108 protein-coding genes, 2 pseudogenes and 1 riboswitch (2 of these 111 running past the window's edge) are annotated in these 112,061 nt (G+C 64.1%); of the genes and pseudogenes, 46 read left to right on the plus strand and 64 right to left on the minus strand.

What is annotated here, in order from left to right; translation table 11 throughout:
* Positions 1-270 carry the beginning of an orotidine-5'-phosphate decarboxylase gene (gene pyrF / locus ACSMEV_RS17560; protein WP_459206274.1) on the minus strand. 432 nt of this gene lie to the left of the window's left edge, so the window shows 270 of its 702 coding nt (coding positions 1-270); the start codon lies at positions 268-270; its stop codon lies beyond the left edge, outside the window.
* 180 nt (positions 271-450) lie between these two features.
* Here pyrF and ACSMEV_RS17565 point away from each other — a divergent pair, with 180 nt between their 5' ends.
* The gene (locus ACSMEV_RS17565) at positions 451-618 is read left to right on the plus strand and encodes a DUF2897 family protein (protein WP_459206275.1); all 168 of its coding nucleotides are present in this window, start codon (positions 451-453) and stop codon (positions 616-618) included.
* An 86-nt stretch (positions 619-704) separates the two neighbouring features.
* Here the strand turns inward: ACSMEV_RS17565 and ACSMEV_RS17570 are convergent, their stop codons facing one another.
* Complete coding sequence (locus ACSMEV_RS17570; protein WP_459206276.1) at positions 705-1,007, minus strand: ComEA family DNA-binding protein; 303 nt, start codon at positions 1,005-1,007, stop codon at positions 705-707.
* Between the two features lie 487 nt (positions 1,008-1,494).
* On the opposite strand from ACSMEV_RS17570, the gene kdsA reads away from it, so the two are divergent.
* The gene (gene kdsA, locus ACSMEV_RS17575) at positions 1,495-2,337 is read left to right on the plus strand and encodes a 3-deoxy-8-phosphooctulonate synthase (protein WP_459206277.1); all 843 of its coding nucleotides are present in this window, start codon (positions 1,495-1,497) and stop codon (positions 2,335-2,337) included.
* A 329-nt stretch (positions 2,338-2,666) separates the two neighbouring features.
* The gene (locus ACSMEV_RS17580; protein ID WP_459206278.1) at positions 2,667-3,434 is read left to right on the plus strand and encodes a hypothetical protein; all 768 of its coding nucleotides are present in this window, start codon (positions 2,667-2,669) and stop codon (positions 3,432-3,434) included.
* A gap of 258 nt (positions 3,435-3,692) precedes the next feature.
* Here ACSMEV_RS17580 and ydiJ read toward each other — a convergent pair whose 3' ends face one another.
* On the minus strand, positions 3,693-6,719 hold the full coding sequence (ydiJ, locus tag ACSMEV_RS17585) for a D-2-hydroxyglutarate dehydrogenase YdiJ (protein ID WP_459206279.1): 3,027 nt from the start codon (positions 6,717-6,719) through the stop codon (positions 3,693-3,695).
* A 185-nt stretch (positions 6,720-6,904) separates the two neighbouring features.
* Between ydiJ and ACSMEV_RS17590 the strand changes: the two genes are divergently transcribed.
* A complete protein-coding gene (locus ACSMEV_RS17590) occupies positions 6,905-7,789 on the plus strand; it encodes a LysR substrate-binding domain-containing protein (RefSeq protein ID WP_459206280.1) in 885 nt (294 codons plus the stop codon).
* A 545-nt stretch (positions 7,790-8,334) separates the two neighbouring features.
* Here the strand turns inward: ACSMEV_RS17590 and ACSMEV_RS17595 are convergent.
* From ACSMEV_RS17595 to ACSMEV_RS17620, 6 genes are all read right to left on the minus strand, one after another.
* On the minus strand, positions 8,335-9,741 hold the full coding sequence (locus ACSMEV_RS17595) for an amino acid permease (RefSeq protein WP_459206281.1): 1,407 nt from the start codon (positions 9,739-9,741) through the stop codon (positions 8,335-8,337).
* Between the two features lie 577 nt (positions 9,742-10,318).
* Positions 10,319-11,374 carry a 23S rRNA pseudouridine(2605) synthase RluB gene (rluB, locus tag ACSMEV_RS17600; RefSeq protein ID WP_459206282.1) on the minus strand — a complete coding sequence of 352 codons (1,056 nt, stop codon included), beginning with the start codon at positions 11,372-11,374 and terminating at the stop codon, positions 10,319-10,321.
* Positions 11,375-11,533: 159 nt separating this feature from the next.
* The gene (scpB, locus tag ACSMEV_RS17605; RefSeq protein ID WP_459206283.1) at positions 11,534-12,340 is read right to left on the minus strand and encodes an SMC-Scp complex subunit ScpB; all 807 of its coding nucleotides are present in this window, start codon (positions 12,338-12,340) and stop codon (positions 11,534-11,536) included.
* Positions 12,327-13,061 (minus strand): segregation and condensation protein A, encoded by a 735-nt coding sequence (locus ACSMEV_RS17610; protein ID WP_459208376.1) that lies wholly within the window; start codon positions 13,059-13,061, stop codon positions 12,327-12,329. The genes scpB and ACSMEV_RS17610 overlap by 14 nt, the downstream gene beginning before the upstream one ends.
* Before the next feature lie 125 nt (positions 13,062-13,186).
* Positions 13,187-13,816 (minus strand): L-threonylcarbamoyladenylate synthase, encoded by a 630-nt coding sequence (locus ACSMEV_RS17615; RefSeq protein WP_459206284.1) that lies wholly within the window; start codon positions 13,814-13,816, stop codon positions 13,187-13,189.
* A 16-nt stretch (positions 13,817-13,832) separates the two neighbouring features.
* A complete protein-coding gene (locus ACSMEV_RS17620) occupies positions 13,833-14,690 on the minus strand; it encodes a PHP domain-containing protein (RefSeq protein WP_459206285.1) in 858 nt (285 codons plus the stop codon).
* A 67-nt stretch (positions 14,691-14,757) separates the two neighbouring features.
* Between ACSMEV_RS17620 and ACSMEV_RS17625 the strand changes: the two genes are divergently transcribed.
* The 5 genes from ACSMEV_RS17625 (at position 14,758) to ACSMEV_RS17645 (ending at position 18,777) form a co-directional block, all read left to right on the plus strand.
* On the plus strand, positions 14,758-15,354 hold the full coding sequence (locus ACSMEV_RS17625; RefSeq protein WP_413048110.1) for a septation protein A: 597 nt from the start codon (positions 14,758-14,760) through the stop codon (positions 15,352-15,354).
* A gap of 1 nt (position 15,355) precedes the next feature.
* Positions 15,356-15,655 (plus strand): YciI family protein, encoded by a 300-nt coding sequence (locus tag ACSMEV_RS17630; protein WP_459206286.1) that lies wholly within the window; start codon positions 15,356-15,358, stop codon positions 15,653-15,655.
* Positions 15,656-15,730: 75 nt separating this feature from the next.
* Entirely contained in the window at positions 15,731-16,408 is a 678-nt protein-coding gene (locus tag ACSMEV_RS17635; protein ID WP_459206287.1) for a response regulator transcription factor, read from the plus strand.
* A 555-nt stretch (positions 16,409-16,963) separates the two neighbouring features.
* The gene (locus tag ACSMEV_RS17640) at positions 16,964-17,377 is read left to right on the plus strand and encodes a Spy/CpxP family protein refolding chaperone (protein WP_296268827.1); all 414 of its coding nucleotides are present in this window, start codon (positions 16,964-16,966) and stop codon (positions 17,375-17,377) included.
* A gap of 68 nt (positions 17,378-17,445) precedes the next feature.
* Positions 17,446-18,777, plus strand: a complete 1,332-nt coding sequence (locus tag ACSMEV_RS17645) for a sensor histidine kinase (RefSeq protein WP_459206288.1) — start codon at positions 17,446-17,448, stop codon at positions 18,775-18,777.
* Between the two features lie 7 nt (positions 18,778-18,784).
* On the opposite strand, the gene ACSMEV_RS17650 is transcribed toward ACSMEV_RS17645, so the two are convergent.
* Positions 18,785-19,345, minus strand: coding sequence for an NAD(P)H nitroreductase (locus ACSMEV_RS17650; RefSeq protein ID WP_459206289.1), 561 nt, complete (start codon positions 19,343-19,345; stop codon positions 18,785-18,787).
* Positions 19,346-19,686: 341 nt separating this feature from the next.
* Here ACSMEV_RS17650 and ACSMEV_RS17655 point away from each other — a divergent pair, with 341 nt between their 5' ends.
* On the plus strand, positions 19,687-21,141 hold the full coding sequence (locus tag ACSMEV_RS17655; protein WP_459206290.1) for a TrkH family potassium uptake protein: 1,455 nt from the start codon (positions 19,687-19,689) through the stop codon (positions 21,139-21,141).
* On the opposite strand, the gene ACSMEV_RS17660 is transcribed toward ACSMEV_RS17655, so the two are convergent.
* Positions 21,098-22,138: an AraC family transcriptional regulator gene (locus ACSMEV_RS17660; protein WP_459206291.1), complete on the minus strand. Its 1,041-nt coding sequence runs from the start codon at positions 22,136-22,138 to the stop codon at positions 21,098-21,100. The two genes, ACSMEV_RS17655 and ACSMEV_RS17660, sit on opposite strands and share 44 nt — an antisense overlap.
* Positions 22,139-22,249: 111 nt before the next feature.
* Here ACSMEV_RS17660 and ACSMEV_RS17665 point away from each other — a divergent pair, with 111 nt between their 5' ends.
* Together ACSMEV_RS17665 and ACSMEV_RS17670 are read left to right on the plus strand one after the other, a co-directional pair.
* Positions 22,250-22,585 carry an Mpo1-like protein gene (locus ACSMEV_RS17665; protein ID WP_459208377.1) on the plus strand — a complete coding sequence of 112 codons (336 nt, stop codon included), beginning with the start codon at positions 22,250-22,252 and terminating at the stop codon, positions 22,583-22,585.
* Between the two features lie 141 nt (positions 22,586-22,726).
* A complete protein-coding gene (locus ACSMEV_RS17670; RefSeq protein WP_459206292.1) occupies positions 22,727-23,059 on the plus strand; it encodes a GNAT family N-acetyltransferase in 333 nt (110 codons plus the stop codon).
* 19 nt (positions 23,060-23,078) lie between these two features.
* On the opposite strand, the gene ACSMEV_RS17675 is transcribed toward ACSMEV_RS17670, so the two are convergent.
* Complete coding sequence (locus ACSMEV_RS17675) at positions 23,079-24,068, minus strand: YihY/virulence factor BrkB family protein (protein WP_459206293.1); 990 nt, start codon at positions 24,066-24,068, stop codon at positions 23,079-23,081.
* Positions 24,069-24,247: 179 nt separating this feature from the next.
* Complete coding sequence (locus tag ACSMEV_RS17680; RefSeq protein ID WP_459206294.1) at positions 24,248-24,439, minus strand: CsbD family protein; 192 nt, start codon at positions 24,437-24,439, stop codon at positions 24,248-24,250.
* Positions 24,440-24,630: 191 nt separating this feature from the next.
* Here ACSMEV_RS17680 and ACSMEV_RS17685 point away from each other — a divergent pair, with 191 nt between their 5' ends.
* Complete coding sequence (locus tag ACSMEV_RS17685; protein WP_459206295.1) at positions 24,631-25,011, plus strand: hypothetical protein; 381 nt, start codon at positions 24,631-24,633, stop codon at positions 25,009-25,011.
* Here ACSMEV_RS17685 and ACSMEV_RS17690 read toward each other — a convergent pair whose 3' ends face one another.
* A complete protein-coding gene (locus tag ACSMEV_RS17690) occupies positions 25,012-25,848 on the minus strand; it encodes a CvfB family protein (protein WP_459206296.1) in 837 nt (278 codons plus the stop codon).
* 131 nt (positions 25,849-25,979) lie between these two features.
* Between ACSMEV_RS17690 and ACSMEV_RS17695 the strand changes: the two genes are divergently transcribed.
* A complete protein-coding gene (locus ACSMEV_RS17695) occupies positions 25,980-26,849 on the plus strand; it encodes a DUF6279 family lipoprotein (RefSeq protein ID WP_459206297.1) in 870 nt (289 codons plus the stop codon).
* 24 nt (positions 26,850-26,873) lie between these two features.
* On the opposite strand, the gene ACSMEV_RS17700 is transcribed toward ACSMEV_RS17695, so the two are convergent.
* The 7 genes from ACSMEV_RS17700 to ACSMEV_RS17730 form a co-directional block, all read right to left on the minus strand.
* On the minus strand, positions 26,874-27,659 hold the full coding sequence (locus tag ACSMEV_RS17700; protein WP_459206298.1) for a TenA family transcriptional regulator: 786 nt from the start codon (positions 27,657-27,659) through the stop codon (positions 26,874-26,876).
* Between the two features lie 43 nt (positions 27,660-27,702).
* On the minus strand, positions 27,703-30,162 hold the full coding sequence (locus ACSMEV_RS17705; protein WP_459206299.1) for an EAL domain-containing protein: 2,460 nt from the start codon (positions 30,160-30,162) through the stop codon (positions 27,703-27,705).
* A 125-nt stretch (positions 30,163-30,287) separates the two neighbouring features.
* Positions 30,288-32,120, minus strand: a complete 1,833-nt coding sequence (locus ACSMEV_RS17710) for an ABC transporter ATP-binding protein (protein ID WP_459206300.1) — start codon at positions 32,118-32,120, stop codon at positions 30,288-30,290.
* The gene (locus ACSMEV_RS17715; protein ID WP_459206301.1) at positions 32,113-32,745 is read right to left on the minus strand and encodes a DsbA family protein; all 633 of its coding nucleotides are present in this window, start codon (positions 32,743-32,745) and stop codon (positions 32,113-32,115) included. The genes ACSMEV_RS17710 and ACSMEV_RS17715 overlap by 8 nt, the downstream gene beginning before the upstream one ends.
* Before the next feature lie 3 nt (positions 32,746-32,748).
* On the minus strand, positions 32,749-33,681 hold the full coding sequence (trhO, locus tag ACSMEV_RS17720; RefSeq protein WP_459206302.1) for an oxygen-dependent tRNA uridine(34) hydroxylase TrhO: 933 nt from the start codon (positions 33,679-33,681) through the stop codon (positions 32,749-32,751).
* 138 nt (positions 33,682-33,819) lie between these two features.
* Positions 33,820-34,116: a BolA family protein gene (locus ACSMEV_RS17725; protein ID WP_459206303.1), complete on the minus strand. Its 297-nt coding sequence runs from the start codon at positions 34,114-34,116 to the stop codon at positions 33,820-33,822.
* A gap of 14 nt (positions 34,117-34,130) precedes the next feature.
* Positions 34,131-34,655, minus strand: coding sequence for a DUF2059 domain-containing protein (locus tag ACSMEV_RS17730; protein WP_296268844.1), 525 nt, complete (start codon positions 34,653-34,655; stop codon positions 34,131-34,133).
* Positions 34,656-34,805: 150 nt separating this feature from the next.
* On the opposite strand from ACSMEV_RS17730, the gene ACSMEV_RS17735 reads away from it, so the two are divergent.
* Positions 34,806-36,200 (plus strand): class II fumarate hydratase, encoded by a 1,395-nt coding sequence (locus tag ACSMEV_RS17735; RefSeq protein WP_459206304.1) that lies wholly within the window; start codon positions 34,806-34,808, stop codon positions 36,198-36,200.
* Positions 36,201-36,274: 74 nt separating this feature from the next.
* Here the strand turns inward: ACSMEV_RS17735 and ACSMEV_RS17740 are convergent, their stop codons facing one another.
* Both ACSMEV_RS17740 and pap read right to left on the minus strand, forming a co-directional pair.
* Complete coding sequence (locus ACSMEV_RS17740; protein WP_459206305.1) at positions 36,275-37,234, minus strand: DMT family transporter; 960 nt, start codon at positions 37,232-37,234, stop codon at positions 36,275-36,277.
* Between the two features lie 279 nt (positions 37,235-37,513).
* Positions 37,514-39,007: a polyphosphate:AMP phosphotransferase gene (pap, locus tag ACSMEV_RS17745; RefSeq protein WP_459206306.1), complete on the minus strand. Its 1,494-nt coding sequence runs from the start codon at positions 39,005-39,007 to the stop codon at positions 37,514-37,516.
* 174 nt (positions 39,008-39,181) lie between these two features.
* Here pap and mnmC point away from each other — a divergent pair, with 174 nt between their 5' ends.
* From mnmC to ACSMEV_RS17780, 7 genes are all read left to right on the plus strand, one after another.
* Positions 39,182-41,155: a bifunctional tRNA (5-methylaminomethyl-2-thiouridine)(34)-methyltransferase MnmD/FAD-dependent 5-carboxymethylaminomethyl-2-thiouridine(34) oxidoreductase MnmC gene (gene mnmC, locus ACSMEV_RS17750; RefSeq protein WP_459206307.1), complete on the plus strand. Its 1,974-nt coding sequence runs from the start codon at positions 39,182-39,184 to the stop codon at positions 41,153-41,155.
* A 170-nt stretch (positions 41,156-41,325) separates the two neighbouring features.
* Entirely contained in the window at positions 41,326-41,556 is a 231-nt protein-coding gene (gene vapB / locus ACSMEV_RS17755; RefSeq protein ID WP_459206308.1) for a type II toxin-antitoxin system VapB family antitoxin, read from the plus strand.
* On the plus strand, positions 41,556-41,963 hold the full coding sequence (gene vapC, locus ACSMEV_RS17760) for a type II toxin-antitoxin system tRNA(fMet)-specific endonuclease VapC (RefSeq protein WP_459206309.1): 408 nt from the start codon (positions 41,556-41,558) through the stop codon (positions 41,961-41,963). Before vapB ends, vapC begins: the two co-directional genes overlap by 1 nt.
* A gap of 189 nt (positions 41,964-42,152) precedes the next feature.
* A complete protein-coding gene (locus tag ACSMEV_RS17765) occupies positions 42,153-43,940 on the plus strand; it encodes an N-acetylglutaminylglutamine amidotransferase (protein WP_459206310.1) in 1,788 nt (595 codons plus the stop codon).
* Between the two features lie 3 nt (positions 43,941-43,943).
* The gene (gene ngg / locus ACSMEV_RS17770) at positions 43,944-45,689 is read left to right on the plus strand and encodes an N-acetylglutaminylglutamine synthetase (protein ID WP_459206311.1); all 1,746 of its coding nucleotides are present in this window, start codon (positions 43,944-43,946) and stop codon (positions 45,687-45,689) included.
* A 21-nt stretch (positions 45,690-45,710) separates the two neighbouring features.
* Positions 45,711-46,895, plus strand: coding sequence for an osmoprotectant NAGGN system M42 family peptidase (locus ACSMEV_RS17775; RefSeq protein ID WP_459206312.1), 1,185 nt, complete (start codon positions 45,711-45,713; stop codon positions 46,893-46,895).
* Between the two features lie 66 nt (positions 46,896-46,961).
* The gene (locus tag ACSMEV_RS17780; protein ID WP_313739474.1) at positions 46,962-47,189 is read left to right on the plus strand and encodes a YheU family protein; all 228 of its coding nucleotides are present in this window, start codon (positions 46,962-46,964) and stop codon (positions 47,187-47,189) included.
* A 104-nt stretch (positions 47,190-47,293) separates the two neighbouring features.
* On the opposite strand, the gene csrA is transcribed toward ACSMEV_RS17780, so the two are convergent.
* Positions 47,294-47,512, minus strand: coding sequence for a carbon storage regulator CsrA (gene csrA, locus ACSMEV_RS17785; RefSeq protein WP_459206313.1), 219 nt, complete (start codon positions 47,510-47,512; stop codon positions 47,294-47,296).
* Between the two features lie 122 nt (positions 47,513-47,634).
* Entirely contained in the window at positions 47,635-48,444 is an 810-nt protein-coding gene (locus ACSMEV_RS17790) for an SDR family oxidoreductase (RefSeq protein WP_459206314.1), read from the minus strand.
* 223 nt (positions 48,445-48,667) lie between these two features.
* Here ACSMEV_RS17790 and ACSMEV_RS17795 point away from each other — a divergent pair, with 223 nt between their 5' ends.
* Positions 48,668-48,820: a DUF3309 family protein gene (locus ACSMEV_RS17795; protein ID WP_296268858.1), complete on the plus strand. Its 153-nt coding sequence runs from the start codon at positions 48,668-48,670 to the stop codon at positions 48,818-48,820.
* A 77-nt stretch (positions 48,821-48,897) separates the two neighbouring features.
* On the opposite strand, the gene ACSMEV_RS17800 is transcribed toward ACSMEV_RS17795, so the two are convergent.
* From ACSMEV_RS17800 to ACSMEV_RS17835, 8 genes are all read right to left on the minus strand, one after another.
* Positions 48,898-52,587, minus strand: a complete 3,690-nt coding sequence (locus tag ACSMEV_RS17800; protein WP_459206315.1) for a transporter substrate-binding domain-containing protein — start codon at positions 52,585-52,587, stop codon at positions 48,898-48,900.
* A gap of 12 nt (positions 52,588-52,599) precedes the next feature.
* On the minus strand, positions 52,600-53,226 hold the full coding sequence (locus tag ACSMEV_RS17805) for a response regulator (RefSeq protein ID WP_459206316.1): 627 nt from the start codon (positions 53,224-53,226) through the stop codon (positions 52,600-52,602).
* Between the two features lie 29 nt (positions 53,227-53,255).
* A complete protein-coding gene (locus ACSMEV_RS17810; RefSeq protein ID WP_459206317.1) occupies positions 53,256-53,993 on the minus strand; it encodes a molecular chaperone in 738 nt (245 codons plus the stop codon).
* A gap of 110 nt (positions 53,994-54,103) precedes the next feature.
* The gene (locus tag ACSMEV_RS17815; protein ID WP_459206318.1) at positions 54,104-55,315 is read right to left on the minus strand and encodes a hypothetical protein; all 1,212 of its coding nucleotides are present in this window, start codon (positions 55,313-55,315) and stop codon (positions 54,104-54,106) included.
* 59 nt (positions 55,316-55,374) lie between these two features.
* A complete protein-coding gene (locus ACSMEV_RS17820) occupies positions 55,375-57,879 on the minus strand; it encodes a CS1-pili formation C-terminal domain-containing protein (protein ID WP_459206319.1) in 2,505 nt (834 codons plus the stop codon).
* 96 nt (positions 57,880-57,975) lie between these two features.
* The gene (locus tag ACSMEV_RS17825) at positions 57,976-58,455 is read right to left on the minus strand and encodes a CS1 type fimbrial major subunit (RefSeq protein ID WP_459206320.1); all 480 of its coding nucleotides are present in this window, start codon (positions 58,453-58,455) and stop codon (positions 57,976-57,978) included.
* A gap of 221 nt (positions 58,456-58,676) precedes the next feature.
* Entirely contained in the window at positions 58,677-60,338 is a 1,662-nt protein-coding gene (locus ACSMEV_RS17830) for a cation acetate symporter (RefSeq protein ID WP_459208378.1), read from the minus strand.
* Complete coding sequence (locus tag ACSMEV_RS17835; protein WP_459206321.1) at positions 60,338-60,649, minus strand: DUF485 domain-containing protein; 312 nt, start codon at positions 60,647-60,649, stop codon at positions 60,338-60,340. Before ACSMEV_RS17835 ends, ACSMEV_RS17830 begins: the two co-directional genes overlap by 1 nt.
* A 517-nt stretch (positions 60,650-61,166) precedes the next feature.
* On the opposite strand from ACSMEV_RS17835, the gene ACSMEV_RS17840 reads away from it, so the two are divergent.
* Complete coding sequence (locus tag ACSMEV_RS17840; RefSeq protein WP_459206322.1) at positions 61,167-64,643, plus strand: hybrid sensor histidine kinase/response regulator; 3,477 nt, start codon at positions 61,167-61,169, stop codon at positions 64,641-64,643.
* On the opposite strand, the gene ACSMEV_RS17845 is transcribed toward ACSMEV_RS17840, so the two are convergent.
* Both ACSMEV_RS17845 and ACSMEV_RS17850 read right to left on the minus strand, forming a co-directional pair.
* Positions 64,615-65,982, minus strand: coding sequence for a DNA recombination protein RmuC (locus tag ACSMEV_RS17845; protein ID WP_459208379.1), 1,368 nt, complete (start codon positions 65,980-65,982; stop codon positions 64,615-64,617). The two genes, ACSMEV_RS17840 and ACSMEV_RS17845, sit on opposite strands and share 29 nt — an antisense overlap.
* A 206-nt stretch (positions 65,983-66,188) precedes the next feature.
* A pseudogene (locus tag ACSMEV_RS17850) lies at positions 66,189-66,500 on the minus strand (sel1 repeat family protein); the annotation flags it as partial.
* 946 nt (positions 66,501-67,446) lie between these two features.
* Between ACSMEV_RS17850 and ACSMEV_RS17855 the strand changes: the two are divergent.
* The 3 genes from ACSMEV_RS17855 to ACSMEV_RS17865 all read left to right on the plus strand — a co-directional run bounded on the left by ACSMEV_RS17855 (position 67,447) and on the right by ACSMEV_RS17865 (position 69,812).
* Positions 67,447-67,668 carry a hypothetical protein gene (locus ACSMEV_RS17855; RefSeq protein WP_313739486.1) on the plus strand — a complete coding sequence of 74 codons (222 nt, stop codon included), beginning with the start codon at positions 67,447-67,449 and terminating at the stop codon, positions 67,666-67,668.
* Positions 67,669-67,916: 248 nt separating this feature from the next.
* Positions 67,917-68,399 (plus strand): hypothetical protein, encoded by a 483-nt coding sequence (locus ACSMEV_RS17860; RefSeq protein WP_459206323.1) that lies wholly within the window; start codon positions 67,917-67,919, stop codon positions 68,397-68,399.
* A 147-nt stretch (positions 68,400-68,546) separates the two neighbouring features.
* Positions 68,547-69,812 (plus strand): OmpP1/FadL family transporter, encoded by a 1,266-nt coding sequence (locus ACSMEV_RS17865; RefSeq protein ID WP_459206324.1) that lies wholly within the window; start codon positions 68,547-68,549, stop codon positions 69,810-69,812.
* A 42-nt stretch (positions 69,813-69,854) separates the two neighbouring features.
* On the opposite strand, the gene ACSMEV_RS17870 is transcribed toward ACSMEV_RS17865, so the two are convergent.
* Complete coding sequence (locus tag ACSMEV_RS17870) at positions 69,855-70,799, minus strand: LysR family transcriptional regulator (RefSeq protein ID WP_459206325.1); 945 nt, start codon at positions 70,797-70,799, stop codon at positions 69,855-69,857.
* 116 nt (positions 70,800-70,915) lie between these two features.
* Between ACSMEV_RS17870 and ACSMEV_RS17875 the strand changes: the two genes are divergently transcribed.
* Positions 70,916-71,173, plus strand: a complete 258-nt coding sequence (locus tag ACSMEV_RS17875) for a DUF2798 domain-containing protein (protein WP_296268872.1) — start codon at positions 70,916-70,918, stop codon at positions 71,171-71,173.
* A gap of 48 nt (positions 71,174-71,221) precedes the next feature.
* Here ACSMEV_RS17875 and ACSMEV_RS17880 read toward each other — a convergent pair whose 3' ends face one another.
* The 14 genes from ACSMEV_RS17880 to cobO all read right to left on the minus strand — a co-directional run bounded on the left by ACSMEV_RS17880 (position 71,222) and on the right by cobO (position 83,306).
* The gene (locus tag ACSMEV_RS17880; protein ID WP_459206326.1) at positions 71,222-71,776 is read right to left on the minus strand and encodes a glutathione peroxidase; all 555 of its coding nucleotides are present in this window, start codon (positions 71,774-71,776) and stop codon (positions 71,222-71,224) included.
* Positions 71,777-71,817: 41 nt separating this feature from the next.
* The gene (locus ACSMEV_RS17885) at positions 71,818-71,940 is read right to left on the minus strand and encodes a hypothetical protein (protein ID WP_459208393.1); all 123 of its coding nucleotides are present in this window, start codon (positions 71,938-71,940) and stop codon (positions 71,818-71,820) included.
* Complete coding sequence (locus ACSMEV_RS17890) at positions 71,937-73,136, minus strand: MFS transporter (RefSeq protein ID WP_459206327.1); 1,200 nt, start codon at positions 73,134-73,136, stop codon at positions 71,937-71,939. The genes ACSMEV_RS17885 and ACSMEV_RS17890 overlap by 4 nt, the downstream gene beginning before the upstream one ends.
* An 89-nt stretch (positions 73,137-73,225) precedes the next feature.
* Positions 73,226-74,338, minus strand: a complete 1,113-nt coding sequence (locus ACSMEV_RS17895) for a glycoside hydrolase family 5 protein (RefSeq protein WP_459208380.1) — start codon at positions 74,336-74,338, stop codon at positions 73,226-73,228.
* Between the two features lie 190 nt (positions 74,339-74,528).
* Positions 74,529-75,266 carry an adenosylcobinamide-GDP ribazoletransferase gene (locus tag ACSMEV_RS17900; protein WP_459206328.1) on the minus strand — a complete coding sequence of 246 codons (738 nt, stop codon included), beginning with the start codon at positions 75,264-75,266 and terminating at the stop codon, positions 74,529-74,531.
* 1 nt (position 75,267) lies between these two features.
* The gene (locus ACSMEV_RS17905) at positions 75,268-75,840 is read right to left on the minus strand and encodes a histidine phosphatase family protein (protein ID WP_459206329.1); all 573 of its coding nucleotides are present in this window, start codon (positions 75,838-75,840) and stop codon (positions 75,268-75,270) included.
* Complete coding sequence (cobT, locus tag ACSMEV_RS17910; RefSeq protein ID WP_459206330.1) at positions 75,837-76,892, minus strand: nicotinate-nucleotide--dimethylbenzimidazole phosphoribosyltransferase; 1,056 nt, start codon at positions 76,890-76,892, stop codon at positions 75,837-75,839. The genes ACSMEV_RS17905 and cobT overlap by 4 nt, the downstream gene beginning before the upstream one ends.
* Positions 76,889-77,410: a bifunctional adenosylcobinamide kinase/adenosylcobinamide-phosphate guanylyltransferase gene (gene cobU / locus ACSMEV_RS17915; RefSeq protein WP_459206331.1), complete on the minus strand. Its 522-nt coding sequence runs from the start codon at positions 77,408-77,410 to the stop codon at positions 76,889-76,891. The genes cobT and cobU overlap by 4 nt, the downstream gene beginning before the upstream one ends.
* 4 nt (positions 77,411-77,414) lie before the next feature.
* Positions 77,415-78,869 (minus strand): cobyric acid synthase, encoded by a 1,455-nt coding sequence (locus tag ACSMEV_RS17920; RefSeq protein ID WP_459206332.1) that lies wholly within the window; start codon positions 78,867-78,869, stop codon positions 77,415-77,417.
* Positions 78,866-79,858 (minus strand): threonine-phosphate decarboxylase CobD, encoded by a 993-nt coding sequence (gene cobD / locus ACSMEV_RS17925; protein WP_459206333.1) that lies wholly within the window; start codon positions 79,856-79,858, stop codon positions 78,866-78,868. The genes ACSMEV_RS17920 and cobD overlap by 4 nt, the downstream gene beginning before the upstream one ends.
* Positions 79,851-80,759 (minus strand): adenosylcobinamide-phosphate synthase CbiB, encoded by a 909-nt coding sequence (gene cbiB, locus ACSMEV_RS17930; protein WP_459206334.1) that lies wholly within the window; start codon positions 80,757-80,759, stop codon positions 79,851-79,853. Before cbiB ends, cobD begins: the two co-directional genes overlap by 8 nt.
* Positions 80,756-81,406 carry a 5,6-dimethylbenzimidazole synthase gene (gene bluB, locus ACSMEV_RS17935; RefSeq protein WP_459206335.1) on the minus strand — a complete coding sequence of 217 codons (651 nt, stop codon included), beginning with the start codon at positions 81,404-81,406 and terminating at the stop codon, positions 80,756-80,758. The genes cbiB and bluB overlap by 4 nt, the downstream gene beginning before the upstream one ends.
* Positions 81,403-82,698: a cobyrinate a,c-diamide synthase gene (locus ACSMEV_RS17940; protein WP_459206336.1), complete on the minus strand. Its 1,296-nt coding sequence runs from the start codon at positions 82,696-82,698 to the stop codon at positions 81,403-81,405. Before ACSMEV_RS17940 ends, bluB begins: the two co-directional genes overlap by 4 nt.
* Entirely contained in the window at positions 82,695-83,306 is a 612-nt protein-coding gene (cobO, locus tag ACSMEV_RS17945; RefSeq protein WP_296268886.1) for a cob(I)yrinic acid a,c-diamide adenosyltransferase, read from the minus strand. Before cobO ends, ACSMEV_RS17940 begins: the two co-directional genes overlap by 4 nt.
* A gap of 125 nt (positions 83,307-83,431) precedes the next feature.
* A riboswitch (cobalamin riboswitch) is annotated at positions 83,432-83,655 on the minus strand.
* Between the two features lie 220 nt (positions 83,656-83,875).
* On the opposite strand from cobO, the gene ACSMEV_RS17950 reads away from it, so the two are divergent.
* Complete coding sequence (locus ACSMEV_RS17950) at positions 83,876-85,195, plus strand: PQQ-dependent sugar dehydrogenase (RefSeq protein ID WP_459206337.1); 1,320 nt, start codon at positions 83,876-83,878, stop codon at positions 85,193-85,195.
* A gap of 418 nt (positions 85,196-85,613) precedes the next feature.
* Here the strand turns inward: ACSMEV_RS17950 and ACSMEV_RS17955 are convergent, their stop codons facing one another.
* From ACSMEV_RS17955 to hda, 3 genes are all read right to left on the minus strand, one after another.
* Positions 85,614-86,156 carry a C40 family peptidase gene (locus tag ACSMEV_RS17955; protein WP_459206338.1) on the minus strand — a complete coding sequence of 181 codons (543 nt, stop codon included), beginning with the start codon at positions 86,154-86,156 and terminating at the stop codon, positions 85,614-85,616.
* Positions 86,157-86,293: 137 nt separating this feature from the next.
* Positions 86,294-86,935, minus strand: coding sequence for a C40 family peptidase (locus tag ACSMEV_RS17960; RefSeq protein ID WP_459206339.1), 642 nt, complete (start codon positions 86,933-86,935; stop codon positions 86,294-86,296).
* Positions 86,936-87,064: 129 nt separating this feature from the next.
* On the minus strand, positions 87,065-87,769 hold the full coding sequence (gene hda, locus ACSMEV_RS17965; RefSeq protein ID WP_296269031.1) for a DnaA regulatory inactivator Hda: 705 nt from the start codon (positions 87,767-87,769) through the stop codon (positions 87,065-87,067).
* Between the two features lie 365 nt (positions 87,770-88,134).
* On the opposite strand from hda, the gene purM reads away from it, so the two are divergent.
* From purM to ACSMEV_RS17980, 3 genes are read left to right on the plus strand one after another with little or no spacing between them, the layout of a single operon-like run.
* Positions 88,135-89,193, plus strand: a complete 1,059-nt coding sequence (gene purM, locus ACSMEV_RS17970; protein WP_459206340.1) for a phosphoribosylformylglycinamidine cyclo-ligase — start codon at positions 88,135-88,137, stop codon at positions 89,191-89,193.
* A complete protein-coding gene (gene purN, locus ACSMEV_RS17975) occupies positions 89,193-89,846 on the plus strand; it encodes a phosphoribosylglycinamide formyltransferase (protein WP_313740691.1) in 654 nt (217 codons plus the stop codon). The genes purM and purN overlap by 1 nt, the downstream gene beginning before the upstream one ends.
* Before the next feature lie 8 nt (positions 89,847-89,854).
* Entirely contained in the window at positions 89,855-90,565 is a 711-nt protein-coding gene (locus ACSMEV_RS17980; RefSeq protein WP_459206341.1) for a DUF3108 domain-containing protein, read from the plus strand.
* Between the two features lie 51 nt (positions 90,566-90,616).
* On the opposite strand, the gene ACSMEV_RS17985 is transcribed toward ACSMEV_RS17980, so the two are convergent.
* The 3 genes from ACSMEV_RS17985 to ACSMEV_RS17995 form a co-directional block, all read right to left on the minus strand.
* A complete protein-coding gene (locus ACSMEV_RS17985; RefSeq protein ID WP_459206342.1) occupies positions 90,617-91,219 on the minus strand; it encodes a tRNA-uridine aminocarboxypropyltransferase in 603 nt (200 codons plus the stop codon).
* A 102-nt stretch (positions 91,220-91,321) separates the two neighbouring features.
* The gene (locus ACSMEV_RS17990) at positions 91,322-91,447 is read right to left on the minus strand and encodes a PA1414 family protein (protein ID WP_459206343.1); all 126 of its coding nucleotides are present in this window, start codon (positions 91,445-91,447) and stop codon (positions 91,322-91,324) included.
* Between the two features lie 216 nt (positions 91,448-91,663).
* A complete protein-coding gene (locus ACSMEV_RS17995; protein WP_459206344.1) occupies positions 91,664-92,590 on the minus strand; it encodes a DMT family transporter in 927 nt (308 codons plus the stop codon).
* A gap of 311 nt (positions 92,591-92,901) precedes the next feature.
* On the opposite strand from ACSMEV_RS17995, the gene ACSMEV_RS18000 reads away from it, so the two are divergent.
* Together ACSMEV_RS18000 and ACSMEV_RS18005 are read left to right on the plus strand one after the other, a co-directional pair.
* A complete protein-coding gene (locus ACSMEV_RS18000) occupies positions 92,902-93,384 on the plus strand; it encodes a hypothetical protein (protein WP_459206345.1) in 483 nt (160 codons plus the stop codon).
* A gap of 71 nt (positions 93,385-93,455) precedes the next feature.
* Entirely contained in the window at positions 93,456-93,710 is a 255-nt protein-coding gene (locus ACSMEV_RS18005; protein WP_459206346.1) for a DUF7660 family protein, read from the plus strand.
* 150 nt (positions 93,711-93,860) lie between these two features.
* Here ACSMEV_RS18005 and ACSMEV_RS18010 read toward each other — a convergent pair whose 3' ends face one another.
* Entirely contained in the window at positions 93,861-94,268 is a 408-nt protein-coding gene (locus ACSMEV_RS18010) for a transcriptional regulator (RefSeq protein WP_459206347.1), read from the minus strand.
* A 156-nt stretch (positions 94,269-94,424) separates the two neighbouring features.
* Between ACSMEV_RS18010 and ACSMEV_RS18015 the strand changes: the two genes are divergently transcribed.
* On the plus strand, positions 94,425-94,697 hold the full coding sequence (locus tag ACSMEV_RS18015; RefSeq protein WP_459206348.1) for a hypothetical protein: 273 nt from the start codon (positions 94,425-94,427) through the stop codon (positions 94,695-94,697).
* 330 nt (positions 94,698-95,027) lie between these two features.
* On the opposite strand, the gene ACSMEV_RS18020 is transcribed toward ACSMEV_RS18015, so the two are convergent.
* Complete coding sequence (locus ACSMEV_RS18020) at positions 95,028-96,404, minus strand: DEAD/DEAH box helicase (RefSeq protein ID WP_459206349.1); 1,377 nt, start codon at positions 96,402-96,404, stop codon at positions 95,028-95,030.
* A gap of 106 nt (positions 96,405-96,510) precedes the next feature.
* On the opposite strand from ACSMEV_RS18020, the gene ACSMEV_RS18025 reads away from it, so the two are divergent.
* The 4 genes from ACSMEV_RS18025 to ACSMEV_RS18040 all read left to right on the plus strand — a co-directional run bounded on the left by ACSMEV_RS18025 (position 96,511) and on the right by ACSMEV_RS18040 (position 99,291).
* Positions 96,511-97,833, plus strand: coding sequence for a mechanosensitive ion channel family protein (locus ACSMEV_RS18025; RefSeq protein ID WP_459206350.1), 1,323 nt, complete (start codon positions 96,511-96,513; stop codon positions 97,831-97,833).
* Between the two features lie 217 nt (positions 97,834-98,050).
* Entirely contained in the window at positions 98,051-98,200 is a 150-nt protein-coding gene (locus tag ACSMEV_RS18030) for a hypothetical protein (protein ID WP_459206351.1), read from the plus strand.
* 186 nt (positions 98,201-98,386) lie between these two features.
* Entirely contained in the window at positions 98,387-98,629 is a 243-nt protein-coding gene (locus ACSMEV_RS18035; protein ID WP_459206352.1) for a hypothetical protein, read from the plus strand.
* A 404-nt stretch (positions 98,630-99,033) separates the two neighbouring features.
* Positions 99,034-99,291: a hypothetical protein gene (locus ACSMEV_RS18040; RefSeq protein ID WP_459206353.1), complete on the plus strand. Its 258-nt coding sequence runs from the start codon at positions 99,034-99,036 to the stop codon at positions 99,289-99,291.
* A gap of 267 nt (positions 99,292-99,558) precedes the next feature.
* On the opposite strand, the gene ACSMEV_RS18045 is transcribed toward ACSMEV_RS18040, so the two are convergent.
* Positions 99,559-100,272, minus strand: a complete 714-nt coding sequence (locus ACSMEV_RS18045; protein WP_459206354.1) for an RHS repeat-associated core domain-containing protein — start codon at positions 100,270-100,272, stop codon at positions 99,559-99,561.
* A 145-nt stretch (positions 100,273-100,417) separates the two neighbouring features.
* On the opposite strand from ACSMEV_RS18045, the pseudogene ACSMEV_RS18050 reads away from it, so the two are divergent.
* Both ACSMEV_RS18050 and ACSMEV_RS18055 read left to right on the plus strand, forming a co-directional pair.
* A pseudogene (locus tag ACSMEV_RS18050) lies at positions 100,418-101,455 on the plus strand (IS30 family transposase).
* 181 nt (positions 101,456-101,636) lie between these two features.
* Positions 101,637-101,948 carry a hypothetical protein gene (locus ACSMEV_RS18055; RefSeq protein ID WP_459206355.1) on the plus strand — a complete coding sequence of 104 codons (312 nt, stop codon included), beginning with the start codon at positions 101,637-101,639 and terminating at the stop codon, positions 101,946-101,948.
* 36 nt (positions 101,949-101,984) lie between these two features.
* Here ACSMEV_RS18055 and ACSMEV_RS18060 read toward each other — a convergent pair whose 3' ends face one another.
* From ACSMEV_RS18060 to ACSMEV_RS18075, 4 genes are all read right to left on the minus strand, one after another.
* Complete coding sequence (locus ACSMEV_RS18060; protein WP_459206356.1) at positions 101,985-102,941, minus strand: 2-hydroxyacid dehydrogenase; 957 nt, start codon at positions 102,939-102,941, stop codon at positions 101,985-101,987.
* A gap of 92 nt (positions 102,942-103,033) precedes the next feature.
* Positions 103,034-103,798 carry an SDR family oxidoreductase gene (locus tag ACSMEV_RS18065; protein WP_459206357.1) on the minus strand — a complete coding sequence of 255 codons (765 nt, stop codon included), beginning with the start codon at positions 103,796-103,798 and terminating at the stop codon, positions 103,034-103,036.
* A complete protein-coding gene (locus ACSMEV_RS18070; RefSeq protein ID WP_459206358.1) occupies positions 103,791-104,513 on the minus strand; it encodes a fumarylacetoacetate hydrolase family protein in 723 nt (240 codons plus the stop codon). The genes ACSMEV_RS18065 and ACSMEV_RS18070 overlap by 8 nt, the downstream gene beginning before the upstream one ends.
* A gap of 100 nt (positions 104,514-104,613) precedes the next feature.
* Positions 104,614-105,963 (minus strand): MFS transporter, encoded by a 1,350-nt coding sequence (locus ACSMEV_RS18075; RefSeq protein WP_459206359.1) that lies wholly within the window; start codon positions 105,961-105,963, stop codon positions 104,614-104,616.
* A 561-nt stretch (positions 105,964-106,524) separates the two neighbouring features.
* On the opposite strand from ACSMEV_RS18075, the gene ACSMEV_RS18080 reads away from it, so the two are divergent.
* Positions 106,525-107,448 (plus strand): helix-turn-helix transcriptional regulator, encoded by a 924-nt coding sequence (locus ACSMEV_RS18080; RefSeq protein WP_459206360.1) that lies wholly within the window; start codon positions 106,525-106,527, stop codon positions 107,446-107,448.
* A gap of 64 nt (positions 107,449-107,512) precedes the next feature.
* On the opposite strand, the gene arfB is transcribed toward ACSMEV_RS18080, so the two are convergent.
* Positions 107,513-107,926, minus strand: a complete 414-nt coding sequence (gene arfB, locus ACSMEV_RS18085; RefSeq protein ID WP_459206361.1) for an alternative ribosome rescue aminoacyl-tRNA hydrolase ArfB — start codon at positions 107,924-107,926, stop codon at positions 107,513-107,515.
* Positions 107,927-108,220: 294 nt separating this feature from the next.
* On the opposite strand from arfB, the gene ACSMEV_RS18090 reads away from it, so the two are divergent.
* The 4 genes from ACSMEV_RS18090 to ACSMEV_RS18105 all read left to right on the plus strand — a co-directional run.
* Positions 108,221-109,132, plus strand: a complete 912-nt coding sequence (locus tag ACSMEV_RS18090; RefSeq protein WP_459206362.1) for a LysR family transcriptional regulator — start codon at positions 108,221-108,223, stop codon at positions 109,130-109,132.
* Between the two features lie 103 nt (positions 109,133-109,235).
* Positions 109,236-110,426: a CaiB/BaiF CoA transferase family protein gene (locus ACSMEV_RS18095; protein ID WP_459206363.1), complete on the plus strand. Its 1,191-nt coding sequence runs from the start codon at positions 109,236-109,238 to the stop codon at positions 110,424-110,426.
* Entirely contained in the window at positions 110,423-111,358 is a 936-nt protein-coding gene (locus ACSMEV_RS18100; protein WP_459206364.1) for a hydroxymethylglutaryl-CoA lyase, read from the plus strand. The genes ACSMEV_RS18095 and ACSMEV_RS18100 overlap by 4 nt, the downstream gene beginning before the upstream one ends.
* Before the next feature lie 91 nt (positions 111,359-111,449).
* Positions 111,450-112,061, plus strand: partial view of an MFS transporter gene (locus ACSMEV_RS18105; protein WP_459206365.1) — the start only. Its footprint extends 720 nt past the window's final position; the window shows 612 of its 1,332 coding nt (coding positions 1-612); its start codon is at positions 111,450-111,452; the stop codon falls past the right edge of the window.

A 112,061-nucleotide genomic window follows, 5' to 3' on the forward strand; every position in this document is an offset into this window, starting at 1 on the left:
ATGCACGTTGACCATCCACACGCCCATTTCCGCAGCCGCTTTCACTGCCATGGCCGTGGTGTTGGGAATGTCGTGGAATTTCAGGTCCAGGAACACTTCGAAGCCCTTGGCACAAAGCGTCTCGACGATGCCCGACGCACTGCTGGTGAACAGTTCCTTGCCTACCTTTACACGGCACAACGCCGGATCGAGCTGGTCGGCCAGTTTCAAGGCGGCTTCACGGGTAGGGAAATCCAGGGCGACGATCAGGGGCGTCTGGCAGGCGGACATGGTCAGGTCTCTTGGCAAGTCGAAAACGGCGCGCATTGTAAACGAAGTGGCCGCCGCCGGGGGCGCCGTGAATCAGCCAGCGACGCGATCCTTCTCCGGCCCGCGTCAGGGAACCATTGTTGCGCGCACCTGCTCCACATGGCATATGAGCGACATCCACCCTGTTGCAGGAGAATGACAATGCCTTGGTATGCCTGGTTGATCCTGATCATCGCCATCGGTTCGATCGTCGGCGGCCTGATGATGCTGCGCGACACAGCCAAGAAGGTGCCTTTGAGCGAGGAGCAGCTGAAGAAAGTGCATGAGCGCAACGCAGCGGCCGATGCACAGGATGCACGTGATCGCTAAGCTTTGCTGTCTTTGTTTCGAACCAGACAGGGCCGCGTCGAGCGGCCCTGTTCTTTATCCAGCGAGTCGACGCGCTGCGCCCATCTCTACTTCACCATCAGCTTGTCGCGATTGCGTTCCAGCAGCGCACTGCCGATACCGTTGATTTCCAAAAGCTCATCCACGGAAGTGAACGGCCCATGGGTGTCTCGGTACTTTACGATGGCTTCGGCCTTGGCTTTGCCGATGCCGGCCAGTTCCTTTTGCAGCGTGGCGGCGTCGGCCATGTTCAGGTCGAGCATGCCGGGCTTCATGGTGGAGTGACCGACCATGTCGCCCTGCATGACTTTGTCGCCCTGCATGGCCATTTCACCTTGCATGGCCTTCTCGCCCGTCTTGGACATCGACATGGATTCCGTTTCCATGGCGGCGGCCCCAGCGGAAAATACCAGACCGGCGACAAGGGGCAATACAGCGGAAAACATGGACTTACGCATAAGTAGACACTCCATTGTGATTGAACATGAGCAGCACGATCGGGCTGCGCGACTAACCCTAACGGGGCATGCGGACGAGCGGAACTGCCTGTTCGCGAGGAATGGTTACCAGATCGGACGTCCTAATCGAGCGGTCGAACCGGCGCACCGACTTGGGTAAATCCACCGATTGAAAACCTGTCCAGCCTGTCGGACGGCACGCCCAAACAGTCAGCCGAGGCGGATGCGTTTCTGACAGTGATGGACACCGCATTTGCCCCCTCACCTGCGAGCGACACTTCCTGAACGCTGACCCATGGGCGAAAATGCCTGTAACATCCCTTCCACATTCGCCTCCAATCTGTGGCGCGCCATGCCCATTGCGCGACACCCGTCCAGACACCTCTTCATCGAGTACACAATGATCAAGATCACCCAGCACATCGACTGCTCGAACACCGCGCCTTTCGTCCTGTTCGGCGGCATCAACGTGCTCGAGTCGGAAGCACTGGCACTCAAAGCCTGCGCCGAATACGTGCGCGTGACCGAAAAGCTCGGCATCCCCTATGTGTTCAAAGCCAGCTTCGACAAGGCCAACCGTTCTTCCATCCACTCCTATCGCGGCCCTGGCCTGGAAGAAGGCCTGCGCATTTTCGAGAAGGTCAAAGCCGAATTCGGCGTGCCGATCATCACCGACGTGCATGAGATCCATCAGGCCGCCCCGGTCGCCGAAGTGGTCGACGTGTTGCAGCTGCCCGCCTTCCTGGCGCGCCAGACCGACCTGGTGGTCGCCTTGGCCAAGACGGGCAAGCCGGTCAACATCAAGAAACCGCAGTTTCTCAGCCCGTCGCAAATGCAGAACATCGTGCACAAGTTCAAGGAAGCGGGTAACGACCAACTGATTCTGTGCGACCGCGGCACCTGCATGGGCTACGACAACCTGGTGGTCGACATGCTCGGCTTCGGCGTGATGAAGCGCACCTGCGACGACTTGCCGATCATCTTCGACGTCACCCACGCCCTGCAGAACCGGGATCCGTCGGGTGCAGCGTCCGGGGGGCGCCGCGAACAAGTGGTCGATCTGGCCCGTGCAGGCATGGCGGTCGGACTGGCCGGGTTGTTCCTCGAAGCGCACCCTAATCCCGATCAAGCGAAATGCGACGGGCCTAGCGCGCTGCCGCTGGACAAGCTGGAGCCGTTCCTGGCGCAGATCAAAGCGCTGGACGACCTGGTCAAGTCGCTGCCTGCTTTGTCCATCGCCTGACGACCTGGCCGAGCATGCCCTATTGCCGTACCGGGCATTCGCCCATGGGTCGCAATCGTAGCCGCAGGCGCTCGGCTACCGTCTAGCCCAGCTCATCGCCGCTAGCCACGATGGCGGGCACATGCAGGTAAACCTGCAGGCGGGTGCCCGCCTCCGTGCGTACGATCGTCTTGCGTTGAATGTGCGTGCCCACCTTTCCCACGGGCTCGCCTTTTGCCGGAGCGAACTGACATTATTGCCAGTAGTTGCCCTACGAGACCCTCGCTACGCTGCTGGGAAACGCGAAGACTCGTGTCCTCCATCAGGCGACTTGCGAAAGGCACACAGACATGGAGCGCCCACCCACCGACCATTTCTTGATCTTCGGCGACCCGGATGCCCCGCAGTGCAAAGAGCTGATCGCGGAAGAAACGGTGAAGCTGGAAACTGTGCGTGGGCATGACAAACTGCGACAGTTATGGCAATTGGTGCAGGAGTTTGCAGTCTTAAACGCGCTGGATGGGAACATGTCAGTTCTGTATCGAATGGTCACTCATGTACAGAATCTGGGCAAAGATGAAGAGGCCCTCGAGCGGTATGTGCAAACCGAGCTGAGCGACCCCAAGTACACAAGGTTGCGTGAATTCGTCTGGCAAGTTCACGCGATTCATACATACGAAGCCGGTGGTTCAGTGAATACCCGTGGGCCGCAATGGACATCCCGTTTGACCGTACGGCGTACAGCGGATGGCTATCTGGCGATCGATCAACCGGACGAGCAAACCGCTTGGCGTGGCAACGCCCAGCGCGCCAGTGATGACCGCGCCAAGCTTGCCGCTCTATGGGTCAAAGTCGTAGAGGGTTGCTCGCAAGGCTATGATTGGGGCGGCCACCTACAGATCATCGGCGCTGCAGCGCAAGACAGATACCTGGACTCCAGCGATGGATGGATAAAAGCGGTCGCCACTCCAGGCGATCGGATCATGTTTTACGCCATGGGCAGCCACTACGAGATCTGGCAGAAAAGCCGTGAGACAGGCAGGCCATTGACGATACACAACTATCGACTACGTTTCGTGGAGGATGCCCTGCCTGGGAGATGGAATATCCGGACCTGACGCAACCCACTCGACGGCCTGCAACGATCTGTTGCAAGCCGCCTGCGTGGACAGCTGCAACACTTGGTCCGACTGACATCGGGCGACACCCAGGTGGATGCTCGAGCGAGCCTCCTCAAATGCTTCCAGGCATTCAACGCTTCGACTCACCGGGCAACTGCGAAACGGTTCTCTTCCCGGCGCTGTGCCAAGGCGCAACCGATTGCACCCGTGCCCGGGCACAACCACCGTAACGGTGATGCACCGTCCTGGCACGTTTCAGTGGCGCCGCTCTGCATACTGCAGCACGACTTCCAACGGGTGCCTCAGCTTCGTATCGGTCAATCGCTTCACCTGACTGCGACACGAATATCCCGTCGCCAACGCCTCCCCTTCCTTGTCCAGCTTCTGCGCCCACGACTGCTCGAAGATGACACGCGAGGTCTGCTGGTTGCGCGCTTCGTGCCCGTAGGTGCCCGACATCCCGCAGCATCCAGTCGCCTCGGTCGCCAGGCGCAGGCCCAAGCGCGCGAACACCTGCTGCCATTGCCCAGTGCTGGCCGGCACGTTGGTCTTTTCCGTGCAGTGGGCCAGCAAGCGGAAAGGCGCGGCCTGCACCGCCGCCTGTTCGGGCAGCGCCTGCACCAGCCACTCCTGCGGCAACAGCACCGTGGGACAGCCTTCCAAGCCGGCTACTTTGGTGTACTCCTGGCGATAGACCAGGGTCATGGCCGGGTCCAGACCCACCAATGGCACGTCGCAATCGGCCAGGGCCTTGAGCTGGCGGGCGTTACGCACGGCAGCCTTGGCGAAGGCACCGAGGAATCCCTGGACGTGCAGCGGCTTGCCGTTGGCGCTGTAGGGGGCGAGAAACACGCGGTAGCCAATGCGTGTCGCCAGCTCGATGAAAGCCGCCAGTACCGGCGTTTCGAAGTAACGGGTGAAGGCATCCTGCACCAGCACGATGCTGCGCGCGCGCTGCGCCGGGGTCAGCTCGCGCAGCGCCGGCACGCTGGCCATGCCCACGCCGCAGCGGCTCAGGGTGGCCTGGAAGTTGAAGCGGCTGAGCAAGGGGCTGTCGACCATACCCACGCCGCCTTCCAGCAGCCGGCCGATCCAGCGCGAGCCCATCACCGCGTTGTACAGCCCCGGCGCATGGGCCAGGTACGGCACGCTGAATTCCAGCGAGCCGATCAGATAGTCGCGCAGCGGGCGCTGGTAGCGCTGGTGGTACAGCTCCAGGAAGCGCGAGCGGAAGTCCGGCACGTTGACCTTGATCGGGCACTGTCCGGCGCACGACTTGCACGCCAGGCAGCCAGCCATGGCGTCGTACACCTGGTGGGAAAAATCCTCCTGCCCCTGGCGCTGCGCCCAACGGTTGCGCAACCGGCCCGGCAGGCCCTTGAACCAGGCCTGCGTACCTTGGCCGGCCGCGAGCACGTCAACGTTGGCCGCACCTTGCAGACGCAGCCATTCGCGAATCAGCGAGGCGCGGCCTTTGGGCGAATGGCGGCGCTCGCGGGTGGCCTTCCAGGACGGGCACATGGCGTCGTTGGGGTCGTAGTTGTAGCAGGCACCGTTGCCGTTGCAGTGCACGGCGCTGGCGAAGTTCTGCCATACGCGTTCGTCGATGGCGCGGTCCAGATCGCCGCGCAGGGTCACGCCGTCGACCTTGGTGAGCGCCTCGGCGCTGCCCAGCGGGGTGCAGATCTTGCCGGGGTTCAGCTGGTTGTGCGGGTCGAACGCGCCTTTGAGCCGTTGCAGCGCCGGGTACAGCTCGCCGAAGTACTCGGGCACGTATTCCGAACGCAGGCCCTTGCCGTGCTCGCCCCAAAGCAGGCCGCCATAGCGCCGGGTCAACGCCGCGACCTCGTCGGAGATCGGCTTGACCAGCGCGGCCTGGGCCGGATCTTTCATGTCCAGCGCCGGGCGCACGTGCAACACGCCGGCATCGACATGGCCGAACATGCCGTAGGCCAGGCCATGGCCGTCGAGCAGCGCGCGGAACTCGGCGATGTAGTCGGCCAACCGCTCGGGCGGCACGGCGGTGTCTTCGACGAACGGCTGCGGCCGCACTTCGCCTTCGACGTTGCCCAGCAGGCCGACCGAACGCTTGCGCATCACGTAAACCTTGGTCACGGCCTCGGCACCCACGGCCAGGGTGTGCCCAAGGCGCTCGACGCTGGGGTCGGCTTGCAGGTGGGCGACGAAGGCTGCCACCCGTGCGTTGACTTCATCCGGGTCGTCGCCGCAGAACTCCACCAGGTTGATGCCCAAGGTCGGACGCGCCGGGTCCTCGGGGAAGTACTCGGCCACGCTGTGCCAGACGATGTCCTTCATCGCCAGCAGCAGCACCTTGGAATCCACCGTCTCGATCGACAACGGCTTGAGCGCCATCAATGCGTTAGCGTCGCGCAGCGCGTCCATGAAGCTGGCGTAGCGCACGTTGACCAGCACGGCGAACTTGGGAATCGGCAGGACATTGAGCTTGGCCTCGACCACATAGCCCAGCGAGCCCTCGGCCCCGCACAGCACGCTGTTGAGGTTGAAGCGGCCTTGCTCGTCGCGCAGGTGGGCCAGGTCGTAGCCGGTCAGGCAGCGGTTGAGCTTGGGAAAGGTGCGCTCGATCAGCTCGGCCTGGGTCTGCTGGATGTCGCGCGCCACGCGGTATACCTCGCCCGCCCGCCCGGATGCGGCGCAGGCCTGTTCGAGCGCGGCCTCTTCGAGAGGCTGGGTGCGCAGACGCTCGCCGCCGAGCAGCACGGTGTCGAGCGCCAGGACGTGGTCGCGGGTCTTGCCGTAGGTGCAGCTGCCTTGGCCACTGGCGTCGGTGTTGATCATGCCGCCGATGGTGGCGCGGTTGGAGGTCGACAGCTCGGGTGCGAAGAACAATCCGTGGGGTTTTAGCGCGGCGTTGAGCTGGTCCTTGACCACCCCGGCCTGGACCCGCACCCAGCGCTCTTCGACGCTTATTTCGAGAATCTGGTTCATATGCCGGGACAGATCGACCACGATGCCGTTGGTCAGCGACTGGCCGTTGGTGCCGGTACCGCCGCCACGGGGCGTCAGGCGGACCTGCTGGAAGCGATCCTCGGCCATGAGCTTGGCCACGCGCGCGACATCGTCGGCGTCGAGCGGGAACACGGCCGCTTGGGGCAGGCGTTGGTAGATCGAGTTGTCGGTGGCGAGCACCGTGCGGGTGCCGTAGTCGGCACTGATCTGGCCACGGAACCCGCTGCCGCGCAGGGCCTCGAGGAAGGTGGTGTAATGCGCGGCGGGCGCTTGGGCAGGCAATTGGGCGATCATCGGGGATGGCCTTCTGAATAATGGCGGTTCACGGTGGTCAGCCACGGGCAAGGTCGACGCCGAGTGGCAAATCATTGTCATTCGCGCATGAGTGGGCGAAGGGGCAATGACGGATAGGCCAATGTTCCTGTAGTTTGCCGCAGGGGGCAAACGGATATTCCTGCCGCTATCCATGAGTTCTATGAATGAATTACCGCCACCTCACGCCATCGATGTCGCTATTGCTCGCCTTCGAAGCCGCCGCGCGCCACGAAAGCTACACCCGTGCTGCCGTCGAACTGTCGCTGACGCAGAGCGCCATCAGCCGTCAGGTGCAGGCGCTGGAGCAGCAATTGGGGCTGACGCTGTTTCGCCGCGAGGGGCGGCAAGTGCAGTTGACCGATGTCGGGCGCCTGTATCAGCGCGAATTGAGCGAGGCCCTGGGACGCATCCGCAGCGCCACTTTGCAGGCCATGGCGCATCAGTCAGGCGTAGGCACCTTGCGTCTGGCCACCTTGCCGACCTTCGGTTCGAAATGGTTGCTGCCGCGTCTGCACACTTTCTACGCCGCGCACCCCGGCATGCTGGTGCACATCCATTCGCGCATCGAAGCCATCGATTTCGACACCAGTGAGATCGACGCTGCCATCGGTGTGGCCAACCATGACGTGCCTGGGTTGATCTGCCATCGCCTGCAGGCCGAACGACTGGTGGTGGTGCTGCCGCCGGACGCGCTTGCCGACGGTCCGGCCTGGACGCCGGAACGTATTGGCCAGCAGTTGCTGCTCAATGTCGCCAACAACCCCCATGCCTGGGGCGAGTGGTTTTCCCACCAGGGCCTGGCGCACCGCACCATGCGCCTGGGGCCGAGCTTCGAGCTGACCTCGCACCTGATCCAGGCAGTGCGCGCTGGCATCGGCATCGGCTTGGTGCCGCAGGTGCTGGTGCAGGACGAATTGGACAAGGGAGAACTGTGCAGCGCCGCTGCGCCCTTCGCCAGCCAGCGCAGCTATTACCTGATCTATCCGCCGCGCAACGAAAACCTGCCCTCGCTGCGCGCTTTTCGCAGCTGGTTGCTGGCGCAGTTGTAGGAGCGGTCTTCAGCCGCGATGGGCCGCAGCGCGGCCCCAGTCCAGGCGCTGCGCAAAGCCTGAAGGGACGGTCACCTCGAGAACGATGCTGGAGCCATTGGGGCGGCTTTGCCGCCCATCGCGGCTGAAGACCGCTCCCACAGAGATGCGCGTATTGACTGGCAATGCGCCGAACTCCAGGAGCAGCCGGTCGGCGTTCCGATCCAGCCGCAGTGACTCTATGCGCGTTTCGCGGTGGGTTGCTGGCGCAGTTGTAGGGTCGGTTGCTGACATACCTGTAGGAGCGGTCTTCAGCCGCGATGGGCCGCAGCGCGGCCCCAATCCAGGCGCTGCGCAACGTCTGAAAGGACGGTCACCTCGAGAGCAGTGCTGGAGCCATTGGGGCGGCTTTGCCGCCCATCGCGGCTGAAGACCGCTCCCACAGAGATGCGCGTATTGACTGGCAATGCGCCGAACTCCAGGAGCGGCCGGTCGGTATTCCGAACTAGCCGCGGCGACCCTTTGGCGAAAAGCACTGAGCGAAGGCTTGGCCGGACACAGAAGCGCTAGAGGACGTGCTCGGCAGCGGCCGGCGCCTTGCGCGCCTTGAGGCGATAGCAGGCCAGCATCACCAGCAACCACACGGGAATGGCGAACACCGACACGCGGATGCCCGGAATCAGCAGCATGATGCCCAGGATCAGCACCACGAACGCCAGGCACAGGTAGTTGCCATAGGGGTACCACAGTGCCTTGAACAGCGGCTGACGCCCTACGCGGTTCAAGTGCTGGCGGAATTTGAGGTGCGAGTAGCTGATCATCGCCCAGTTGATCACCAAGGTGGCCACCACCAGCGACATCAGCAGCTCCAGCGCCTGCTGCGGCATGAAGTAATTGAGCAGCACGGCGATCAGCGTAACGGCCGCCGACGCCAGAATCGCCGCCACTGGCACGCCACGGCGGTCGATCTTGGCCAGCCCCGCTGGCGCGTCGCCCTGCTCGGCCATGCCATAGAGCATCCGCGCGTTGCAGTAGGTGCCGCTGTTGTAGACCGACAGTGCGGCGGTGAGCACCACGAAGTTGAGCAGGTGCGCGGCCACGTCGCTACCCAGCAGCGAGAACACTTGCACGAACGGGCTGCTGCCGTAGCTGCCGCCAGAGGCATCGATGCTGGCCACCAACGCGTCCCATGGGGTCAGCGACAGCAGCACGACCAGTGCACCGATGTAGAAGATCAGGATGCGGTAGATGACCTGGTTGATCGCCTTGGGGATCACCGTGCGTGGCTGGTCGGCTTCGGCCGCGGTGAAACCGAGCATTTCCAGGCCGCCGAAGGAGAACATGATGATCGCCAGCGCCATCACCAGGCCGCCGACTCCATTGGGGAAGAACCCACCGTGGCTCCACAGGTTGGTCACCGAGGCTTCGGGCCCGCCGCTACCGCTGGTCAACAGCCAGGCACCGAGGGCGATCATGCCGACGATGGCCGCCACCTTGATGATGGCGAACCAGAACTCGGCCTCGCCGAACACCTTCACGTTCATTAGGTTGATGGCGTTGATCAGTACGAAGAAACCGGCCGCCGAGACCCAGGTGGGGATCTCCGGCCACCAGTAGTGCACATACTTGCCCACTGCCGACAGTTCCGACATGCCCACCAGGATGTACAGCACCCAGCAGTTCCAACCCGACAGAAAGCCGGCGAAACCGCCCCAGTAGGTGTGGGCGAAATGGCTGAAGGAACCGGCTACCGGCTCCTCGACGATCATCTCGCCGAGCTGGCGCATGATCAGGAAAGCGATGAAACCGCATATGGCATAGCCAAGGATCATCGACGGCCCGGCTGACTTCATCACCCCGGCCGAGCCAAGGAACAGCCCCGTACCGATGGCACCACCCAAGGCGATCAACTGGATATGACGGTTTTTCAGGCCACGTTTGAGTTCGCCTGACTGCGAATTGTGTCCACTCATGAACGAAGTCACCTGCTTGTTTTTATCTGTGACGGAATCGGACCCACCGCGCTTGTGGCGCAGCGGAATGGGCAAGGTGGTTACCTTGGCTTACTGGACGCAGCACCGCCTGGGCGGTCGGCCGGACATCAGCAAAAGTGCGCGAAGCGCGAAGGGGTCACAGGTAAAAGCGGCGCCCTGTATACCCTTGCGAGCGCGCAGGCGTCAACGCGTCGCGTCGGTTCCCGAAAGAAAAACGCGGCGATCCTGGAGGGATGGCCTGGAAAGGCAAGGTGATGGGCGTACATAGCGCCTCCAATTGTTGTTTTATCTGCACGCAATTACCGAAAAATCGTACGCGGCAATGGCGTCAGTTCAACGTTTGCAGGAGGAAGGGGCAAGGGTCTGGAAAGGAGGGAAAGGCGGGAGCAGGCTGCATCTATGGCAGGATTTCTTTACAACTCAAAAAGAACGGCTTTAAAGGTTCAGAAAGCCGGTTAGATTGTAAGGATTTTTTTACAAGGCGGTGCGACAAGTTTCCACCTTGATCCTGCAACTGCCGCAAGAGCGCCTGAACCGGCGCTCCTGCGGCTGTGCATCAGTCGCGCGGCTTACCGCGACCACGACCGGCTGGCTTGTCGGTCTGGGGTTTGCCGGTACGTTTGCGCATTTCGCTCGGGCGTTCGGCCACGGCGCTGCCGCGATCCTTGCGCGGCGCTTCGTCACGACTCCTTCGCGCGTCGCGCTCGGGTGCGGCGTCCTGTGCAGGGCGCAGGCTGCGTACGCGCTCGTTGCGACCCAGCGGACGGCTGGATTTGCGCTGCAGGCGCTCGAGCTTTTCCTTGGCCTTGAGGTTGAGCACGGGCAGCGCTACGGGCTGCAGGCCCACTTCGGCGGCGAGGATGTCGATCTCGCCCTGGCTCATCTCGCGCCAGCGGCCCATCGGCAGGTCGGAGTTGAGGAACACCGGGCCGAAGCGCACGCGCTTCAGGCGGCTGACCACCACGCCCTGGGATTCCCACAAACGCCGCACTTCACGGTTGCGACCTTCCATCACCACGCAGTGGTACCAATGGTTGAAGCCTTCGCCGCCCGGTGCCTTCTGGATGTCGGTGAACTTGGCCGGGCCGTCTTCGAGGGTCACGCCGGCCTTTAGCCGCTCGATCATCTCGTCGTCGACTTCGCCACGCACGCGCACGGCGTATTCGCGGTCCATTTCGTAGGACGGGTGCATCAAGCGGTTGGCCAGTTCGCCGTCGGTGGTGAACAGCAACAGACCCGTGGTGTTGATGTCCAGGCGGCCGATGTTGATCCAGCGGCCTTCGCGCGGCTTGGGCAGGCGGTCGAACACGGTCGGACGGCCTTCGGGGTCGTCACGGGTGCAGATTTCGCCGTCCGGCTTGTTGTACATGATCACGCGGCGGGTCGCCTCGGCGGCTTCCTCGCGCTTGATCAGCTTGCCGTCCACGGCGATGGCGTCGTGCAGGTCGACACGCTGGCCAAGGGTGGCGGGCACGCCGTTGACCTTGATGCGGCCTTCGCTGATCCAGGCTTCCACGTCGCGGCGCGAACCGACGCCTATGCGGGCCAGGACTTTCTGCAGCTTTTCGCCGGCTGGGGGAACGGGTTGCAGTTCTTGATCTTTGTCGCTCATTAGGGCACCTCCCGGTGTGTCATGACGATCGAATTGGCGGCGGATGCGCCAAAAGGGCCGCGCATCATACGTGGATTGGGTGGCGGGCGCACGGCTGTTGATCGGAATGTTGACGCGTCATGGGCCGACCTGGCGCTGCGGGCGCGCCACATGCAGCCATTAGCGGTCGAGGATAGCGTCATCGGGCGTGAGCGATCGCACTTCGGCAGATTCGGGTGCGCGGTCATCGTCCACCGCCTCGCGCAAATCGTCGAAGTCGGTCTTCAGGCCCTCCTCCATCGCATCGAGCTCGACCAACAGCGTACGGAAACTGGTTTCCTCCTTCGGCGGCTCGGCATCGTCCCCACCCTCGGCCAGACTGGCATCGGCCAAGGCCTGCAAATGCGCTGGCACGGGTGCATCGTCGGGGTCGTCGAACAACGGCGCCGGCTCCAGGTCGCGCAGTTCAGCCAAGGCCGGCAACTGGTCGAGACTCTTGAGGTTGAAGTGGTCGAGGAACCCTTTGGTGGTGGCGAACATGGCCGGGCGACCGGGCACTTCACGATGGCCCGCCACCCGGATCCACTCGCGCTCGATCAAGGTACGCACGATGTTGCTGTTCACCGCCACGCCGCGCACGTCTTCGATCTCGCCGCGGGTAATGGGTTGGCGGTAGGCGATCAAGGCCAGGGTTTCCAGCAGGGCCCGCGAGTAGCGCTGCGGGCGCTCCTCCCACAGCCGTCCGACCCAGGGCGCGTACTGCGCACGGATCTGCAAGCGGTAGCCGCTGGCCACTTCCTTGAGTTCGAACGCACGCCCGGCGCAGGACTTGCCGAGTACGTCGAGGGCCTTCTTGAACACCGACGGCGCCGGGCGCTCGCCTTCTTCAAAGAGTTCGTACAGGCGTTCGAGGGTCTGCGGCTTGCCCGAGGCCAATAGAAAAGCCTCGATCAGTGACGCCAGGTCACGGGGTTCATTCAGGTTCATGGTGCTCAAGCGGCTCTTGGCTGGGGGTGCTGCGCACACGCACGTGGATGGGGGCGAACGGCTCATTCTGCACCAGTTCGATGAGCGACTCCTTGACCAGCTCGAGAATCGCCATGAAGGTCACCACCACACCTAGCTTGCCTTCTTCGGCGGTGAACAGCTCGACGAAGGGCACGAAAGCGCCACCGCGCAGGCAGTCGAGCACATGGCTCATGCGCTCGCGGGTCGACAGCACTTCGCGGGTGACCTGGTGGCTTTCGAACAGGTCGTTGCGCCGCATGACTTCGGCCATCGACATCAGCAACTCTTCCAGGCTTACCTGCGGCAGGACCTTGCGCGCCTTGGCCTGGGGCGCTTCGAGGCGCGGCACTTGGTAGTCGCGGCCATTGCGCGGCAACTGGTCGAGGTCTTCGGCGGCGGCCTTGAAACGCTCGTATTGCTGCAACCGGCGGATCAGTTCGGCGCGCGGGTCGCCCTCTTCGGCTTCGACTTCGGCCGAACGCGGCAGCAGCATGCGCGACTTGATCTCGGCCAGCATCGCGGCCATCACCAGGTATTCGGCGGCCAGTTCCAGGCGCACGTGCTGCATCAGCTCCACATAGCTCATGTACTGGCGGGTGATGTCGGCCACGGGAATGTCGAGGATGTCGATGTTCTGCTTGCGGATCAGGTACAGCAGCAGGTCGAGCGGGCCTTCGAATGCATCGAGAAACACTTCCAGCGCGTCGGGCGGGATGTACAGGTCCAGCGGCAGCTCGGTCAGCGCCTCCCCGTACACCAGCGCCAGTTGCATCTGCATGGGCAGCGCCGCCTCGTCGGCCGGTGCGGGGAGATGTTCCTGCTGGCTCACGCGTTGGCCAGGAAGGGTGCAGGGTCGCCGCAGCCTTCGCGGATCAGTTCCGGCTCTTCGCCACTCAGGTCGATCACGGTCGAGGCCTTCAGGTCGCCGTAGCCGCCGTCGATGATCAGCTCGACCTGCTTTTCCAGTCGCTGGCGGATCTCGTGCGGGTCGGTCATCGGCTCGTCGTCCCCCGGCAGGATCAGGCTGACGCTCATCAGCGGTTCGCCCAGCTCTTCGAGCAGCGCCCGCACGATGGGGTTGGACGGCACGCGCAGGCCGATGGTGCGGCGCTTCTCATGCATCAACAGGCGCGGCACTTCACGGGTGGCGTTGAGGATGAAGGTATAGGGGCCGGGCACATGGGCCTTGAGCAGGCGGAAGCGCGCAGTGTCGATCTTGGCGAACAGGCCCATCTGCGAGAGGTCGCAGCACAGTAGTGTGAAGTTGTGCTGTTTGTCGAGCTGGCGCAAGCGGCGGACCCGTTCGATCGCGCTCTTGTCGCCGATCTGGCAACCCAGCGCGTAGGCCGAATCGGTGGGGTAGACCACGACCCCGCCCTTGCGGATGATTTCCACGGCCTGCTTGATCAGGCGCGCCTGAGGGTTGTCCGGATGGATCTGGAAGAATTGGCTCACGTAGTCGTCCTGTGCATCACGCAATAGGCTGTTCATGACGGAATCGGCGCCACAGCGGTGGCAAGTCCTCGGGCAGGGGCCGATAGGCACCGATCTCGCCCCAGGTGCCGGGGCCGTGGAAATCACTGCCAGCGCTTGCCAGCAGGCCGAACTCACGGGTGAGTATGGACATCGTGCCCACCTGCTCGGCGGGCATCATGCCGTTGACCACCTCCAGCGCCTGCCCACCCGCTTGAATATAGTCGGCGATCAGGCGTCTGCGCTTGGAGCGGGTCAGCTCATAGTGCATGGGATGGGCCAGGCTCACCCAGGCATTGGACTGGCGCAGGGTCGCGACAGTTTCCTCGAGCGTGGGCCAATGCTGCTTGACGTCGCCCAGCTTGCCGGCGCCGAGCCACTTGCGAAAGGCTTCGCCGCGGTCCTTGACCAGGCCGGCCTGCACCAGATACTCGGCGAAATGCGGGCGGGCCGGGGCGTTTTCGCTGGCACCGAGCGCCTGCTGCACGGCACGGGCGCCTTCGAGGGTGCCGGGCATACCCTTCTGCGCCAAACGGCGGTCGATTTCTTCGGCGCGCAGCCAGCGGCCACGGTGCAGCTGCTCGGTGGCGGCCAGCAAGGGCGCGGCGTCCAGAGCAAAATCGTAACCCAATACGTGGATGGTGGCGCCGTTCCACGTGCACGACAGCTCGATGCCGCTGATCCAGCGCAAGCCCAGCTCATGGCAGCGCTCGCGCGCTTCGGGCAGGCCGTCGAGGGTGTCGTGGTCAGTCAGAGCCAGGGTCTGCACCCCGTGCGCATGGGCACGGTCGACCAGGGTCGAAGGCGCCAGGGCGCCATCGGAGGCCGTGCTGTGACAGTGCAGATCAACATTCATAGAGCAGCGCTTCCGCGAGAATCGATGTTTGATATTATGCCGCCACATCCCGCTTCTGGCTGCCACCGTGAAACAATTCATCGATTTCATCCCGCTGTTGCTGTTCTTCATCGTCTACAAACTCGACCCGCGCATCGTCGATATCGCCGGCCATGACTTCGAACTGGGCGGTATCTACAGTGCCACCAAGATTCTCATCGCCAGCTCGATCCTGGTCTACGGCGCGCTGTTCGTCCGTCAGCGCAAGCTGGAGAAGGGCCAGTGGCTGACTTTGCTGGCTTGCTTGCTGTTCGGCGGCCTGACCTTGGCGTTCCACAGCGTCACCTTTCTCAAATGGAAGGCGCCGGTGGTCAACTGGCTGTTCGCCCTGGCCTTCGCCGGTAGCCATTTCATCGGCGACCGTGTGCTGATCAAGCGCATCATGGGCCACGCGCTGAACCTGCCCGATGCGGTCTGGGTGCGCCTGAACCTGGCCTGGGTCGCGTTCTTCCTGTTCTGCGGTGCGGCCAACCTGTACGTGGCCTTCACCTTCGAAGACTTCTGGGTCGACTTCAAAGTGTTCGGCAGCCTGGGCATGACCTTGGTCTTCCTGGTCGCCCAAGGTGTCTACCTGTCCCGTCACCTCAAAGACGGCGACACCCCTCCCACCCCACCCAAGGATTGACATGCTCTACGCCATCATTGCCCGCGACGTCGAAAACTCCCTGGAAAAACGCCTGGCGGCCCGCCCCGCCCACCTCGAGCGCTTGCAGCAGTTGCAGGCGGCCGGCCGTATCGTGCTGGCCGGGCCGCACCCGGCGATCGACAGCAACGATCCAGGCGCTGCAGGCTTCACCGGCAGCCTGGTGGTGGCCGAGTTCGACTCGTTGGCGGCGGCCCAGGCCTGGGCCGAGGCCGACCCCTACGTGACGGCTGGTGTGTACGGCGAGGTCGTGGTCAAACCGTTCAAACAGGTCTTGCCGTGACCTTTGGAGCGGCGCGTGTGTCTCTTGCACAGACATTGCGTCGTTCCAACCCCACGTTTTTCCGTCGAGTGAGCCATGAGTGAGCTGTTACTGATTGATGATGACCAGGAACTCTGCGAGTTGCTCGGCAGTTGGCTGAGCCAGGAAGGGTTCGCGGTCCGCGCCTGTCACGATGGCCAGAGCGCGCGCCAGGCCTTGGCCGAACAGGCTCCGGCGGCCGTGGTGCTCGACGTGATGCTGCCTGATGGCAGCGGGCTTGAGCTGCTCAAGCAGTTGCGCACCGAGCATACCGATTTGCCGGTGCTGATGCTGTCGGCGCGTGGCGAGCCGCTGGACCGTATTCTCGGGCTGGAGCTGGGGGCAGACGATTATCTGGCAAAACCGTGCGACCCGCGTGAGTTGACGGCGCGGTTGCGGGCGGTGTTGCGGCGCAGCCATCCTGCGGCGAGCCCGACCCAGGTGGAGATCGGCGATCTGGTGTTCAGCCCGGTGCGGGGGGTGGTGAGCATCAACCAGCGAGATATGACGTTGACGTTGTCCGAGAGCCGGATTCTCGAGGCGTTGCTGCGCCAGCCAGGGGAGCCGCTGGACAAGCAGGAGCTGGCGCAGTTGGCGCTGGGGCGTAAGTTGACGTTGTATGACCGGAGTCTGGATATGCATGTGAGCAACTTGCGTAAGAAGATTGGGCCGCATGGGGATGGGCGGCCTCGGGTGGTGGCGTTGCGGAGTCGGGGGTATTACTACAGCTTGTGACGCTGTGCGCGTTGGGTGGTTGGCGTGTGCGTCGGGGTTGGGGTTACTTGTTGGATGGGTGGGTGCGGTTAGGCACCTTTTCGCCTTTACGGCGACCTACTTTTGCTCTTGGGCAAAAGTAGGCAAAAACCGCCTGCTCCGATAGCCGGCCCTTCGCTGCGCTACGGGTTCCCTGCGTTACGGTGCTCTTCGGGGCTGCGCGGCCTACGGTTTGCTGCGCAAACCTACATCTCGCGCCTTCGGCTGCGCCTCAGGGGCGCTGCGCGCCCTGCCCCTACGAACACCTCCACTCCGGCCGGCTAAAGTCGCGATTGGCGTTGCCTGGGCTGGCTGTGTAGAAGGGCAACGGCAACGGCAACGGCAACGGCAATGGAGTGGGGTTGGGGTTGCTGTTCGGAGAGGGAGCGATGGTTTGGTGGGGCATTCGATCAGCGGGGACTTCGACTGCTTACGTTCATCTTTACCCTGCCTTTACCCTGCCCTGACCGCCCCTGACTTTCGTCTCCCTACACTGGGCACATCCGGTAATCACCGGCCTATGACAGGAGAGACACCATGCGTAAGACCCTCACCGCTCTGATCTTCGCCGCTGCGCTGCCCACCGTCGCCATGGCCATGCCTGAAGGTGGCCCACGTCACGATGGCCCGCCACACCGCGGTGGCCCGTTCGCCCAGCTTGAGCTGACCCCAGAGCAGCGCCAGCAGGTCGACCAGTTGATGCACGAGCAGAAACGTGCCGATCGCGAGATTCACCAGCGTTACCTGGACAAGCTGCCAGCGGCTGAGAAGACCGCCATGGAGAAGGAAGCCCAGGCCAGCCGCGACAAGACCCAGAGCGCCATTCGCGGGCTGCTCAAGCCGGAACAGCAGAAGCGCTTCGACGACATGCAGAAAGAGCGTGAAGCCCGCGCTGCCGAATGGAAGGAATTCCAAGCCTGGAAAGCTGAAAAAGCCAAGAAGGCCCAGTAAGCTGTCAGCTGCCGACCCGGCCCGCTCCATGCGGGCCGGGCTTTTTTCGTCGATGAGAGGTGCTTACCTTGCGATCCCTGTTCTGGCGCATCCTGGCCAGCTTCTGGCTGGCCATCGCCCTGGTGGCGGGGTTGTCGATCCTGCTTGGGCACATGCTCAACCAGGACACCTGGATTCTGAGCCGCCATCCTGGCTTGAACCACCTGGCCAGCCAATGGACCGAGCGCTATGAGCAGCAGGGCATCGCCCCGGCGCAGCGCTTGCTCGAACAGCGCAAGCAGCAGTACAAGATCGACGTGCAGGTGCTCAACGACAGTGGCGAGGCCGTAGTCCCGGGCACTTTCCCACGCCGTGCGGCAGATTTCGAAGCGCGCCAGCAGAACGACGACCGGCGCCTGCCGTGGCGGCGCCTGACTCAGGAATACGTCAGCCCCACCAGCGGCGAAACCTACCTGCTGATCTACCGCATCCCCCACCCCGAACTCGACGCCTGGCACCGCGACAGCCTGCTGTGGCCGCTCAGCGCGCTGGGCATCGCATTGGTGGTACTGACCTTGTTCAGCCTCTTGGTGACGCTGTCGATCACCCGCCCACTGAGCCGCCTGCGCGGCGCCGTGCACGACCTTGGCCAGACCAGCTATCAGCAACACAGCCTGGCACGCCTGGCCGACCGGCGCGATGAGTTCGGCGTGCTGGCCAACGACTTCAACAAGATGGGCGCGCGCCTGCAGAGCATGATCGGCAGCCAGCGCCAGTTGCTACGCGATGTCTCCCACGAACTGCGCTCGCCTCTGGCACGCCTGCGCATCGCCTTGGCCCTGGCAGAGCGCGCCGACGCCGACCAGCGGCAGGCGTTATGGCCGCGCCTGACCCGCGAGTGCGATCGATTGGAAGACCTGATCAGCGAAATCCTCGAGCTGGCCCGGGTCGACGCCGAACAGCCCCACGCCGAGCCGGTCGACCTCAATGCCCTGCTCGGCAGCGTACGCAAGGACGCGCAACTCAGCGACGCCGAACAGGACGTGCGCCTGGAAGCGGAGCCCGGCCTGGTGCTGCAAGGCTGGCCGACATTGATCGAGCGCGCGGTCGACAACCTGCTGCGCAACGCCTTGCGCTTCAACCCGCCTGGTCAGCCCATCGAAGTGCGCGCCTCACGCGAGCAAGAGCGCATCGTCGTCAGCGTGCGCGACCATGGCCCGGGCGTGGCGCAGGAGCACCTGACGCAGTTGGGCGAACCCTTCTTCCGCGCGCCAGGCCAGCAGGCCTCCGGCCACGGCCTGGGTCTGGCGATTGCGCGTAAGGCGGTGGAGCGCCATGGCGGCAGTCTGCTGCTGGGCAATCATGCCCAAGGCGGCTTCGAAGCACGTATCGAGTTGCCGGTGGTGGTGAGCGGGGGCTGACCGGTGGTTACCGGGCACCCCACGCTTGAACGAAGTCCTCGGTCTTGAGCACGGGCGCCTGCCGTGGCTCTTTGGCGGGCGTGCCGGCGTACAGGTAACCGACCACCTCTTCGTTGGCCGCCAAACCCAACCCTTGGTGCACATGGGGGTCATAGGCCAGCTCACCACTGCGCCATACCACGCCAATCCCCTGTGCATGCGCCGCGAGCAAGATGCCGTGCGCCGCACACCCCGCCGCCAAGCGCTGTTCGTAGGCCGGCACCTTGGGGTGCTCCTGCAGGGTCGCGATCACCACGATCAGCAGCGGCGCGCGCAAGGGCATGGCACGCGCCTTGTCGAGCTTCTCGGGGCTGGCATCGCCCTTGGCCTGCACGGCTTCGGCAAACAGCTCGCCCAACGCCTCGCGCCCCTGCCCTTCGATGGTCAGGAACCGCCAAGGCCGCAACTGCCCATGATCGGGCGCACGCAAGGCCGCCTGGAACAGAGCTTCACGCTGGGCGGCGTTGGGCGCAGGGTCGGTCAGGCGCGCTACGGACACGCGGTTGAGCAATGCGTCGAGAGCCTCCATTGGCTACCTCTGGGTCGAGAAATGTGCAGGCATTCTGCACCAGCCTCCGTGGGAAATGCATCCACGTAAACAGTACGGGATCGTGCGCTGGCGCACGGCCGCTAGCGTTGTCGGTGCCACATCGAGTGCTTGCCTGAACATCCACGCGGCGCGTGGCAAGGCTTCCCAGCCCAATACGTCGGACCATGCAAGGCACACCTCGTCACGACACCGCCATGGATAGCCTTCGCATACGCGCAACAGGAAGTCCCATGCCTGCCCCTACCTCCAGTGCGCTGCCGTTTACTTAAGCGGCGCCGTAGGTAGAATGGCGCCCTTCGATTCGAGCCCGAGCACATCACATGGCGTTGCCGACCTTAAGAACCCTGGGTTTCATCATCGGCATCTTCCTCATCACCCTGGCGGTGAGCATGGCCGTACCGATGGCGACCTTGGTGCTGTTCGAACGCACCCACGATCTGCCGTCGTTCCTCTGGTCCAGCCTGATCACCCTCATCGCCGGCGTGCTGCTGATCCTTCCAGGCCGCCCCGAACATGTGCACCTGCGCCCACGGGACATGTACCTGCTCACGGTCAGCAGTTGGGTGGTGGTGTGTGTCTTCGCCGCGCTGCCATTTCTACTGACCCAGCACATCAGCTACACCAATGCCTTTTTCGAAAGCATGTCGGGCATCACCGCCACCGGCGCGACGGTGCTCAGCGGCCTGGACAACCTTTCGCCGGGCATCCTCATGTGGCGTTCGATGCTGCACTGGCTCGGCGGCATCGGCTTCATCGCCATGGCCGTGGCGATCCTGCCGCTGCTGCGCATCGGCGGTATGCGCCTGTTCCAGACCGAGTCGTCCGACCGCTCGGAAAAAGTGATGCCGCGCTCGCACATGGTCGCCAAGTCGATCGTGCTGGTGTACGTCGGCATCACCGTGCTCGGCAGCCTGGCCTTCTGGTGGGCCGGCATGAGCCTGTTCGATGGCATCAACCACGCCATGTCGGCGATCTCCACAGGCGGCTTCTCCACCTCCGACCTGTCGCTGGCCAAGTGGGACATCCCGGCCGTGCATTGGGTGGCCGTGGTGGTGATGATCTGCGGCAGCCTGCCGTTCACCCTCTACGTGGCCACCTTGCGCGGCAACCGCGGCGCGCTGATCCGTGACCAGCAGGTGCAGGGCCTGCTCGGGCTGTTGCTGGCGACCTGGGTGGTGCTGGGCAGCTGGTACTGGGCCACCACCGACCTGCCCTGGCTCGACGCATTCCGCCATGTAGCGCTCAACGTCACTTCGATCGTGACCACCACGGGCTTCGCCTTGGGTGACTACAGCCTGTGGGGCAACTTTTCGCTGATGCTGTTCTTCTACCTGGGCTTCATCGGCGGCTGCTCGGGCTCCACGGCGGGCGGCATCAAGATCTTCCGCTTCCAGGTGGCCTACATCCTGCTCAAGGCCAACCTCAACCAACTGATCCACCCCCGCGCGGTGATCAAGCAGAAGTACAACGGCCACCGCCTGGACGAAGAGATCGTACGCTCGATCCTGACCTTCTCGTTCTTCTTCGCCTTCACCATCTGCGCGATCGCCCTGCTGTTGTCATTGCTCGGGGTCGACTGGATGACCGCGCTGACTGGCGCTGCCGGCACCGTCTCGGGCGTAGGGCCGGGCCTGGGCGAGGTAATCGGCCCGGCTGGCAACTATGCCAGCCTGCCGGACGCGGCCAAGTGGATCCTGGCCGGCGGCATGCTGCTGGGGCGATTGGAGATCATCACCGTGTTGGTGTTGTGCATGCCGGCGTTCTGGCGCCATTGACCCGGGCGCGGTATTCACTCGGCGTCACCTGGAACCAGCGACGGAAAGCTCGATAGAAGTTGCTGGGGTCGGCAAAGCCCAGCAGGTAGGCGGTTTCCAGCAGCGTGGTGCCGGGTTGCGCCAAGTATTGCTCGGCCAGTTCGCGGCGAGTGTCGTCGAGCAGCGTTTGAAAACTGGTGCCCTCCTCCTGCAAGCGTCGCTGCAAGGTACGCTGCGACAGGTGCAGGGCCTGGGCCAGGGTTTCACGCTTGGGCTCGCCCTGGGGCAGGATGCGGCACAGCACCTGCCGCACGCGGTGGGTCACACGGCTGCCGGAAAAGCGCGTCAGGTACTCGCCGGCGAAACGATCGTGCAGGATGGCCATGGCCTCGTTGGCCGTAGGCAGCGGCGCGTCCAGGTCGAGGGGGTCGAAGACCAGCGCATCCTGGGTCGCGCCGAACACCAGCGGTGCATGAAAAGCCGCTTTGTAGGGCTCGACGTCTTCGGGTGGCGGCCCTTGCACCCGCACCTGGCGCGGCGTGATGGGGCGACTGCTGAGCCAGCGGCACAAGGCCAACGCACAGGCCAGGGAGGCTTCGGCACTGTGTCGGGTCGGTGTGAGATGGTCGCCGTGCACGGTCAACCTCAGCGTATAACCCTGCGGGCCCAAGGTGAAGCTGAGGTCGGAGCTTTCGGCGATGATGCGCTGGTAACGCACCAGGCGTTCGAACCCTTCGGCCAGGGTACGGCTCGACATCAAGGCGTAGCCCACCACATGGAACGAGGCCGGACGCACGACCCGCGCCATGTTCAGGCCGATGGCAGGGTTGCCTGACAAGCGCACGGCCAATTGCCAGAGGCGCGTCATGTCGTCCTGCGCGAACCGCGCATCCGGATCGTCCAGCGCGGCGAAATCCAGACCCAGCGTTTGAAACATGGCGCGGCAATCCAGGCCTTCCAACTCCAGTGCCTTGACGATACCCGAGGCCCAACTGGCAGAAGTGGTTCTCTCACTCATGGCATACCCCGACCGCGACGACTCTGATTGCAGAGGATACTCAATTGGCGCCTATTGTCACTGGCCATGCCAAATACCGAGTCTAGACTCGCTGAGTCCGCCATGCCGCTGATGGCGATCGGCAGGAGTGCAACCGTGAATCGTCCCGTGCAGTTTCAAAATTTCGCCGAGTTCTACCCCTATTACCTGAACGAGCACCGCAGCCCGATGTGCAGGCGCCTGCACTTCGTGGGTACTTCACTGGTGATCGCGTTATTGGCCTACAGCGTGGGCAGCGGCAATGGTTGGCTGCTGTTGAGCGTGCCGCTGGCGGGGTACGGGTTCGCTTGGGTCGGCCACTTCTTTTTCGAAAAGAACCGCCCCGCTACATTCACCTATCCGTTCTATAGCCTGTTGGGCGACTTCGCGATGTTCCGCGATGTCCTGCGCGGTAAAGTGAGCCTTTGACTGGTCAGGCGCAGAAGCGACAAGTAGGCTGCAACACCCCTTTTTCCAGACCGTCCGCCTATGTCCGACTTCTACTGTTGCCCCCTGCCTTCGACGCAACGTCGACTGCTGCACCTGTTCTACCGCCAACATGGGTCTCCCATGCGCCCGTCGGGAGAAGCGGAGCTATGGGTGGCACGCACACGAGAGATCATTGCCGGGCTGTGTCTGACGCCCATGTCGGGCGGCGCCTGGCTGACCAGCGTGTTCGTCGCGCCGCCGCAACGAGGCCAGGGGGTGGCCGCAGCGTTGATCAAGGCGGCACTGAGCGATTCGGCAGGGCCAGTATGGTTGTTTTGTGAACCGGGGCTGTCCGGCTTCTATGGCCGACATGGCTTCGAGTCGGTCTCGACGCTTCCACAGGCGCTTGCCAGCCGGCTGCAACGCTACCAGCGCAGCAAGCCGCTGATCGCCATGCGGCGCGACCTGGCGTAAGGCCGCGCCGCCTGATGCTTCAGGTGGGACGATGCTCGGGCTGATCCGAGGCGCCGGCCTCTGGAATGTCTTTGGTGTCCGGCTTGCCTTCTACAGGACGGGTATGGCCCAGCACCGAGATGGTCTGCTGTTCCTTGCCCTCGTCGAAGTCCTTTTCACCCTTGTCCTTGCCTTCGGCCGACATGTGTTCGATCACTGCATTCATTTCAGCGCCTAGCAACAAGACCGCCGAAGAGATGTAGAAATACAACAGCAACACGATGATCGCACCGATACTGCCGTACATGGCGTTGTAGTCGGCGAACGTCTTGACGTAATAGGCAAAGCCCAGAGAGGCCCCGATCCATACCACTACGGCGAGCACCGAACCCGGGGTGATGAAACGGAATTTCTGTTCCACATCGGGCATCACGTAATACATCAACGCAACTGCGATCATCATCAGCAGGATGATCACCGGCCAGCGCAGGACGGTCCACAGCGTGACGATGAACTCTTCCAGACCTACCCGCGCAGCGATCCATTCCATCACCTGCGGGCCAAGCACCATCAAAGCCGCAGCCGCCAGCAGCATACCGGCGATGCCGACGGTGTAGAGGATCGACAATGGAATGCGCTTCCACACTGGGCGTCCCTCGGGGACGTCGTAGGCCGCGTTCATCGCGCTCATCATCAACCGCACACCCGCCGACGCGGTCCACAGGGCGATGACGATACCCACCGACAGTAGCCCGCCCTTCGATTGCTGCAACTGGTCGATGACCGGATTGACCGACTCCAGCGCCACGGGGGGTAAAACCAGTTCGACTTGCAAACGCAACCAGGAGAAGAAGTCCGGCAAATGCAGGAAACCGATCAAGGCAATGAGGAACAGCAGGAAAGGGAACAACGAAAACAACATCTGATACGCCATGGCCGAGGCGTAGGTCGACATCTCATCGTCGAGAAACTCTTGTACGGTTCGTACCAATACACGGTGCAGGGGCAGGCCTTGCAGGACGGGTAACATGATTAGCGTCTCCTTTCGCCGCTTGATCATCGGAGGCACACCCACCGGACGGCCTGGATAAGTAACAACCAGTCCAATAGACAGCGTCCAAGCTGTAAGTGCTCATTGGAATATGGCACACGATTATGCCAGGCATGAAAAAGGGCCGCTAAGCGGCCCTTTTTCAAATGACGGATCGATCAGTGATTCTTGGTTGCCTTGTCGGCAGCGTTCTTGACGTCACCCACTTTCTTCTGAGCTTCGCCCTTCAGTTCTTGAGCGGTGCCTTCAGCTTTGAGTTTGTCGTTGTCGGTGGCATTGCCTACTGCTTGCTTGCCTTTACCAACCAATTCGTTAGCCGCGCCTTTGATTTTGTCACCAGTACCGCTCATGGCAGAACTCCTGAGATAAAGACACGTTCACCGTGCCGACACCTTATTGACCGGGCGCTTTGGGCAAAGGTTTCAAGTTTTTTTACGGATGTCGAACGCCGCAGGCCATCGGTTCCTGCGCGCAACTTGCCGACCCGCCCGGCGCCCCGCACAATGCCGGCTCTTTGAAGCGTCAACGCGCAGGAACCTGCATGAAACTCGACAAACCCGCCGCCATCGAACGGCGCAACGCAGCACTGACCCGCCCGGTGCTGACCCGCGACAACACGCTGTTCGCCGCGCTCGACGGCAAACGCAACCTCTGGTGGTTCGAAGTACCGGTGGCACTGCTGCGCAAAGGCCAGCCCGATTGGGTCAACCTGTTGCTGCACACCCCTGACAGCGACGAGCTGCAGCATCTGAAAGTGCCGATCAACTTCCTGCGTGCCCATCAGGAGCAAATGGAAGTCCGCAAACCGGGAAAACGGCGCTCGACCATCAGCCTGGCCCTGAGCGCCGACCGCGACTCACGCTTGCGCGACACCCGCCCAGGCGGCGAACAGCTGGATTTCAGCACCTTCGTACAGGCCTGATCAGACCTTCTCGATGCGATCGTCATGGATGACGATCAAGCCTTGCTTGAACAGCGCGCCGATCGCTTTTTTGAAGTTGCCCTTGCTGACGTTGAACAACTGGGTGATCACCTGCGGATCGCTCTTGTCGCACACCGCCAACGTACCCCCGGCCGCCGTTAGGCGCGCCATGATCTGCTCTTGCAGGCCGTCGGCCAGAGAGGCGCCAACCGGTTGCAGGCTCAGGGCGATCTTGCCGTCGTGGCGCACTTCCTTGATGAAGCCCTGCTCGTGCATGCCCGAGCGCAGGAATTTGAACACCTCGTTCTTGTGGATCAGGCCCCAATGGCGATTGTTGATGATGGCTTTGAAGCCCATCGGCGTTTCGCCGGCCACCAGCAACTGCACCGGCTGGCCGGCCTGATAGGCGGCAGGCGTGTTGTCGAGGTAGCGGTCCAGGCGCGCAGTGGCGGTAATGCGCCGGGTGCGCTTGTCGAGATAGGCGTGGACCACGCAATAGTCGCCGATCTTCAAGGGTCGCGACTCTTCCGAATACGGCATGAGCAGGTCCTTGGACAGGCCCCAGTCGAGGAACAGGCCGGCACCGTTGATGTCCTTGACCTTCAGGCTGGCGAACTCGCCGACCTGCACCTTGGGCTTTTCCGTGGTGGCGATCAGCTGGTCTTCGCTGTCGAGATAGATGAAGACGTTGAGCCAGTCCTCGACTTCGGTCGGCGTGTCTTTGGGAATGTAGCGCCGGGGCAGGAGAATCTCGCCATCGGCGCCACCGTCGAGGTAGAGGCCGAAGTCGGTGTGTTTAACGATTTGCAAACTGTTGTAGCGCCCAAGCAGAGCCATTTTCCAAAGATCCTCGTGACAAGGCGACTATCCTAACACCGCAAGCCCGTTCGCCGCCTCAAAGGGCACCCGTCGGAACCGACGGCCGGCGCACTCGTCTACCTCAGGCCCGCATTCGCAAGGATTCGCTCATGCTCACCCGTCTGGCCAAGCCTCTGCGCAGCACCCTCCTCGCCCTCCTCTGCCTACTCGCCGTCAGCGGTTGCGCGCGTATCGACCTGGCCTACCGCAACCTCGACGTCCTGGTGCCGTGGTCGCTGAACGACTATCTGGACATGAACCGCGAGCAGAAGACCTGGCTCGACCAGCAGCTCAAGCAACAGCTGGCCTGGCACTGCCAGACGCAACTGCCCGGCTACCTGGAGTGGCTCGGCGGCGTACGTCAGCTGGTCGTCGAGGACCGAGTCACCGACCAGGCCCTGCGCGAGCGCACCGAACAGGCCCGCGAAGCCATCGGCCGGGTCGCCGAGGCCATCACGCCGCCTGCCGGGGAACTGCTGCGTGGCATGAGCGACGAACAGGTCACCGCCATGGCGCAGGCGTTTGCCGACGACATCCGCGAGCGGCGTGCCGAATATGTCGACACGCCACTTCCCAAGCAGATCGCCGAGCGTGCCAGACGCATGGAAAAACGCCTCAAACCCTGGCTGGGCTCGCTGAACGCTGCGCAGCGTCAACGGGTGGCGGGTTGGTCGCAGGCGTTGGGGGATCAGAACCAGCAATGGATCGCCAATCGCGAACTGTGGCAACAGCAACTGCTGACGCTGGTGCGTGAGCGCCATGCGGCGGATTTCGAAGCGCGCCTGTCGCAGTTGCTGCAGCACAAGGAAAGCCTGTGGACGCCGCAGTACCGCGCGGCGTTCGAACGTACCGAACAGCAGGCGCGGAGCCTGATCGTCGATCTGTTGGCCGACAGCTCGGCCGAGCAACGTCAGACCCTCGTACAACGGCTCGACAAGGTGCGTCAGGACTTCGGTGCGTTGAAGTGCATGAAGCCATAGACTTCGGAAAAACCGCCTCCCTGCTCAGCCGGCCGCCAGCGCCGGCCTGGCCTTGCCGTATTGCTGCGCGTCCAGCGCCATGCAGCACTCGAGAAACTGGAACATGCAGTCGTAGCTCTTGCACACCGCCTTGCGCAGCTCATTGCGCAGGCCCGGCGCAGGGTTCTCGCCGACCAGCGTACAGATGATCTCCAGCGCTTCCCAAGGGTGCGCATCGTCATACTGGGCGTGCATCTTCAGCCATTTCATGGCGCGTTTGCGCTGATCTTCGGGGAAGCTTTCGGCGTACTGATCCCCTTCGCAGACCACCGCCGACCACTCCCCGGTTGCGCCTTCGATGGCGTAGTTGGTCGCAGCCATGGCGACAGCCAAGGACTCGGTAGTGCACACCCGCCAGCACCAGTCGTTGAGGGCGTTGAGCTGCGAAGGCACCTCCTGCTCCTGCAACTCATGCAAAGGGATGCCATGGGCCTGACACCAATTCACCCAATAATCGGCATGGTTGAGCTCCACGCGGATGTTGCGCATCAGCCAGCGCCGCGCCAGGTCTTCGCCGGGGTGGCGGCGGTAGCGGGTCTTGCCCAGGTTGTGCGCCATGTACAACGAGAACTGCTCGACCACCGGCCAACCGCCAATGAGGAACTGGCGAATGGTGGCGGTGCGCAGCTTGCCGTCGCGCAAGGCCCGATAGAAGGCGTGCTGCACCACGCGTTGCTTGCTCTCCCGGCACTCCTCGATCAGTTGCTGCGCCCAGAGCGGGTAGCTGGCCGCGTCCATCAGTGGTCCGACCCGAACGAATCCATCGATCACTTTCAACTCCTTGTCGCTTTCCGTGTGTGTGCAGGCGTTTCGCTCAATGCAGGCTACCCAAAGGCTGCTGGCCCGAAGGCCGCGCATTGCCGCGCCGGCGCTGCAGGGTGTCGCAGGTGAAGACCTGCGGGCGCTCGATCACATAACCTTGGGCGTAATCCACGCCGATGTCGCGCAAGGCTTGCTCGATCATCGAATTCTCGACGAACTCGGCGATGGTGCGTTTACCCATGACATGACCAATGTGGTTGATCACCTCCACCATAGCCCGATTGACCGGATCATCAAGCATGTCCTTGACGAAGCTGCCGTCGATCTTCAGGTAGTCCACCGGCAGGTGCTTGAGGTAGGCGAACGACGACATGCCGGCGCAGAAGTCGTCGAGGGAAAACTTGCAACCCAGCCCCTTGAGATCGTTGATGAAACGGATCGCGCTGCCCAGGTTGGCGATGGCGATGGTTTCGGTGATCTCGAAACAGATCATGCTGGGCGGGACGCCGTGCTCGCCGAACAGGCGCTGCAGGTAGTCGAGGAACTTGTCGTCGCCGATGCTGGCACCGGACAGGTTGATCGCACACATCGCCAGTGGCTCGTCGTGCCCGCTGCGCATGCACTGCTCGATCATCTTGAACACATTGAGCACCACCCAGCGGTCCAGGGCAGTGATCAGGCCGTAGCGCTCGGCAGCGGGAATGAAACTGTCGGGCAGGATCATCCGCCCGCTTTCGTCGTGCAGGCGCAAGAGAATTTCCAGGTGCGCAGGTCCCTCCGTGCCATGCAGAGGCGCAATTTCCTGGGCGTACAGGCAGAAGCGGTTCTCTTCCAAGGCGACGTGCAGGCGCTGGATCCAGGCCATCTCACCGAAACGCATGGACAACTCGCTGTCGTCGGCGTGGTAGACCTGCACACGATTGCGGCCTTTTTCCTTGGCCATGTAGCAGGCCATGTCGGCTGCGCGCAACGAGGCCTCCAGACTGCCCGGCAAGGCGTTGATGTGCACCAGGCCGATGCTGATGGTGGTCTGGAACGATCGGCCCTTCCATACGAACTGCAAGCTCTGCACGGCTTGGCGCAGCTGTTCGGCGATGCGTTCGGCCTGCTCAGGCGGGCACGACTCCAGCAGAATGCCGAACTCGTCGCCGCCAAGGCGTGCCAAGGTGTCGCCTTCGCGCAAACCACTGTGCAGCACCGTGCATATGTGTCGCAGCAACTCGTCGCCTGCGGCATGACCGCTGGTATCGTTGACCAGCTTGAACTGGTCTAGGTCGAGAAACATCAGCGAATGACGGCTGGGCGAGCGCGCCTGCGCGTCAAGGATCTGTTCCAGTCGGTATTCGAACTCGCGACGATTGGCCAGCCCGGTGAGCGCATCGTGGGTGGCTTGCCAGGACAGGTTGGCGATGTATTGCCGCTCCTGGGTCATGTCGTGCAGCACCAGCACGATACCGCTGATCTGCCCCTGGGTGACGATAGAAGAGCCCACCAGGTTCACCGACACCGTGCTGCCGTCCAGCCGCTGCACCCAGCGCGCGTGCTCGGCACCGGCCTTGAGGCTGCCGCCGAGCACCTGCTCGACCAGACTGCGGCTGTCGCTCAGGCTGGTTTCCTCGACCACGCTGAACAGGGCGGCCAGCGGCAGCCCTTGGGCCTGCTCGGCCTGCCAGTGGGTCAGTTGCTCGGCCGCCGGGTTCATGTAGGTGATGGCGCCGTCGACATCGGTGGTGATCACCGCATCGCCGATCGAGGCCAAGGTGATCTGCGCCCGTTCCTTCTCCAAGTGCAAGGCGGTGGCGAAAGCCTGGCGCTGGGCCAGCAGCTTGCTCGAACGGCGCCAGGCCAGCGTGATGAGGAACACTGCGGTGAGCAGGTTGGTGATCAGCAGCACCCTCAGCAACACCCGCGAGCCCTCGCCCAAGGCGTCGCTGAAAGCTTTGGCCACTGGTGTCACGCTCTCGTTCAGGGCCACGATGCGCGCGCGCCAGTGCGCCACGCGCTGCGCGCTGACCGGCCCTGGAGCGGCGATCTCGGCATGGATTTCCTCGGCCAGCACGTCGAGCTGGCCCAAATAGCGGTCGCCGGTATCCCAGTAGTCCACGGCGCGCTGCATGAAGCCGAAGTCGTTGAAGTAGTGGTAGAACCAGATGATGCGGTTGACGTCGTCGGGGTGGTTGCCGCCGCGCAGGATGCCGTCGCGCGCGGCCGCCCGGTCGGGTGGGGAGCGGTCCAGCGCTGCGCGCATGTCGCGGTCGCCACGGGGGACCACCGTGGCTTGGCGGTAGCGGCGCAAGCTGTAAGGGTCCTGGGTCTCGGCGTATAGGCTCAGGTAGTAGATGGCATCTTTTTGCGCCTTGGACCACAAGCTCTCGCCTGCCACGTAGGCGCGTACGGCAGACAACGCATACAAGCTGGCGATGCCCAACAGCACTTGGAACACCACCACCGCGACGAACGGCCAGATGATGCCCACCAGCTTGGGTGCCCACTGCGTGCGACTGACGTCCATATCGCTCCTACTACTGCGGCGAATGAGGCCCGGATGACCTGACAGGGGTCAGCGTAGGCCATTTGCCATCTGTCTGGGGGATTCTCAACCGGCTCAAGAGTACGTTTGGCAGACCGCCGCCTTCATCAACTTTGCTGCAAATGTCCATACAGCTTGGCGTAGAGCCCGCCGTCGGCGATCAGCTGCTGATGGGCGCCGTCTTCGGCCACGCGTCCGTCATCGAAGACCAAGACCCGATCGGCCTGTTTCACGGCCGACAAACGGTGCGCGATGATCAATGTAGTGCGCCCATCGAGAAAGCGCGCCATGGCCCGGTGCAGGTTGTATTCCGTGGCGGCGTCCAACGCCGAGGTGGCTTCGTCGAGGATCACCACCTTGGGTTCGGCGAGAATCATACGAGCGATGGCCAGACGCTGGCGCTGACCACCCGACAGCCGCACGCCGGAGCGCCCGACGATGCTGTCCAGTCCGGCCGGCAAGGCAGCGATGGTGGCGTCGAGCTGGGCGATGCGCAGGGCTTGCCAGCAGGCCTCGTCGTCGCAGTCGCGGCCCATGGTCAGGTTGGCGCGTACGCTGTCGTTGAACAGCGAAGGGTGCTGCAGTACCACCGCCACCTGCTCGCGCAGACGTTCCAGACCGATCTCCTGCAAGGTGGCACCACCGAAACGGATGCTGCCGGCCTGCGGGCTGTACAAACCGAGCAATAACTGGACGAGCGTGCTCTTGCCGCCCCCACTCGCGCCGACGATGGCTACCTTTTCTCCAGCGCCGATGTCGAGGTCGAGCCGGTCCAGCACCGGCTCTTCGCCGTAGGCGAAGCTCAGACCGCGCACCTCGATGGCCACCGTCCGATGCCCGGCGAACGGATCGCTGGCCGGTGCATAGTGTGGCTCGTCGTCGCGCGCCAGCAGTTCGTTGATCCGGCTCAGCGCCGCGCCGGCGGCGTAGTAGGCGTATTGCAGGTTGAGCAGTTGCTCGACCGGGCCGATCATGAACCACAGGTAGCTGAACACCGCCAGCATCTGCCCGATCGACAGGTCCGAGAACAGCACGGTGAGCATGGCCATGGCGCGGAACAGGTCGATGCCGAACTGGAACAGCAGGCCGCTGGCACGGTTGCTGGCATCGCTCTTCCACTGCGAGGCCACGGCAAAGTCGCGCACTTCGCGGGCGCGCAGGCCAAGCCGGCCGAGGAAGTAGCCCTGGCGATTGCTGGCGCGGATTTCCTGGATGGCGTCGAGGGTCTCGGCCAGCGCCTGGGTGAAGCGCCCGGTGCTGTCGTTTTCCAGCTTCTTCAGGTGTTTGACGCGTTTGCCGAGCTTGACCGTGAAAAAGACCACCAACGGGTTGAACAGCAGAATCAGCAGGGCCAGTTGCCACTGCATCCACAACAGGATCGCCGCCACCCCGGTCAGGGTCACCATCGCCACGAGGAAGCGGCTCAGGGTCTCACCGACGAATTTGTCCAGGGTGTCGAGGTCGGTGACCAGGTGCGTGGTCACGGTGCCGCTGCCCAGGTTTTCGTATTCCTTGAGGGAAATGCGCTTGAGCCGTTCGATCAAACGGATACGCAAGCGGTAGACGATGTCCTTGGCCAGCCCGGCGAACAGCTTGGCCTGCACCACGTTGCAGGCCAACGCGGCCAGGCGCAGGGACAGGGTCAGGGCGAGCATCAGCCCGATGTAGCCCGCGGCGACCTGCCAGGCGCTGGGCAGCAGGTGGTTCATCCAGCGCAGGGCGGCGTCGCCATGGCCCAACAGCACTTCGTCGACCAACAGGGGAAGCAGCAAAGGGATCGGCACACTGCAACAGGCGGCCAGCACCGCGACCAGGTTGGCGCTCCACAGGCGTTTGGGGCGCAGCAGCGCCAAGCGCCGGATTTCCGCCCAGCTCAGGCGGTCGGGCGTCGTGGACGTGCTGCCAGGCACGGGCTCGGGCGAGCCTGGCAGGTCAAGCACCGGTGGCCTGCTGCAGCCAACGCGCCAGCAGCGGCGACAGCGCACTTAGCGGCTGGTAGCCGTTGGTCAGCAAGGCCAGTTGGCCGTCGCGCTCGGCCAGAAGCGTGGGGAAGCCGGCGATGCCCAGGCCCTGGGCCCAGGCGAAGTCGGCGGCGGTGGCGGCGCGGGTGGCCGGAGCGTTGAGGCTTTCGGCGAAACGGCCGCGCTCCAGACCCACCCGTTCGGCCAGATCGACCAGGTTGGGCGACCGGGCGATGTCCAACCCTTGTTCGTAGAATGCAGACTGCATGGCGGCCAGCAATGGCCAGACCCGCGCCTCATCCACCTGCCGCGCCGCCACCAGGGCGCGGCAGGCCGGTTCGGTGTCGTAGACGAAGCCGTCGGGCAACGCGCCGTCGAACCTGAAGCCCTGCCCCGTGGCCTCGGCCACCGCCTGCCAATGGTCGAGGATGTAGCGCCGTGTGGCGCCGTCCAAGGCACTACTGGCGCTGCGCAAGCCGCCGACCACTAGGTCGGTCGGCACGCCCGCCTGCGCGGCCTGGGCGATCAGCGCCTGGGCCACCGGGGCGAAGCCCCAGCACCACGAGCACATCGGGTCCATCACATAGAGCAGGCGTGCCGTCATGCCTCAGGCCTCGGCTTTGTAGTTGAAACCGATCGGGTGCGGCAGGTTGCGGGCCTTGGCCAGCTCGATCTGCTTCTGCCGGTCGATGGCGCTGCGCCGGGTCTTCTCGCTGAGGCTGTCCCAGCAGTGCGGGCAGCTGACGCCGGGCGAATAATGCTCGGACGCGCGGTCGGCGGCGTCGATCGGGTGGCGGCAGGCGTGGCACTGATCGTATTCACCTTCGGACAGGTCATGGCGCACGGTCACACGGTTGTCGAAGACGAAGCAGTCGCCATCCCACAGGCTTTGCTCCTGGGGCACTTCTTCGAAGTATTTCAAGATGCCGCCCTTGAGGTGGTAGACAGCTTCGAAGCCCTCGCCGAGCATGTAGCTGGAGGCTTTCTCGCAGCGGATGCCACCCGTGCAGAACATGGCCACCTTCTTGTGCTTGCTGGGGTCGAAGTTGGCCTTGATGTACTCGGGGAACTCGCGGAACGATTCGGTCTTGGGATCGACGGCGCCCTTGAAGGTGCCGATGGCCACTTCGTAGTCGTTGCGGGTGTCGATCAGCAGCACTTCGGGGTCGCTGATCAGCGCGTTCCAGTCCTTGGGTTCGACATAGGTGCCGACCTGTTGGTTGGGGTCGACGCCCGGCACGCCCAAGGTGACGATCTCTTTCTTGAGCTTGACCTTGGTGCGGTAGAACGGCTGTTCGTCGCAGTAGCTTTCCTTATGGTCGACATCCACCAGGCGCGGGTCGTCGCGCAGCCAGGCGAGCAGGCCGTCGATGCCTTCGCGGGTACCGGACACGGTGCCGTTGAGGCCTTCGAGGGCCAGCAGCAGCGTGCCCTTGACGCCGTGCCGATTCATGCAGGCGAGCAGCGGTTCGCGCAACTCGACGTAGTCTTCCAGGGTGACGAACTTGTACAGCGCCGCTACCACGATGGCTTGGGACATGCTCTTGCTTCTCCAGGTGGTCACCCGCGTAAGGGGCGGACCGGATCGATCGATTGGACGTGAAAACGCCATCGCCGGGAAATCCCGGCGATGGCGTTGGTATGACGTTGCGAAGTTTAACAGACGCGGGAAACGGCGTCAGTGCCCGCCGCCCGCGCACACCGGCGAAGCCGGCGCCGCGCCGACCTTGGCCCACTCCTCCACCGTATAGGTGTGGATCGCCAGGGCGTGGATCTGGCCCATCAGCTCGCCCATGGTGGCGTAGACCTTCTGGTGACGCTTGACGCTGTTCAACCCGGCGAACTGCTCGCTGACGATCACCGCCTTGTAGTGCGTTTCCTGGCCACGGCTGTGCATGTGGCTTTCGTCGAGCACCTCAAGGTGCTGCGGGGCCAGCGCGGCCAGTTGCCGCTCGATGCGCTGCTGCATGTTCATCGCGGTCTTCCTGCTTACTTCTTGGCGGGTGCTGCGGCTTTGCCAGCGTTGGGCACCAGTTCCTTGGTCATGTCGTCGAGCAGCTTGTTCACCTGCGGCACGGCAGGCTCCAGGCTCTGCTGGGTCAGCTGGGCCGACTGCTGCGTGACTTTGGGCATCTCACGCAGCACCTTGGTGCCCAGCGGCGACTTGTAGAACTTGACCAGGTCTTTGAGCTCGGCTTCGGTGAAGGTGGCGGTGTACAGGCTGACCATCTTCGGTTCGAGCTTCTTCCAGCTGATGGCGCTGTCGAGCGCGGCATTGGCTTTGGCCTGGTAGCTGTCGAGCACCGACTTCTTGGCGGCAGGCGCCTTGGTCTGCTCGAAACGCTGGGCGAACATCTGCTGGACCTGCATGTAGACCGGCGTGCTCAGTTTGTCTGCGTTGGCCAGTTTCAGGAACTCCTGGGCAGCTGCGGTGTGGCTTGGCGTGGCTGCAAGTACCTGACCGCTGGCACAAGCCAGGGCTACAGCGGCACAGAGGGCGCGGAGACGAGTCATCGCATTTCCTTCAATTGAACGGGGGTGTGTTGAGCCAGAGCATTCTGCGCCGCATGGGGGCACTGCTCAAGTGGCACGAAGAGCGATGGAACGGCTCATTCGATGAGGGGCCTAAACTGCGGTGTCGCACTATAAAGGAGTGAACGCAGCATGAGCCGTATCGAAACAGACAGCCTCGGCCAGGTCGAAGTTCCTGAGCAGGCCTACTGGGGCGCGCAGACCCAACGCTCACTGGTCAACTTCGCCATCGGCCAGCAGCGCATGCCGCGCGAGGTGGTGCATGCGCTGGCGCTGGTCAAGAAGGCCGCCGCACGGGTCAACAACCGCAATGGCGATCTGCCCGCCGACGTCGCCCGCCTGATCGAACAAGCCGCCGACGAAGTGCTGGCCGGCAAGCACGACGACCAGTTCCCGCTGGTGGTGTGGCAGACCGGCAGTGGCACGCAGAGCAACATGAACGTCAACGAGGTGATCGCCGGTCGCGCCAACGAACTGGCCGGCAACCCGCGTGGCGGCAAGAGCCCGGTCCACCCCAACGACCACGTCAACCGCTCGCAAAGCTCCAACGACTGCTTCCCTACCGCCATGCACATCGCCGCCGCGCAAGCGGTGTACGGCAAGCTGCTGCCGGCGGTGGCCGAGCTTTCGGCAGGCCTCGCCGAACAGTCGGCGCGCCATCACGACCTGGTCAAGACCGGTCGCACGCACATGATGGACGCCACGCCCATCACCTTCGGCCAGGAACTCTCGGCCTTCGTCGCCCAACTCGACTATGCGCAGACCGCCATCCGCGCCAGCATGCCGGCGGTGTGCGAACTGGCCCAAGGCGGCACCGCAGTCGGCACCGGGCTCAATGCCCCGCAGGGCTTCGCCGAAGCCATCGCCGCCGAACTGGCCGCCCTCTCCGGCCTGCCGTTCGTGACCGCACCGAACAAGTTCGCGGCCCTGGCCGGGCACGAACCGCTGACCAGCCTGGCCGGCGGCCTGAAAACCCTGGCCGTGGCGCTGATGAAGATCGCCAACGACCTACGCCTGCTCGGCTCCGGCCCACGGGCGGGGTTCGCCGAAGTCCGCCTGCCGGCCAATGAGCCGGGCAGCTCGATAATGCCGGGCAAGGTCAACCCGACCCAGTGCGAAGCACTGTCGATGCTGGCCTGCCAGGTGCTGGGCAATGATACTGCCATCGGTTTCGCCGCCAGCCAGGGCCACTTGCAGCTGAACGTGTTCAAGCCGGTGATCATCCACAACCTGCTGCAATCGATCGAGCTGTTGGCCGATGGCGCGCGCAACTTCCAGCAGCATTGCGTGGCCGGGCTCGAACCCGACGCCGGGCAGATGGCCCAGCATCTGGAACGGGGTTTGATGCTGGTGACGGCGCTGAATCCGCACATCGGTTACGACAAATCGGCCGAAATCGCCAAGAAGGCCTATGCCGAGGGCCTGACCCTGCGCGAGTCAGCGCTGGCGCTGGGGTATCTGACCGATGCGCAGTTCGACGAGTGGGTCAAACCGCAGAACATGTTGGCGCCTGGCGCCAAGGGTTGAGCGGCCAATGAAGCGCTGAAGGCAAGACCGCTTGTCTGGTGGACAAGCGGTCTTCGAAGTCGCGGTTCAGAGGATCAAGCTCTGCCCAGGCGGGCCTGGCGCGTTCGCCAGCCCGCTACCAGCGACGGCCCCAGGGCCACCAGCGCCGAACCGACCACTACCGTGACGGCGCCCAAATAGCCCAGAGCGTTGAGGCCTTCGCCCTGTACGTATTCGGGCCACAACCGCGCAGCCACTGCCACGGCCAGCAGGGTGACCAACGGCGTGAGCGCCAGGGTTGCGCTGACACGGGACGCCTCCCAGTGCGCCAGCGCTTCGGCGAACGCCCCGTAGGCGACCAGGGTGTTCAAGCAACAGGCCAGCAACAGCCACTTTTGCAACGGGTCGAGTTGCAACGCTTCCAAGGGATGCACCCAGGGCGTGAGCAGCGCTGCGCACCCCAGGTAGATCACCATCATCACCTGCTGCGAATGCCACACCGTGAGCAGCTGTTTCTGGCTCAAGGCATAGAACACCCAGATGCTGGTGGCCAGCAGGATGGTCAAAACCCCTGTGGTGTAAACGCCCAGGGATGTCAGCAACTCCTCGAGACGCTGATTGAAGAACAGCCCGAACCCCGCCAGCAGTATCGCCAGCCCCAGGCCCTGCCCCAAGCTGAACCGCTCCTTGAAGATGAACAGGCTGGCGACGAGCAGCAGCACCGGCCCGATCTGCACCACCAATTGCGCCGTGCCTGGGCTAAGTAGCTTCAGCCCCACCAAGTACAGCACGTAGTTGCCCAGCAAGCCGCCAATCGCCAGGGCCACCAGCCCCAGGCGCTTGCGCCCCAACCCGCGAAACCGCGGCAACCGTCGCTGGGCGGTGAGCCAGACCAGCAGCAACCCGCCCGAGACCAGCAACCGGTACCAGGTGACGGTGATGGGGTCCATCACTTGCAGGACCTGCTTGAGCTTGATCGGCAGAATGCCCCATAGCACTACCGTCAGTAGCGCCAGCAATAGCCCATGGACCCAGCGCCCGGACGTGGTGTGCATGATGACCTCTAGGAATGAACGTGAACCCACAGGCAGCAAGTCTAAGGGTTGACGGGAAAGCGTGGCGTAGGTCGTGTCGGAAATTAATTCTCCAATCGATCACTTTTCGGCATACGTGGTTTGCCTGACCGCTAGATAGACAGCCGTACGGTTAGAAGCCTGGAGAAACCTGCCCCAAGCGCTCTTTGGTGTCGGCAGCAGCGTGCCGCCGAATCCATGCCAGCGGCGCTCGGGCAACTTGGCTGCACCCCTTCAACCACTACACGGGCCGCGCCTTGTTCATTTCCCGTGCTTGACGAACGCCGCCTCCAACGCCTCGTTGATCGTGCGCAGCACCTTCACCCGCGCCCAGCGTTTGTCGTTGGCCTCGATCAGGGTCCAGGGGGCGATTTCGGTACTGGTGCGGTCGACCATGTCGCCCACCGCCTCTCGGTAGACGTCCCACTTGTCGCGGTTGCGCCAGTCGTCTTCGGTGATCTTGTAGCGCTTGAAAGGAATGTCTTCGCGCGCTTCGAAACGCTCCAGTTGCGTCTGCTGGTCGATCGCCAGCCAGAATTTCACCAACACCACGCCGGCTCGGCTCAGCTCTTCCTCGAAATCGTTGATCTCGCCATAGGCGCGCATCCAGTCAGCTGGGGTGCAGAAGCCTTCGACCCGCTCCACCAGCACCCGGCCATACCAGGAACGGTCGAAGACGGTGAACTTGCCGCGTGCCGGAATGTGCCGCCAGAAGCGCCATAGGTAAGGCTGGGCGCGTTCTTCCTCGGTCGGCGCGGCGATCGGCACGATGCGGTACTGGCGCGGGTCGAGGGCCGCCGCGACGCGGCGGATCGCCCCGCCCTTGCCGGCCGCATCGTTGCCCTCGAACACCGCCACCAGGGCATGCCGGCGCATGTGCTTGTGCCGCAGCAGGCCCGCCAGGCGCGCTTGCTCGGTCACCAACTGCTCTTGGTAGTCGTCCTTTTCCAGACGCCGGGTGAGGTCCAGAGCATCGAGCAGCGTCTTCTGGTCGAGGCTACGGCCCAGTGGTGCGACATTGGCCTGGCGTTTGTCCTTGGGCGGCCGAGCCAGGGCCGCTTGCAGGCTTTCCAGCAGGATGCGGCCCACGGCCAGGCTGCGGTAATTGGCGTCGGCACCTTCGATCACGTGCCAGGGCGCGTAGTCGCGGCTGGTGCGGCGCAACACGCGCTCGCCGAAGCGCACGAAACGGTCGTAGGTCTTGGACTGCTGCCAGTCCAACGGGCTGATGCGCCAGCTGTGCAGTGGGTCGTCGCGCAAGGTTTTGAGGCGTTGCTTCATCTGCTTCTTGGACAGGTGGAACCAGAACTTGAGCACCAGCGCGCCTTCGTCGCAGAGCATCTGCTCGAGGCGTTCGGCGCCGCTGATGGCTTGGTCCAGCACGGCGTTCTTGAACCTGCCATGGACGCGCCCCTGAAGCATCTGGCTGTACCAGTTACCGAAGAACACCCCCATGCGCCCCTTGGGCGGCAAGGCGCGCCAGTAACGCCAAGCCGGCGGGTGGGCCAGCTCTTCGTCGGTCTGCTGGTCGAAGGTACGGACCTCGATCAGGCGTGGGTCCATCCATTCGTTGAGCAGTTTGACCGTCTCGCCTTTGCCGGCGCCCTCGATGCCGTTGATCAGCACGATCACTGCGAAATCCTGACGCTGCTTGAGCTCATACTGCGCCTCGAGCAGCGCCTGACGCAGGGCCGGCACCTCGGCGTCGAAGGTTTCATCGTCTATGCAGTGGCCGATTTCCGCGGATTCGAACATGGTGTCTCCTTCGATGGATGGTCAAGACTAGCCCAAGGTGCCTGAACGATGCGCGTGGTGCGGTGGAGGGACTGCCAAGCGACCTTCACCCGTGACGGCCGAACCGGCGCCTGGCCGTTCAAACCCACCGGCGGATGGCTTACCATTCGCGCTCTGCCAGCCGTCGAGTCGACCATGCCCCACGCCCCCACCGCCCATGCCCAGATCGACTGGGACGAACAGGGCCGCCCGTATTCGCGCCATTACGACGACGTGTACTTTTCCCGTAATGAAGGGACTCTCGAAACGCGCTATGTGTTCATCGAAGGCAATCGCCTGGAACAACGCTTCGCCGCGCTGGCCGCAGACGCGTGCCTGGTGATCGGCGAAACCGGTTTCGGCACGGGCATGAACTTCTTTTGCGCCTGGCAGGCGTTCGACGCCCATGCCCAGCCCGGCGCACGGCTGCATTTCGTCAGCGTAGAAAAATACCCCCTCAGCTACGCCGATCTGGCCCGCGCCGCGCAGCTATGGCCGGAGCTCGCCGCCTACTGGCAGCCGCTGCTGGCGCAGTACGTGGCGGTGCATGAGGGATTCCAGCAGTTCAGCCTGGACGGCGGGCGCGTCACCCTTACCTTGCTGATCGGCGATGTGCTCGAACAGCTGCCGCAGCTCGACGCGCGGGTCGACGCCTGGTTCCTCGACGGTTTCGCGCCCGCGAAAAACCCCGACATGTGGACGCCTGCGCTGTTCGCACAACTGGCCAGGCTGTCGGGGCCGGGCACGACCCTGGGCACCTTCACCACCACCGGCTGGGTGCGTCGCGGCCTGGTCGATGCCGGTTTCGCCATGAAGAAGGTGCCGGGGCTGGGCAAGAAGTGGGAGGTCATGCACGGCCACTTCACCGGCGAGGCGCACCTTGATGGCGCGCCTTGGTACGCCCGTCCACCTGCGCCAGCGCACGGTCTGCGCCAGGCTCTGGTGGTCGGCGCGGGCCTGGCCGGCAGCGCCACCGCCAGCAGCCTGGCCCGGCGCGGCTGGCAAGTCACGGTCTTGGAGCGGCATGCCGAGGCGGCGCAAGAAGCGTCGGGCAACCCGCAAGGCGTGCTGTATCTCAAGCTTTCGGCCCACGGCACGGCACTGTCGCAGATGGTCCTGGCAGGCTTCGGCTACACCCGTCGTTGGTTGCAGCAGCTGCAGCGGGGCCACGACTGGGATGCCTGCGGGGTGCTGCAACTGGCTTTCGACGAAGGCGAAGCCAAGCGCCAGGGCAAATTGGCCGACGCCTTCGACGTCAGCCTGCTGCACCCGCTGAACCGTGAGCAGGCCGAACAGGCAGCGGGCGTCGCCCTGGCCCATGGCGGGCTGTTCTACCCCGAAGGGGGTTGGGTGCATCCCCCTGCCCTGTGCCAGGCCCAGTTGCAGCACCCCGGCATTCGCTTGCAGAGCCACAGCGAAGTGTTGAGCCTGCAACGGGCAGGCGGTCTGTGGCAGGCCTGGGCCGGCGAGCGGCTGCTGGCCAGCGCGCCGGTGCTGGTGCTGGCCAATGCCGCCGACGTGCAGCGCCTGCACGCCAGCGCGCTGTTGCCGCTCAAGCGCATCCGCGGGCAGATCACCCGCCTGCCCGTCACATCCGAAAGCAGCGCCTTGCGCACGGTGGTCTGCGCCGACGGCTACGTGGCGCCGCCGCGCGGCGGCGAACATACGCTGGGTGCCAGTTTCGACTTCAACAGCGACGACCTCACGCCTACCACCGCCGAGCACCAGAGCAACCTCGGCCTGCTGCGCGACATCTCTGCCGACCTCGCCCAGCGCCTGCACGCCGAAGCGCTGCAGCCTGAAACCCTGCAAGGCCGCGCCGCCTTCCGCTGCACCAGCCCGGACTACCTGCCCATCGTCGGGCCGCTGGCCGAGCGCGAAGCGTTCGAGCAGGCCTACGCCGCCTTGCGCAAGGACGCCCGCCAGGTACCGGACACCCCCTGCCCTTGGCTGGAAGGCCTGTACATCAACAGCGGCCACGGTTCGCGCGGTTTGATCACTGCACCTCTAAGCGGGGAACTGATCGCCGCCTGGCTGTGCGACGAACCGTTGCCGGTACCGCGCGCGGTGGCCGAGGCGTGCCATCCGAATCGGTTCGTCTTGCGAGGGGTGATTCGCGGCGGGCGGTAGGCCTGAGGCGTGCTGGAGCTATCACACATTGTTAGCCACTGAGCCGCGCCTGCGCGAAGAGATGCGTTCAGGGCAACAGTATCGGAGCAAGGCTTCAATCACTCGTTGTTGACAACCGTCGAACATGCGTTAGCCTTGGATATACATCAGACATATCCCAGGAAATCACCGTGGAACAAGGCTCTGTTTTTCTTAGTAATCGCAGCCAGGCGATAAGGCTGCCCAAAGCAGTCGCACTCCCTGATGACGTCAAACGCGTAGACATTGTCGCGATCGGCCGTACTCGAATCATTACCCCCGCGGGTGAGTCTTGGGACAGTTGGTTTGACGGAGAAGGCGTATCTGCAGACTTCATGGAGGACCGTGAGCAACCTGTCGATCAAGTACGTGAGTCGTTCTGATGCTCAAGTTCATGCTGGACACAAATATCTGTATTTTTACGATAAAGAACAAGCCGCAAGCCGTTCGAGAGATGTTCAATCGGCATCAGGATCAGATGTGCATCAGTACTGTTACGCTCATGGAATTGGTCTATGGGGCAGAAAGGTCAGCCTGGCCCGAGCGTAATCTTGCGGACGTCGAAAGATTTACAGCGCGTCTTGACCTGATGAAGTTCGATCAGGATGCGGCTGCGCACAGCGGAGATATTCGGGCAGACCTGGCACGTGCGGGTCGACCGATCGGGCCCTACGACTTGATGATTGCAGGGCACGCTCGCTCCAAGGGATTGATCGTCGTCACTAACAATCTCAAGGAATTCAATCGTGTGCCCGGACTGAGGGTGGAAGATTGGGTGACATGCGATTGAGCGCTGGTGATGCTGGCCGTACAAGACGTTGTCGTCATTTGTCCACTGGTGATAGGACCCCGATCAGCCGATCCGATTTGACTGCTTATAACAGATCGTTCTAAAACTCATGCAAATCCGACAGGTCACTAACTAGGTGCCCGCTTTTGGAGCACACACCCTCCCCAACGGAAAAACCGGTAAGGACTTATGTGCGGATTAGCTGGTGAGCTTCGTTTTACCCCTATTGGCCAAGCGCCTCGTGCTGCGGACCTCGCGGCCGTGGAACGCATCACCCACCATCTCGCCCCTCGCGGCCCGGATGCCTGGGGTTTTCACAGCCAAGGGCCGATCGCCCTGGGCCATCGCCGACTGAAGATCATGGACCTGTCCGACGGCTCGGCGCAGCCGATGCAGGACAGCACCTTGGGCCTGTCGCTGGCCTTCAACGGCGCCATCTACAACTTCCCCGAGCTGCGCGAAGAGTTGCAGGCTCTGGGCTACACCTTCTGGTCCGACGGCGACACTGAGGTGTTGCTCAAGGGCTACCACGCCTGGGGCGAAGCGCTGTTGCCCAAGCTCAACGGCATGTTCGCCATCGCCATCTGGGAGCGTGACAGCCAACGCCTGTTCCTCGCCCGCGACCGCTTGGGCGTCAAGCCCCTGTACCTCTCGCGCAACGGCGAACGCCTGCGCTTCGCCTCCACCCTGCCCGCGCTGCTCAAAGGCGGCGACATCGATTCGATGATCGACCCGGTGGGCCTTAACCACTACCTCAACTTCCACGCCGTGGTTCCGGCACCGCGCACTTTGCTGGCCAACGTGCAGAAGCTCGAGCCTGGCACGTGGATGCGCGTCGATCGTCACGGCGAGGTCGAACGCAAGACTTGGTGGACGTTGCAGTACGGCCCGAATGCCGACGAGCAGAACCTCACCCTCGAAGACTGGACCACCCGCGTCCTGGACGCCACTCGCGACGCCGTATCGATTCGCCAGCGTGCGGCAGTGGACGTCGGCGTGCTGCTGTCGGGCGGCGTCGATTCCAGCCTGCTGGTCGGCCTGCTGCGCGAAACCGGCGTGGAAGACCTGTCGACCTTCTCCATCGGCTTCGAAGACGCCGGCGGCGAGCGCGGCGACGAGTTCCAGTATTCGGACCTGATCGCCAAGCACTACGGCACGCGCCACCATCAGCTGCGCATCGCCGAACACGAAATCATCGACCAGCTGCCCGCCGCGTTCCGCGCCATGAGCGAGCCGATGGTCAGCCACGACTGCATCGCCTTCTACCTGCTGTCGCGGGAAGTGGCCAAGCACTGCAAGGGCGTGCAGAGCGGCCAGGGCGCCGACGAGCTGTTCGCCGGCTACCACTGGTACCCGCAGGTGGACGGCGCGGCCGATCCCTACGCGGCGTACCGCGATGCCTTCTTCGACCGCAGCTATGCCGAGTACCGCGACACGGTGCAGGCACCCTGGATACTCGAAGGCGATGCCGCCGGCGACTTCGTACGCGAACACTTCGCCCGCCCCGGTGCGGATGCCGCCGTGGACAAGGCCCTGCGCCTGGATAGCACGGTGATGCTGGTCGACGACCCGGTCAAACGCGTCGACAACATGACCATGGCCTGGGGTCTGGAAGCACGTACCCCGTTCCTGGACTACCGCCTGGCCGAGCTGTCGGCCCGCATCCCAGCGCGCTTCAAGCTCCCCGATGGCGGCAAGCAAGTGCTCAAGGAAGCGGCGCGGCGGGTCATTCCCCACGAGGTGATCGACCGCAAGAAAGGCTATTTCCCGGTGCCGGGCCTCAAGCACCTGGAAGGCGCGACGCTGGGCTGGGTACGCGACCTGCTCACCGACTCGAGCCAGGACCGCGGCCTGTTCAATCCGGCTGAAATCGACCGCCTGCTGAGCAATCCGCAAGGCCAGCTCACCCCGCTGCGCGGCTCCAAGCTGTGGCAGCTGGCCGCGCTCAACCTGTGGTTGAGCGAACAAGGAATCTGATCGATGAAAGCCCATGAAACTGCCTATGGCCAGCGTCTGCTGCGTGGCCAGGCGCCTTCCTACGAGCGCTTGCAGGCGCGCCTGGCCGTCGACGGCAGCGAGCCCCATGATCAGCCCCGTGCCCTGCATTGCGGCTGGGGGCGCCTGCTGATCGGGCATACCTATCCCGATCCGGCCTGCCTGGCCCAGGCGCTGCAAGAAGAGCGCCCAGGCGAGCGCGACATCGCGCTGTACGTCGCCGCGCCCCAGCAGGTGCTGGCTCAGGCGCCTCATCAACTGTTTCTCGATCCGTCCGATACCCTGCGCCTGTGGTTCTCCGACTATCGTCCGGCGCAGCGCGTGTTCCGCGGCTTCCGTATTCGCCGTGCGCAGAACGAAGCCGACTGGCAGGCCATCAACACCCTGTATCAAGCGCGCGGCATGCTGCCGATCGACCCGCAGCGCCTGACACCACGCCACCTCGGCGGCCCGGTGTACTGGCTGGCCGAAGACGAGGACAGCGGCGCGGTGATCGGCAGCGTGATGGGCCTGAACCATCACAAGGCCTACGCCGATCCCGAGCACGGCAGCAGCCTGTGGTGCCTGGCGGTCGACCCGCAGTGCAGCCGCCCTGGCGTGGGTGAAGTGCTGGTGCGCCACCTGGTCGAGCATTTCCAGAGCCGCGGCCTGGCCTACCTCGACCTCTCGGTGCTGCACGACAACCGGCAAGCCAAGCGCCTGTATGAAAAGCTCGGTTTCCGCACCCTTTCGACCTTCGCCGTCAAGCGCAAGAACGGCATCAACCAGCCGCTGTTCCTCGGCCCCGGCCCGCAGGCCGAGCTCAACCCCTATGCGCGGATCATCGTCGACGAAGCCCACCGCCGCGGCATCGAAGTGCAAGTGGACGATGCCACCAGCGGCCTGTTCACCCTGAGCATGGGCGGGCGCCGCGTGCGCTGCCGCGAATCGCTCAGCGACCTGACCAGCGCCGTGAGCATGACCCTTTGCCAGGACAAGCGCCTGACCCAAAAGGCCCTGCACGACGCCGGGCTCAAGGTGCCGGTGCAGCAACTGGCCGGCAACGCCGACGACAACTTGGCTTTCCTGGAAGACCACGGCGCGGTGGTGGTCAAGCCGGTGGATGGCGAGCAGGGCCAAGGCGTGGCGGTCAACCTCACTACCCTCGAAGACATCGCCCAGGCCGTGGAGCATGCCCGTCGATTCGACAGCCGCGTGCTGCTGGAAAGCTGCCACCCCGGCCATGACCTGCGCATCGTGGTCATCGCCTACGAAGTGGTGGCGGCCGCGATCCGTCATCCAGCCCAGGTGGTCGGCGATGGCAGCCACAGCGTCAAGGCGCTGATCGAGGCGCAGAGCCGCCGTCGCCAGGCGGCCACGGGCGGCGAGAGCCGTATCCCGATGGACGAAGAGACCGAACGCTGCATCCGTGATGCGGGCTTCGATTACGACAGTGTGCTGCCCGCCGGCCAGCGTCTGGCCGTGCGCCGCGCCGCCAACCTGCACACCGGCGGCACGCTGGAAGACGTGACCGCACGCCTGCACCCGGCTCTGGCCGACGCGGCGGTACGCGCCGCCCGCGCGCTAGACATTCCGGTGGTAGGCCTGGATTTCATGGTGGCCGATGCCAGCCAGCCCGAGTACGTGATCATCGAAGCCAACGAGCGGGTAGGCCTGGCCAACCATGAGCCACAGCCGACCGCCGAGCGCTTCGTAGACCTGCTGTTCCCGCACAGCCTCGCCCCTCTTTGATAGCTGTAAGGAGTTCCGACAATGGCTGAACGTCCACCCGAACCCGATCTGGACTACATGAAGCGCGTGCTGCTGGAAATGCTCGCCATTCCCAGCCCCACCGGCTTCACCGACACCATCGTGCGTTACGTGGCCGAGCGCCTCGAAGAACTGGGTATCCCGTTCGAGCTGACCCGCCGCGGCACCATCCGCGCTACCTTGCAGGGCCGGCAGAATTCGCCGGACCGCGCAGTCTCGGCACACCTCGACACCATCGGCGCCAGCGTGCGCCAGGTGCTGGACAACGGCCGCCTGGCGCTGGCGCCGGTCGGCTGCTGGTCCAGCCGCTTCGCCGAAGGCAGCCGAGTGAGCGTGTTCACCGACGCGGGCGTATTCCGTGGCAGCGTGTTGCCGCTGATGGCCAGCGGGCATGCCTTCAACACGGCCATCGACCAGATGCCGGTCAGTTGGGAGCACGTCGAGGTACGTCTGGATGCCTACAGCGCCACCCGTGCCGATGCCGAAGCCTTAGGGATCAACATCGGCGACTTCGTCGCCTTCGACCCGCTGCCCGAATTCACCGAAAGCGGCCACATAAGTGCCCGCCACCTGGACGACAAGGCCGGAGTCGCAGCGCTGCTGGCGGCGCTCAAAGCCGTGGTGGAAAGCGGTCGCCAGCCCTTGATCGACTGCCACCCACTGTTCACCATCACCGAGGAAACCGGTTCCGGCGCTGCCGGAGCCCTGCCCTGGGACGTCAGCGAGTTCGTCGGCATCGACATCGCGCCAGTGGCGCCGGGCCAGTCCTCGAGCGAGCATGCAGTAAGCGTGGCCATGCAGGATTCGTCCGGACCGTACGATTACCACCGTTCACGCCATCTGCTGAACCTGGCGACCGAACAGGAATTGCCGGTGCGCCGCGACCTGTTCCGCTACTACTTCAGCGACGCCCATTCGGCGGTGACTGCCGGCCACGATATCCGCACGGCATTGGTTGCCTTCGGCTGCGACGCCACCCATGGCTACGAGCGCACCCACATAGACAGCCTGGCGGCATTGAGCCGCCTGCTGGCCGGTTACCTGCTCAGCCCGCCGGTGTTCGCCAGCGATTCGCAGCCGGCCAGTGCATCGCTGGAGCGCTTCAGCCATCAGCTGGAGCACGATGCGCAAATGGAGAGCGACACACGGGTGCCGGCGGTGGACAGCCTGGTGGGGCAGAAGCCGTGATTCCTACGCAGGGTTACAGCCTTTCACGTAGGATGGCGCGATCTTTCACTTATTAGCAGCCGAACTATGCTGATTCCATACGACCAACTTGAAGCTGAAACCCTGACCCGGCTGATCGAAGACTTCGTCACCCGCGACGGTACCGACAACGGTGACGACACGCCCCTGGAGACCCGTGTGCTACGGGTCCGCCAGGCGCTGGCCAAAGGGCAGGCGTTCATCTTGTTCGACGTGGAGAGCCAGCAGTGCCAACTGCTGGCCAAACATGATGTACCGCCTGAATTGCTGGAGTGAGTCGTCGAATACGACGCAGCGGACCTGGCCCAGCGCATTGGGGGAGTCGAGACTGCTGTTCGGCCCGATGCGGCCAGCCGGCGAGCGGTAGTCCGTAGGACGCCTCAGCGCAAAACCCGCCTTTGCGTGCAGTCAGCGAGCGCCCCTTCTTCCTCGCCCCGATGCGCCTGGATGCGCCGATAGATCTCCGAGCGATGCACGTCGACATGCCGCGGGGCATCGACCCCCAACCGCACCACGCCGCGTTTGACGTCCACCAACTTGATGACGATGTCGTCACCGATGACCAGGGACTCGCCGATTTCTCTGACAAATACCAGCATGTTGTCCTCCAGCAGCCGTAAAAAAAGGCAGACTGCCGGGGTAAGGCTGCCGTCTCAATAGACTGGCGCTAAAAGAGACGTTTCCTACAAGCCAGAGTAAATTCTCTTACAGACTTCACCCGTCAACGTGGCTCGCGCCGAGCACGCATCTTCACCGCCATTTCGGTCATTTCGCTGTAGATCCGCTCGGGCGCCTGGCATTTGACCTGCCAGGCCGCGCGGCCCGCCTCATGGGGCAGAATCAGGAACGCCTCGGCTTCGATACCTGCATAGATGCACTGCGCCACGTCGGCCGCATCGATGGGCGAGCTTTGCAGCAGTTTGCCAACCTGATCCTTCATGGCCGGGTCCGGGCCGCGAAAGGAACTGAGCAGATTGGTCTGGAAGAACGAGGGGCAGACCACATGCACCGCCACCTGCAACGGCCGCAGCTCCACCAGCAGGCTTTCCGACAAGGCCAGCACCCCGGCCTTGGCCACGTTGTAGTTGCTCATGCCCGGCCCTTGCATCAGCGCCGCCATCGACGCGATGTTGACCAGCCGTCCCTGGCTGCGCTCGAGCAAAGGCAGGAAGGCCTTGCAGCCCTTGACCACGCCCATCAGGTTGACCGACAGCTGCCAGTCCCAATCCTCCAGCGACAGCTCGCCGAAGAACCCGCCCGACGCCACGCCGGCGTTGTTGACGGCGATGTCGATACCGCCCAGCTCCGCCTCGCAACGTTGCGCCAGGGCGGTCAACTGGCTGTAGTCACGCACGTCGCAGTGTTCGGCGAAGCCCTCGCCGCCCGCCTCGCGCACCTGTTGCAGCGTCTGTCGGGCGCTGTCCTGGTCGATGTCGGCCAGAGCCAAACGCCAGCCCTCACGGGCCCAACGCAGGGCGATTTCGCGGCCCAGCCCGGAGCCTGCGCCGGTAATCATCATTCGCTTGTGCATGCCGCGTGCCTCGACGCCGTGGGTGTGGCGGCAGTCTAGCCAAGTCCGCCCGCTGGGCCGCTAACGATCACCGTGCTGAATAAAGCGGCATGAAACGCAAGTGGGTGACAAATCGATAAAACTTTCTTCACGGCCCATCGGTCGGAATTCACAAGCGGCCAAACCTGATGGAACACCGGACGCTAGACGTTCCCCACCCATTCGTTCACGCAAGGATTCCACCATGACCACGATCCTCATCATCGTCCTGATTCTGCTGCTGGTAGGCGGCCTGCCAGTGTTCCCTCACTCCCGTTCGTGGGGCTATGGTCCGTCCGGCATCATCGGCGTGATCCTGGTGGTGCTGCTGATTCTGCTGGTGCTCGGCCGGATATAACGGCCAAAAGGGGTGGGTGGTCAGCATCCAAACCACCCACCCCTCACGCCAAGACGGCCCCGATCGCCTACTGCGTCTTACGACACGCAAGACACGTCGGCGTAATCGGGATCGTTTTGCAAAGGTTTGCCGCCAAAGCGGTACGATGTAGACCCGTCCTCTTCCAACGCCTTTTCCAGCACGGTCTGTACGGCCGACACCGCTTCGCACAGTTCTTCCACCCATTCGCTCGACTCGGCCGGCACCGCGCCCGGTCCTTCGCACGCTCGTTCGAAGCGCTCGCACACGCGCACCAGTCGCTGCGCCTTGACCATCCTCGCGCCACCCTTGATGCGATGCGCCTGTTCGGCGAGCCCATGCCGATCGCCGGCTCTGGCCAGCTCGCACAACCTCGCCGCATCGCGCCGGTTGCTTTCCAGCAAGTCCTCCAGCAAGCCTTTCAAGGCGCCCGGTTGCCCGCCTGCCAGCCGAGCCAGGTTGGAGAAATCCGCCACAGCTTCGTCACCCTCTGCGCCAGGCTCGGCACCTTCCACCCTCTCTGGCACCGCTTCCAGCGCCTGGCGCAAGCTGGCCAGGCTCAGCGGCTTGAACAGACAGTCGTCCATGCCCGAAGCCAGACAGCGTCTGCGCTCGCTGGCCAGGGCATTGGCGGTGAGGCCGAGGATGCGGCAACGCGGCAGGCCATGGCGTCGCTCGTGCAGGCGGATGGCTCGGCTCAGCCCATGACCGTCGAGCACCGGCATGCGGCAATCGGTGATGAGCAGGTCGAACGGTTGGCTCATCCACAGGCGCAGCGCTTGAGCGCCCTGCTCGGCCAGACTGGCCCGGTGGCCCAGGTGGCCGAGCTGATTGGCCAGCAGCAGCCGGTTGGCGGGGTAGTCGTCGGCCACCAGCACCCGCAAAGGGCGCCGTGGTGCTTCCTGACGGACCAGGGGCGAAGGCTCGGCCTCGAGCAGAACTGGACCGTTGGCTCGATCGACCAGCAAGTGCAGGGCGATACGAGTGCCCTGCCCCAGCTTGCTGGTCAGGTTCATGCTCGCGCCCATCAGGTCACACAGGGTACGGCTGATCGACAGCCCAAGGCCTGCTCCGCGGCGGGCGCCACGGTCGTGCTGGCAGGCCTGCCAGAACGGGTCGCCCAAGCGCGCCAGATCGGCTTCGGCGATGCCGATACCGGTGTCTTCGACGGTCAGGGTCAAACCCAGCCGACCTTGTTCGGGCACTAGACGCAAGGCGGCGCGCACTTCGCCCTGCTGGGTGAACTTGATGGCGTTGCTCAGCAGGTTGGCAAGGACCTGCTTGAAGCGCACCGGGTCGAGCAACACGGGGGTCTCCACCTCGCCCTCCAAGGCCAACGACAGCGTCAGCCCCTTGCCCTGGGCCTGCTGCTGGAACAGGTGCACCACGGCCCCGGCCTCGTGGGCCAGTTGCACCGGCTCCAACCTGAGCTCCAGATGCCCGGCTTCGATGCGGGTCATGTCGAGGATGTCACCGATCAAGGCCAGCAGCCCGCGCGCCGCGTCGCAGGCCACGGCGATCGACAGCCGGTCGAGCACGCCCTGCTCGGCCTTGCCCAACGCCAGCTCCAGCGTACCCAGCACAGCGTTGAGCGGGGTGCGGATCTCGTGGCTCATGGTCGCGAGAAAGTGGCTCTTGGCCTGGTTGGCGCGCTCGGCCTGCTCCTTGGCGCGCTGCAGTTCGGCTTGCAGGTGATGGCGCTCGGTAACGTCGATCCAACCGGCGATCACGCTGGCCTCGGCGTGGCCGCCCAGGCACGGCAGCATCCAGTGATAGAAGGTACGCATGCGCCCGTCGGCCAGGACCACGTGGCGGTCTTCGACTTGCACCTTGCCGCTGCCCAGCACCTCGCGCCAGCCCCGCTGCCAGGCCAGGTGCGGCATGCAGCCGAGCAACTGGCCGACCACCTCCTCGCGGCTGACGCCCAGGGTTTCCAGGTAGCAGCTGTTGCAGGTCAACAGGCGCCCGTTGCGGTCGCACACGTACAGCGGGTGCGGCGTACCGTCGATCATCACGCGCATGAACTGCAATTGGTCGGCCAGTGCCTGCTCGGTCCGCTCGCGCACGCGCACCAGCCGCCGCAGATAGCGCACCCAGACCAGTGCCAAGGCCAGCAGCACGGTGACGGCCATGGCACCTTGCAGCACCTCGCGGCGGTGGCGGTGCCAAAAGTGGTCGTTGACGATCAGCTCGCCCTGCCAACGCCAGGCCATGCCATCGAGTTCCTGGGGCGCCAGGCTGGCCAGCGCCTTGTTCAGGATCGAAATCAGCTCGGATTCGCCGCGACCCGTGGCCAGGGCGACGTGCGCCGGCGGCAGGGCCAACCCGCCGACGATCCTGAAACTGCCAGGCGCAAGCCTTGCCTGCAAGGCACGGGCGCTGGCCAAGGGCACGATCGCCGCCTGCGCGCGACCATTGACCACCTTGAGCACGGCGTCCAGCGGGCCACGACTGGGCACGCGTTGAATGGTCGGGTATTGCTCGCGCAAATGCTGATTCGGCCAACCGCTGGCCAGCACCGCCACCCGCTGCCCTTGCAGGGCGGCCAGGTCGTTGACGGCTGGGCCGCCGGGCGGCGTCACCAGCACCCTGGCCGTGGTCAGGTAGGCACGGCTGAAGGTCAGCGCAGCTTCACGGCTTGGGCTCGGTGTCAGCGCGGCGATGAGATCGGCGCGCCCCTGGCGCACTTCGCCGACCATCTGCTCCACCGTACCGCCAGCGGCCAGCTCGAACTCCAAGCCGGTCATGCGCTCGATGCGTTGCAGCACATCGACGCTCAAACCCTTGAACTGGCCGTCGTCGCTTTGATAGCTGAGCGGCAGCATCTGTTTGCCAAGCAATACGCGCAGCCGTGGGTGACGCTGCAGCCAGCGCTTTTCCGCCGCGCTCAGGTGCAAGGGCGCAGGCTCCAGCAGCGGTTCGATGAAGGGCACCCAGCGCTGAAGAATGCGCGCGTGTTCAGCCGGCGGCACTTCGTTCAGCACCTGGTCGATCAAACGGCCCAGCGTTGGTTGCGTGGCCAGGGTGGCGAAGCCCACTGCCTGGCTGCTCCAGCCGGGGCATTCGCGGACCCGCAGGCGGGTGCCCGGGCCGCGACCGACCAGGTAATGGCTCTCCAACGCGCCGCCCAGAAAGGAATCGGCCTGGCCGAAGGCGACCGCGAGCATGGCCTCGCGGGCCGAGGCATAAGGCACGAGCTGGGCATTGGGGTAATAGGCGCGGACCTGCTCGGCCTGGCGGTAGCCGTTGCGCAGGGCAAGGCGCAGCGCGGCGTCGCCGGCGCAACCGATGCGTCGCTCGTCGTCGAACACCAGCCGTGGCACGTCCTGAGCGTAGGCCAGCGACAAGCGCAGGCCGGCCCGCTGGGCCTGGGCTTGGCCAACACCGCCCAAGACATCCACCCGCCCCTCGCGCAGGGCGGCGGCGGCCTGATCCATGGAGGGGAAGACCTGCACCTCGATGGGCAGTTGCAGAAGCTCGCCTAGCAACCCGGCGTAGTCGGCCGTGATGCCTTCATATTCCTGACCAGGGCCGATCAGGTCGTAGGGTGGGTGGTCAGGGTGCAGCACCCCCAGGCGCAAGTTGCGGCGCGCCCACAGCCAGCGCAGTTGCTCGTCGTCCGGATGGGCCAGCGTGCGGCCCAGCGACGAGCGGCCCAGCAGCGGCGGGCGTGCCTCCTCGGCCCAGCCAAAGGGTGTGTACAACAGCAGCCAGAGCAGCAGCCCCGCGCCTTGCAGCAGGCTACCCACGGTTCGCGTCGATCACACGATTCCGTTACGCCTGGCCAAGTCGGCCAGGTCGATCAGGGTGTTCACGCCCAGCTTGTGCAGCAGGCGCGCTTTATAGGTACTGACGGTCTTGTTGCTCAGCAGCATCAGTTCGCCGATCAGTTTGTTGCTCAAGCCCCGCGCCAGGTACTGCAGGATCACCATCTCGCGGTCGCTGAGGTTGGCCAGGCAGTGGGCCTCGGGGGTCTGCACGTCCTGGCGGCGCACCGAGCTGAACAGCACGTCGGGGAAATAGGTGTAGCCCGAGCGGATAGCCAACACCGCCTTGCCCAGCTCGGTCAGATCGTCGCTCTTGCACACGAAGCCCACCGCCCCGCCCTTCATGCAGCGCAGCGAAAAGGTATCGGCCAGGTGCGAGGTGAGCACCAGCACCTTGGGCGGTGTCTCCAGCGCCCTGATGCGTTGCAGCACCTGCATGCCATCGAGGCCGGGTATGGCGATGTCGAGCACCACCAGGTCGGGACGGTGCTGTTTGATCAGGTGCAGAGCGTCCACGCCGTTGTCGGCCTCGCCCACCACCTGTACCTGCTCAAGGCCGAGCTGCAGGCGGACGCTGGCACGAATGAAGGGGTGGTCGTCGACCACCAGGGCTTTGTACATGTCCATGCTCCACTACCGGTTGCGGCGGTTCAGCTGTCGAAGGCCAAGTCCTGGGTCTTGTCGCCTTCCTGCAATTGCAGTTTGTAGGTGCGCCCAGGCTGGGCGGGCAGCTCGCGCTCGCGCCCAGGCAGCAGGTGCAGTTTGGTCGGCGTGGCACATTCCAGTCCTGTGGGCGCACAGTGGCGCACATGGTCGAGCACCACCGTCGCGTTACCGCGATTGAGGATGTGCAAGCGCCCTGCGCGCATTTGCACAGACGTGTCGAAGCGGGTGCGCTCGGGGCGCACGAACAGCAACGTGCCGTAGCCGGCCAACAGCTGCACACCGGCCTTGAGCGTGTCGCCGTAAGCCTTGGCCTCGGCCTCGCTGAGGGCGAAACCGTCGCCCTGCTCGGGCAGCACCGGAATGAAACGCAAGCGGAAGTAGCGCTCGCGGTCACGTTCGCTACGGTACAACACGCGCATCGCCTGCATGCCGCGAGCCGGCACGATCAGCCGCGCCGGGCTGACGATCAGGCCACGCTCGCTCAACGGCACGCCTTCGAGGTCGACTTCGCGCGGTTCGCCCTGGGCGTCGTAGACCAACTCGATCACGCTGACCTTGACGAAGGCCGTGGTGTCTCCGCCGTTGCGGATGCGCTTGAGCAGTGTGCTGGAGCCCGGCTGCAAATAGTCGTACAGCGTGCCGACATTGAGTTCCGGCGCCGCGTTCGCGGGCCAGGCCAGTGCCAGCGCGGCCAACCCCATCAAGCACTTACCCAGAGCCATGGGCCCTCCTCATTGATAGCGAAAGAACATCACCGGCGCATTGTTGCGAAGGTGTGGCGGAATGGATGCCGGAAAAGTCCCAAAGAAAAAGAGAAATTTCTGATGGCGATTCATAGATCTGCGTCGAACACCACGGTCACTTCACCCTCATAGGTGCTGCCGGGGTCGCGCACCATTTCCTCGACCCCGGAGCGGTCCACTTCGAAATGCAGTTGGCTGCGCTCGTCACTGAGCGAGGTCGACTGTTCGATGCGTAAAGGCGAGGCCGGGCCGAAAGGGATCGGCGCCCTGTCGACGGGCGCGTTGCCCGTGCTGGCCCCGCGCGGCAAGCTCAACGTCACCAGAACCGGCACCTGCCGGCCTTGCGCGTTACGGATGGCGCAGGCATCGCCCGCCCGATGCTGACAGCGCCTGAACACGCTGAACGGGCCGGTCGACCAGAGGAAGAACGGCAGGTCCCGATGCACCTTGGGGGGTATGCCGCGCCCGGCCATCCATCCCTGCCAGCCGCCTGGCGGCTCCAGCACGGCGTGCTCGAAACCCGGCGGAAAGCGGATGTCCAAGGCATGCTCGACGCTCAACTCGAAGTTCACGGTCAGGCTGTTGGCATTGAGATTCTTGACGTTGTTGCCCAGATCGATGTCCAGGCCCGGCCCGATCAGGTACGTCACGCTGCCCCGGTAGAAGCCCTGGCGCATGCGGTTGGGGTTGGGCAGGTACAGGTTGTAGCCCACGGAGAACGAATCGATGTTGCTTTCGAAGCGATCGCCCGGCGCGGACTCGGGAGAGTCGGAATAACAGGGCGTGGGGGTGGCGGGGTTGCTGATCCACCAGGCGTAGTAGCCATAGCGAGGGATGCTCGGATCGCCCGGGTCTTCGTCCCAACTGCTGGTCAGCGCGGTACAGCCACCGCGCAGGTCGCCACCCATGGTCGGTGGCGGGCTGCTCGAATAGCTCCACATGTTCTGGCTGACGCTGGCGAAGGTCAGGTCGAGGGTGTGGCTCTCGCCCCGGTTGTTGGTCACGGTGACCTTACGGTTGCCGGGCATGCTGATGTAGAAGCGATCGCGCACATCGGGGGCGTACGCCACGCTGACCTTGCTGTAGGTGATCGGCAAGCCGACGGTGGTATGGCCATCGCAGTAATCGGGCAGGCCGTTGCACCAACCCGAGGGCGGTGTGGTGTTTTCGAACTCGCGGTCGGTGCCACCGACGTAGCGCGCGGTGAAGGTGATGTCTGCGGCCTGCGCGGCGCCGCTGCCGGCCAACAGCAGCAGGCACAGGGCCGGCAGGTAACGGGCGAAGGGTCGTCGTTCATGCATTGCAATGCTCCACGCAAAGGGCTGGGCCTGGCCGGCAGCGCCGTGCCGGTCAGGCGCTGTCAACTGTCGCCGGGCGCCACCGCGCCCTGCGCCGACAGCAGCGGTCCGGGTACGCAGGTGAGGTCGCCGGCCAGCACGGTCTGCTGTTCGCGGGTGTAGCGCTCGAGGTCCAGGTTCAGTTGGCACAGCGAGCGGTCGCGCTGGCGTACCTCCAGCGAGGGGGCGGACTGGCTCATCTGTACCGTGAACCAACCGTCCGCCTCGCTGATGCTGCGGCTGGCATGGTTGATCACCGACACGCCAGCCAGACCCTGGCCCTGGGCGTCCACCAGGCGCCCGAGCACGGTCACGGTGCGCAGCACGCGCACCTGCTTGAAGCCCACCGCGCCGCGGTTGAGGTGGTAGTCGACGGTGGTCGGCTGGATCACCGCCACCGGGTCGTCGTCGCCGGTGAAGTCGAACTGCACGTTGCCGGCCTTGTAGGCCGACACCGGCACCAGGTTGCGCCCGTGGCGCAGCCGCGTGCTCGGGCCTTGGGTATCGTAGGCGCGCAGCTCCAGGTCCGGCAGGTCGGTGTCGACATCGACGATCAAGCCGGCGTCCTGGGGAATGATCTGCCCGCTCAAGGCCATCGCGCCGCCGCCCACGGCCACCAGACTCTGCAGGTTGAAGCCGCCGCTGAACTGGCCGCTGTAGGACGAGCGCTGGGCGAAGGCATCGCCATACAGGTACTGGTTGTGGAACTGCAGGTTGCCCGCCAGGCCCGTGCCGTAACGGTCGAAGCTGGCGGTGCCGGATACCGTGTGCAAGGCGCCCAGCTCGACTTTCTGCTGGTAGGTCAAGGCGGCGTTCTGGTCGCGGCTGCCGTCGCGCGACGTGCGACTGCCCAATGTGGCGCCGATGCGCCGGCCCGGCTCGCCCAGGCTCATGCTCACGCTCAGGTTGACGCCACGGTCGCGGGTGTCGCCGGTGCTCAGGGTGCCGGGCCGGTCGAACAGCGACACGCGCCAGTTGGCGTCCGAACCCAGCAGCTTGCCGTAGAACGCCCAGCCCAAATCGATGCCAAGCCCTGCCGACGCGCCGCTGCTGTGGGCCAGCCTCAAGGTGGCGGTGCTGCGGTTGCTGAGGCGCTGGTTCCACGACAGCGAGGCTTGGGTCACGTCGCCTCGCTCGAAGGACGATGCCCGGCGACCCCGTTCGGTCAGCACACGGCTGCGGCTGTAGCTGGCGACCAGCGAGCCGAGCTCATGGTCGTGGATCAGTTGCAGGTCGTAGCCGCTGCCTTGGCCGGAGGTCTGGTACAGGCTGCCGTAGAATTTCAAGCGCTCGCGGATATCCCAGTCGAGCGAGGTGCCGTACTGCTGGGACTGGTCGACCTGCTGCGCGGACAGGCCCAGTACTGCGGTGGGGTGCAGCAGGTAGTTGGTCAGCACGCCGGCGCTCAGGCGCGCGTCCTGGTCGTCGTCCCAGTTGCTCAGCAGCGTGGAGCGCTGCCCCAGGTACAGGTTGTAGCGCCAACGGCTGTCGAGGTTGCGCCAGGTGCTGGGCTTGTAGACGAATTCCTGGGTGCGCGAGGTTTCCTGACCGTCTTCGATCAGGCGCACTTCGATCTCGTAGATGCCGGGCGGCAGCACGCGGGTGTAGAGGGTTTGCAGGCCCGGCTGTACGGACTGGCTGTTGATCAGCACGCCATTGCGGTACAGCTCGACGATGCCTGGTCGGTTGGGCGTGACGTAGATCGGTGTGGTGCTGGGCTGGCCGGCGTCGATCAGCAGGCTGTCGCTGCTGCCCAGCATGACGCCCAGGGTGGTTTGCGGGCTGTTGCCATACAGCCTGGGTTGGCGGGTCAGGCCTTGGGCATCGGGTGTGAAGTAGCCCAGGCGGTAGAAGCGGTCGTCGACGACGCGCTCGGCGTACAGCTGGTCGAGGCGATGGCGGGTGCTTTGCCGGTACTCGCTGCCGCGGTCCACCTGCGCTTGGGCCAAGGTGCTCCAGTCGCCCAGGCTGCCCTGCCCCTGCAACGCGTAGCGGCCGGTGGTGCCGTTGCCGCCGTCGACCAGGTTGAGCTGGTTGCGCAGCAGCAGGCCGTAGCTGCCGTCTTCGGGCAAGGCGTGGTAACGCGGCGCATCGCCCTGCTGCTCGGCATTCTCGGTAAGCAGGGACAGCTGCGAGTTGACCAGGCTGTAGTGGATGGCTTTGAGTTTTTCCGGGCAGTCCTGGCGGCAGTCGCCCAAGGGCCGGCCGGCGCTCAGGCGCTCCAGCCAGCGACGGCGTACGGCAGGCGGTTCCTGGCTCTCCCGTACGTCGGTGAATTCAAGCAGTTGCACGCGATCGTCGCGCGACAGCACCACCATGGCATCGCCCAGGTAGCGACCGTCCAGATCGACCCTGACGGCCAGGGGCACTTCGAAGAAATGCGCCTCGAAACCGCTGGGCAGCCCTTGGGCCGGCACCAGGTCGCCGAGTACGCCGGCGCTGACCGGGCTATGGCTCAGCCAAGCGCCAAGGCACAGGCAGGCGCGCAGCGCGCCGCGCCGGGAACGGTAGAGAGAAAGTCTGGCCATCTGGCTGTCCGTTGGCAGTGCCGCCCCCTGCGCCGCGAACGAACGCGACGCAAGGGCCGGCAGTGACGGATTGAAGGGGGTTTAAAGTGAGCGCGCTCAGGGCGCGGCGGTTTCGAACACCATGCTGACAAGGCCTTGGTAATCGCCCGGCACGAAGCTGCCGGTGGTCGGCGCTACGGCTGCGACCTGGAAGCCGACCGTCGCGCCGGCGTTGGCTTGGGCGGCGGGTACCACGGTGGCGGCGGTGGTGGTCAGCGCCTTGCCAGCGACCTTGACCTCCAGGCCGATGGCGTTGGCACCGCTGGAAATGATCGCGGGCGAGACCAGATAGGCCGAAATGTCGCCCACGGTGCTCTTGACCTGCAATTGCTTGTCGATAGTGCCGAACGCGCCTTGGAACGAGTTCCACGGCAGCTCCTGCGGATCGTTCATCCAGCCGCCACCGACCGGTTCGACATAGAACGCCGCCGTCGGAACGGTAGCGATGACCTGCACTTGCTTCTCGATGGGGTCGGCCGCCAGCGCGGCGGTGGCGCTGAGCAAGGCCAGGGGAAGGGCCAGAAGGATGCGTTTCACGAATTCAATCTCCTTGAAAGGGCCTGCAAGCACAGTGCAGGCAGAACGTCAGCCCGGCGGAATGCCGTCGACACAAGGATTATTCGTAAAAGGCTGTAGGCACGGACCCAGACCCTTCCCAAGGACGTGAGGAAATTTCCCAAGGCTGCCGCTTAGGCACCCCCCGGACGCAAAAACGCCCCGCGAGCGGGGCGTCGAGCATTACGCAGGGTCAATGCCGGTCAGTGAGACACCGCGCCACTGGCGCCAAGGCCGGTCTGTGAGCGTACGAACTGCGGGAAGAACAGCGCACGTTCCTTTTCCGCCGCCGCGGACTTGTCGGTGATCGAGAAGAACCAGATGCCGACGAAGGCGATGACCATGGAGAACAGCGCCGGGTACTCGTACGGATAGATGGCCTTCTCATGCCCCAGGATCTGCACCCAGATGGTCGGGCCCAACACCATCAGGCCCACGGCGCTGATCAGCCCCAGCCAGCCGCCGATCATGGCCCCGCGTGTGGTCAGCTTCTGCCAGTACATCGAAAGCAGCAGCACCGGGAAGTTGCAGCTGGCGGCGATGGAGAAGGCCAGGCCCACCATGAAGGCGATGTTCTGGTTCTCGAACAGGATACCCAGGCCGATGGCCAGGATGCCCAACGCCACGGTCGTGATCTTCGAGACGCGGATTTCATCCTTGTCGTTGACCTTGCCCTTGCGCCAGACGCTGGCGTACAGGTCGTGGGACACCGCCGAAGCACCGGCCAGGGTCAGGCCGGCCACTACGGCGAGGATGGTGGCGAACGCCACCGCCGAGATGAAGCCCAGGAAGATGCTGCCGCCCACGGCATCGGCCAGGTGCACCGCCGCCATGTTGTTGCCGCCGAGCAAAGCGCCTGCGGCGTCCTTGAAGGCCGGGTTGGTGCTCACCAGCAGAATCGCGCCGAAACCGATGATGAAGGTCAGGATGTAGAAGTAGCCGATGAAGCCGGTGGCGTACAGCACGCTCTTGCGCGCTTCCTTGGCGTCGGACACGGTGAAGAAGCGCATCAGGATGTGCGGCAGGCCGGCGGTGCCGAACATCAGCGCCAAGCCCAGGGAGAAGGCCGAGATCGGGTCCTTGACCAGGCCGCCCGGGCTCATGATCGCTTCGCCTTTGGCGTGGACCTTGATCGCTTCGGAGAACAGCGTGTTGAAGTCGAAGCCCACATGCTTCATCACCATCAGCGCCATGAAGCTTGCGCCCGAGAGCAGCAGCACGGCCTTGATGATCTGCACCCAGGTGGTGGCCAGCATGCCGCCGAACAATACGTACAGGCACATGAGGATGCCGACCAGGATCACCGCAACGTGGTAGTCCAGGCCGAACAGCAGCTGGATCAGCTTGCCGGCGCCTACCATCTGCGCGATCAGGTAGAAGGCCACCACCACCAGCGAGCCGGAGGCCGACAGGGTGCGGATCTGCTTCTGCCCCAGGCGGTAGGAGGCCACGTCGGCGAAGGTGTATTTGCCCAGGTTGCGCAGGCGTTCGGCGATCAGGAAGAGAATGATCGGCCAGCCGACCAGGAAGCCGATGGAGTAGATCAGGCCGTCGTAGCCGGAGGTGTACACCAGCGCGGAAATCCCCAGGAAGGAGGCGGCCGACATGAAGTCACCGGCGATCGCCAGGCCGTTCTGGAAGCCCGTGATGCGCCCACCTGCGGCGTAGTAGTCGGCGGCGGAGCGGTTGCGCTTCGAGGCCCAGTAGGTGATCCCCAGGGTGAACAGCACGAAGGCCAGGAACATGGCGATGGCCGAGACGTTCAGCGGCTGCTTGTGCACTTCGCCGGTCAGGGCGTCGGCGGCGAAGGCGAGCGGAGCCAGGGTGGTGCCGGCCAGGGCCAGCAGCGAGGTGGAAAGGCGCATCATGGCTGCACCTCCCTGAGCACGGCTTGGTTCAACTCGTCGAATTCGCCGTTGGCACGGCGAACGTAGATGGCCGTGAGGATGAAGGCGGCGACGATCAACCCGACGCCCAGCGGGATTCCCCAAGTCGTCGAGGAGCCGGGGCTGAGTTTGGCGCCGAGCAACTGCGGGCCATAGGCGATGAGCAGGATGAAGGCCGAATACAGCCCGAGCATGATGCCCGACAGGATCCAGGCGAAACGCTCGCGCTTGCGCACCAGCTCCTTGAAACGCGGACTGTTCTGTATCGATAGATAAATGCTGTCGTTCATTGTTTTTGTCCTAGCAGCACAGATTAGGGAATACCCATGTCAACTTTAGGCGCAGCGGTAAAGCCAACCAGACGACCTTAGTCTTAGATGCAACAGTGTCTTGCGCCTTACGTAACAAACGCCGTCACCATCAATGCCTGTGCCCCTGACAATGCCCGGACCTGTGGAGAGCCTTAACCTGTGGGGGCCCTTACCCTGTGGGGTGACCCTAACCCTGTGGAAAGGCCCTGCCCTGTAGGAGCGGCTTCAGCCGCGATGGCCGGCAACGCCGGCCCAATGGGCACTACGCCCTCTACCCGGCATCACCCTATCGCCTGTATCAGGGCTGCTGCGCAGCCCATCGCGGCTTAAGCCGCTCCCACAGGTCGGTCATTGTGCTTTCGGTGACGGCGCCCCCCTTCCGGAAATACCGAGCCGGCCGTTTCCTACCGACCTTCGTCGAACCTGACGCGCATACCCCCGACGTGCCAGACTCGCGCCTTCTGACCCGACCGTTCCACTGCCCTGCGGAGTTTTCATGTCGTTGTCCAGCGGGCTGATCGCCGTCGTCGCCCTCGCCTACATGGCCATCATGTTCGCCATCGCCTTTTACGGCGACCGGCGCAGCACGCCCCTGCCCCCACGCCTGCGCGCCTGGGTCTACAGCCTGTCGCTGGCGGTGTATTGCACCAGCTGGACCTTCTTCGGCGCCGTCGGCCAAGCCGCCGAGCAGCTGTGGGCGTTCCTGCCGATCTACCTGGGGCCGATCCTGTTGCTGATCGGCGCCCCCTGGGTGGTGCAGAAGATGGTGCTGATCAGCAAACAGGAAAACATCACCTCCATCGCCGACTTCATCGCCGCCCGCTACGGCAAGTCGCAGAGCCTGGCCGTGGTGGTGGCGCTGATCTGCCTGGTCGGCGTGCTGCCCTACATCGCCTTGCAGCTCAAGGGCATCGTGCTCGGCGTCAACCTGCTGATCGGCGCCAGTGCCGATGCCACCGGCACGCGGGTGCAGGACACCGCGATGGTGGTGTCGCTGGTACTGGCGCTGTTCGCCATCGTTTTCGGCACGCGCAGCCTGGACGTCACCGAGCACCACCGCGGCATGGTCCTGGCCATCGCCTTCGAATCGCTGGTCAAGCTGCTGGCGTTTCTTGCGGTCGGCGTGTTCGTGGTGTTCAACCTGTACGACGGTTTCGATGACCTGCTCGGCCAGGCGCGCCAGTCGCTGCACTTGGAGCACTACTGGCAGGAAACCATCAATTGGCCGTCGATGGTGGTGCAGACCTGCGTGGCGATGATGGCGATCATCTGTCTGCCGCGGCAGTTCCACGTCACCGTGGTGGAGAACATCGACCCGCAGGATGTGCGCATGGCGCGCTGGGTGTTCCCGCTGTACCTGGCGCTGGCCGCGCTGTTCGTGGTGCCCATCGCCCTGGCCGGGCAGATGCTGTTGCCCGGTACGGTGATGTCCGACTCGTTCGTGATCAGCCTGCCGCTGGCCGAGGCGCACCCGAGCCTGGCCCTGCTGGCCTTCATCGGCGGGGCTTCGGCGGCCACCGGCATGGTCATCGTCGAGGCCGTGGCGCTGTCGACCATGGTCTCCAACGACATGCTGCTGCCCTGGTTATTGCGCCGCAACAACGCCGAGCGCCCGTTCGAGGTGTTCCGCCACTGGATGCTCTCGGTGCGCCGCGTGACCATCGTGGTGATCCTGCTGCTGGCCTATGTCAGCTATCGCCTGCTGGGCTCCACGGCTAGCCTGGCGACCATCGGCCAGATCGCCTTCGCCGCCGTCACCCAGTTGGCCCCGGCCATGCTCGGCGCGCTGTACTGGAAGCAGGCCAACCGCCGCGGCGTGTTCGCCGGTCTGGCCGCCGGTACCTTTCTCTGGTTCTACACCTTGGTGCTGCCGATCACCGCCCATAGCCTGGGCTGGTCGCTGGCGCTGTTCCCAGGGCTGGAATGGCTGCACGGCAATCCGCTGAATCTACCGATCAGCCCGTTGACACAAGGCGTGGTGCTGTCGCTGGCCGGCAACTTCACCCTGTTCGCCTGGGTCTCGGTGCTGTCGCGCACGCGCGTGTCGGAGCACTGGCAGGCCGGGCGTTTCATCGGCCAGCAGAGCAGCGCACGCCCCGGCCACCGCTCGCTGCTGGCGGTGCAAATCGACGACCTGCTCAACCTGGCGGCGCGCTTCGTCGGCGAGGAACGCGCGCGGCAGAGCTTCGTGCGTTTCGCCGCCTTGCAGGGCAAGAGCTTCAACCCCAGCCAGAACGCCGACGGTGACTGGATCGAGCACACCGAGCGCTTGCTGGCCGGGGTGCTCGGCACCTCTTCGACCCGCGCCGTGGTCAAGGCTGCCATCGAAGGTCGCGACATGCAGCTCGAAGACGTGGTGCGCATCGCCGACGAAGCCTCGGAAGTGTTGCAGTTCAACCGCGCGCTGCTGCAAGGGGCGATCGAGAACATCAACCAGGGCATCAGCGTGGTCGACCAGAACCTGCACCTGGTGGCCTGGAACCGCCGCTACCTGGAGTTGTTCGACTATCCCGACGGCTTGATCGGCGTGGGCCGGCCGATCGCCGACATCATCCGCTACAACGCCGAACGCGGCCTGTGCGGGCCGGGCGAGGCCCAAGTGCACGTGGCGCGGCGCCTGCACTGGATGCGTCAGGGCCGGGCGCACACCTCCGAGCGGCTGTTCCCCAACGGCCGGGTGATCGAGCTGATAGGCAACCCCATGCCCGGCGGCGGCTTCGTCATGAGCTTCACCGACATCACGCCGTTCCGCGACGCCGAGCAGGCGCTCAAGGATGCCAACGAAAGCCTCGAACAACGGGTCGCCGAGCGTACCCACGAGCTGTCGCAACTGAACCAGGCCTTGTCCGAGGCCAAGAGCCATGCCGAAGCGGTCAGCCAATCGAAGACGCGCTTCCTGGCAGCGGTCAGCCACGATCTGATGCAGCCGCTCAACGCCGCGCGGCTGTTTTCCGCCGCCTTGTCGCAGCAGGACGACGGCCTGACCGACGATGCCCGGCAACTGGTGCGGCACCTGGACAGTTCGCTACGCTCGGCCGAGGAACTGATCAGCGACCTGCTGGACATCTCGCGCCTGGAAAACCGCAAGATCACCCCCGACGTGAAGCCGTTCGCCCTGGGCGAGCTGTTCGACACCCTGGGCGCCGAGTTCAAAGTGCTGGCGGCAGAGAAACAGCTGGCGTTCCGCCTGCGCGGCAGCCGCCTGCGGGTGGCCAGCGACATCAAGCTGCTGCGTAGGGTGCTGCAGAACTTCCTGACCAATGCCCTGCGCTATGGTCGAGGGCCGATTCTGCTGGGCACGCGGCGCGAGGGCGAGCTGTTGTGGCTCGAAGTGTGGGACCGCGGTCCTGGCATTGCCGACGACAAGCTGCAGGTGATCTTCGAGGAATTCAAACGCCTGGACAGCCACCAGACCCGTGCCGAGAAGGGCCTGGGCCTGGGCCTGGCGATCGCCGACGGGCTATGCCGGGTGCTCGGCCACCCCTTGCAGGTGCGTTCGTGGCCTGGCAAAGGCAGCGTGTTCCGCGTCGGCGTGCCGATCTCCCGCGCGCCTGCCGCTGTCGCCGCCCCCATGCCGGAGCAGGCGGGTCAGCCGTTGGCAGGCTTGCAGGTGCTGTGCGTGGACAACGAAGACAGCATCCTGGTGGGCATGACCAGCCTGCTGGGGCGCTGGGGCTGCCAGGTGTGGACCGCCAGCAACCGCGCCCAGTGCCAGGCGCTGCTGGAGAGCGGCGTGCGTCCGCACCTGGCCTTGGTGGACTACCACTTGGACGAGGGCGATACCGGCACGCAGTTGATGGCCTGGTTACGCACGCGGCTCGGCGAGCCAGTGCCAGGGGTGGTGATCAGTGCCGACGGGCGCAGCGAAACCATCGCCCAAGTGCATGCCGCGGGCCTGGATTTTCTCTCCAAACCGGTCAAACCCGCCGCGTTGCGTGCCTTGCTCAACCGTCATCTGAGCCTGGTGCACTGACCTCCTGGGTCAAGGCGCGCTCCAGCAGGTCGGCCGGCAGGCTCTTGCTGGCGCGCGCGCCGAGCAGCTTGAGCTGCTCGCTGCGGCTGATCAGGTTGCCGCGCCCTTCGCACAGTTTGTTGCGCGCCGCCGCGTAGGCTTTATCGACCTGTTGCAGGCGATTGCCGAGTTCGTCCAGGTCCTGGATGAACAACACGAACTTGTCGTACAGCCAGCCGGCACGCTCGGCGATCTCGCGGGCGTTCTGGCTCTGGCGCTCCTGTTTCCACAGGCTGTCGATCACCCGTAGCGTGGCCAGCAGTGTGGTGGGGCTGACGATCACGATCTGCTTGTCGAAGGCTTCTTGGAACAGGTTCGGTTCGGCCTGCAAGGCCGCCGAAAAAGCCGCCTCGATGGGTACGAAGAGCAGCACGAAGTCGAGGCTGTGCAGCCCTTCCAGGCGGTTGTAGTCCTTGCCGGAAAGGCCTTTGACATGGCTGCGCAACGATTGCACGTGCTGCTTCAACGCCGCCTGGCCGCGGCTGTTGTCCGACTCGCTGACGTACTGCTGGTAGGCGGTTAGGCTGACCTTGGCGTCGACGATCACCTGCTTGTTGCCTGGCATCATGATCAGCACGTCGGGCTGGAAGCGCTCGCCGTCGGCGCTCTTGAGGCTGACCTGGGTCTGGTATTCGCGGCCCTTTTCCAGACCTGCGTGTTCCAGCACACGCTCCAGGATCAACTCGCCCCAGTTGCCCTGGGTCTTCTGGCCCTTGAGGGCCTGGGTAAGGTTGGTGGCTTCGTCCGACAGACGCTGGTTGAGCTGTTGCAGGCGCTCCAGCTCCTTGCCCAGGGAAAAACGTTCGCGGGCTTCTTGCTGGTAGCTTTCCTCCACACGCTTTTCGAACGCCTGGATACGCTCCTTGAGCGGGTCGAGCAACTGGCCCAGGTGCTGCTGGCTGGTCTGGGCGAAGCGCTGCTCGCGCTCGTCGAAAATCCTGGTGGCCATTTCGGCGAACTGCGCACGCAAGGTGTCGCGGGCCTGCTGGAGGTCTTCGAGGCGCTGCTGATGGTTTTCCTGCTGTTCGCGCAGTTCGGCTTCCAAACGTGCGGCCTGGGCTTCCAGGCGGCGCAGTTCAGTTTCGCGGTTACTGCGCTCCAAGTGCCAGGCATGGGCGGCGTCACGGGCGTTGTCCCGTTCGATCTGCAGCAGTTCGACTTCGCGCTGCTGGGCGGCCAGGTTGGCCTGCTTGAGTGCGTTGGCTTCGCTAAGATCGCTGATTTCGTCGCGGGTGGCGTCCAATTGGGCCTGCAACCCTTCCTGGGCCAGCTGCGCGCTGCCCAGGCGCTCTTCGGCCATGGCTTTGTCGGTCTGGGCTGTGGCGAGCCGCCTCTGGATTTGCAGCGCCCAACCCAGGCAGGGCACGGCGGCCACGATGAAGCCCAGCAGAATGCTGGTAAGGTCCACGGCCATGAGGGCTCCCAATGCTTGCCAGAGAAAAGCCGCCAGCTTATCAGCTCGGCTGGGTGCAGGCCTTCACGCGCTTGGCTTCAACCGTTTCGGTTGAGCCGGGCGTAGGCCTGCTGGGCCTGTGCATCACCGGCACGCGCCGCCTGGCGCAGCAGCTCGTGCCCGATACGGCGGTCGCGGGGGTGGCCGCAGTCGCGGCATAGCAGTTGACCTAGACGGCTTTGCGCCACCACGACCCCTTGGCGGGCAGGCTGCTTGAGCAGTCGGCCGGCGAAGTGCTTGATGGGTGGTTTGTCACCCAGATGGGGGCTGTCGAGCAGCCACAATGCCACTTTCAGGGACAGACGCTTGGGTCTTGGCAGCGCTTGGGGAGCGACGCTGGAAACGGATTTTTCGCGAAACATCATGGGCGCACAGCAACAGCGTTTTGGAAAAGCGCGCCACTCTACTCCTTTTTGCGACCGATGGCGCGCGTACGTTCGAGAAGGTTTGGAAAAAATTTGATGATCATTTCTTGACGGTTTCACTTCCAGCGTGGGTCCTGCAAAGTGGGCCGCGCAATGTGTGCAGGGTCGGCGACCCTTGGCAAGGTGCCCGTGCTAGAGCAAGCGCCGCCGACAATCCACAGAAGCTGTGGATAACTCGGTGGACAACCCCCCTCATCGGCCTGCAAACCCTTGTAGAATGGGGCCTCCAGTCAAACTGACGATTTTTTCACCAGTCAAAAATAGTGTTTTTTTTCATTGACTTAAGCAAGCAGTCAAGGCATTGGCGATCGACAATGGCCTGCACAGCTGTGGGAAACCTTTAAGAGGGCACGTGTGTACAAGTGCTGCACTGCGGGCATGTTCATGCAGCAACAGCGGGCCGCCCAAGGCTTGGCGGGTTGCGGATGGCTGGTCAGTCTGTGGGTTTACGGGCATAATGGCCGGCTAGTTCGATGGGTAGTAAATAATGCTTGCGTGTCGATTCCCATTGGGATAAGGTGCGTCTCGTTAGTACCCAAGCAGAACGTCAATTCCAATCGTCTCGTCCTTGCGATCTTGTCTTCATATTCGACATCTCGCTGAAACCAGGACCGACGCACTCGATGATTTCCCTCACAGCCTATCGCTGATGCAGCGCGAATCACCTGATGATTGATCGGGATCTTCACCAGTGGCCTGAACCTACGCCCTGGCTCGTTGCCCACCTCCCCAAGTACCTACCAGCCAGCCCAGCGCATCCCTTATCAGCGCCTTGCTGACTGCTATTTGTTCCAGCCAGGTTTTTCGCCGTTTAATAATGGCGTCACTGGAACGTTTCTATAGTGCACGGATCAAATCCCGTGTCTTGAGCAGGAACCTCAAAAAAATGACAACTCATCATATCCAATCCGCCTTCGGGACCCTTTCCCAGGCTTTCGCACCGCTGACTTGCCTGATCGTGGCACCACGCAAGGAAAGCTTCAGCTTCACCCTCGTCGACGAGAACGGCATCGCTTGCCATAGCGAACGCTTGTACGTCGAGCAGTACAGCTCTGCTGCCCCGCTGCAGGCGGTCATCGACCGCACTCGCCAATCGCTGACCGCGTGATTGGCGAATACCTGGCCATTCAGCCCGTGAATGCCAGCCTTCTATAACTGCCTGACACCCTTCCGGCTAATCGCCACCCGGCATATCGACCGGGCAGTCAGGCAGTAATCGATTTAAAAACAGCCCTTTACCTCATGATTCTCACACTACACTTCAATTCGAGTGGCGCTTGCCGCTTCCGACGGGCCTGATCCTCCCCTGCTGCCAAGCTCCAGCGCCCGTCGGCCCTTACTCGTTGCGAGGGCACCATGGGTATCGCTGCCAAGGAATTGAGCCAGTACGTCATTCGTCCCACTCTGGTCTACCTCGATCGGCATTGTGCCAGCGCCGAGGCGCTGTTGTTGGGCGTGGCGGCCAGCCAGTCGTCCTTAGGTGCGGCATTACACGATCGCCGCGGGCATGGCCTTTACCGCATCGACGAAAGCCGCCACAACCTTTTATGGGATCACTTCCTCGCACGTGATCCGGACATGGCCAGCCGGGTTCGCGGACTGGCCAGCCAGCATGCCTTTCTGGGCGGCCCGCACTTGGAATTGACGGTCAATCTGCGCTATGCAACCGCCATCGCCTGGCTATTGATCGAACAACAGACCCCTGCTTTGCCGGCTGCAGACGACATCATGGGCTTGGCACGCATTTGGCGACAAATTTTTAGCCCGCATGGGCGGCTACGCGATTTCCGAAATGCCTGGGAAAACTGCGTTAATCCCGCATTTTCGCCTGCTATTTAAGAAGCGTCCTACAAACCCATAGAAAGAAGGAAGGTTCTGGTCGGATTGTCCTACAAAAACGCACGATTAGCCGCGATAACACAGCTAGCGCGGCGTAGTTTTTGTTGGTAGCGTTTCGCCCCGGAGATCCCAAGGAGTTTTCTAATAATGAAAAAAGTAATGCTCAAAACCTCCCTCAGCATGGCCGTTGCCCTCGCATCGACCCAGCTGTTCGCCGCCGGCTTCGCGCTCAACGAGCAAAGCGTCAGTGGCATGGGGACGGGTTTCGCGGGTCGTTCTTCCGCTGCCGATGACGCCAGTACCGTGTACGGCAACCCTGCCGGCATGTCGCGGCTCAAGCGTCAGCAAGTCACCGTCGGCGGCGCGGCGGTCATCGCCAAAACCGATATCTCTGGGCCCGGCAGCAACCTCGGTGGGGAAACCGATGGGGACATGGTGCCGTTTGTGGGTGTGCCCATGGGTTACTACGTCAAACCACTGGACGACAACTGGAGCGTAGGCTTCGGCGTCTACGTGCCCTTCGGCCTGGTCACCGACTACGGCAGCGACGATGCCGCACGCTACTGGGGCAAGAAGAGCCACGTCGAAGTCATCACTTTCCAGCCTACCGTCAGTTACGCCTTCAACGACAAGGTCTCGATCGGCATCGGCCCCACCTTCAACCGTATCCGTGGCGAGCTGGGTTCGAACCTGATCAACCCCGCCAGCCCAGGGCGTAACGACGGCGAAGTGAAGATCAAAGGCGACGATACGGCCGTAGGCTACAACGTCGGCCTGCTGGTCCAGGCCACCGACCGCACCCGTGTCGGTCTGACCTACCACTCCATGGTGGACTACAAGCTCGAAGGCAAGACCCGGGTCAGCACACCACTTATAGGTCCGTACAGCGGCAGCAAGTTCGACGCTTCGCTGAACATAAAGACGCCCGAGTCGGTCGACCTGTCGGTCACCCACGAACTGGACGACCAGTGGACCTTGTACGCCGGCAGCACCTGGACACGCTGGAGCCGCCTGAAAGACATCACCGTCGACAACGACGTGCCAAGGCCACTGGCCGGTTCGGCCTTCCAGACCATCAAGGAAGATCAGAACTGGCACGACACCTGGGCCCACGCCGTCGGTGCGTCCTACAAGGTCAACAAGCAGTGGACCCTGCGCACCGGCTTCTCCGTGGACCAGTCGCCGACCAACAACCACGACCGTTCGCCACGCATCCCTACCGGCGACCGCCGGATCTTCAGCCTGGGTGCCGGCTACAGCCCAACCGACGACATGACCATCGACGTGGCTTACTCCTACCTGTGGGAAGAAGACACCAAGGTCAACCAGGCCAGCGCCACCAAGGGCAGATACCAGGCCAAGTACGAGAACAGCGCGCACGGCTTGGGCGCTTCGCTCACCTACCGCTTCTGATTCACGCTCAATGCAACATCGAGCCGCCTTCGGGCGGCTTTTTCATGCCTGGATAGGCCATCTTGGGGCCAGGTGCTGCTGCAGGTACTCCAGCAACAGCCTGACCTTCTGGGTCATGGCGCTGCGGTCGGCAACGCACAGGTAGATATCCATCGGTTCGGTTTGCGCATAGGCTTGATCGGATTGCTGCTGGTGGGGCTGCTTGGGCTCGAACAGCGGGACCAGGCGTCCGGCCTCCAGGTGTGGCCGGGCGATGAAATCCGCCAGGCGCACGATGCCGCCGTCGTGCACGGCCATGTGCGCCAAGGCATCGATGTCGTCGCTGATCAGCACAGGGTCGAAATCGGCTTCCAACCGTAGCCCGTCGCGCACGAACCCCCAGCGCAGAAAGCGCCCGTCGACCGGATAGCGAAACGCCAGGCAACGATGCTCGCGCAGTGCTTCGGGCGTGGCGGGATAGCCGGCTGTGGCCAAATAGCCGGGTGATGCGCAACAGACGAACGGAATGCGCACCACATGACGCGCCAGCAAATGGCCGTCGAGTTGTGCGTCAATGCGTAGACTGACATCGACACCTTCGCGACCATGGTCGACTTTGCGATCATTCGTCAGCAACTCTATCGAAAGCCGCGGGTAACGTTCGCTGAAGGCCGGTATCAGGGGTGCCAGCACATGCCTGCCGAACGCCGAGGTGGAAGCGATGCACAACCGTCCATGGGGCTCGCTGTCAGGCGTGTTCAGCGCTTCGCCGGCCAAGTCCAGCTCGCGCTCGACATGCCGCACCCGCTCGTAGTACAGGGCCCCAGCCGCGGTCAGGGCCATGCTGCGGGTGGTTCGAGACAGCAAGCGCGTTTGCAGGTGCCGCTCCAGGCGCGCTAGCGTCTGGCTCACCGCCGCCGGGCTGACGCCCAGGCTGCGCGCGCCGCCGGCAAGGCTGCCGGCTTCCACCACTTTGATGAAACTGCGAATCGCATTGAGCAGGTCCACGAGTGCTCCCTCCCTGCATTCGTAAGTTTTCCTTTATAGAGAACTCATTCTCCGCGGTCTACTCGCCTCCTGCGACCCAAGGCTAACCTGCGGCTTCCCTACTTCAAGGAGGTTGCATGAACGCATTCCAACCTGCCCGCAGCCGCAAGCTGCGCCCGACCGCTACGCCCTATGTGTTCGCGCTCTATATGTCGGCGATCATGGCCCTATTGATGTGCTTCGTGATCACGGCAGCCACTGCCGGCATCGATGAGGCGTACCTAGGTAACGTCCTGAAGGCCTACCGACTGGCGATGCCGGTGGCCTTCGTCTGCGTGCTGTTCGTGCGCCCCCTCGTGCTGCGCCTGGTAGCGCTGACCGTGCATCCGCACTGATGCCCTACCCAACGCCGCACACGGCGTCGGGCCAAGACTTGCGCACGCTCAGGGTTTCGAAGCGATGGCCTTTTCGATGGCCGCTTTGAAGGCAGGGTCGTCGGGCTTGGTCAGGCTGGAGAACTGCTCGACCACCTGGCCCTTACGGTCCACCACGTACTTGTAAAAATTCCACTTGGGCGCCGCGCTTTGCCGGCCCAGCTCGGCGAACAGGGGAATGGCGTCGGCGCCGCGCACGGGTTGCTCCTTGCTCATGGTGAAGGTCACGCCGTAGTTGGCGTAGCACACCTTGGCCGTTTGCGCGCTGTCGGCGTCTTCCTGCTTGAAATCGTTCGACGGAACGCCCAGCATTTCCAGACCCTGTCCATGGTACTGCTGGTACACGGCCTCCAGCCCCTCGAACTGCGGAGCAAAGCCGCAGTAACTGGCCGTATTGATCACCACTAGGGGTTTGCCGGCATAGCGCTCGCACAAGTCGATTTGCCCCTTGCCGCGCAGCTCCGGCAAGCTGCCTTGCAGCACGGCCGGACACTCGGCGGCCCAGGTCGAACCGGCGGCGGCCCAGGTCAGTAGCGGTATTGCCATCCATCGCGTCAGCTTCATGGGTGTGTCCTAGCCAGTGGTCGAAAAGCGCAGATTAGCGCTCAACACTGCCCCATGCCCAGTTGCATCAACGCCAACCCGCCTTGCCGCCAGCCCCACCACCCCAGCAGCAACAGCACCACTACTACGCCCACAACGACGCCCACTGCCCAGACAGGCCTCACGACGCCACCTGCAACCGTACCACCGGCTGCTCGCGCACCGGCCAGTTCAGTGCTGCGGCCAACAGGCTGAGCAGGATCGACAGTTGCCAGACCAGGTCGTAACTGCCGGTGCTGTCATACACCATGCCGCCCAACCAGCCCCCCAGGAATGCGCCCAATTGATGCAACAGGAATACGATGCCGCCGAGCATCGACAGGTTGCGCACACCGAACAGCGTGGCGACCGTACCGTTGGTCAGCGGCACGGTGGACAGCCACAGCAGACCCATGGCGATACCGAACGCGTAGGCGCTGAACTCGCTGACCGGTGCCCACAGGAATAGCCCGATGACGCCTGCGCGCAACAGGTACAGCGCCGTCAGCAGGCGCGGCTTGGACATGCGCCCGCCCAGCCAGCCGGCGCTGTAGGTGCCGACGATGTTGAACAGCCCCACCAGGGCAAGCACCGTGGTCCCGACGGAGGCCGACAAGTGCTGGTCGACCAGGTAGGAAGGCAGGTGCACGCCAATGAACACCACCTGGAACCCGCAGACGAAAAAGCCCAGCCCCAATAACCAGAACCCCGAATGCGAACAGGCCTCGCGCAGCGCCTGGCCCAGGGTCTGCTCCACGCCAGTGTGGGGCAGCGGTCGATCACGCAGCATGCCCACCAAGGGCACGATCAAAGCCACCAACAGGCCGAGCGTGAGCAGCGCGGCCGACCAGCCCAACCACTGAATCATGCCCAAGGTGCCTGGCAGCATGACGAACTGGCCGAACGAACCCGCCGCACTGGCGATACCCATGGCCATGCTGCGCTGCTCGACCGGCACCGCGCGGCCGACCACGCCCAGAATCACCGAGAACGAGGTACCGGACAGGCCGATGCCGATCAACAGCCCGGCACTGAGCGACAACGACCAGGGTGAGTCGGCCAGGGCCATCAGCATCAACCCCATGCAATACAGCACACCGCCGACCACCACCACACGCGCGGCGCCGAGCCGGTCGGCCAAGGCGCCAGCGAAGGGCTGTGCCAAGCCCCACACGAGGTTTTGCAAGGCGATGGCCAGAGCGAACACGCCCCTGCCCCAGCCGAAGTCCGCGCTCATCGGCGCCAGGAACAGGCCGAAGCCGTGACGTACGCCGAGCGACAAGGCAAGGATCAGCGCGGCGCCGAGTAGCACCCAGCCGCTGTTGCGCCAAAGGGAGTTCATTATCGTTATCTCCTGACAGTGCAATGCCCCGCACTGTCTCACAGGCCGAAAGCGCTCGACAGTGCGTGCCAGGAAAATGTGTCGAAATACTACTGGCGCAACCGGCGCAGGATCGGCTCGAAGGCTTCGGTGGTCTGACGCGGCAACGGGTCTGGCTTGCCCTGCTCCATCGCCTGCCAGTAACGCCAAGGCACCTTGGCCTTGCCCAGTTCGTAGTCCATGCCGTCCCAGGCATCTTCTCGGAAGCTGTAGAACGCCCAGTGCAAACGGTGCTCGTCGAGTACGTCGAGTACATCCTCCAGGTACTGCACGCACCCCGGCAGACGCCGCATGCAGCCGAACTCACCGACCACCAGGCGGTTGCGCGGCACGCCCACGGCATCGGCCCAATGGAGGGGCCGCTCGAGGTAGTCGCGCACGCGCTTGGCGTCCCAACGCTGCCACTGACCGGCGAACGGCGCCCCGCCCGGGTAGGCGTAGGGTTGCGCGCGCAGCAGATTGGGCGCGCTGGTCGCGGCGTACGGTTCGTACATATGCACGCTGTAGAGCGCCCGCGCATCCTCCAACGGCGCCGGCCAATAGCCGAAGGCGTCGGCGGCGGCGTACCAACCAGCGTCGAGCATCACCGGGGTGGCGCCGTCGACCTCGCGGACCGCCGCTACCACCTGCCGGTAGAACGCCGGCAGGTCGCGCGTACCGCCCCGTTGGGCGGCGTACCACTGGCGCATGGTCGCCGCATCGGCGTGCTCGGGCAAACCTGCCATTTTCTCCGGCGCCGGCTCGTTGATCAGGTTGTAGGCGGCGACGGCGGGATGGGCGTGGAGCGCCCTGGCCAGATCACGCCAGAAGGCCGCTGCCTGTGACCAATAGCGGCGTTGCTGCCAAAGCCGGTCGTCGAACGCGCCGCCGTTGTTCTGCGACCAGCGCATGCCAGGCAGTGACAAAGGCGCGATGACCACCTTGAGTCCGGCTCGATGAGCGCGGTCGAGCACCTGCACCAGTTGGTCCAGGTCTGCCTCGACCAGCCCCTGGTAGTCGTCGGCATCACCCAGGAGGAAATCTTGCTTGGCCGGCGCCCATTTGTCATAGGACAGGCGTACCCAGGTCGCGCCGTAGTCGGCCAGGGCGTCGAAGTAGGCTTGGTCTGGGGGCAGGCGATTGAAGCTGTTGCCGCCCTTGCGGGGCTCGTCCCAGAAATCGATCAGATCGGCAGCGCAGGCCGACCAGGCTGCCAGGGCCAGCAGGCCGGCGAGTAACCATCGGAACATGGAGGAAGACTCGGTCGTTGAAGGGGGCTGAAGCTTAACCAGCCTTCGCACGGCGGCGCTTCTACAAGACGTAGACGCGCCGTGCGGGGTGAGTCGCCCAATCCTGTCAGACCTTTCCCAGGCCTTAGCTCAGCACCAACGCCAGTCCTACGACCACCACCAGTTCCAGCAACTCGAGCATGGCGCCGGCAGTGTCGCCCGTGGTCCCGCCTAACCGCTTGCACATGGCGCGGCGCAGCCAGCAGAAGGCGATCAGCACCAGCGATAGGACCCACACCGCAGTCCAGCCGCCGAGCAACACACAACCGCCGGCGCAGCTCAGGACCACCTGAAATGCGCGGTCGCGTGGCAAGTGTTCGGCCAAGGCAGCGCCCAAGCCGCCCGCACGCACGTAGGGCGTGTCGCGCAAAAGCGCCAGCAACGCCGCACGCCCGACCACAGGCGCCAGCAGCAACCAGGCACCGGCGCCCTGCTCCAGCAAGGCCCACAGCGCGCAGAACTTGAGCAGCAACACCAGCATCAGGGTCACCACCGCAATGGGGCCGCTGCGCGGGTCCTTCATGATCTGCAAGGTGCGCTCGCGGTCGCCGAAGCCGCCCAGCCAGGCGTCGGCGCTGTCGGCCAGGCCGTCGAGGTGCAGCGCGCCGCTCAAGCCCACCCACAGGCTCAAGAGCAACGCAGCCTGCAACGGCGCCGGACTGCCATGCAGCAGCAAGCTGCCGAGCCACAGCAAGGCGCCGAACAGCAGGCCCACCGCCGGATACCACAACACCGAGCGGCCCATTTGCGCGGGGCTCGGCATGCCCGGCAGGCTCACCGGCAGGCTGCTGAGAAATTGCAAGGCGATCCACCAGGGCAGCATGTCAGTGCGCCCCCTCGGCACGGGCATCGTAGCCGTCCAGGTCCAGGCGCAGCAGCGCGCCGTGGCCCACCTCCACCTGCAGCAAGTGCGCGCGCGGCAGGCCGCGGGCCTGGGCCAGCAGCAAGCGCATGACGCCGCCATGGGTCACCAGCAGCACCCGCTGGCCCCGGTGACGCTGGCGCGCCTCGCGCAAGGCCTGCCCTACGCGCTTGGCGAAGGCTGCCACCGGTTCGCCCCCAGGCGGCGTGTAGGCGTAGGGGTCGGACCAGAAGCGGCCCAACGCGTCGGCATCGGTCTGCATCAACTGCGCCGCGCTGCGCCCCTCCCACTCGCCGAAATGCAACTCCTGCCAGGCTGGGAGGATTTCAAGCGGCAGATCGAGGCGTTCGGCCAGCCCCTCGGCGAAGCGTGCGCAGCGCTGCAAAGGCGAGCTCAGCAGCACGTCCCACGGCCCCGCAGCGGCGACGGCCGTGTCCATCTGCGCCCACCCCAGTTCGGTCAGGGCATCGTCCAGGCTGCCGCGCAGGCCGCCGCCCAGTTCGGTCTCGCCGTGGCGCAACAGGTCGAGGATCATGCCGGGCGATCCGCGACGGCGGCTTCAGCGAACGTCGCCATCTGCCCGTGCAACGCACAGGCCAGGCGCAACAGTGGCACTGCCAGCGCCGCACCGCTGCCCTCGCCCAGGCGCAGGCCCAGTTGCAGCAACGGCTCGGCCTGCAAGGCTTGCAGCACACGGGCATGGCCAGGCTCGGCGCCGCTGTGGGCGTACAGCAACCAGGCCTCGCAGCTCGGGTTCAGGCGCACTGCCAGCAGCGCCGCGACGCTACAGATGAAGCCATCGACCAGCACCACGATGCCGGCTTGGGCACAGGCCAGATAGGCGCCGGCCAGGGCCGCGATTTCGAAACCGCCCACGCAGGCCAATGCCCGCAGCGGCTCGTCCGCACGCAGCCTGTGCAGCGCCAGAGCCTGCTCGATCACCGCCGCTTTGTGCCGCACCCCGGCGGCATCCAGGCCCGTACCCGGCCCGCTCAACTCATCGGGCGCGCACGCCAGCAGCACACTGGCCACGGCGGCGGCGGCAGTCGTGTTGCCGATGCCCATCTCACCGCCGATGAACAACTGCGCGCCACCGCTCTGGGCGCGTTGGGCGCAGTCGCGGCCGGCCTGCAAGGCGCCGTGCAACTGCGCCTCGTCCATCGCCGGGCCGTGCAGGAAGTTGCCGGTACCCGCGCCCAGGCGCAGGTGGCGCACGCCCGGCAGCGTCAATTGCGCATCGACGGTGCCCAGGTCCACCACGTCCAAGCTGGCGTCCAGTTGCCGCGCCAGCACGCTGATCGCCGCGCCCCCGGCGACGAAGTTGCCGAGCATCTGCCCGGTCACCGCCTGCGGATAGGCTGACACCCCTTCGACCACCACGCCGTGGTCGCCGGCGAAGATGCCGATCGCCACCTGCTCAAGGCTCGGCCGCTCGCGGCCTTGCAGACCGGCCAGGCGTATCGCCAGGGTTTCCAGCTGGCCGAGCGAACCCGCCGGCTTGGTCAATTGCTGTTGACGCGCCTGGGCCTGGGCCATGGCGGCGGTATCGACAGGGCGGCAAGCGCCCTGCCACCAGAGTGAAGTCATAGCGCAGGTCCTTTCAGGGTCAGGGGCAGGCCGGCCACGCTCAGCACTACCTGCTGGCAGCGCGCGGCAACCGCTTGGTGCAGGGTGCCGGCCAAGTCGACGTAGCGACGGGTCAGTTCGCCGAGGGGCACCACGCCCAGGCCGGTTTCGTTGCTGACCAGGATCACCCGGCCCGGCAACTGCGCCAGGCAGTCGAGCAACGCCTCGCATTCGGCGTTGAGCCGCGCGTCGTTTTCGAGCATCAGCAGGTTGGTCAGCCATAAGGTCAGGCAATCGACCAGCAGGCAACGGTCTTCGGCGGCATGGGTGCGCAACACATCGGCCAGGGCCAGCGGCTCTTCGACCAAGGCCCATTCGCTGGGGCGGCGCTCGCGATGCAGGCGCACCCGCTCGTGCATTTCGCCGTCGAGCGGCGCGCTGGTGGCGATGTAGGTGACCGCCAGGCCGCTGTCGGCCGCCAGGCCTTCGGCCAGGCGGCTCTTGCCCGAACGGGCGCCGCCGAGGATGAAACTGTGCATGGGTTCAGTCCACTCCACAAAGTTGACGCAGCAGCGCGGTATCCAGATGGCGCTCGACCAGATCGGCCAATCGTTCGATGTCGCGTTCGCGCAGGGCGTGGTAGTCGATCTCCCGCACGGCCTCCAGCCCGGCCCAGCGCAGCAGCGCGGCGCACGACTCGCGGCCCTCGAACAAACCGTGCAGGTAGGTCGCCAGCACCTGCCCGTCGGCACTCAGGGCGCCGTCGCAACGGCCATCGGCCAGGCGTACCGCCGGATGCTCCAGACTTGGGCCTTGGGTGACGCCGGCGTGGATTTCGTAGCCGGTCACCGGCGCTTGGCCCAAGCTCAGCTCGCCCTGCACATTGCGCAGCTGTTTCTCCTGCTCCAGCACCGTGGCGTAGTCGAGCAGGCCCAGCCCGGCGCTGCTGCCGGCCGGCCCTTCCAGGCCATGGGGATCGCGCACCTCATGGCCGAGCATCTGCAAGCCGCCACAGATGCCGATGAGCTTGCCGCCGTAGCGCAGGTGTCGGGCGATGGCGGTGTCCCACCCACCGGCGCGCAACTGCGCGAGATCGCCGCGCACACTCTTGGAGCCGGGCAAGATGATCAGGTCGGCGGGCGGGATCGCCTGGCCAGGGCCGATGAATTGCAAATCCACCTGCGGGTGCAGTCGCAACGGGTCGAAATCGGTGTGGTTGCTGATGCGCGGCAGCACCGGCACGACCACTCTCAGCACCTGCGCTTCTTTGGCGGTCTGCCGGCGGTCGATGCCGTCCTCGGCTTCCAGGTGCAGGTCGCTGACGAAGGGCAACACCCCCAGCACCGGCTTGCCCGTACGTGCCTCCAGCCAGTCCAACCCCGGTTGCAGCAAGGCGATGTCGCCCCGGAAGCGGTTGATGACGAAGCCCTTCACCCGCGCCTGCTCGCTGGGCGAGAGCAGCTCCAGGGTGCCGACCAGGTGGGCGAAGACGCCGCCACGGTTGATGTCGGCGACCAGAATCACCGGGCAGTCCACCGCTTCGGCGAAACCCATGTTGGCGATGTCGCCGGCGCGCAGGTTGATTTCGGCCGGCGAGCCGGCGCCTTCGACCATCACCACCGGGTACTGCGCCTGCAAACGCCCATGCGAGGCCAGCACGGCCTCCAGAGCGATGGCCTTGTAGTCGTGGTAGGCCACGGCGTTCATGCTGGCCACCGCGCGGCCATGGATGATGACCTGGGCGCCGGTGTCGCTGTTGGGCTTGAGCAGCACCGGGTTCATGTCGGTGTGCGGCGCCAGGCGGCAGGCCTGGGCCTGCACCGCCTGGGCACGGCCGATCTCGCCGCCGTCGGCGGTAACGGCGCTGTTGAGCGCCATGTTCTGCGGCTTGAACGGCACCACGGCGGTGCCATGGCGCAGCAGCCAGCGGCACAGCGCGGTGACCAGCGTGCTCTTGCCGGCATCGGAGGTGGTGCCTTGCACCATCAGGGTGGTCATGGGTGGTCCTTCTGGTAGGCCGCCAGGGCCTGGCCGAGGCGACGTTCGTCGGCGGCGCTGGGCGGCAGGCCCAGGCGCAGGGCGGCGGGCTCCTCGAACAGGCGCACGAGAATGCCGCGGCGGGCGAGAAAGTCATGCAGCTGCGCCGCTTGCGGCAGGCGCAGGTACTGGAACAGGTCGCAACCGCCGCTGGGCGCCAGCCCTGCGCCGCTCAGCTGCTCGGCCAGGCGGCGGCTGGCGGCGGCGCAGCGGATGCGTTGCAGGTCGTGGGTGGCGCCGTCGGCCAGGCAGGCCTGGCCCAGCACGCGGGTCGGCCCGGCGATGGTCCACGGCCCCAAGTAGTCGGCCAGGCGCTGCAACAGGTCGGCTTCGGCCAGCACGAAGCCCAGGCGCACCCCGGCCAGGCCGAAGAACTTGCCGAATGAACGCAGCACGATCAGGCCCGGGCGCTCGGCGCAGCCGGCCAGGCTCTGGTGCGGATCGTTGTCGATGAAGGCTTCATCGACCACCAACCAACCGCCGCGTGCGGCCAGGCGCGCATGCCAGTCGAGCATCCGCGCACGGGGCAGCAGCCGGCCAGTGGGGTTGTTGGGGTTGACCAGTAGCAGCACATCCAGACTGTCGAGCGCAGCCTCGACCTGGTCGTCGGCCAGTGCCAGCAATTCGTGCCCGGCGCGCTGCCAGGCATGCGGGTGCTCGGCATAACACGGGCTCAGCACCCCGACCCGGCTGCGCGCGCGCAGCAACGGCAGGGCCTGGATCGCTGCCTGGGAACCGGCCACCGGCAACAGTTGCGTGGCGCCGTAATAGGCGCACGCCGCCTGTTCCAGGCCGTCTTCGGTTTCCGGCAGGCGCGCCCAGGCGGCGTGGGGAATCTCGGGAATGGGATAGGCCCAAGGGGCGATCCCACTGGACAGGTCCAGCCAGTCGCCGCGGGCAATGCCGTAGTCGAGGCTGGCGCGCAGTAGTCGTCCGCCGTGTTCAAGCATCCAGGTAGGCTCCCAGGCAAATGATCAGCAACCACAGCCACACGCTGCGCTGCACCAAGTCCCAACCACGCTCGATGGCGTCGGCGTCGGCGCCCTCGCCTGCGCCCAGGCGCGCGCGTTCGTGCAGCTCGCCGTGGTACACCGCCGGCCCGCCCAGCTCCACGCCCAAGGCGCCGGCTCCGGCGGCCATCACCGGGCCGGCGTTGGGGCTGTCCCACAGCGGCGCCTGGCGCTTCCAGCAGGCGAGCGCCAGACGCGTCTTGCCCAGTAACGCGTAGGTCAGCGCCACCAAGCGTGCGGGCACGTAGTTGAGCACGTCGTCGATACGCGCCGCGGCCCAGCCGAAGCGCTCGAAGCGCTCGTTGCGGTAGCCCCACATGGCATCGAGGGTGTTGCTCAGGCGGTACAGCACCACGCCTGGCGCTCCGGCCACGACGAACCAGAACAGGGTGGCGAACACCGCGTCGCTGCCGTTTTCCAGCACCGATTCGGTGGCGGCGCGGGCCACGGCGGGTTCGTCGAGTTCGGCGGTTTCGCGGCTGACCAGATAACCCACGCGGCGCCGCGCCTCGTCCAGATCCCCCTGGCGCAGCGCATTGGCCACCGGCAGCACATGTTCGCCCAGGCTGCGCAGGCCCAGCGCACAGTACAGCGCCAGCACGTCCACCAGCCAGCCGACGATCGGCAGCCACGACAGGATCAGCGCCAGCAGCGTCAGCGGCAGTACGGCCAGGCACCAGGCGCTCACCCCATGGCTGCGCCAGCCCCGGCCACCAGGGTTGAGGCGCCGCTCCAGGGCGCTAGCCAGGTTGCCGAAGCCCACCAGCGGGTGGCGGCGCGAAGGTTCGCCGAGCAAGGCGTCGAGCGCCACCCCGGCCACGGTCAGCATGGCGACGCTCACGGGCGTTCTCCCCAATGGTTTTCGTACAGCATGTCTTCGAGGGGCCGGGCTTCGGCCCATCGCTCCTGGACCAGCATGGGCGCTGGGTAGAACTCGGTGACCGGCCCCAGGCACAGCACCGCCACCGCCTTGGCGCCGGCCGGCAGGCCCAGCAGGTCGCCCAGCGCCTGCGGATCGAACAACGACACCCAGCCCAGCCCCAGCCCTTCGGCACGGGCGGCCAGCCACAGGTTCTGGATGGCGCAGGCCAGGGAGGCGAGGTCCATTTCCGGCAAGGTGCGGCGGCCGAAGATGTGCCCTTCGCGCTGGTCCATCAGCGCTGCGACCAGCACCTCGGCGCAGTCGTGGATGCCTTCGACCTTGAGCCGCATGAAGGTGTCGCCGCGCTCGCCCAGTGCCTCGGCGGTGCGCAGGCGTTCGGCCTCGACCAACTGGTGAATGTCGTCGCGCAGCGCCCGGCGGGTGATGCGGATGAAGCGCCAGGGCTGCATCAGGCCGACGCTCGGCGCCTGGTGCGCGGCGTGCAGCAGGCGCTGCAACAGGGCCGGCGCCACCTCGCCCCCGGCGAAATGGCGCATGTCGCGGCGCTCGCCGATGGCGCGGTAGACCGCCGCGCGCTCGGCGTCGGTGAAGGCGTGTTCGCTCATGGTCGCAACAGCGCCGCCGCCGCTTCGGGGTCGGAGGGGAAATAGAAATGCACGTAGGAAGCGGTCGTGCGGCCCAGGCGATACACCGCCTCGTTGCCGCGCCCGCCGTTGGGGCTCAGGCCACGGGCGATGGGCGTCTCGTCGGTGGTGGTCAGCGAGTGGTGGTAGGTGTGCCCACGCAAGGTGCCTTCGGGCAAGGTCACCGTTTGCAAGGCCAGGGCCGCCAGGCGCTTCTGCATGGTGGCTTCGCCGCGCAACAGGCCGACCAGTTCGGCACGCTCGCCGGCGACGTCGGTCAACGCATTGAGCAGGTACAGCATGCCGCCGCATTCGGCTAGCAGCGGCTTACCGGCTGCGTGGTGGGCGCGAATCGCCGCCAGCATCGGTGCGTTGGCGGCCAGGGCGTGGTGGTGCAGTTCGGGGTAGCCGCCAGGTAGGTACAGACTGTCGACTGCGGGCAGTACTTGGTCGTGCAGGGGCGAGAAGAAATGCAGGGTCGCGCCCTGGGCGCGCAGCAGGTCGAGGTTGGCGCCGTAGGCAAAGGCGAAGGCCTCGTCGCGGGCGATGCCAATATGCACGCCGTGCAGGGCCGGGCGCACCTCGACCGGCTCCGGCGCGTCGAAGCCCACCGGCGGCGGCAAGGTGGCGTCACAGCTTTCGCCGAGCGCCTGCGCGGCGGCGTCCAGGCGCGCGTCCAGATCGTTCAGTTCGCTGGCCTGGACCAGCCCCAGGTGGCGGCTGGGCAGCTCGATGCCGCGCTCGCGCGACAGCCCGCCGTACCAGCGCAGCCCTTCGCTCAGGCTGCCTTCGAGCAGTTGCGCGTGGCGCAGGCTGCCGACCCGGTTGGCCAGCACGCCGGCGAACGGCAGGTCGGGTTGGTAGCGCGCCAGGCCCAGGGCCAGGGCGCCGAAGGTCTGGGCCATGGCCGTGCCGTCGATCACTGCCAGTACCGGCACGCCGAAATGGCGGGCCAGGTCGGCGCTCGACGGGGTGCCGTCGAACAGGCCCATGACGCCTTCGATGAGGATCAGGTCGGCCTCGGCGGCGGCCTGCCACAGCAAGCGCCGGCTTTCGGCCTCGCCGATCATCCACATGTCCAGTTGGTACACCGGCGCGCCGCTGGCGCGTTCGAGGATCATCGGGTCGAGAAAGTCCGGCCCGCACTTGAACACCCGCACCCGCCGCCCGAGGTTGCGGTGCAGGCGCGCCAGGGCGGCGGTGACGGTGGTCTTGCCCTGCCCGGAAGCGGGCGCGGCGATCAGCACCGCCGGACAGTGTCGGCGTTCGCTCACAGCTCCACGCCCTTCTGTGCCCGAATGCCGGCCTGGAAGGCGTGCTTGACCACGCCCATCTCGGTGACGGTGTCGGCCAGCTCGACCAGCTCGGGCTTGGCGCCGCGGCCGGTGACGATCACATGCTGCATGGGCGGGCGCGCCTGCAGGTCGGTCAGTACCTGGTCGAGGTCCAGGTAGCCATGCTTGAGGGCGATGTTCAGTTCGTCGAGCACGACGAACTCCACGGCCGGGTCTTGCAGCAATTGCCGCGACACCGCCCAGGCCGCTTCGGCGGCGGCGATGTCGCGCTGGCGGTCCTGGGTTTCCCAGGTGAAGCCTTCGCCCATCACGTGGTAGCTGACCTGCTCGGGGAAGCGTCGGAAGAACAGTTCTTCACCGGTGCTGTTGCGGCCCTTGATGAACTGCACCACGCCGCAGCGCATGCCGTGGCCCATGGCGCGGGCGAGCATGCCGAAGGCCGAGCTGCTCTTGCCTTTGCCGTTGCCGGTCAGCACCAGCAGCAGGCCGCATTCGTTGGGGGAATTGGCGATGCGGTCGTCCATCAGCGCTTTCTTGCGCTGCATGCGGGCCAAGTGGCGTTCGTCGCGCTCGGGGGATTCGTTCATGGGGGTCTCCGCGGGCCGCGGCGCCTGAACAGGCGCCGGTAGGTCGATAAGGCAGGCAGACACGGAGGCGCGCAGCAGCCACGGCCTTACGCCACGGAGCACCGCGCATCACCCTCCGTGATACCGATATAAGACAGTGACAGGCCGGTCTCCGGGCTTGTGAGCGGGGCCTTGGCCCTCGGGCGCTGCGCAGTTCACCAGAGGATGATGCTTCTGGCCGTACGTGTCGCTCGACTCACCTACCGTTGCGGGGGCAGCGCCGGAATCGCGCTGCTGTGGCGCCCACCGGCTTCCCAGTTTCACCCCGGTGGAAGCTTGTCCACGGGGCACCTGAAACGAACGGCGAAGGTTAGAGGGTTGCACCCGGAGCGTCAATGTGGATGGCAGGGATGAGTGGGCCCGGGTTGTCGTCGACGATTGGAACGCGCCACCGAACGGACCGCGCTCATTCGCTTGGCGGATCGCAGAGAGGGCTACCGGAACCGCTGCGCGATCCATCGCAAGGGAACTCGTTCCCATACGGCCTCTCTCAATTTTGTCGATGGTTCCCGTTTGCGGAGAATGCCTGCATGGCCCAGATGCGTATCGGTTTGCTGATTGCCTTGACCACAAGCCTGGCGGCGTGCGGCGAGTCCGCCCGCTTGCAGGTTTCCGATGGCACGGGCCCGACGCCCGAGCTGCCGGCGCCGAACAAGACGCTCATTCCCACGGTGAACATCGCCCCCGCCATCGGCTGGCCGGACGGTGGCAAACCGATCGCTGCCAAGGGCACCCAGGTCAACGCCTTCGCCGAGGGGCTCGACCACCCGCGCTGGCTGTATGTGCTACCCAACGGTGATGTGCTGGTGGCCGAAACCAATGCGCCGCCCAAGCCCGACGACAGCAAGGGCATCAAGGGCTGGATCGCAGACAAGGTAATGAAACGCGCGGGCGCCGGTGTGCACAGCGCCAATCGCATCACACTGCTGCGCGATGCCGACCATGATGGCGTCGCCGAAATGCGTGTCCCGTTCATCGAAAACCTCAACTCGCCTTTCGGCATGGCGCTGATCGGCCACACCCTCTACGTTGCCGATACCGACAAACTGCTGCGCTTCGCCTACACCGAAGGTGCCATGCAATTACGCGACCCGGGGCAGAAAGTGGTCGACCTGCCGGGCGGTCCGCTCAACCACCACTGGACCAAGAACGTCATCGCCAGCCCGGACGGCAGCAAGCTGTATGTGACGGTCGGGTCCAACAGCAACGTCGGCGAAAACGGTCTGGACCAGGAACGCGGCCGCGCCGCCATTTGGGAAGTAGACCCGGCCAACGGCCGGCAGCGCCCGTTCGCCACCGGCCTGCGCAACCCCAATGGCCTGGCCTGGGAGCCGCACACAGGGGCCTTGTGGACGGCGGTGAACGAGCGCGACGAGATCGGCAGCGACTTGGTGCCCGACTACATCACCTCGGTCAAGGACGGCGGTTTCTACGGCTGGCCCTACAGCTACTACGGCCAGCACGTCGACGCGCGCGTCGATCCGCAAGATCCGGCCAAGGTTGCCAGCGCTCTGGTGCCGGATTTTGCCGTCGGCCCGCATACCGCCTCACTGGGCCTGACCTTCATCGCATCTGGCACCTTGCCGGCGCCCTTCACCCAGGGCGCGTTGATCGGCCAGCATGGTTCCTGGAACCGCAAACCGCTCAGCGGCTACAAGGTGCTGTTCGTGCCGTTCGACGACAGCGGCAAGCCCAAGGGGCAGCCGGTGGACTTGCTCGGCGGTTTCGTCAATGACGAAGGCAAAGCGATGGGGCGCCCGGTGGGCGTGGTCGGCGATGGGCGCGGAGGCGTGCTGGTGGCGGACGATGTGGGGAATGTAGTTTGGCGGGTGACGGGGGTTGGCAAATGAGATGGCTCGGGGCGCTCGGTCTGGATCGTGGGGCGGCGTAGGCCTGGGCTGGGACCGCTTTGCGGTCCATCGCGGCTGAAGCCGCTCCTACACGGGACGCTGTGGGAACGGTTCAAACCGCTTCTACATCACATACTGTATGAGTGGTTTCAGCCGCTTTCAAACCGAACACTGTAGGAGCGGCTTCAGCCGCGATGGCCGGCGAAGCCGGCCCAACCCAGGCGGTGCGCTCCCTCAAGCTGAACCGGCTTTCCCTCAAGCTGAACCAGCTTTCCCTCAAGCTGAGCCGGCATTGCCTCACAGAACCCGTTGTGCCTGTCATTACCGTCGGCAATACCGCTCAACCGACTGCGACCACGCATCCAACCGCCATGCCTCGAATCCAACCCGAGCGCCCCACGCCAACTCCGCTTTGACCCTAGGGATTCTGCGCCAAATGTCCCGCCGGAATGATCCGCTTGGCTTGCAGATAGGCCTTGGCCCAGTAGCTGTTCGACAGATAGTCCAACCGCACCGTACCGCCCGTACGCGGGGCATGCACGAAACGCCCCTCCCCCACATAGATGCCCGCATGGCTGACCTGTGAGCCGCCACCGGTCGCGAAGAACACGATGTCGCCCGACTGCAGTGCGTTGATGTTCACGCTGGGTGCGCGCATGACGATCATTTCCCGTGTCGAGCGCGGCAGGCTGATGCCGGCGGCGTCGTTGTACACGTATTTGATCAGGCCACTGCAATCGAATCCGGAGTCCGGGGTATTGCCGCCCCAGCGGTAAGGCGTGCCCACCAGGCCGATGGCACGGAACAACACGTCCGAGGCCACGGGGGAAAAGCTTGGCTGGGTGTTGAACGTCATCTGCGGCTTGACCACCGGCGCGGGCACCGGGGCTGGGGCCTGGCTGGAGCAGGCGCCCAGCAGTGCAACGGACATCAGGAAAGCGAAGCGCACCATTGTCGTCATGGTCGGAACGTCCTGTAGGAAACCTATCGGCGATAGCCGGAAAGAGTTGAGAAATTAGATTAGACGTTTTCTGTAAATGCACACGGCGATTAGCTTTTCAGCTAATCGCCGTGTGTACCGACAACACCCTGCAACGATTAGTTGCGTGCGAGATTGGTCGGCGCCATGGCCAAGGCGCGTTTGGCCTGCATGAAGGTTTTGCTCCAGTAGCGATCGCCCAGGCTGTCGATGCGCACACCGCCGCTGCGGCGGCTGCTGGAGTGGATGAACTGATTGTCACCCAGATAGATACCGGCGTGGCTGACGCGGCCACGGCCGTTGGTGCTGAAGAACAGCAGGTCGCCCGGCTTGAGCTTGTTGCGCGCGACTTTCGGCGCGTCGACGTTGATCATTTCGCGGGTCGAGCGCGGCAGCGACATGCCCGCCTCTTCGCGGAACAGGTAACCGATGAAGCCGCTGCAATCGAAGCCCGATTGCTCGGAGGTGCCGCCGAACCGGTAGCGCGTACCGATCAGCTCCTTGCCACGCTCCAGAATGCTGTCGGCCAGCACGGGCAGCTTGTAGGGCTGGGCGCTGGAAAAGACGGGGTGTTGTTCTTCGTCGAGGGCCAGGTCTTGTTCGGTGAAGACGGAAGAGGCCGATGGCTTGGCCTTGATCGAAACCTGGGAAGCGACGTGTGGTTGAACCTGAGGCTGGGAAACGGTGCCGGGTTGAGTGGCGCAGCCAAAAAGCAGGGTCACCAGTGCGAGAGGCACGAGGGGTGCGAAGCGAGTAAGCATGGGCACGACCGTGGCGATAAGTGGTTTTGGAAGGTGGAGACTATGCCGTCACCTGTAACCATTTGCAAATTTAATCGAAAAAAATGTGACTTTTCGTTTTTGCAGTGATCGAAGGCAGCGCTTGGGCAGTTACCAGCCCAAGGTTTCCTTCAAAAACGGGATGGTCAGCTTACGCTGCGCTTGCAGCGAGGCCTGGTCGAGGCGCTCAAGCAAATCGAACAAAGCGCTCATGCTGCGCGTACCACGAGTGAGGATGAAATGGCCCACTTCGTCGGTCATCTGCAAACCGCGGCGCGAGGCGCGCAGTTGTAGGGCGCGCAGCTTGTCTTCGTCGGAAAGCCCGCGCATCTGGAAGATCAGGGCCAGGGTCAGGCGCGATTTGAGGTCCGGCAGGCGGATGGGCAGTTCGCGGGGCGAGCTGGACGCAGCCAGCAACAGACGCCGACCGCTGTCGCGCAGGCGATTGAACAGGTGGAACATGGCCTCTTCCCAATCGGCCTTGCCGGCGATGACGTGCAGGTCGTCGATGCACACCAGTTCGAACTGTTCCAAATGGTCGAGCAGTTCGATGCCGCGGTCGAGCAGTTGCGCCAGAGGCAGATAGACCGCCGGTTCCCCCAACTGCTGAAAGCGATGCGTGGCCGCCTGTAACAGGTGCGAACGCCCCACCCCTTGCTTGCCCCACAGGTAGATCAGGCTTTCCGTCCAGCCGGCGTCGGCCTCGCAAAGCCGCTCGACATAGCCCAGCGCCGCAGCATTGGCGCCGGGGTAGTAGTTGATGAAGGTGGCGTCGTCGCGAAGGCGCACACCCAGGGGCAACTGGATCGGTTTCATGCTGGCGGCGGTCACGAGAACCCAGGGGCCTTAGGTGAAAAGACGGCAAAGTCTATACCCGCCGTGCGGGGCGCACAATCGCGCTGCCGGGCAGCGGTAGGAAAATCAACGGCTTGCGATTTGCCAGGCGCGCGGCATTGGCAGTGCGCTTCTATCTACAGAGGCTTCGCTTCTATATGGCGCAGGCTGCTGTTTTTACCTATTTACCGCCCTGCCCGTCGGCCTGAGGATGGCCGCTGCGTGGCAACCCTGATAAAATCGCGCGCCTTCGCAGACCACTGACGTCTCCGGCAGCCGGCCGCCACCGCCGGCCTTGCCCGTCAGGGTCGTTTTCCTGAATCCCTCCCCGTTAAAGGCCTGGATCAATGAGCAAGCAACCCTCCCTGAGCTACAAGGACGCCGGTGTAGACATCGACGCCGGCGAAGCACTGGTCGAACGCATCAAGGGCGTGGCCAAGCGCACCGCACGCCCTGAGGTCATGGGTGGCCTGGGCGGCTTCGGCGCCCTCTGCGAGATCCCGGCCGGCTACAAACAGCCCGTGCTGGTCTCCGGCACCGACGGCGTCGGCACCAAGCTGCGCCTGGCGCTGAACCTGAACAAGCACGACAGCATCGGCCAGGACCTGGTCGCCATGTGCGTCAACGACCTGGTGGTGTGCGGCGCCGAGCCGCTGTTCTTCCTCGACTACTACGCCACCGGCAAGCTCAACGTCGACGTGGCCGCCACCGTGGTCACCGGCATCGGTGCCGGCTGCGAACTGGCCGGCTGCTCGCTGGTCGGCGGCGAAACCGCTGAAATGCCCGGCATGTACGAAGGCGAAGACTACGACCTGGCCGGCTTCTGCGTAGGCGTAGTGGAAAAGGCCGAGATCATCGACGGCTCCAAGGTCGCGACCGGCGATGCCCTGATCGCGCTGCCGTCCTCCGGCCCGCACTCCAACGGCTACTCGCTGATCCGCAAGATCCTCGAAGTGTCCGGCACCGACATCGACGCCACCCAGCTGGGTGGTACCCCATTGGCCGACCTGCTGATGGCCCCGACGCGCATCTACGTCAAGCCCCTGCTGCAACTGATCAAGCAGACCGGCGCGGTCAAGGCCATGGCCCACATCACCGGCGGCGGCCTGCTCGACAACATCCCGCGCGTACTGCCCAAGAACGCTCAGGCCGTGGTCGATGTGGCCAGCTGGCAGCGCCCGGCGGTGTTCGATTTCCTGCAGGAAAAAGGCAACGTCGACGAACACGAAATGCACCGTGTGCTCAACTGCGGCGTGGGCATGGTCATCTGCGTCGCACAGGAGCACGTCGATGCGGCCCTCGCTTCGCTGCGCGATGCCGGTGAGCAGCCTTGGGTGATCGGCCGTATCGAGCAGGCCGCCGAAGGCGCCGCACAAGTGGTGTTGCACAACGTCAAGGCACACTGATGCCCGAGGCTTTCTGCAATGTAGTGGTGTTGCTGTCGGGTTCTGGCAGCAACTTGCAAGCCCTGATCGACAGCAGCCGCGACGCGCACAGCCCCGTGCGCGTATGCGGCGTGGTCGCCAACCGCGCCGACGCCTATGGCCTGCAACGGGCCAAGGCTGCCGGGATTCCCACGGCGCTGTTGGAACATACCGGTTTCGACGGGCGCGAAGCCTTCGACGCGGCGCTGATGGCGCTGGTCGACGGTTTCGAACCCGACTTGGTGATCCTCGCCGGTTTCATGCGCATCCTCAGTGGCGGTTTCGTCCGTCACTACCAGGGCCGCCTGCTGAACATCCACCCTTCCCTACTGCCACGCTACAAGGGCCTGCACACGCACCAGCGCGCCCTGGAAGCGGGCGATGCCGAGCACGGCTGCAGCGTGCACTTCGTCACCGAGGAACTCGATGGTGGGCCGTTGGTCGTACAGGCAGTGATTCCCGTTGAACCTGGCGACACCGCCCAGAGCCTGGCTCAGCGCGTGCACCACCAGGAACACCAGATCTACCCGCTGGCCGTGCGCTGGTTCGCCGAAGGGCGCTTGCGTCTCGGCGACCAGGGTGCGTTACTCGATGGCTCGCCGCTGCCGGCCAGCGGCCACCTGATCCGACCTTAGGAGAATGTATGCGTCGTGCCCTGCTCATGGCTCTCGCCGTGCTCGCCCTGCCCCTGCAGGCCGCTGAATTGAAGCCGTTTTCGGCCAGCTACACCGCCGACTGGAAGCAACTGCCCATGAGTGGCACCGCCGAGCGCAGCTTGGTGAAAAACGCCAACGGCACTTGGGACCTCAACTTCAAAGCCTCGATGATGATCGCCAGCCTGACCGAGCAAAGCACCGTGCGCATGGAGAACGATACGCTGCAACCGCAGACGTACCACTTCGAGCGTGGCGGGCTGGGCAAGGCCAAGAAGGTCGACCTGAAGTTCGACTGGACCGGCAAGAAGGTCACCGGCAGCGATCGCGGCGACGCCGTCAGCCTGCCGCTCAACCGCGGCGTGCTGGACAAGTCCTCGTACCAGTTGGCCCTGCAGCATGACGTGGCCGCCGGCAAGAAGAGCATGACGTATCAGGTCGTCGACGGTGACGAGATCGATACCTACGATTTCCGCGTCCTGGGCACCGAAAGCGTCGCCACCAAAACCGGCAACGTCGATGCGATCAAGGTCGAGCGCGTGCGCGACCCGAGCCAGAGCAAGCGCATCACTGAGCTGTGGTTCGCCAAGAGCTGGGATTACCTGCTGGTGCAATTGCGCCAGGTGGAAACCGATGGCAAGGAATACGTGATCGTGCTGCAGGATGGCACGGTGGACGGCAAGTCGGTCAAAGGCAACTGAGTTACTGACCCGAGCTGTACAAATCGGGGCCGCATAGCGGCCCCGATCGATTCACCCGCCCCCATGATTGCGCGCGAACGTCTCCTCCCCCATCGCCCGGATCTGCCCCTCGATCAGCGCCTCGAACGGCCTGAGCAACGCATCGAATCGCCCCTCTCCCTCCAGCTCGTTCAACGCCTGCACCACGGCCTCTATGGTCGACAACGCCTCGGCCGTCGGCGCTTTGCGCACGCGGTAACGCGATACGCCACCGCCGCTCAAGGTCACGCGGGGCAGCGCTTGCAGGACCGGGTTGAGGTACAGCAGCTTGCGCGCCTTGCGCCACGTGGCGTCGGGCACCACCAGCAATAGTGGCCTTGGATCTCCTGCCGAGCCTGTATCGGCAAGTGCCACCGCCGCTTCCCCCGGAAACAGCAACACTGGCCGGTAATCGGGCATGTTTAGCCAATCGGCCAATTCGGAGAACACTTCACCCACCGCCAATTGCGCATTGGCCAGGCCCAGCGCGGCCAGTCGCGCCGTGTTCAAGGCATGGGTACTCTCGCTGGGATGCTGGAGCAACAGCACACGGTGGCGGCTATGAAGATGGGGAATCAGCGCGCAAAGGCAGTGGGTCAGCGGGCGCAGGCAGCGCTCGCAGCGAGGTCGGGACATAGGCTTCTCCTGGGCGGCGGCAGTGTGCCACAACTCGGGGAAAATCCGGCGTTTGGCCCGACCCTGAAAAAGCCGACGCCCGTTGTGGCATCGGCTTTGCGATCAACGCCGGCGCGGCTGGCGCTTGCGCTGCTCGTCGGTGGGAATCGGCACCGGCTGTAGCGGCGGTGGGATGAGGCCGAGCGCGACGCCCAGGTCGTGAAGCCAGTTGTGCATAAGGTCGTTCATGGTGCCCCCTTTACGGGTAAGCCTTGCGGCAAAACGTTTCAGCGATGCTTCGTACAGATCTTAGTCCGATTACTGAACTACGCACCCGACTAATCCTACAGATGGAGGTAAGTCTGCCTTGGTTCAAGGGCTGAAAGACAGTCCCGACAGTCGGCTAACTATTTCCCTTTGTTGCTGTAGATCGAATATCGCCCTTTTAGGAAGCCATTCAGATGCTCAACCGAGCCACCGCCGCAATTGTCGGCGCACCCACGGCTCGGCACTGACCAGCACCACTCCTGCCAACACCAGCAATGCGCCCAATACGAAATTCAGGCTCAGCGACTCGCCCAGCAACAGCACGCCGAACGTCACGCCGAACAAGGGCGTGACGAACGAGAACACCGCCAGGTTGGAGGCCAGGTATTTGCGCAGCAACCAGAACCAGGTCAGGTAGCTGACGAACGACACCACCACGCCCTGGAACAGCACGCTGCCGATGGCCAAGGGCGTCAGCGACACCTGGCCGATCTTGCCGCTGAACAGCGCTACCACCAGTAAACCGGCGAAGCCCACCAACAGCTGATAGAACAGCGTGAGCGACGCCGGCGCTTCCGACAGGCGCGAGCCGCGCACCACCACCGTGGTGGCGCCCCAGGCAAGGCCGGCCAACACACCGAAGGCATCGCCCAGCAGCACCCTTCCATCCATTTGGCTCAACGACGTGCCCCCTGCGAATGCGACGGCGATACCGGCGAAGGCCAAAGCGATGCCCAGCCATTGCAACAGGCGCAAACGCTCGCTGGGCAACATGAAGTGCAGGCCCAGGGCCGTGAAGATCGGTGCGGTGTAGAGGAACACCGACATGTGCGCCGCCGAACTCAGCTTCAGCCCCTCGGCGATGAACAGAAATTCCAGACCGAACAAGGCACCTGCCAACAGCCCGCCGCGCCATGTGTCGCGGAGTTGCCCCCACTCCCGCCGCCAGCTCACCAACAGGCCTACCAGCAGCCCGGCGATGCCGTTGCGAAAGGCCGCCTGCATCACCGGGTCGATGTCCGGCGCGGCCCATTTGATCATGATCTGCTGACTGCCCCAGATCAGGCACAGCAGCATCATCAGCTGGAAAGCGAAGCGGTCGGGCTGTTTGCGCGCTACGGTCATGAGCGGCCTCGAAAGTGGAGCATGGGCATGGCAATGGCTCGCTGAGACAGGAAAGTAGGGATTATCCGGTGCAGGCCTGTGGCCCGCCAGGGTCTATACGAAGCGTTCGAAGCAATGGCCGACACCGCCGACGTCATTGATTCGGTAGTCATGTCGGACCCAGAACTTGCCAGGCTGGGTACAGTGATGCTTCGGCAAACCCGATCGCAGGTGTTAAATAGACGACTTCACCCACGCTGCAAGTGGCCAGGTCATCAGCCATTGAGCGGCGCAGGCCATGTGGCTCACGCTCGGATTACAGGGAGACCACAATGAATCTCGAAGAGCAGGTGCTAATTAACATCGAGAGGTTCAGCCCTCGACCCGAGGTCATCGAAGACTGGGAGCCGGTAGCCGACAGACTGTCCAACGCCTTTCCTTGGAAGGGTTCGAAGATCGCATGGGGACAGTTGGATTGGCACAGCGTAGCGCCCATCGATCTGGGCCAAGCGGACTGCGCGCCGCAATTGAATGCCTTTCTGAAAACATACGACGTGTTGAACGCACTGCCTGCACACGGGCAGATTTTCTATATCAACGACGCGGCGCTGGATATTGCACTGTCGATCAGGCCTGAGATTTTTCCAGGATTTTTAGCCTATGTGGTCAATGACATCCCGCAGCATCATTACTTCTTTGATTCATCCGGGATTTGGTGCTTGGCAGTGACTGCCGAGGGCTATATGGATTTCGGTGGAATGGGGGCGTGTGCCAATAACCGCGCCCAGTCAATCCAGCCTCAAGTCATTGCATGACGACCCCCCTACAAGTACACGCCGGCGTCGTACGCATGCCCTGGTCGCGTGGGCCAAAAGGACACACAACAATGGATTTGCAATCCCTGCTCCATCAAGTCAATGACCCTCAAACGTTTTTACGCTTTGCGCGTGCTTTGGTGGCGGACAAGACCGCACACGCTTCCGAAAGCACGGAGTGGCAGAACGACACGGTCGAGGGATTCCTGGAAAGTGCCATCGCCTGGGCCGAAGACAGTGACTTCGGAGCCAGCCAAGGCCTGCAACCATCCAATCCGTGGCAGCAGTTCGCGGTTTTCCTGTACTGCGGCAAGATCTACGAATGATTGAAATTTCGTGGGCAGCCACCGGTCGGACGGTGTTCTGTTTCGAATTCCGTAGACCTGAGCGAGAGAACACAAGACACAAACCGTGGCGGCCCCTGCATCTGGGCAACCACGGCATCGTTCCTACAGATGAGGCCCGTCAGCTCATATCTATTGGCACGCCCCTCCAGAGATTTGCGCTTTAGCCGAGACCTGTTCGAACGTGGTCGGGTCCAGCGCATCGGGCTGCTCGTCCAGCACCTGGCGCGGATGCTCGAACCCTGGAATGCTGCTGTCGATCAAACTCAACAGCCGCGAACCGGTTGGTGTGAGCACGAAGTTCTCGCCATTGCCACCTTCGCTTTCCGGGCGATGGTCGATGAAACCACGTTCCAACAACACTTTCTCGTACTCGCAGGCACGGCTCTTGAGCGCATCGACATCCCCGACCGGCTCGCCGGCGGCGGCTTTGGCAGCGGCGTGCTGCTCGGCGTAAGGGCGTGGCGTGAAGTTTTCGCCCGCACCGTTTTGCACTTCATGGAGCAGGCGTTCGATCAGGTCCCAGTCATAGGTAGACATCGGCGTAACCTCGCGAAGCAACGGATGAATGACATGCTTGGGACCGGCGCGGCGAGGTGGTGTTCACAACGATATGGACTGACTGCTCAGTCAGTTTCGCTGAACTTCGCCAATCGTGGCAGCTCCACCGCACATCACCGCAATGGAGAATGCACGATGACACCCCTGTCGAACCTGGCCTGCGCCGCTGCACTGCTCTGCACCCTGCCCGCCTGGGCCTGCACCCCGGAAGAAGCCACCGCCAAACGCGAGGCACTGGCCGGCCTGGTCACGCAACTGACCGAGCAGGATCCGCAGAAAGCCAAGGAGATCAACGAGGAGTTGCAGAACATGCAGCTGGACAGCGCCAGCAAAGACTTGTCGGACAAATGCCAACTGATCGACCGGCGTGTGCAAGAACTGAAAGCGGCGGAGAAGAAGACCGGCTAAGGGATAAGGTTGATCGGTCAAGCGTGAAGAGTAGCCAGTTCAGCGCCCCGACCCGGTTGGTGGTGATTGCTTGAAAAGCACGGCACGACCATAAGCCTCTCAGGCGAATCTTTGTAGGAGCGGCTTTAGCCGCGATGGCCGGCATCGCCGGCCCAACAGCCCCAACAGCCCCAACAGCCCCAACAGCCCCAACAGCCCCAACACCTTAGGCCCGGCATCAGCGCACCGTCCAAACCAGGCCCACCTATTTTTGACTGACTGGCATCAAGCTAAAGCAACATTGCCAGGGCACCGCCACCTACAGCGTCCATGCCCCGGCAAACGCACAACTCACTCTGCAGCCGGCGCACGCTTCTTCAGCGGTGCCATACCATCAGCGCTGGCCAGCGGCGCGTTCTTCTTCGGCTTGGCAGTTGGCTTACGCTTGGCGGCTACCTTCTTATCACCCGCCTTCTTGTCGCCCGCTTTCTTATCGGTCTTTTTCTTCTTCACGCCAGCGGCCTTGCCCGACGCCTTAACCTTCTTCGGCCCGCTGTAAGTGCCTTTGACTTCCTTGATCACCCGGCGCTCGAACTGCTGCTTGAGGTAGCGCTCGATGCTCGACATCAGGTTCCAGTCGTTGTGGGTGATCAGCGAAATCGCCAGGCCTTCCCCACCTGCGCGGCCGGTACGGCCGATGCGGTGAACGTACTCGTCGCCACTGCGCGGCATGTCGAAGTTGATCACCAGGTCCAGGCCGTCGATGTCCAGGCCACGGGCCGCCACGTCGGTGGCCACCAGCACCTTGGAGCCGCCTTCCTTGAAGCGGTCGATGGCCTGCTTGCGGTCTTTCTGGTCCTTGTCGCCGTGCAGGACGAAGGCCTTGATGTCCTTGGCCACCAGGTGGCCGTAGATGCGGTCGGCCATGACTCGGGTGTTGCTGAAGATGATCGCCTTCTTATAGGTCTCGTTGGCCAGCAGCCACTGGATGATCTGCTCTTTGTGCTGATCGTGGTCGGCAGTGATGACCTGCTGGCGAGTGCCCTCGGCCAGTTGCGAAACGCTGTTGAGCATCAGGTGCTCGGGGTTCTTCAGTACCTTGCCGATCATGTCGCGCAGGGCCGCACCGCCGGTAGTGGCGGAGAACAACAGGGTCTGCTCGCGGTTGGCGCATTCATGGCACAGGCGCTCCATGTCCTCGGCGAAACCCATGTCGAGCATGCGGTCGGCTTCGTCGAGCACCAGCACCTGCACGTGGGACAGGTCGAGGTTGCCGGCGTTGAGCTGCTCGAGCAGGCGGCCCGGGGTGCCGATCAGCACGTCCGGCACCTTGCGCAGCATGGCAGCCTGTTCCTTGAAGTCTTCCCCGCCGGTGACCAGCCCGGCCTTGATGTAGGTGAACTGGGCGAAGCGCTGCACTTCCTTGAGGGTCTGCTGAGCCAGCTCGCGGGTGGGCAGCAGGATCAAGGCACGGATTTCCACCCGTGGGCCTTTGAGGTCGATCAGCCGGTTGAGCATCGGCAGCACGAAGGCGGCCGTCTTGCCGCTACCGGTCTGCGCGGTCACCCGCAGGTCTCGCCCTTCGAGGGCCAAGGGAATGGCCGCCGCCTGCACCGGGGTCGGCTCGACAAAATTCAGCTCGGCCACGGCTTTGAGCAGGCGTTCGTGCAGGGTGAGTTGGGAAAACACGGAGGTAACCTCGGGCAAGTAGCGGGAATTCAGTTGCATAGGGTAACGTTTTCCGCCGAAGGAGCCGAGTTTCTTTTGGCAAACTCCCTCCCCCGCGTGCACCTCGATTGCACATCACACCGCTATACAGGCTTCGCTGATCGCTATGAACTTCCAACAACTGTGGACCGACGCCCTGGATGTCTGGGGCACCCTCGACCAACACCCCATATTGCACGCCGGCCTGGGCCTCGCCGTGCTGCTGTTGATCGCTTTCCTGCTCGGCCGCCTGGCCCGCTTCGTGGTGCTGCACGGCGCCCGCCTGCTGGCGCGGCAACCGGCACTGCGCTGGGTCGACGACCTGCGCCACAACAAGGTGCTGCACCGCCTGGCGCAGACCGTGCCGTCGCTGGTGATCCAGTTCGGCCTGAAGCTGGTACCGCAACTGGGCGCCACCGCCGAGCACTTCCTCGACAACGTCGCCCTGGCCACCACGCTGCTGTTCCTGAGCCTGGCGCTGTCGTGCCTGCTCGACGCCCTGCTCGGCATCTACGCCCGCACCGAACACGCCCGCACCCGCTCTATCAAGGGCTACGTGCAACTGGCCAAGATGGTGCTGTGGGTGTTCGCCATCATCGTCATCGTCGCCACCCTGATCGACCGTTCGCCGCTGTTGCTGCTCTCGGGTTTGGGCGCCATGTCGGCAGTGCTGCTGTTGGTCTACAAGGACACGTTGCTGTCGTTCGTGGCCAGCGTGCAGTTGACCAGCAACGACATGCTGCATGTGGGCGACTGGATCGAGATGCCGCAGGTGGGTGCCGATGGCGATGTGGTGGACATCAGCCTGAACACGGTGAAGGTGCAGAACTTCGACAAGACCATCGTTTCCATCCCCACCTGGCGCTTGATGAGCGAGTCGTTCCGCAACTACCGTGGCATGCAGCAATCAGGTGGGCGGCGGATCAAGCGCGGCTTGAGTATCGACGTGTCCAGCGTGCGCTTCCTCACCAGCGAAGAGGAACAGCGCCTGATCAACGTGCGTTTGCTGGGCGACTACCTCACCACCAAGCGTAAGGAGCTTCACGAGTGGAACGAGGCCCAAGGCTTGGGCGAGGAACTCACCGCGAACCGCCGCAAGCTCACCAACATCGGCACCTTCCGCGCCTATGCCTTGGCCTATCTGCAGAACCACCCCGACATCCATCAGAACATGACCTGCATGGTGCGGCAGATGGAGGCCACCGCCGAGGGCGTACCGCTCGAGCTGTACTGCTTCACCCGGACTACGGCATGGGCGGATTACGAGCGGATTCAGGGGGATATTTTCGATTACCTGCTGGCGGTGTTGCCGGAGTTTGGGTTGAGTTTGTATCAGCAGCCGACAGGGCGGGATATGCGGGTAGGGTTTTCCGGGGTGGAGCGGGTTGTCGAAGGCTTGGAGCTGGAGAAGCATGGGTATCGGGGGCGGGCAGCGAACGGTCGCCCTTGATTTGTTTATTTGTGGGGCCTCAAGCCGTGCCCTCAAATCACGAGGTTTGCGGTTTTGAGGCGCACTTGGTCGACTATATTTCCGGAGCGAACAACGACTTTTTCCTACAACATAAATGTGCTGCCATTCGTTGACTCGGTTTCGCTTGCGCTCAAAGATAACCGACCAACTCCACTTGTTTCCGATGTGACTTCCAACCCTGAACCAGGAGCTAGCGATGTCTAACGTCTCGATTGCACTGATTAAAGAGAGCAACAAAATGCTTTCTGCATCTGCAAAAAAATCCGTTGCTACTCGCTCATCGAAGCTGTCAGCCGACACGATCAACAACCTGATGAAAAAGGCGTTCAATCGCTTGTCTCGCTGACCACGGATCGCCACTTTGCACCCTCAGCAACCTGGCCCTCCTGGCCACATTCCGACCCCGCCAATTATTCACGACGTCGACTCAGATCGGTCGCTATACCAGTCGGCCGATTCCGGGCCGGCGTCTTTGTGCTCAGATATCCATTTCGACGTCTTCCGTAAACTCGTGGAGTCACCGGATGACTTCTTGGGATTGCTCGCCTACTCCCTGTACAAACGCCACGAAATTGAATGGATTGAAGCGCATCCAGACGACAATCATGAGGCCTTCAAAAAGGTGGCGTGCACGCCTCAGCAATTGGGCATGTACCGTTATCAAGCCGAGCAGATGGCGAGAAATTTCATCGACGTTTCGCTCGCTCAGCTGGAAGCCGAGATGCGTAGCTCGACCATGGAAGGTAGCAAGGTGATTGTGCTTGGCAATGTTTGAGCTTTTCCTTCGAGGCAATGAGTTCATCAGTGAAGGATGGACTAGATAAGTCAGCGCCTCTCGCACTCCTCTCCCCGCCACGATTCTGTAAGACCTTTCTGAATCCAATACCAAATGCTTCAAGATCAGCGCACCGGCGAACTATCCTACGCGCCAGGCCGAATTTTCACCGTTGTCGGGGAAATGCTTCAGGACTAACGTCCACCGCGTCGTTTCGACGACCGGGTGTGAGAACCCGAACACGATGAATCTGGCTGGCCTTCATGGTGGCCCTGCGCGGGCAGACTTCGGTCTGGCCGAGGTTTCTTCGTTTGCTCGGTTTCTCACCCTGCGCAGGGCCGCCACCCAAATCCGTGAGAAGGTTGGGTTGTGGCTTTTCCGACACAAACGAAGAGCCCGATGCCATGAAAAAGCCCGTCCCCGACCCGCCCCGCATCCAGAACACCCGCAACTACTACTTCATCGATCAAGACCTCAGCCCCCTCGACGCCCTGAGCCACACCCTCGAACTCATGGCCGGCATCGAAACCACCCTCGACGAATACATCTGCGTCAACGCCGGTGAGACGGGCGTGCCGATGCTGGTGAATACCGCCCATCAACTGCAGATGGTCCAAGCGCTGACCCAGTTTGTGTTGCAGCGTTTCGAGCAGAGGCCCTAGTGTGGTGTTTCGCAAATAATACTCATGTTTTAGTCTAGGCTTTTCCACACTAGGAAAGTCTTGGAGCAACGACATGAGAGCCGGCTGCCCTGCCGCCCCCATTTATTTGAGCGACGAAGAACATACCGAACTGCTTCGTCGCTCCCGACAGCGTAAAGGCCCTGCTGGATGCCGCACCCGAGCAGAAATCATCTTGGCATGCGCAGACGGGGAATCAGGTACTTCAAGTGCATACAGACTTGGCATTGGCGCCTGCTCGGAGTTTCCCTAATGGACTTTAACCGGTATTGGCTTCAACCCCATCCCCCGAATTTTACGAACCATAGGATTGAGATCGGAATACTGAGGTTTGTAATGCCCCGAGACGTTATGAATGTATATTTTACTCTCCGCCCCAACAATGAACGTACCTGCACTGACTACCCGCTTATCGTCCAGAAGCTCCGCCAACAGAGGGTGACTTACATAATCAGAGCTTCCCTTCTTACCTGCCAAGGCAATCACCAACTCGTTGTTAGCACCCAAAACAAACTTTCTCGGCCTCCAATCTTCACTGATGAGATCGGCCGCGTCTTGCACCCGCCTTCTAGGATCCTCACCGCGGCGTGATCTGAGTATGCCCAATTCCTTCGCCAGTTTTCGTTTGTTGTGATTTTTCAAGACCCTTGCTCCACCCGGCAGCGTCGGATGCTTTTTGAGTGTGGCCAAGAGCTCCAGAACATAACGCCACACATATCCTGAAGGGTCCACACGATTTACTGGATCACCGGCGCAGTATCCGTAGGTACTGATTCCCGCCCCAGCGAAAGGAGCATATGGATCAGGGCTAAAAAATCTCATGAGCATCGGTGAATAGGCGCGAACGCCGCGCCCAAGAAAGTAAGTACTTAGATGGCGATCTCGCACCTCGCCGTTAAAAGCCAAAAGCGCAGACGTGAGACCCATAGCTGGAGAATAACCATAGCATGAATACCAGAACATTATTTACCCCTCCACCCCGAAGCGGTCATAACAATACGGTGCCAGCTCGGTTCTTCCAACTATCAAAAATACTAGTCCATTGAACAATACCGGGGCGGCGGCAAAAACTGAGTGCAACACCTAGCCCATCCGGTACGGTGTCGCCATGTCTCATCATGAACTCAGCATTGAAGAACGCATCCAGATCCAGCTTGGTGAGCTTCAGGGCTTGACCCAGCGGGCCATTGCCCGAATGCTCGATCGCAGTCCCTCGTCCATCAGCCGTAAGCTTCGCCGTAACGCCGTAGGCGCGTCGAAATACTCTGCAAGCCGAGCCCAACAGCAGATGCGCCTTCGTCGAACGGTTTGCCGACCTGTGCGCAAACTGGTGCCTGACGGCGAGTTATTCGACCTCGTCGTCTACCTGTTGCTAAAGCGCTTTTCTCCTCAGCAATTGCCGGCAAGCTCAGCGCCATGGAACTCCCGAATTTTGAAGGCACGTACGTCTGTCGCGAGACGATCTACAACGCGATCTATGCCCTGCCTGTCGGTGAGTTGCGCAAGGAAATCATCTGCCTTCGCCAGGGCAATACAGCCCGCAGACCTCGCTCTGGAAGAGTAGATCGCCGTGGGCAGATCCCCGACCTGGTCAGTATTCATGTACGCCCGCCGGAGGTCGAGGACCGCCTGACCCCGGGTCATGGGGGGGATCTCATCAAGGGCAACGCCAATGCTTCTGCCATGGGCACTGCTTGATAGAGCGCAGCACAGAGGCTACTTGATGTTGGTCAGGATACATGACGCAACCGCGACCTCTGCTGTAGAAGGCTTTAGCGCCGCCCTGAATCGAATGCCTCTGGCTGCGCGTAAAACGCTGACGTACGACCAAGGGCGAAAAATGGCGCGTCATGCCGAGATCACCCAGCGTACCGGTGTGGCTGTTTACTTTTGCGACCCGCACAGCCCTTGGCAGCGCGGCAGTAACGAGCACATCCATGGCCTGATTCGTCAGTACTTGCTCAAAGGCCCCGATCTTTCGGGGCATAGCCAAGAGCAAATGAACGCCATGGCATACGATCTGAATATCCGTCCGCGCCAGCGTTTTGATTACAAATGCCTCATGGAAATGATGAAGGCGATGATGGCCAAGCATCATGAGAGTCCATTCTTAACTCAACAGTTGGGTGTTGCACTCAGCCTTTGAAACCGCCCTTTCTCAGGCGAGTGGGATTGCGGTGGGAGGTATCCCCGATTAACAGACAACGACGGCTCCTTACTGTCCGCCATAGAACGATGCTCAACGCCTTGAATTGGAGAGCTGCGTCGACTGCCATTACCCCTCCTCTCGCCACGATTCTGTAGGTCCCGTCTGAATCCAATACTGAATGCTTCAAGAGCACTACACCGGCGAACTCATGGTCGGCATCGAAACCATCCTCGACGAATACATCTGCGCCAACGCCGGCGAACCCGGAATGCCCATGCTGGTAAACACGTTCCATCAACTGCAAATGGTCCAAACCCTGACCCAGTCGTGTTGCAGCGTATGGAAACCAAGTGAGCATGCCCACCACACTGGAAATGAACAGACCAGCGTCCGTCCCCAACGCACTAGCCTGAGATCACATCCAGCCTTTGAAACCGCCCCGGTTGCTTCTAGCCGCTACCGCATAGAAGGTATGCGCAGCGCCCGCTGACAAACGGGGCGACTCATAGACAATGCGTAACACGCCTCAGCCTGTCACACACCCCGCCGGCTTCCTCCCCGCAAACGTGTCAACCAAACTCGCAATGACCATCTCCCCCATCCGCGTACGCGTCTGCACCGTTGCGCTGGCACGGTGCGGTTGCAGCACCACCTGCTCATTCCCGAACAACACCTCCGGCACCCGCGGTTCGTCGACGAACACATCGAGCGCTGCCCCGGCGATCCGCCCCGCCTGAAGCGCAGCCACCAGGTCGTCTTCGTTCACCAGCTTGCCGCGCGCCACGTTGACCAGATAACCCTCCGACCCCAGCGCTTCGAGCACGCCAGCATCGACGATAGCCTTGCCACCATCGGCAGCGGCAGCAAGGATCAGCGCGTCGCTGTCACGCGCCAGCTCCGTGAGGTCAGCCACATATCGATAATCCACGCCGTCGATGGCCTGCAAGTCGGTGTAGCTGATCGGGCAGCCGAACGCCGCCGCGCGGGTCGCCACCGCACGCCCTACCCGGCCCAGCCCGACGATGCCGATGCGCATGCCGCTGAACTGCCGCGCCAGCGGCAAAGGTGCCAGCGGCGTAGCGCTGTGCTGCCACTGGCCGGTGCGCACGTAACGGTCGCTGGTGCACAGGCCACGGCACGCGGCGATCAGCAGGCCGATGGCCAGGTCCGCGACATCGTCGGTCAAGGCACCGATGGTCGCGGTGACGCGGATACCCAGGTCGCGGCAGTAGGCCAGGTCCACCGCATCGGTGCCCACGCCATTGACCGCCACCACTTCCACGCGCGGCAACTGCGCCAGCACCTCGCGGCTGATGCCGGTGTGTCCGCCGGTGACCACGCCCCGGATGTTGGCGCCGTGCTCCTTGAGGTAGGCGGCCTTGTCGGCCTGTTGGTAGTAGGGGCGCATGACGAACAGTTGCTCGAGGCGTTCGCGGACCTGTGGGATCAGGATCGGGCTCAGTTGCAGGACTTCTGGTTTCATGGGAGTTACCTCTTGAAAAATTGAGTGGTGTTGTGTTCGCGGCTGAACCGGTGCGCCGGCCGGCCGCTCCTACAGAGGGAACGGTGCAGCGGTCAGCCACGGCCCACGAAGGGCATCTTGGTGGCCATTACGGTCATGTTCAGCACGTTGGCCGACAGCGGCAGCGCCGCGATGTAACGCACCGCATCGGCCACGTGCTGCACATCGACCATCGGCTCGACGGCGATTTGCCCGTTGGCCTGGCGCACGCCACGGGTCATGCGTTCGGACAGCTCGGTCAGGGCGTTGCCGATGTCGATCTGGCTGCAGGCGATGTCGAACTCGCGGCCGTCCAGCGCCAGGGCCTTGGTCAGCCCCAGCACCGCGTGCTTGCTGGCGGTGTAGGGCGCGGTGAAGGGCCGCGGCGTGTGCGCCGAGATCGAGCCGTTGTTGATGATCCGCCCGCCCTGGGGCTGCTGGCGGCGCATCAGCCCGAAGGCTTCGCGGCAGCACAGGAACACGCCGTTGAGGTTGGTGGCGATGACGTTGTCCCAGGTTTCGACCGGCAGCTCATCCACGGCCACGGCCGGGGCATTGACGCCGGCGTTGTTGAAGATCACGTCCAGGCGCCCGTAGCGTTCCACGACCGTGGCGAACAGCGCCTTGACGCTGGCCGGGTCACGCACGTCGGTGACCACCGGCAGCGCCTGCCAGCCCTGGGTGGCCGCCTGTTCGGCGACGCCGAGCAAGGGCTCCAGGCGCCTGCCGGCGAGCACTACGGTGTAGCCGTCTTGCAGCAGCCCGAGCGCCACGGCCTTGCCGATGCCGCTGCCAGCCCCGGTGACCAGGGCGATTTTCGAAGTGTGGTTGTCAGTCATGCTGCGTCTCCCGTTGAAAGTGTTCGGTTCGGGCGGCGCGCGGCGCCACGCGGACCTCAATCTGCCCCACGCCTTCGACGCCGGCGCTGATCAGGTCGCCAGGCTGCAAAGCGGCGACGCCTTCGGGGGTGCCGGTCATGATCAGGTCGCCAGGCAGCAGGGTGATGGTCGCGGACAACTGGCTGATCAGTTGCGCCACCGACCACAGCTGGCTTTGCAGGTGCGAGCGCTGGCGCTCGGTGCCGTTGACCTGCAGCCACACCGCCCCGCGCTGCGGATGGCCCTGGTCGCCGACCGGCTGGATGGCGCTGACCGGTGCCGAGCCGTCAAAGGCCTTGGCGCCCTCCCAGGGCAGGCCGGCCTGCTTGGCGGCACGCTGCAAGTCGCGGCGGGTCAGATCCAGGCCGGCGGCGTAGCCCCACACATGGGCCAGTGCCTGGCCCTCGGGAATGTCCGCCCCGCCGCTGCCGATCGCCACCACCAGCTCGATCTCGTGGCAAAACTCCTCGGTGTGCGGCGGGTAGGCGATCTCGCCGTGCGCCTCGACCACTGCGCTGGCCGGCTTCATGAAGAACAACGGCGCACTGCGCGGCTGGCCATCGCTCCAGGGGTAGTTGCGGCCCACGCAGAACACCCGGCCGACCGGAAAGCGCTGCTGGCTTCCCAGCACAGGCAGGCTGGGTTGCGGGACGGGGGTGAAGACGAAGTGGTTCATGATGGCCTGGCTCGCTTAAGTTCGATTCGAGGGCTCCAGCCTAAGGCGGCTGCGTCCGGCAAAGTTGGACGCAAGCCGCTTCGCGTTGGAGTTAACGGGGCTATTTCGCCTTCAACTCGATGCGGTAGATCCGGCCCAGCAGCAGCGAATACGACAGGGTGCCGATCAGCGCCACGCCGCCGATGAACCAGAATGCCCAGGCGAAGGTGCCGGTGGCGTGGACGATGGCCCCCACCACGATGGGGCAGACGATGCCGCCGATGTTGGCCGCCAGGCTGGTGACCCCGCCGGTCAGGCCGATCAGCTCCTTGGGTGCGATTTCCGACACGGCGGCCCAGGACGACGAGGCGATGCCTTGAGCGAAGAAGGCCACGGTGAGGATGGCGATGCACACCAGGTTGGAGTCGGTGAAGTTGACCAGCATGATCGACATGCCGAGCATCGAGCCGACCACCAGCGGCAGCTTGCGAGCGAAGGACATGCTGTAGCCACGGCGGATCAGCAGGTCCGAGACGATCCCGGCGAGCAGAATGCCGACCGTGGCGCCAATGAAGGGCAGCACGGCGAAGATGCCGGCCTTGATGGTGGTCAAGTGACGCTCTTCGATCAGGTAGGTAGGGAACCAGGTCAGGAAGAAGTACAGCGCCGAGGTGCTGGCGAACTTGCCGATGCAGATCGCCCAGACCTGCCGGTAGCGGAACAGCTCGGCCACCTGCCGCCAGTTGAACTTGGTGCGCTCCTGGCTGCTTTTCACCAGGCCGCCGCCGTCCTCGATGTACTGCAGCTCCTCCTTGCTGACCTTCTTGCAACTCAGTGGGTCACGGTAGAGGAACAGCCACACCACGCCGAACAGGATGCCCACCACACCGGTGCTGTAGAACACATGGCGCCAGTCCCACGTAGTGGCCAGCCACAGCAGGGCGCCGGTGAACAGCGCGGTGCCCAGGTACTGGCCGCACACGTAGATGCTGCTGGCCATACCGCGCTCGCGCGCCGGGAACCATACCGTCACTGCGCGGCTGTTGGCCGGAAACGCCGGCGCTTCCATGGCACCCACCGCCAGACGCAGGCCGAACAGCGTGGCAAAGCCGCTGGCGAAGCCTTGGCAGACGGTGACCGCCGACCAACTGATCAACGACACGCCGTAAGTCAGCCGCGAGCCGAAGCGGTCGGCGATGAAGCCGGCCGGCACCAGGGCCAGCGCGTAGGTCCAGGCGAACGCGGAGAAGATCAAGCCCATCTGGATCTTGTCCAGCCCCAGGTCCTTGGCCATGAACGGCGCGGCGATGGAGATGTTGACCCGATCGACATAGTTGATGATGGTCGCGATCAACAACAGGCTGAGCATGAACCAGCGTCGGCGGGTGGGCAGGCCGAGGGAGCCGGCGGCTTCGGCAGGGGCCGCGCGGGTGGCGCCTGGCACGGCCTGGGGGTTGGGAAGACTCGACATGGTGGAACCTCATTGTTATTGGGATCTATCGAGGTTTTCAGGCGGCACGGAACCGGCCTTGCCGATGTGCAAGGTGCAGTTCGTGCCTTTGGGAGGAGCGGGATCAGGCCTGGCCGGATGGCCGGACGTGAGGAACAGGCGGTGGCGCATGCGCCGAGCGGTGGACGAGAGTCATTGTGCGAGCACCTTTGATTATTGTTGGTAGATGTCTGCGGCGACGGCTATCAAGGTGGTCGTACAACAATAAAAAAGCAACGCCCTGGTTAGATCGATTTTATACAGGGGCCCATCGAATTACTGGCTTGTCCAAAAAGGGCAATGACATCGGTTCCGCTTGGGGGACCGCGGTATCTGCTAAAACTACTGTGACAGAGCCGTTTTATGCTGCTCAAGGGAGTGGACGCTCTAAACATCGAAAAGGTTTTGTCCAAGTCGCCGCTCGCCCGGTCCGACGTCAAGTCATCGTACAATTGCTTGCCAGCACCCTGTCACGCTGTACAGAATCGCCCCATGAACCTGGCAGCCGACATCGGGTAGCCATCCAATAAAAAGGGAGATGACATGCACTCAGTCAGCCGGGTGCCGACCTACGGCATGCAGCAACGCAGTGAGCGCGCCGACTTCTACATCCGCGACGAGCAAGGGCGTCCGGCAGAGACCGCCCTGCACCGCCACGAATACTTCCAGATCCAGGTCAACCTGGGCGGCGACACCGTGCAACACATCGGCAGCGTGCAGCGGCCGTTCCCGCGCAACGCCCTGGCCTTTGTCCTGCCGCATCGTATGCACATGATCCCGCACCCGGCCGACAGCCATTTCATGGTCATCAACTTTTCCCAGACGTTCCTGCTGCCGCACCTGCAATGCGACCCGATGGACCTGGAGGAAGTGTCGATCGCTCTGGCACCGGAAGTGTCGCCCTTCCGTTTCCAGGAGCACCTGGACTTCATGTTCGGGCAGGCGGATTTCGAGCGGATCTGCGCGCTGGTCCGGCAGATGCGCGAGCTCGACCCGCAGCGCCAGTTCGGTAGCCGCGAGGTGATCAAGGGCTTGCTGCTGCAGATGATCGGCCAGGTGTGCATGCTGTACGCCGAACCCTTCAGGCAACTGGCCGAGGACAACGCCGCCCAGGCCAGCCGCCGCGATGCCCTGGGGCGCATGAGCGAGTACGTGCGCAAGCACCTGGCCGATCCGGACCTGAGCCTGACCAAGGCCGCCGCGGCCACTTACTTGTCGCCCACTTACCTGAGTCACTGGCTGCGCAAGGAAATCGGCAAGACCTTCAGCGAACTGGTGCTCGAGCGGCGCATGCATGCGGCGCGCAGCCTGTTGCTGGGCGGCTCGAAACCGGTGGGCGAAGTGGCCAGGTTGTGCGGCTTTGCCGACGAGGCGTATTTCTCGCGGCGCTTCCGGCAGATCCATGGTTTACCGCCAGGGCAGTTTCGGCGCCGGCAGCTGGACGTGGAAAGCAGCGCTGCGTCGTGACGGGATTTTCGTTTTCAGAATGCCTGGCGACCTAGAACGCTGCCAGATCGGTACCGTACGGCGCCTAGAAATCCACCTTGCCCCGCCCCGCCTTGATCGTACCTCGCTTGGCTTTACCGTCGAGGCGGCGGGTCTTCGAGCCGAGGGTAGGTTTGGTCGGGCGACGTTTCTTCTCGGTCTTGCCGGCGTTGACGATCAACTCGGCAAGCCGCGCCAGCGCGTCGGTGCGGTTCTGTTCTTGGGTGCGGTATTGCTGGGCTTTGATGATCAACACGCCGTCGCCGGTGATGCGCGAGTCACGCAGCGCCAATAGTCGTTCCTTGTAGAACTCGGGCAGCGACGAGGCGCGGATGTCGAAGCGCAGGTGCACGGCACTGGACACCTTGTTGACGTTCTGCCCGCCTGCCCCTTGGGCGCGGATGTAGGTCAGTTCGATGTCGGAATCTGGCAAGTGCACGGTGTTGGAGATGATTAGCATAGGGAGGCCTTCGGCAGGTGCGGCATTATCGCAGGCTTGGCCGCGCTTCCCTAAGACAACGCGCAACCCATTTGAATCAGCGCGGATGGCCTGCCGCCCACACAGCGATCAGCTTCAGCCCCGCGCTCCCTCGTGGGCCAGGGACACAGCGTGCTGCGCGAGGATCGTCGCAAGATCGACCAAGGTTGATGCTCCATGCGGCACGCCTTCGAGCGCAGCCGCTATCAGAACGCAGTGACGCCTCACGGACTCGGATAGACTTCTGCCCCTCCCCCGCGACCCGAGCCTACCTCGATGCTCCACCGCCACCTCATCAAACGCCTCGACCTGCTCTCCCTGCAGCTGCTCGTCGCCGTCCACGAAGCAGGCACGCTGACCAAGGCCGCCGACCGCGAGCGGATCGCCCTCTCCGCTGCCAGCAAGCGCTTGCAGGACATGGAGCAGGTGCTGGGCATCGAGCTGTTCGAGCGCACCCTCAAGGGCATGGTCTTGACCGCCCCCGGCGAGACGCTGCTGTTCTACGCCAGGCGCATCCTCGTGGATGTGGAAAAGATCAGCATCGACGTCGGCGAGTACTTGGAGGGCATCCGCGGGCATGTGCGGATGATGGCGAACATCTCGGCGATCATCGAATTCCTGCCCGAAGACCTGCAACGTTTCATGGCCAGCCATGGCGAGGTGCGCGTCAACCTCGAGGAACGGCCGAGTGCCGGGGTCGTCAGGGGGGTCGGCGAAGGCGCGGCGGATTTGGGGATCTGCTCGGCGGACACCGACCTCGGCACATTGGTCGCGGTGCCGTACCGGCGCGATGAGCTGGTGGTGGTGATGCGCCCGGACCATGCCCTGGCCCAACACGCGCAACTGCCGTTCAGCGAAACCTTGAGCTTCGACCAAGTGGGCCTGCACGCCGATAGCTTCATCAACCTGCGCACTCAGGCCGCCGCGCGCAGCAGTGGCCAGGTGCTCAAGCAACGCATCCAGGTGCCGGGGTTCGATGGCGTGTGCCGCATGGCCCAGGCCGACCTGGGCATCGGCGTGCTGCCGCGCAAGGCTTTCGAGCTGATCGGTCAGCCGTTGGGCCTGTGTGCGGTGGCGATCGAGGACGACTGGGCGCAACGCACGCTGTCGCTGGTGGTGCGCGATGCGGCGGCGTTGTCGCCGGTGGCCCGGCTACTTTACGAACATCTGTTGCAGGGCCCGGCCTGAGGCCCTTCTCGATTCACGAAGGCCTCTCGAAAATTCGCGATTAGCCGAGCGCCGGGTGCGCCTCTAGGATTGGTCGAAATTCCAATAAATAGAGGCCACACCCATGACCGCGCTGACCGGCCTTCGGGTCATCGAGATCGGCACCCTCATCGCCGCCCCCTTCGCGGCGCGTCTGCTCGGCGAGTTCGGCGCCGACGTCATCAAGATCGAGTCCATGGGCAGCGGCGACCCGCTGCGCAAGTGGCGCAAGCTGCACGAAGGCACCTCGCTGTGGTGGTACCTGCAATCGCGCAACAAACAATCGCTGGCGCTCAACCTCAAGTCCGCCGAAGGCATCGACATCGTCAAGCAACTGGTCGAAGGCGCGGACGTGCTGATCGAGAACCTGCGCCCCGGCGCGCTGGAAAAGCTCGGCCTCGGGTGGGACGTGCTGCACGCGCTGAACCCCAAGCTGACCCTGGTGCGCATTTCCGGTTACGGCCAAACCGGCCCCTACCGCGACCGACCCGGCTTCGGCGCCATCGGCGAAGCCATGGGCGGCATCCGCTACACCACCGGCACGCCGGGCAGCCCCCCGGCACGGGTCGGGGTCAGCCTCGGCGATTCGCTGGCGTCGATGCACGCAGTGATCGGCGCGCTGATGTCGGTGTTGCGCGTGAAGACCGGCCAGGGCGACGGGCAGGTCGTCGACGTCTCACTGGTGGAAAGCGTGTTCAACGTGATGGAAAGCCTGGTGCCCGAATACGCCATGCTCGGCCATGTCCGCGAACGCACCGGCGGTGCGCTGCCGGGCATCGCGCCCTCCAACACCTACCCGACCCAGGACCAGGCCTTCGTGGTCATCGCCGGCAACAGCGACCCGATCTTCGTGCGCTTGATGCACGCCATCGGCCGCCCGGACCTGGCCGAACGCGAAGACCTGCGCCACAACGACGGCCGTGCTGCGCAGAGCCAGATGCTCGATGATGCGATCGGCGCCTGGACCGGCAGCCATGCGATCGAGCAGGTGCTGGCGGCGCTGGAGGCTGCCGAGGTACCGGCCGGGCGCATCTATTCGGTAGCCGACATCGTCGCCGATCCGCATTATCAGGCGCGCGAAATGCTCCTCGATACGACCCTGCCCGGCGGCGCCGAGGTGAAGATGCCCGGCGTGGTGCCCAAGCTGTCGCAGACGCCGGGGCAGATCAACTGGCAGGGCCCGGCCCTGGGCGAACACACCGATGCGGTGCTCGCCGGGCTTGGCCTGAACAGCGATGCCATCGCACGCCTGAAGGCAGAAGGAGTGGTGCAATGATCAGCAATTACGACGAGCGCCTGGTCGTCCAGGAAGTGTCGCCGCGCGACGGCCTGCAGATCGAACCGCGCTGGGTCGAGACCGCCGACAAGATCGCCCTGGTCGACCAGCTGTCATTGGCCGGGTTCTCACGCATCGAGGCCGGCTCCTTCGTTTCGCCCAAGGCCATTCCGGCCCTGCGCGACGGTGAAGCGGTGTTCCAGGGCTTGACCCGCCAGCCTGGCGTCACCTACGTGGCGCTGGTGCCCAACCTCAAGGGCGCGCAGCGGGCGATCCTGGCCGGTGCCGATGAACTCAACCTGGTCATGTCCGCCAGCCAGACGCACAACCGCGCCAACATGCGCATGAGCTGCGAGCAGTCGCTGCTGGCCTTCGCGGAAATCGCGGTGGCGGTCGGCGAAACGCGCCTGAGCCTGAACGGCTCGGTGGCCACCAGCTTCGGCTGCCCGTTCGAGGGAGCCATTGCCGAAGACCGCGTCTGTGCGCTGGTCGAGCGTTACCAGGCGCTGGGCATCCGCGGGATCACACTGGCCGACACCACTGGCATGGCCAACCCGCGCCAGGTGGCGCGGCTGGTGCGCCGGGTGCTGGAGCGGGTGCCGGCGGCGGACCTGACCTTGCACTTCCACAACACCCGCGGCCTGGGCCTGTGCAACGTGCTGGCCGCCTATGAAGCCGGCGCCAGGCGCTTCGACGCTTCGCTCGGCGGCCTGGGCGGCTGCCCGTTCGCGCCGGGGGCGTCCGGCAACATCTGTACCGAGGACCTGGTGAACCTGTGCGACGAAATGGGCATCGCCACCGGCATCGACCTGCCGCGCCTGCTCGACCTGTCGCGCACCCTGCCGGCGCTGCTGGGCCACGACCTGCCGGGCCAGGTGGTCAAGGCAGGCCGCAACTGCGACCTGCACCCCGCCCCAACCTTCGACGCTTGACCGCGCGGGCCGCCTGGCGCGGCCTCAGCGGCGACATCCAGAACACAACAACAATCAAGCGCCATCGATGGCGCCGATCTGGAGATTGCACATGAGTCTGACTGCGACTGCTTCCACCGATCTGACCAGCGATACTGCCCGAGAACGCGCCATCGTGCGCAAGGTCGCCTGGCGGCTGATGCCACTGATCATGGTCTGCTACCTGTTCGCCTTCTTCGACCGCATCAACATCAGCTTCGCCAAGTTCCAGCTGCAGGCCGATCTGTCCCTGAGCGATACCGCCTATGGCTTGGGCGCCGGGCTGTTCGTGGTCGGCTACGTGCTGTTCGAAGTGCCGAGCAACATGATGCTGTACAAGGTCGGGGCGCGGCGCTGGATCGCCCGCATCATGATGTCCTGGGGCATCGCCACGGCGCTGATGATGTTCGTCGCCCACGAATGGCAGTTCTACGTGCTGCGCTTCGTGATCGGCGCCATGGAAGCCGGTTTCGCCCCGGGTGTGCTGTATTACCTGACGCTGTGGTTCCCGCAGAGCTACCGCGGGCGCATCACCTCCACGCTGTTCCTGGCCTCGGCCTTCGCCGGGCTGCTCGGCGCGCCGGTATCCGGTTTCGTGCTCGGGCACATGGACGGGTTGCTTGATCTGCGCGGCTGGCACTGGCTGTTTCTGGTCGGCGGCATCCCTTGCCTGCTGCTCGGTGTG

This window comes from Pseudomonas sp. MLB6B (genome assembly GCF_054508135.1).

Bases quoted from the DNA above. Each gene is read 5' to 3' on its own strand.
- cobT (WP_459206330.1), bottom strand. From the start codon at position 76,892: ATGACTTCACTCTGGTGGCAGGGCGCTTGCCGCCCTGTCGATACCGCC.
- ACSMEV_RS17635 (WP_459206287.1), top strand. From the start codon at position 15,731: ATGAGTGAGCTGTTACTGATTGATGATGACCAGGAACTCTGCGAGTTG.
- ACSMEV_RS18070 (WP_459206358.1), bottom strand. From the start codon at position 104,513: ATGAACCACTTCGTCTTCACCCCCGTCCCGCAACCCAGCCTGCCTGTG.
- ACSMEV_RS17810 (WP_459206317.1), bottom strand. From the start codon at position 53,993: ATGGCTCTGGGTAAGTGCTTGATGGGGTTGGCCGCGCTGGCACTGGCC.
- ACSMEV_RS17890 (WP_459206327.1), bottom strand. From the start codon at position 73,136: ATGAACTCCCTTTGGCGCAACAGCGGCTGGGTGCTACTCGGCGCCGCG.
- kdsA (WP_459206277.1), top strand. From the start codon at position 1,495: ATGATCAAGATCACCCAGCACATCGACTGCTCGAACACCGCGCCTTTC.
- mnmC (WP_459206307.1), top strand. From the start codon at position 39,182: ATGCCCCACGCCCCCACCGCCCATGCCCAGATCGACTGGGACGAACAG.
- ACSMEV_RS17735 (WP_459206304.1), top strand. From the start codon at position 34,806: ATGAGCCGTATCGAAACAGACAGCCTCGGCCAGGTCGAAGTTCCTGAG.
- vapC (WP_459206309.1), top strand. From the start codon at position 41,556: ATGCTCAAGTTCATGCTGGACACAAATATCTGTATTTTTACGATAAAG.
- ACSMEV_RS17660 (WP_459206291.1), bottom strand. From the start codon at position 22,138: ATGAGTGAGAGAACCACTTCTGCCAGTTGGGCCTCGGGTATCGTCAAG.
- ACSMEV_RS18005 (WP_459206346.1), top strand. From the start codon at position 93,456: ATGGATTTGCAATCCCTGCTCCATCAAGTCAATGACCCTCAAACGTTT.
- ACSMEV_RS17775 (WP_459206312.1), top strand. From the start codon at position 45,711: ATGGCTGAACGTCCACCCGAACCCGATCTGGACTACATGAAGCGCGTG.
- ACSMEV_RS17675 (WP_459206293.1), bottom strand. From the start codon at position 24,068: ATGTTACCCGTCCTGCAAGGCCTGCCCCTGCACCGTGTATTGGTACGA.
- ACSMEV_RS17730 (WP_296268844.1), bottom strand. From the start codon at position 34,655: ATGACTCGTCTCCGCGCCCTCTGTGCCGCTGTAGCCCTGGCTTGTGCC.
- ACSMEV_RS18040 (WP_459206353.1), top strand. From the start codon at position 99,034: ATGAAAAAGCCCGTCCCCGACCCGCCCCGCATCCAGAACACCCGCAAC.
- ACSMEV_RS17640 (WP_296268827.1), top strand. From the start codon at position 16,964: ATGCGTAAGACCCTCACCGCTCTGATCTTCGCCGCTGCGCTGCCCACC.
- ACSMEV_RS18090 (WP_459206362.1), top strand. From the start codon at position 108,221: ATGCTCCACCGCCACCTCATCAAACGCCTCGACCTGCTCTCCCTGCAG.
- ACSMEV_RS17905 (WP_459206329.1), bottom strand. From the start codon at position 75,840: ATGATCCTCGACCTGTTGCGCCACGGCGAGACCGAACTGGGCGGCGGC.
- ACSMEV_RS17920 (WP_459206332.1), bottom strand. From the start codon at position 78,869: ATGACCACCCTGATGGTGCAAGGCACCACCTCCGATGCCGGCAAGAGC.
- ACSMEV_RS18045 (WP_459206354.1), bottom strand. From the start codon at position 100,272: ATGTTCTGGTATTCATGCTATGGTTATTCTCCAGCTATGGGTCTCACG.
- ACSMEV_RS17765 (WP_459206310.1), top strand. From the start codon at position 42,153: ATGTGCGGATTAGCTGGTGAGCTTCGTTTTACCCCTATTGGCCAAGCG.
- ACSMEV_RS17815 (WP_459206318.1), bottom strand. From the start codon at position 55,315: ATGCATGAACGACGACCCTTCGCCCGTTACCTGCCGGCCCTGTGCCTG.
- ACSMEV_RS17570 (WP_459206276.1), bottom strand. From the start codon at position 1,007: ATGTCGATGTCCAAGACGGGCGAGAAGGCCATGCAAGGTGAAATGGCC.
- ACSMEV_RS18060 (WP_459206356.1), bottom strand. From the start codon at position 102,941: ATGAAACCAGAAGTCCTGCAACTGAGCCCGATCCTGATCCCACAGGTC.
- ACSMEV_RS17835 (WP_459206321.1), bottom strand. From the start codon at position 60,649: ATGAACGACAGCATTTATCTATCGATACAGAACAGTCCGCGTTTCAAG.
- ACSMEV_RS17830 (WP_459208378.1), bottom strand. From the start codon at position 60,338: ATGCGCCTTTCCACCTCGCTGCTGGCCCTGGCCGGCACCACCCTGGCT.
- cobD (WP_459206333.1), bottom strand. From the start codon at position 79,858: ATGCTTGAACACGGCGGACGACTACTGCGCGCCAGCCTCGACTACGGC.
- arfB (WP_459206361.1), bottom strand. From the start codon at position 107,926: ATGCTAATCATCTCCAACACCGTGCACTTGCCAGATTCCGACATCGAA.
- ACSMEV_RS17900 (WP_459206328.1), bottom strand. From the start codon at position 75,266: ATGCTGCCCTGGTGGATCGCCTTGCAATTTCTCAGCAGCCTGCCGGTG.
- ACSMEV_RS17650 (WP_459206289.1), bottom strand. From the start codon at position 19,345: ATGGAGGCTCTCGACGCATTGCTCAACCGCGTGTCCGTAGCGCGCCTG.
- ngg (WP_459206311.1), top strand. From the start codon at position 43,944: ATGAAAGCCCATGAAACTGCCTATGGCCAGCGTCTGCTGCGTGGCCAG.
- ACSMEV_RS18025 (WP_459206350.1), top strand. From the start codon at position 96,511: ATGAACTTCCAACAACTGTGGACCGACGCCCTGGATGTCTGGGGCACC.
- ACSMEV_RS18015 (WP_459206348.1), top strand. From the start codon at position 94,425: ATGACACCCCTGTCGAACCTGGCCTGCGCCGCTGCACTGCTCTGCACC.
- ACSMEV_RS17865 (WP_459206324.1), top strand. From the start codon at position 68,547: ATGAAAAAAGTAATGCTCAAAACCTCCCTCAGCATGGCCGTTGCCCTC.
- ACSMEV_RS18010 (WP_459206347.1), bottom strand. From the start codon at position 94,268: ATGTCTACCTATGACTGGGACCTGATCGAACGCCTGCTCCATGAAGTG.
- ACSMEV_RS17715 (WP_459206301.1), bottom strand. From the start codon at position 32,745: ATGACGGCACGCCTGCTCTATGTGATGGACCCGATGTGCTCGTGGTGC.
- ACSMEV_RS17790 (WP_459206314.1), bottom strand. From the start codon at position 48,444: ATGCACAAGCGAATGATGATTACCGGCGCAGGCTCCGGGCTGGGCCGC.
- ACSMEV_RS17780 (WP_313739474.1), top strand. From the start codon at position 46,962: ATGCTGATTCCATACGACCAACTTGAAGCTGAAACCCTGACCCGGCTG.
- csrA (WP_459206313.1), bottom strand. From the start codon at position 47,512: ATGCTGGTATTTGTCAGAGAAATCGGCGAGTCCCTGGTCATCGGTGAC.
- ACSMEV_RS17565 (WP_459206275.1), top strand. From the start codon at position 451: ATGCCTTGGTATGCCTGGTTGATCCTGATCATCGCCATCGGTTCGATC.
- rluB (WP_459206282.1), bottom strand. From the start codon at position 11,374: ATGAGCGACAAAGATCAAGAACTGCAACCCGTTCCCCCAGCCGGCGAA.
- ACSMEV_RS17795 (WP_296268858.1), top strand. From the start codon at position 48,668: ATGACCACGATCCTCATCATCGTCCTGATTCTGCTGCTGGTAGGCGGC.
- ACSMEV_RS18065 (WP_459206357.1), bottom strand. From the start codon at position 103,798: ATGACTGACAACCACACTTCGAAAATCGCCCTGGTCACCGGGGCTGGC.
- ACSMEV_RS18080 (WP_459206360.1), top strand. From the start codon at position 106,525: ATGCACTCAGTCAGCCGGGTGCCGACCTACGGCATGCAGCAACGCAGT.
- ACSMEV_RS17960 (WP_459206339.1), bottom strand. From the start codon at position 86,935: ATGCTTACTCGCTTCGCACCCCTCGTGCCTCTCGCACTGGTGACCCTG.
- ACSMEV_RS18095 (WP_459206363.1), top strand. From the start codon at position 109,236: ATGACCGCGCTGACCGGCCTTCGGGTCATCGAGATCGGCACCCTCATC.
- ACSMEV_RS17845 (WP_459208379.1), bottom strand. From the start codon at position 65,982: ATGGCCGAAGAGCGCCTGGGCAGCGCGCAGCTGGCCCAGGAAGGGTTG.
- ACSMEV_RS17670 (WP_459206292.1), top strand. From the start codon at position 22,727: ATGCGCCCGTCGGGAGAAGCGGAGCTATGGGTGGCACGCACACGAGAG.
- ACSMEV_RS17620 (WP_459206285.1), bottom strand. From the start codon at position 14,690: ATGAATGTTGATCTGCACTGTCACAGCACGGCCTCCGATGGCGCCCTG.
- ACSMEV_RS17820 (WP_459206319.1), bottom strand. From the start codon at position 57,879: ATGGCCAGACTTTCTCTCTACCGTTCCCGGCGCGGCGCGCTGCGCGCC.
- scpB (WP_459206283.1), bottom strand. From the start codon at position 12,340: ATGAACCTGAATGAACCCCGTGACCTGGCGTCACTGATCGAGGCTTTT.
- ACSMEV_RS18000 (WP_459206345.1), top strand. From the start codon at position 92,902: ATGAATCTCGAAGAGCAGGTGCTAATTAACATCGAGAGGTTCAGCCCT.
- cobU (WP_459206331.1), bottom strand. From the start codon at position 77,410: ATGCACAGTTTCATCCTCGGCGGCGCCCGTTCGGGCAAGAGCCGCCTG.
- ACSMEV_RS18055 (WP_459206355.1), top strand. From the start codon at position 101,637: ATGCTTCAAGAGCACTACACCGGCGAACTCATGGTCGGCATCGAAACC.
- ACSMEV_RS17740 (WP_459206305.1), bottom strand. From the start codon at position 37,234: ATGCACACCACGTCCGGGCGCTGGGTCCATGGGCTATTGCTGGCGCTA.
- ACSMEV_RS17590 (WP_459206280.1), top strand. From the start codon at position 6,905: ATGAATTACCGCCACCTCACGCCATCGATGTCGCTATTGCTCGCCTTC.
- ACSMEV_RS17665 (WP_459208377.1), top strand. From the start codon at position 22,250: ATGGCGATCGGCAGGAGTGCAACCGTGAATCGTCCCGTGCAGTTTCAA.
- ACSMEV_RS17840 (WP_459206322.1), top strand. From the start codon at position 61,167: ATGTCGTTGTCCAGCGGGCTGATCGCCGTCGTCGCCCTCGCCTACATG.
- ACSMEV_RS17725 (WP_459206303.1), bottom strand. From the start codon at position 34,116: ATGAACATGCAGCAGCGCATCGAGCGGCAACTGGCCGCGCTGGCCCCG.
- ACSMEV_RS17695 (WP_459206297.1), top strand. From the start codon at position 25,980: ATGCTCACCCGTCTGGCCAAGCCTCTGCGCAGCACCCTCCTCGCCCTC.
- ACSMEV_RS17705 (WP_459206299.1), bottom strand. From the start codon at position 30,162: ATGGACGTCAGTCGCACGCAGTGGGCACCCAAGCTGGTGGGCATCATC.
- ACSMEV_RS17680 (WP_459206294.1), bottom strand. From the start codon at position 24,439: ATGAGCGGTACTGGTGACAAAATCAAAGGCGCGGCTAACGAATTGGTT.
- ACSMEV_RS18075 (WP_459206359.1), bottom strand. From the start codon at position 105,963: ATGTCGAGTCTTCCCAACCCCCAGGCCGTGCCAGGCGCCACCCGCGCG.
- ACSMEV_RS17980 (WP_459206341.1), top strand. From the start codon at position 89,855: ATGCGTCGTGCCCTGCTCATGGCTCTCGCCGTGCTCGCCCTGCCCCTG.
- ACSMEV_RS17630 (WP_459206286.1), top strand. From the start codon at position 15,356: ATGCTCTACGCCATCATTGCCCGCGACGTCGAAAACTCCCTGGAAAAA.
- ACSMEV_RS17855 (WP_313739486.1), top strand. From the start codon at position 67,447: ATGACAACTCATCATATCCAATCCGCCTTCGGGACCCTTTCCCAGGCT.
- pap (WP_459206306.1), bottom strand. From the start codon at position 39,007: ATGTTCGAATCCGCGGAAATCGGCCACTGCATAGACGATGAAACCTTC.
- ACSMEV_RS17580 (WP_459206278.1), top strand. From the start codon at position 2,667: ATGGAGCGCCCACCCACCGACCATTTCTTGATCTTCGGCGACCCGGAT.
- ACSMEV_RS17955 (WP_459206338.1), bottom strand. From the start codon at position 86,156: ATGACGACAATGGTGCGCTTCGCTTTCCTGATGTCCGTTGCACTGCTG.
- cobO (WP_296268886.1), bottom strand. From the start codon at position 83,306: ATGAACGAATCCCCCGAGCGCGACGAACGCCACTTGGCCCGCATGCAG.
- ACSMEV_RS17805 (WP_459206316.1), bottom strand. From the start codon at position 53,226: ATGTACAAAGCCCTGGTGGTCGACGACCACCCCTTCATTCGTGCCAGC.
- purN (WP_313740691.1), top strand. From the start codon at position 89,193: ATGCCCGAGGCTTTCTGCAATGTAGTGGTGTTGCTGTCGGGTTCTGGC.
- ACSMEV_RS17990 (WP_459206343.1), bottom strand. From the start codon at position 91,447: ATGAACGACCTTATGCACAACTGGCTTCACGACCTGGGCGTCGCGCTC.
- ACSMEV_RS17655 (WP_459206290.1), top strand. From the start codon at position 19,687: ATGGCGTTGCCGACCTTAAGAACCCTGGGTTTCATCATCGGCATCTTC.
- ACSMEV_RS17875 (WP_296268872.1), top strand. From the start codon at position 70,916: ATGAACGCATTCCAACCTGCCCGCAGCCGCAAGCTGCGCCCGACCGCT.
- ydiJ (WP_459206279.1), bottom strand. From the start codon at position 6,719: ATGATCGCCCAATTGCCTGCCCAAGCGCCCGCCGCGCATTACACCACC.
- ACSMEV_RS17860 (WP_459206323.1), top strand. From the start codon at position 67,917: ATGGGTATCGCTGCCAAGGAATTGAGCCAGTACGTCATTCGTCCCACT.
- bluB (WP_459206335.1), bottom strand. From the start codon at position 81,406: ATGAGCGAACACGCCTTCACCGACGCCGAGCGCGCGGCGGTCTACCGC.
- ACSMEV_RS17950 (WP_459206337.1), top strand. From the start codon at position 83,876: ATGGCCCAGATGCGTATCGGTTTGCTGATTGCCTTGACCACAAGCCTG.
- ACSMEV_RS18100 (WP_459206364.1), top strand. From the start codon at position 110,423: ATGATCAGCAATTACGACGAGCGCCTGGTCGTCCAGGAAGTGTCGCCG.
- ACSMEV_RS17595 (WP_459206281.1), bottom strand. From the start codon at position 9,741: ATGAGTGGACACAATTCGCAGTCAGGCGAACTCAAACGTGGCCTGAAA.
- hda (WP_296269031.1), bottom strand. From the start codon at position 87,769: ATGAAACCGATCCAGTTGCCCCTGGGTGTGCGCCTTCGCGACGACGCC.
- ACSMEV_RS17880 (WP_459206326.1), bottom strand. From the start codon at position 71,776: ATGAAGCTGACGCGATGGATGGCAATACCGCTACTGACCTGGGCCGCC.
- ACSMEV_RS17995 (WP_459206344.1), bottom strand. From the start codon at position 92,590: ATGACCGTAGCGCGCAAACAGCCCGACCGCTTCGCTTTCCAGCTGATG.
- ACSMEV_RS18030 (WP_459206351.1), top strand. From the start codon at position 98,051: ATGTCTAACGTCTCGATTGCACTGATTAAAGAGAGCAACAAAATGCTT.
- ACSMEV_RS17685 (WP_459206295.1), top strand. From the start codon at position 24,631: ATGAAACTCGACAAACCCGCCGCCATCGAACGGCGCAACGCAGCACTG.
- ACSMEV_RS17985 (WP_459206342.1), bottom strand. From the start codon at position 91,219: ATGTCCCGACCTCGCTGCGAGCGCTGCCTGCGCCCGCTGACCCACTGC.
- trhO (WP_459206302.1), bottom strand. From the start codon at position 33,681: ATGTCCCAAGCCATCGTGGTAGCGGCGCTGTACAAGTTCGTCACCCTG.
- purM (WP_459206340.1), top strand. From the start codon at position 88,135: ATGAGCAAGCAACCCTCCCTGAGCTACAAGGACGCCGGTGTAGACATC.
- ACSMEV_RS17690 (WP_459206296.1), bottom strand. From the start codon at position 25,848: ATGGCTCTGCTTGGGCGCTACAACAGTTTGCAAATCGTTAAACACACC.
- ACSMEV_RS18020 (WP_459206349.1), bottom strand. From the start codon at position 96,404: ATGCAACTGAATTCCCGCTACTTGCCCGAGGTTACCTCCGTGTTTTCC.